General features: G+C 74.5%; 94 protein-coding genes (2 of these 94 cut by a window edge). 58 read left to right on the top strand and 36 right to left on the bottom strand.

Going from position 1 to position 115,343, the window contains the following annotated elements:
• Together J5Y04_RS06575 and J5Y04_RS06570 are read right to left on the bottom strand one after the other, a co-directional pair.
• A protein-coding gene (locus tag J5Y04_RS06575) for a penicillin-binding transpeptidase domain-containing protein (RefSeq protein WP_209410869.1) crosses the window boundary here: on the bottom strand, positions 1–805 show its start. It extends 1,055 nt beyond the left edge of the window; 805 of the gene's 1,860 nt are visible here — the first part of the coding sequence; it begins with the start codon at positions 803–805; its stop codon lies beyond the left edge, outside the window.
• A gap of 245 nt (positions 806–1,050) precedes the next feature.
• Positions 1,051–2,865: a SpoIIE family protein phosphatase gene (locus tag J5Y04_RS06570; protein WP_209410868.1), complete on the bottom strand. Its 1,815-nt coding sequence runs from the start codon at positions 2,863–2,865 to the stop codon at positions 1,051–1,053.
• Positions 2,866–3,310: 445 nt separating this feature from the next.
• Between J5Y04_RS06570 and J5Y04_RS06565 the strand changes: the two genes are divergently transcribed.
• Together J5Y04_RS06565 and J5Y04_RS06560 are read left to right on the top strand one after the other, a co-directional pair.
• A complete protein-coding gene (locus J5Y04_RS06565) occupies positions 3,311–4,525 on the top strand; it encodes an ROK family transcriptional regulator (RefSeq protein WP_209410867.1) in 1,215 nt (404 codons plus the stop codon).
• Positions 4,526–4,959: 434 nt separating this feature from the next.
• On the top strand, positions 4,960–6,366 hold the full coding sequence (locus tag J5Y04_RS06560) for a glycosyltransferase 87 family protein (protein ID WP_209410866.1): 1,407 nt from the start codon (positions 4,960–4,962) through the stop codon (positions 6,364–6,366).
• 256 nt (positions 6,367–6,622) lie between these two features.
• On the opposite strand, the gene J5Y04_RS06555 is transcribed toward J5Y04_RS06560, so the two are convergent.
• Together J5Y04_RS06555 and J5Y04_RS06550 are read right to left on the bottom strand one after the other, a co-directional pair.
• Positions 6,623–7,057, bottom strand: a complete 435-nt coding sequence (locus J5Y04_RS06555; protein WP_209410865.1) for a hypothetical protein — start codon at positions 7,055–7,057, stop codon at positions 6,623–6,625.
• A 103-nt stretch (positions 7,058–7,160) separates the two neighbouring features.
• A complete protein-coding gene (locus J5Y04_RS06550) occupies positions 7,161–8,156 on the bottom strand; it encodes a helix-turn-helix domain-containing protein (protein WP_307852966.1) in 996 nt (331 codons plus the stop codon).
• A 228-nt stretch (positions 8,157–8,384) separates the two neighbouring features.
• Here J5Y04_RS06550 and J5Y04_RS06545 point away from each other — a divergent pair, with 228 nt between their 5' ends.
• From J5Y04_RS06545 to J5Y04_RS42820, 3 genes are all read left to right on the top strand, one after another.
• Positions 8,385–8,582: a hypothetical protein gene (locus J5Y04_RS06545; RefSeq protein WP_209410864.1), complete on the top strand. Its 198-nt coding sequence runs from the start codon at positions 8,385–8,387 to the stop codon at positions 8,580–8,582.
• Positions 8,579–8,845: a hypothetical protein gene (locus J5Y04_RS06540; protein WP_209410863.1), complete on the top strand. Its 267-nt coding sequence runs from the start codon at positions 8,579–8,581 to the stop codon at positions 8,843–8,845. Before J5Y04_RS06545 ends, J5Y04_RS06540 begins: the two co-directional genes overlap by 4 nt.
• A 63-nt stretch (positions 8,846–8,908) precedes the next feature.
• A complete protein-coding gene (locus J5Y04_RS42820; RefSeq protein ID WP_256463461.1) occupies positions 8,909–9,031 on the top strand; it encodes a hypothetical protein in 123 nt (40 codons plus the stop codon).
• 54 nt (positions 9,032–9,085) lie between these two features.
• Here J5Y04_RS42820 and J5Y04_RS06535 read toward each other — a convergent pair whose 3' ends face one another.
• Entirely contained in the window at positions 9,086–9,778 is a 693-nt protein-coding gene (locus J5Y04_RS06535; RefSeq protein WP_209410862.1) for an SDR family NAD(P)-dependent oxidoreductase, read from the bottom strand.
• Between the two features lie 59 nt (positions 9,779–9,837).
• Between J5Y04_RS06535 and J5Y04_RS06530 the strand changes: the two genes are divergently transcribed.
• Positions 9,838–10,110, top strand: a complete 273-nt coding sequence (locus tag J5Y04_RS06530; protein WP_209410861.1) for a hypothetical protein — start codon at positions 9,838–9,840, stop codon at positions 10,108–10,110.
• Positions 10,111–10,331: 221 nt separating this feature from the next.
• Here J5Y04_RS06530 and J5Y04_RS06525 read toward each other — a convergent pair whose 3' ends face one another.
• A complete protein-coding gene (locus J5Y04_RS06525; protein ID WP_209410860.1) occupies positions 10,332–11,864 on the bottom strand; it encodes an APC family permease in 1,533 nt (510 codons plus the stop codon).
• A gap of 216 nt (positions 11,865–12,080) precedes the next feature.
• On the opposite strand from J5Y04_RS06525, the gene J5Y04_RS06520 reads away from it, so the two are divergent.
• Positions 12,081–13,094, top strand: coding sequence for a chitinase (locus J5Y04_RS06520; RefSeq protein WP_209410859.1), 1,014 nt, complete (start codon positions 12,081–12,083; stop codon positions 13,092–13,094).
• Positions 13,095–13,290: 196 nt separating this feature from the next.
• Here the strand turns inward: J5Y04_RS06520 and J5Y04_RS06515 are convergent, their stop codons facing one another.
• Together J5Y04_RS06515 and J5Y04_RS06510 are read right to left on the bottom strand one after the other, a co-directional pair.
• A complete protein-coding gene (locus J5Y04_RS06515; RefSeq protein ID WP_209410858.1) occupies positions 13,291–14,808 on the bottom strand; it encodes an MFS transporter in 1,518 nt (505 codons plus the stop codon).
• Positions 14,809–14,974: 166 nt separating this feature from the next.
• Positions 14,975–15,217: a histone-like nucleoid-structuring protein Lsr2 gene (locus tag J5Y04_RS06510; protein ID WP_209410857.1), complete on the bottom strand. Its 243-nt coding sequence runs from the start codon at positions 15,215–15,217 to the stop codon at positions 14,975–14,977.
• A 206-nt stretch (positions 15,218–15,423) separates the two neighbouring features.
• Between J5Y04_RS06510 and J5Y04_RS06505 the strand changes: the two genes are divergently transcribed.
• Positions 15,424–16,269 (top strand): hypothetical protein, encoded by an 846-nt coding sequence (locus J5Y04_RS06505; protein WP_209410856.1) that lies wholly within the window; start codon positions 15,424–15,426, stop codon positions 16,267–16,269.
• On the top strand, positions 16,266–20,597 hold the full coding sequence (locus tag J5Y04_RS06500; RefSeq protein WP_245204370.1) for a caspase family protein: 4,332 nt from the start codon (positions 16,266–16,268) through the stop codon (positions 20,595–20,597). The genes J5Y04_RS06505 and J5Y04_RS06500 overlap by 4 nt, the downstream gene beginning before the upstream one ends.
• Here J5Y04_RS06500 and J5Y04_RS43910 read toward each other — a convergent pair whose 3' ends face one another.
• The 5 genes from J5Y04_RS43910 to J5Y04_RS06475 all read right to left on the bottom strand — a co-directional run bounded on the left by J5Y04_RS43910 (position 20,598) and on the right by J5Y04_RS06475 (position 25,464).
• Positions 20,598–20,972: a GNAT family N-acetyltransferase gene (locus J5Y04_RS43910; protein ID WP_245204369.1), complete on the bottom strand. Its 375-nt coding sequence runs from the start codon at positions 20,970–20,972 to the stop codon at positions 20,598–20,600. It abuts the gene before it with no gap.
• Positions 20,973–21,227: 255 nt separating this feature from the next.
• Positions 21,228–22,148, bottom strand: a complete 921-nt coding sequence (locus J5Y04_RS06490) for an AraC family transcriptional regulator (protein ID WP_209410854.1) — start codon at positions 22,146–22,148, stop codon at positions 21,228–21,230.
• Positions 22,149–22,611: 463 nt separating this feature from the next.
• Complete coding sequence (locus J5Y04_RS06485) at positions 22,612–23,328, bottom strand: transcriptional regulator (protein WP_307852964.1); 717 nt, start codon at positions 23,326–23,328, stop codon at positions 22,612–22,614.
• A gap of 252 nt (positions 23,329–23,580) precedes the next feature.
• On the bottom strand, positions 23,581–24,267 hold the full coding sequence (locus J5Y04_RS06480; protein WP_209410853.1) for a TetR/AcrR family transcriptional regulator: 687 nt from the start codon (positions 24,265–24,267) through the stop codon (positions 23,581–23,583).
• Positions 24,268–24,507: 240 nt separating this feature from the next.
• A complete protein-coding gene (locus tag J5Y04_RS06475; RefSeq protein ID WP_209410852.1) occupies positions 24,508–25,464 on the bottom strand; it encodes a pirin family protein in 957 nt (318 codons plus the stop codon).
• A gap of 166 nt (positions 25,465–25,630) precedes the next feature.
• Here J5Y04_RS06475 and J5Y04_RS06470 point away from each other — a divergent pair, with 166 nt between their 5' ends.
• The 3 genes from J5Y04_RS06470 to J5Y04_RS06460 all read left to right on the top strand — a co-directional run bounded on the left by J5Y04_RS06470 (position 25,631) and on the right by J5Y04_RS06460 (position 27,572).
• Positions 25,631–26,206 (top strand): NADPH-dependent FMN reductase, encoded by a 576-nt coding sequence (locus tag J5Y04_RS06470; RefSeq protein ID WP_209410851.1) that lies wholly within the window; start codon positions 25,631–25,633, stop codon positions 26,204–26,206.
• A gap of 67 nt (positions 26,207–26,273) precedes the next feature.
• Complete coding sequence (locus J5Y04_RS06465; RefSeq protein WP_209410850.1) at positions 26,274–27,098, top strand: MBL fold metallo-hydrolase; 825 nt, start codon at positions 26,274–26,276, stop codon at positions 27,096–27,098.
• 33 nt (positions 27,099–27,131) lie between these two features.
• On the top strand, positions 27,132–27,572 hold the full coding sequence (locus J5Y04_RS06460; protein WP_209410849.1) for a nuclear transport factor 2 family protein: 441 nt from the start codon (positions 27,132–27,134) through the stop codon (positions 27,570–27,572).
• A gap of 206 nt (positions 27,573–27,778) precedes the next feature.
• On the opposite strand, the gene J5Y04_RS06455 is transcribed toward J5Y04_RS06460, so the two are convergent.
• Positions 27,779–28,645, bottom strand: coding sequence for a GNAT family N-acetyltransferase (locus J5Y04_RS06455; protein WP_209410848.1), 867 nt, complete (start codon positions 28,643–28,645; stop codon positions 27,779–27,781).
• A gap of 962 nt (positions 28,646–29,607) precedes the next feature.
• Between J5Y04_RS06455 and J5Y04_RS43460 the strand changes: the two genes are divergently transcribed.
• The gene (locus tag J5Y04_RS43460; RefSeq protein WP_209410847.1) at positions 29,608–30,720 is read left to right on the top strand and encodes a glycosyltransferase; all 1,113 of its coding nucleotides are present in this window, start codon (positions 29,608–29,610) and stop codon (positions 30,718–30,720) included.
• 1,042 nt (positions 30,721–31,762) lie between these two features.
• On the top strand, positions 31,763–33,256 hold the full coding sequence (locus J5Y04_RS06445; protein ID WP_209410846.1) for an SDR family oxidoreductase: 1,494 nt from the start codon (positions 31,763–31,765) through the stop codon (positions 33,254–33,256).
• A 245-nt stretch (positions 33,257–33,501) separates the two neighbouring features.
• Here J5Y04_RS06445 and J5Y04_RS06440 read toward each other — a convergent pair whose 3' ends face one another.
• Positions 33,502–33,768, bottom strand: a complete 267-nt coding sequence (locus J5Y04_RS06440; protein WP_209410845.1) for a hypothetical protein — start codon at positions 33,766–33,768, stop codon at positions 33,502–33,504.
• Positions 33,769–33,913: 145 nt separating this feature from the next.
• On the opposite strand from J5Y04_RS06440, the gene J5Y04_RS06435 reads away from it, so the two are divergent.
• The 3 genes from J5Y04_RS06435 (at position 33,914) to J5Y04_RS06425 (ending at position 37,534) form a co-directional block, all read left to right on the top strand.
• Positions 33,914–34,666, top strand: coding sequence for an ABC transporter ATP-binding protein (locus J5Y04_RS06435; RefSeq protein ID WP_209410844.1), 753 nt, complete (start codon positions 33,914–33,916; stop codon positions 34,664–34,666).
• Positions 34,667–34,785: 119 nt separating this feature from the next.
• Positions 34,786–36,177 carry an FtsX-like permease family protein gene (locus J5Y04_RS06430; protein ID WP_209411088.1) on the top strand — a complete coding sequence of 464 codons (1,392 nt, stop codon included), beginning with the start codon at positions 34,786–34,788 and terminating at the stop codon, positions 36,175–36,177.
• Positions 36,178–36,301: 124 nt separating this feature from the next.
• Positions 36,302–37,534 (top strand): sensor domain-containing protein, encoded by a 1,233-nt coding sequence (locus J5Y04_RS06425; RefSeq protein WP_307852963.1) that lies wholly within the window; start codon positions 36,302–36,304, stop codon positions 37,532–37,534.
• A 55-nt stretch (positions 37,535–37,589) separates the two neighbouring features.
• Here the strand turns inward: J5Y04_RS06425 and J5Y04_RS06420 are convergent, their stop codons facing one another.
• Positions 37,590–38,255 (bottom strand): response regulator transcription factor, encoded by a 666-nt coding sequence (locus J5Y04_RS06420; protein ID WP_209410843.1) that lies wholly within the window; start codon positions 38,253–38,255, stop codon positions 37,590–37,592.
• A 276-nt stretch (positions 38,256–38,531) separates the two neighbouring features.
• Between J5Y04_RS06420 and J5Y04_RS06415 the strand changes: the two genes are divergently transcribed.
• A complete protein-coding gene (locus J5Y04_RS06415) occupies positions 38,532–39,263 on the top strand; it encodes an HAD family hydrolase (RefSeq protein WP_209410842.1) in 732 nt (243 codons plus the stop codon).
• Between the two features lie 104 nt (positions 39,264–39,367).
• Here J5Y04_RS06415 and J5Y04_RS06410 read toward each other — a convergent pair whose 3' ends face one another.
• Both J5Y04_RS06410 and J5Y04_RS06405 read right to left on the bottom strand, forming a co-directional pair.
• A complete protein-coding gene (locus tag J5Y04_RS06410; RefSeq protein ID WP_209410841.1) occupies positions 39,368–40,153 on the bottom strand; it encodes an alpha/beta fold hydrolase in 786 nt (261 codons plus the stop codon).
• Between the two features lie 148 nt (positions 40,154–40,301).
• A complete protein-coding gene (locus J5Y04_RS06405; protein WP_209410840.1) occupies positions 40,302–41,030 on the bottom strand; it encodes a hypothetical protein in 729 nt (242 codons plus the stop codon).
• A gap of 383 nt (positions 41,031–41,413) precedes the next feature.
• Between J5Y04_RS06405 and J5Y04_RS06400 the strand changes: the two genes are divergently transcribed.
• The 8 genes from J5Y04_RS06400 (at position 41,414) to J5Y04_RS06365 (ending at position 50,121) form a co-directional block, all read left to right on the top strand.
• Positions 41,414–42,475 carry a phosphatidylinositol-specific phospholipase C domain-containing protein gene (locus tag J5Y04_RS06400; RefSeq protein ID WP_307852962.1) on the top strand — a complete coding sequence of 354 codons (1,062 nt, stop codon included), beginning with the start codon at positions 41,414–41,416 and terminating at the stop codon, positions 42,473–42,475.
• Between the two features lie 199 nt (positions 42,476–42,674).
• Complete coding sequence (locus J5Y04_RS06395) at positions 42,675–43,715, top strand: DUF4129 domain-containing protein (protein WP_209410839.1); 1,041 nt, start codon at positions 42,675–42,677, stop codon at positions 43,713–43,715.
• Positions 43,712–44,260, top strand: coding sequence for a hypothetical protein (locus J5Y04_RS06390; protein WP_209410838.1), 549 nt, complete (start codon positions 43,712–43,714; stop codon positions 44,258–44,260). Before J5Y04_RS06395 ends, J5Y04_RS06390 begins: the two co-directional genes overlap by 4 nt.
• Before the next feature lie 134 nt (positions 44,261–44,394).
• Positions 44,395–45,462, top strand: coding sequence for a MoxR family ATPase (locus J5Y04_RS06385; protein WP_209410837.1), 1,068 nt, complete (start codon positions 44,395–44,397; stop codon positions 45,460–45,462).
• Positions 45,459–47,009: a DUF58 domain-containing protein gene (locus J5Y04_RS06380; RefSeq protein ID WP_307852961.1), complete on the top strand. Its 1,551-nt coding sequence runs from the start codon at positions 45,459–45,461 to the stop codon at positions 47,007–47,009. Before J5Y04_RS06385 ends, J5Y04_RS06380 begins: the two co-directional genes overlap by 4 nt.
• Positions 47,006–47,548, top strand: coding sequence for a hypothetical protein (locus J5Y04_RS06375; RefSeq protein ID WP_209410836.1), 543 nt, complete (start codon positions 47,006–47,008; stop codon positions 47,546–47,548). The genes J5Y04_RS06380 and J5Y04_RS06375 overlap by 4 nt, the downstream gene beginning before the upstream one ends.
• 54 nt (positions 47,549–47,602) lie before the next feature.
• A complete protein-coding gene (locus J5Y04_RS06370) occupies positions 47,603–48,358 on the top strand; it encodes an alpha/beta fold hydrolase (protein ID WP_209410835.1) in 756 nt (251 codons plus the stop codon).
• Between the two features lie 293 nt (positions 48,359–48,651).
• A complete protein-coding gene (locus tag J5Y04_RS06365; RefSeq protein WP_209411084.1) occupies positions 48,652–50,121 on the top strand; it encodes a glutamate synthase subunit beta in 1,470 nt (489 codons plus the stop codon).
• A 124-nt stretch (positions 50,122–50,245) separates the two neighbouring features.
• Here J5Y04_RS06365 and J5Y04_RS06360 read toward each other — a convergent pair whose 3' ends face one another.
• Positions 50,246–51,256, bottom strand: a complete 1,011-nt coding sequence (locus J5Y04_RS06360) for an NADP-dependent oxidoreductase (RefSeq protein ID WP_209410834.1) — start codon at positions 51,254–51,256, stop codon at positions 50,246–50,248.
• 278 nt (positions 51,257–51,534) lie between these two features.
• Between J5Y04_RS06360 and J5Y04_RS06355 the strand changes: the two genes are divergently transcribed.
• Both J5Y04_RS06355 and J5Y04_RS06350 read left to right on the top strand, forming a co-directional pair.
• Complete coding sequence (locus J5Y04_RS06355; protein WP_209410833.1) at positions 51,535–51,858, top strand: DUF1330 domain-containing protein; 324 nt, start codon at positions 51,535–51,537, stop codon at positions 51,856–51,858.
• A 284-nt stretch (positions 51,859–52,142) separates the two neighbouring features.
• Positions 52,143–53,471, top strand: coding sequence for a DUF3533 domain-containing protein (locus J5Y04_RS06350; RefSeq protein ID WP_209410832.1), 1,329 nt, complete (start codon positions 52,143–52,145; stop codon positions 53,469–53,471).
• Between the two features lie 279 nt (positions 53,472–53,750).
• On the opposite strand, the gene J5Y04_RS06345 is transcribed toward J5Y04_RS06350, so the two are convergent.
• On the bottom strand, positions 53,751–54,677 hold the full coding sequence (locus J5Y04_RS06345; RefSeq protein ID WP_209411083.1) for an alpha/beta hydrolase: 927 nt from the start codon (positions 54,675–54,677) through the stop codon (positions 53,751–53,753).
• A gap of 165 nt (positions 54,678–54,842) precedes the next feature.
• Between J5Y04_RS06345 and J5Y04_RS06340 the strand changes: the two genes are divergently transcribed.
• The 3 genes from J5Y04_RS06340 (at position 54,843) to J5Y04_RS06330 (ending at position 57,705) form a co-directional block, all read left to right on the top strand.
• Positions 54,843–55,424 carry a TetR/AcrR family transcriptional regulator gene (locus J5Y04_RS06340; RefSeq protein ID WP_209410831.1) on the top strand — a complete coding sequence of 194 codons (582 nt, stop codon included), beginning with the start codon at positions 54,843–54,845 and terminating at the stop codon, positions 55,422–55,424.
• 152 nt (positions 55,425–55,576) lie between these two features.
• Complete coding sequence (locus J5Y04_RS06335) at positions 55,577–56,809, top strand: MFS transporter (RefSeq protein WP_307852959.1); 1,233 nt, start codon at positions 55,577–55,579, stop codon at positions 56,807–56,809.
• Positions 56,810–57,051: 242 nt separating this feature from the next.
• The gene (locus tag J5Y04_RS06330; protein WP_209410830.1) at positions 57,052–57,705 is read left to right on the top strand and encodes a GPP34 family phosphoprotein; all 654 of its coding nucleotides are present in this window, start codon (positions 57,052–57,054) and stop codon (positions 57,703–57,705) included.
• A 92-nt stretch (positions 57,706–57,797) separates the two neighbouring features.
• Here J5Y04_RS06330 and J5Y04_RS43455 read toward each other — a convergent pair whose 3' ends face one another.
• On the bottom strand, positions 57,798–58,478 hold the full coding sequence (locus J5Y04_RS43455) for a GNAT family N-acetyltransferase (protein WP_209410829.1): 681 nt from the start codon (positions 58,476–58,478) through the stop codon (positions 57,798–57,800).
• Between the two features lie 310 nt (positions 58,479–58,788).
• Between J5Y04_RS43455 and J5Y04_RS06320 the strand changes: the two genes are divergently transcribed.
• The 5 genes from J5Y04_RS06320 to J5Y04_RS06300 all read left to right on the top strand — a co-directional run bounded on the left by J5Y04_RS06320 (position 58,789) and on the right by J5Y04_RS06300 (position 65,913).
• Positions 58,789–59,361: a DUF4240 domain-containing protein gene (locus J5Y04_RS06320; RefSeq protein WP_209410828.1), complete on the top strand. Its 573-nt coding sequence runs from the start codon at positions 58,789–58,791 to the stop codon at positions 59,359–59,361.
• A gap of 81 nt (positions 59,362–59,442) precedes the next feature.
• Positions 59,443–60,702 (top strand): AAA family ATPase, encoded by a 1,260-nt coding sequence (locus J5Y04_RS06315; protein WP_307852957.1) that lies wholly within the window; start codon positions 59,443–59,445, stop codon positions 60,700–60,702.
• A 53-nt stretch (positions 60,703–60,755) separates the two neighbouring features.
• Positions 60,756–61,346 (top strand): hypothetical protein, encoded by a 591-nt coding sequence (locus J5Y04_RS06310; protein WP_209410827.1) that lies wholly within the window; start codon positions 60,756–60,758, stop codon positions 61,344–61,346.
• Positions 61,343–63,049 (top strand): hypothetical protein, encoded by a 1,707-nt coding sequence (locus J5Y04_RS06305; RefSeq protein ID WP_209410826.1) that lies wholly within the window; start codon positions 61,343–61,345, stop codon positions 63,047–63,049. The genes J5Y04_RS06310 and J5Y04_RS06305 overlap by 4 nt, the downstream gene beginning before the upstream one ends.
• Positions 63,046–65,913: a bpX6 domain-containing protein gene (locus J5Y04_RS06300; RefSeq protein ID WP_209410825.1), complete on the top strand. Its 2,868-nt coding sequence runs from the start codon at positions 63,046–63,048 to the stop codon at positions 65,911–65,913. Before J5Y04_RS06305 ends, J5Y04_RS06300 begins: the two co-directional genes overlap by 4 nt.
• Positions 65,914–66,131: 218 nt before the next feature.
• Here J5Y04_RS06300 and J5Y04_RS06295 read toward each other — a convergent pair whose 3' ends face one another.
• From J5Y04_RS06295 to J5Y04_RS06285, 3 genes are all read right to left on the bottom strand, one after another.
• The gene (locus J5Y04_RS06295) at positions 66,132–66,776 is read right to left on the bottom strand and encodes a response regulator transcription factor (RefSeq protein ID WP_148640651.1); all 645 of its coding nucleotides are present in this window, start codon (positions 66,774–66,776) and stop codon (positions 66,132–66,134) included.
• A complete protein-coding gene (locus J5Y04_RS06290) occupies positions 66,728–67,906 on the bottom strand; it encodes a histidine kinase (protein WP_374105959.1) in 1,179 nt (392 codons plus the stop codon). Before J5Y04_RS06290 ends, J5Y04_RS06295 begins: the two co-directional genes overlap by 49 nt.
• Before the next feature lie 298 nt (positions 67,907–68,204).
• Positions 68,205–69,032, bottom strand: a complete 828-nt coding sequence (locus J5Y04_RS06285) for a CPBP family intramembrane glutamic endopeptidase (RefSeq protein ID WP_209410824.1) — start codon at positions 69,030–69,032, stop codon at positions 68,205–68,207.
• Positions 69,033–69,200: 168 nt separating this feature from the next.
• Between J5Y04_RS06285 and J5Y04_RS06280 the strand changes: the two genes are divergently transcribed.
• From J5Y04_RS06280 to J5Y04_RS06270, 3 genes are all read left to right on the top strand, one after another.
• Complete coding sequence (locus tag J5Y04_RS06280; RefSeq protein WP_209410823.1) at positions 69,201–69,680, top strand: Rrf2 family transcriptional regulator; 480 nt, start codon at positions 69,201–69,203, stop codon at positions 69,678–69,680.
• Between the two features lie 185 nt (positions 69,681–69,865).
• A complete protein-coding gene (locus J5Y04_RS06275) occupies positions 69,866–71,092 on the top strand; it encodes an MFS transporter (protein WP_245204366.1) in 1,227 nt (408 codons plus the stop codon).
• A 202-nt stretch (positions 71,093–71,294) separates the two neighbouring features.
• A complete protein-coding gene (locus J5Y04_RS06270) occupies positions 71,295–71,735 on the top strand; it encodes a carboxymuconolactone decarboxylase family protein (protein WP_148642103.1) in 441 nt (146 codons plus the stop codon).
• A 105-nt stretch (positions 71,736–71,840) separates the two neighbouring features.
• Here J5Y04_RS06270 and J5Y04_RS06265 read toward each other — a convergent pair whose 3' ends face one another.
• Complete coding sequence (locus J5Y04_RS06265; RefSeq protein WP_209411078.1) at positions 71,841–72,389, bottom strand: hypothetical protein; 549 nt, start codon at positions 72,387–72,389, stop codon at positions 71,841–71,843.
• Positions 72,390–72,517: 128 nt separating this feature from the next.
• Positions 72,518–73,576: a D-isomer specific 2-hydroxyacid dehydrogenase family protein gene (locus tag J5Y04_RS06260; RefSeq protein ID WP_209410822.1), complete on the bottom strand. Its 1,059-nt coding sequence runs from the start codon at positions 73,574–73,576 to the stop codon at positions 72,518–72,520.
• A 100-nt stretch (positions 73,577–73,676) separates the two neighbouring features.
• Between J5Y04_RS06260 and J5Y04_RS06255 the strand changes: the two genes are divergently transcribed.
• Complete coding sequence (locus tag J5Y04_RS06255; protein WP_209410821.1) at positions 73,677–74,099, top strand: GNAT family N-acetyltransferase; 423 nt, start codon at positions 73,677–73,679, stop codon at positions 74,097–74,099.
• 263 nt (positions 74,100–74,362) lie between these two features.
• Here the strand turns inward: J5Y04_RS06255 and J5Y04_RS06250 are convergent, their stop codons facing one another.
• The 4 genes from J5Y04_RS06250 to J5Y04_RS06235 form a co-directional block, all read right to left on the bottom strand.
• Positions 74,363–75,439: an AI-2E family transporter gene (locus J5Y04_RS06250; RefSeq protein ID WP_307852955.1), complete on the bottom strand. Its 1,077-nt coding sequence runs from the start codon at positions 75,437–75,439 to the stop codon at positions 74,363–74,365.
• Between the two features lie 613 nt (positions 75,440–76,052).
• The gene (locus J5Y04_RS06245; RefSeq protein WP_209410819.1) at positions 76,053–76,511 is read right to left on the bottom strand and encodes a hypothetical protein; all 459 of its coding nucleotides are present in this window, start codon (positions 76,509–76,511) and stop codon (positions 76,053–76,055) included.
• Positions 76,512–76,684: 173 nt separating this feature from the next.
• Entirely contained in the window at positions 76,685–77,875 is a 1,191-nt protein-coding gene (locus J5Y04_RS06240; RefSeq protein ID WP_209410818.1) for a glutamate--cysteine ligase, read from the bottom strand.
• Positions 77,872–78,882: an SDR family oxidoreductase gene (locus J5Y04_RS06235; RefSeq protein WP_209410817.1), complete on the bottom strand. Its 1,011-nt coding sequence runs from the start codon at positions 78,880–78,882 to the stop codon at positions 77,872–77,874. Before J5Y04_RS06235 ends, J5Y04_RS06240 begins: the two co-directional genes overlap by 4 nt.
• A gap of 149 nt (positions 78,883–79,031) precedes the next feature.
• Between J5Y04_RS06235 and J5Y04_RS06230 the strand changes: the two genes are divergently transcribed.
• From J5Y04_RS06230 to J5Y04_RS06190, 9 genes are all read left to right on the top strand, one after another.
• Positions 79,032–79,625: an STAS domain-containing protein gene (locus J5Y04_RS06230; RefSeq protein WP_245204365.1), complete on the top strand. Its 594-nt coding sequence runs from the start codon at positions 79,032–79,034 to the stop codon at positions 79,623–79,625.
• 10 nt (positions 79,626–79,635) lie between these two features.
• The gene (locus J5Y04_RS06225; protein ID WP_209410816.1) at positions 79,636–80,151 is read left to right on the top strand and encodes an ATP-binding protein; all 516 of its coding nucleotides are present in this window, start codon (positions 79,636–79,638) and stop codon (positions 80,149–80,151) included.
• Between the two features lie 585 nt (positions 80,152–80,736).
• A complete protein-coding gene (locus J5Y04_RS06220) occupies positions 80,737–81,672 on the top strand; it encodes a SigB/SigF/SigG family RNA polymerase sigma factor (RefSeq protein ID WP_209410815.1) in 936 nt (311 codons plus the stop codon).
• Between the two features lie 363 nt (positions 81,673–82,035).
• On the top strand, positions 82,036–85,878 hold the full coding sequence (locus tag J5Y04_RS06215; RefSeq protein ID WP_209410814.1) for a HAMP domain-containing protein: 3,843 nt from the start codon (positions 82,036–82,038) through the stop codon (positions 85,876–85,878).
• A complete protein-coding gene (locus tag J5Y04_RS06210; RefSeq protein WP_209410813.1) occupies positions 85,875–88,151 on the top strand; it encodes a SpoIIE family protein phosphatase in 2,277 nt (758 codons plus the stop codon). The genes J5Y04_RS06215 and J5Y04_RS06210 overlap by 4 nt, the downstream gene beginning before the upstream one ends.
• 205 nt (positions 88,152–88,356) lie before the next feature.
• Positions 88,357–89,514 (top strand): hypothetical protein, encoded by a 1,158-nt coding sequence (locus J5Y04_RS06205; RefSeq protein ID WP_209410812.1) that lies wholly within the window; start codon positions 88,357–88,359, stop codon positions 89,512–89,514.
• Positions 89,515–89,846: 332 nt separating this feature from the next.
• Positions 89,847–90,170 (top strand): STAS domain-containing protein, encoded by a 324-nt coding sequence (locus tag J5Y04_RS06200; protein ID WP_245204418.1) that lies wholly within the window; start codon positions 89,847–89,849, stop codon positions 90,168–90,170.
• On the top strand, positions 90,163–92,619 hold the full coding sequence (locus J5Y04_RS06195) for a SpoIIE family protein phosphatase (RefSeq protein ID WP_209410810.1): 2,457 nt from the start codon (positions 90,163–90,165) through the stop codon (positions 92,617–92,619). The genes J5Y04_RS06200 and J5Y04_RS06195 overlap by 8 nt, the downstream gene beginning before the upstream one ends.
• A 176-nt stretch (positions 92,620–92,795) precedes the next feature.
• On the top strand, positions 92,796–93,266 hold the full coding sequence (locus J5Y04_RS06190; RefSeq protein WP_209410809.1) for an ATP-binding protein: 471 nt from the start codon (positions 92,796–92,798) through the stop codon (positions 93,264–93,266).
• 262 nt (positions 93,267–93,528) lie between these two features.
• Here J5Y04_RS06190 and J5Y04_RS06185 read toward each other — a convergent pair whose 3' ends face one another.
• On the bottom strand, positions 93,529–93,693 hold the full coding sequence (locus J5Y04_RS06185) for a hydrophobic protein (protein WP_209410808.1): 165 nt from the start codon (positions 93,691–93,693) through the stop codon (positions 93,529–93,531).
• A gap of 183 nt (positions 93,694–93,876) precedes the next feature.
• Here J5Y04_RS06185 and J5Y04_RS06180 point away from each other — a divergent pair, with 183 nt between their 5' ends.
• Positions 93,877–94,242, top strand: a complete 366-nt coding sequence (locus tag J5Y04_RS06180) for a hypothetical protein (RefSeq protein ID WP_148640627.1) — start codon at positions 93,877–93,879, stop codon at positions 94,240–94,242.
• Positions 94,243–94,492: 250 nt separating this feature from the next.
• Here J5Y04_RS06180 and J5Y04_RS06175 read toward each other — a convergent pair whose 3' ends face one another.
• The 4 genes from J5Y04_RS06175 to J5Y04_RS06160 form a co-directional block, all read right to left on the bottom strand.
• The gene (locus J5Y04_RS06175) at positions 94,493–95,680 is read right to left on the bottom strand and encodes a ferritin-like protein (protein ID WP_209410807.1); all 1,188 of its coding nucleotides are present in this window, start codon (positions 95,678–95,680) and stop codon (positions 94,493–94,495) included.
• Positions 95,677–97,668 carry a GMC family oxidoreductase gene (locus J5Y04_RS06170; RefSeq protein ID WP_209410806.1) on the bottom strand — a complete coding sequence of 664 codons (1,992 nt, stop codon included), beginning with the start codon at positions 97,666–97,668 and terminating at the stop codon, positions 95,677–95,679. The genes J5Y04_RS06175 and J5Y04_RS06170 overlap by 4 nt, the downstream gene beginning before the upstream one ends.
• Entirely contained in the window at positions 97,665–98,285 is a 621-nt protein-coding gene (locus J5Y04_RS06165) for a hypothetical protein (RefSeq protein ID WP_307852954.1), read from the bottom strand. Before J5Y04_RS06165 ends, J5Y04_RS06170 begins: the two co-directional genes overlap by 4 nt.
• A gap of 227 nt (positions 98,286–98,512) precedes the next feature.
• Entirely contained in the window at positions 98,513–102,781 is a 4,269-nt protein-coding gene (locus J5Y04_RS06160; RefSeq protein ID WP_307852953.1) for a bifunctional nitrate reductase/sulfite reductase flavoprotein subunit alpha, read from the bottom strand.
• A gap of 290 nt (positions 102,782–103,071) precedes the next feature.
• Here J5Y04_RS06160 and J5Y04_RS43155 point away from each other — a divergent pair, with 290 nt between their 5' ends.
• The 8 genes from J5Y04_RS43155 to J5Y04_RS06120 all read left to right on the top strand — a co-directional run bounded on the left by J5Y04_RS43155 (position 103,072) and on the right by J5Y04_RS06120 (position 114,690).
• Positions 103,072–106,236, top strand: coding sequence for a type 2 lanthipeptide synthetase LanM family protein (locus J5Y04_RS43155; protein WP_209410804.1), 3,165 nt, complete (start codon positions 103,072–103,074; stop codon positions 106,234–106,236).
• Between the two features lie 53 nt (positions 106,237–106,289).
• Entirely contained in the window at positions 106,290–106,502 is a 213-nt protein-coding gene (locus tag J5Y04_RS06150) for a hypothetical protein (protein ID WP_209410803.1), read from the top strand.
• A gap of 132 nt (positions 106,503–106,634) precedes the next feature.
• The gene (locus J5Y04_RS06145) at positions 106,635–109,550 is read left to right on the top strand and encodes an AAA family ATPase (RefSeq protein ID WP_209410802.1); all 2,916 of its coding nucleotides are present in this window, start codon (positions 106,635–106,637) and stop codon (positions 109,548–109,550) included.
• 213 nt (positions 109,551–109,763) lie between these two features.
• A complete protein-coding gene (locus J5Y04_RS06140) occupies positions 109,764–109,889 on the top strand; it encodes a class III lanthipeptide (protein WP_194235744.1) in 126 nt (41 codons plus the stop codon).
• Positions 109,890–110,001: 112 nt separating this feature from the next.
• Positions 110,002–110,127, top strand: coding sequence for a class III lanthipeptide (locus J5Y04_RS06135; protein ID WP_209410801.1), 126 nt, complete (start codon positions 110,002–110,004; stop codon positions 110,125–110,127).
• A 93-nt stretch (positions 110,128–110,220) separates the two neighbouring features.
• Positions 110,221–110,346, top strand: coding sequence for a class III lanthipeptide (locus J5Y04_RS06130; RefSeq protein ID WP_209410800.1), 126 nt, complete (start codon positions 110,221–110,223; stop codon positions 110,344–110,346).
• Between the two features lie 103 nt (positions 110,347–110,449).
• Positions 110,450–113,137, top strand: coding sequence for a class III lanthionine synthetase LanKC (gene lanKC / locus J5Y04_RS06125; protein ID WP_209410799.1), 2,688 nt, complete (start codon positions 110,450–110,452; stop codon positions 113,135–113,137).
• Positions 113,134–114,690, top strand: coding sequence for an ABC transporter ATP-binding protein/permease (locus J5Y04_RS06120; RefSeq protein WP_209410798.1), 1,557 nt, complete (start codon positions 113,134–113,136; stop codon positions 114,688–114,690). The genes lanKC and J5Y04_RS06120 overlap by 4 nt, the downstream gene beginning before the upstream one ends.
• Positions 114,691–114,888: 198 nt before the next feature.
• Here J5Y04_RS06120 and J5Y04_RS06115 read toward each other — a convergent pair whose 3' ends face one another.
• Positions 114,889–115,343, bottom strand: partial view of an FAD-binding protein gene (locus tag J5Y04_RS06115; protein ID WP_209410797.1) — the end only. It continues 1,072 nt past the right edge of the window; 455 of the gene's 1,527 nt are visible here — the last part of the coding sequence; the start codon falls outside the window, past its right edge — the gene reads right to left on this strand; its stop codon occupies positions 114,889–114,891.

Below are 115,343 nucleotides of genomic sequence, written 5' to 3'. Positions count from 1 at the left end.
CGTCGAGGGGCTTCCCGTTCCGGTCGGTCGGCTTCACGACCGGATTGGGCAGCGGCCGGATGCCGACCGTCTCGCCCGGGTCGAGGTGCGGGTGGATCACCGCGGGCGACCAGCGCACGACCGCCGTCCCGTCCGAGGCCCGGACCACGCCCAGCACGCCGTCGTACTCCCAGGCGCCCGCGGTTTCCTCCAGTTCCGCCTTCACCCGGAACCCGAGCCTCGGCTCGCTCGGCGTACCGGACGGAGCCGGGCCCGTCCCGGTCAGGGTGAGCGAGCGCGGCTTCAGGGCCTCGCGGAACGACGAGAGCGCCGACCGCGCGCTGTCCTGACGGTCGGTGAGCGCGGCCGCGGCCGTGAGGTCCCCCCGGCCCCAGGCCGCCAGGAAATCCTTCGCCACCGCCTCGGCCTGCTCGGCGGTCGGGGGTTCCTGCGGCGCCGATGTCGTCGCGGCGGTGTACTCCCGGTGGTCGCCGTCCCCACGGGAACCGCTGGTCACGGCGCTCACCACGTTGTAGGCGCCGTAGCCCCCGGCCGCGAGCAGTCCGACCACGACCCCGCCCAGCGCCAGCTGCCAGACCCGGCGCGACGCCGGCCGGCGCGCGGCCTCCGGCTCCTCGGCGCCCCCGGCGTCTCCGGCGGCCGCGTCGACCTCCGCGTACTCCGTGTGCTCCTGGTACTCGGTGCGCTCCTGGTAATCCGCGTGCTCGTCGTACTCCGCGTACGCCTGGTACCCCGCGTGCTCGTCGTGCGCGCCGTGCTCGTCGTGCACGCCGTAGTGGCCGTGCCGATCCCGGTGCTCGGACATTGCTTCCCCCCTGCGTACTTCATGCTTCAGGCCCACCCCCCGGTGTCCTGCACGGCCCGGCGAAGAGATCGTTCGGGCCCGCCCCAGCGTATGCGGGTACTTCTCCCCGCTCGGCGCCGGGGCGGTAATCGTGCGTGCGCGGTGCACCGGGGCCGCCGCTCGCGGGTGCGCGAACCTGCGGCGCTGCGGGCCCGAGGGTTGGCGCCCCCGGGCTCCGTCGGCTGACGCCCCCGACGGCGGGAGCGTCAGCGCAGCACCGTCGCTCCCGGAGCCGGGCCGTCCTGCCGGGCGCCGGGCCGGGCCGCCAGGACGGCGATGTCGTCCTCGGCGGCGGGCGCGGTCGGCCCGGTCGGGGCGAGCGCGTGCAGGACGGCGTCGAGGAGGTCGTCCAGCTCGCCGGCGGCCGGCAGGCGGAGAGCGGCGAGACGGGCGAGGGAGACGTCGATGTCCTCGTCGCGGCGTTCCACCAGGCCGTCGGTGTACAGCAAGAGCGTTTCGCCGGGCAGCAGCTCGCGGGTGACCTGCTCGTACCCGCCGAGGCCGGTGCCGAGCGGCGGGCCGGTGGGGATCTGCAGCAGTTCGGTCGGGCGGCCGGGGGCGATCAGCGCGGGCGGGAGGTGGCCGGCGCTGGAGAGGGTCCAGCGGTTGCGGCCCGGGTCGGCGAGGGCGAGCAGGCAGGTCGCCGGCCGGGCGGAGTCGTTGGCGGCGATGACCGTGTCGAGCTGGCGCAGGATCCGGTGCGGCGGCAGGTCCATGCCCGCGACGTCGCGCAGGGTCGAACGGTAGGTGCTCATGTCGACGGCGGCCTCGACGCCGTGCCCCATGACGTCGCCCATCACCAGCAGGGTCCGGCCGAACGGGAGCCGCACCGTCTCGTACCAGTCGCCGCCGACCACCGAGCTGGTGCCGGAGGGCAGGTAGCGGGCGGAGAGCTCGATGTTCTGGTGCGGGTTGCCGGGCTCGCTGAGCAGTGCCCGCTGGAGTTCGAGGGCGATGCCCTGCGAGCGGGCGTAGCGGCGGGCGTTGTCGACGCTGGTGGCGGCGCGGGCGGCGAGGTCGCCGATCAGGGCGGCCTCCTCCGGGGTGAAGCCGGGCGAGGCGGCCGTCCGGGCCAGCGTCAGCAAGCCGACCAGCTGACCGCGGGCGGCCAGCGGGACCGCCAGCAGCGAGGTCAGACCGGCGGCCCGGTAGGCGGCAAGGCTGGCCGGGCCGGGGGCGGCGTCGGCGAGTTGCCCGTCCGTGGGGACGTCGGCGAGCACCGCGACACCCGCGGCCAGGGCCCGGGCGGCGGCCGAGCCGTCCCGGTAGCGCACGGACTCGCCGGGCCGGGCCGGCTCCGTCACCGCCGTGCGCAGGCTCCCCGTGCAGTGGGCGGCGGCGCGGTGGAGCCGCAGGCCGCGGGTGCGGCCGGGGCGGGCGGGGGAGTCGGGCGGCAGGACGTCGACGGTGACCAGCTCGGCGAGCCGGGGTACGGCGAAGGAGGCCAGTTCGGCGCAGGTGGTGTCGACGTCGAGCGTGGTGCCGATCCGCTCGGTGGCGGCGTCGAGCAGTGCCAGCCGGGCCCGGGCCTGCGCCAGTTCGCGCCGAAGCTCCTGCTCCGGACCGGGGTCGTCCAGCACGACGATCACCACGCCGGTGACGTGCCCGTCGGCCTCCAGCGGCCGGTAGCGCACCCGCAGGCCGGCCGGCACGGGGGCGCCCGCGCCGTCCGGCCCGCCGGTGGCGTGTTCGCGGTCCCGGCCGTCGGCGAGGACGCGGCGCAGCGTGCCGGCCGCGCCCGCGAAGGCGGTGGCTGCGACCGGCCGGCCGAGCAGGTCGGCCCGGCGCAGTCCGGTGGCGGTGGTGAAGGCCGCATTGAGGTACTGCCAGCGCAACCGCTCGTCCAGCAGTGCGACGCCGACCGGCGCGAGGGCGAGCACCTTGCGGAGGAGATCCGGACTGTCACCCGCCGTGACGGAGCCGCCGTTCGCGGCCAGGGCCGCCGCTGCCGCCGCCAGTGACCGGTCGTCCTGACCCGCGGGGGTGGCGCCCTCTCCTCCATTGCCGGACCGGAACCGCATACGCCCATGATCACTCGTCGCGCCGCGGCACGCCCATGGACCGGTGAAACCTTGACTCGCCGGTAGCGGTGTTGTAACCGGGGGGTTGCGTCGGGTTGGGGTGGGTCGGGTTGGGAGCCGGGGGCGGGTCCGGTGGCGGGGGACTTGCCCGGTGGGGCGGTGCGGTACCTCGCCGGCACCTGGGTCGGCTGACGGCCGCCGGGCCGGCCACCCGGGGCCGGCCGCGACCCAGGTGGCACCCGGTGCATGCCGTGCACGCCCCAGGTGGCACCGGTGGCATCGGTACGAGCCGGGCGCGACCCGGGCGGCACCCGGGCGTGCCGTGCGCGGCCCGGTGGGTGCACTGAGTACCGGTCATACTTGGGCGGCGGTGCCCGGTCGTGGGCGCCGCCCGAGCGCCGCCGACCACCGGGGGCCGCGGAGCACGCCGATCCCGGAGGACCCGATGAGCCGCCACCTGCCGAGCACCGTTCCGCCGGGCGGGTCGCCGGCGCAGCCGTGGAACCGGCAGCGGCTGCGCAGCAACAACGAGTGGCTGCTGCTCGAACTGCTGCGCACCGGTGGTCCCTCGTCGCGGGCCCAGCTCGCCCGGGACACCGGTCTCTCCAAGCCCACCGTCTCCGCCGCCCTCGCCGCGCTGGAGCAGGCCGGACTGGCCCGGGAGGCCGGCCGCTTCGTGCCCGAGCGCGGCCGGACGGCCGTCCTCTACGAGCCCGACCCGACCGCCGGCCACGTGCTCGGTGTGGACATCGGCCGGGCCCGGTTGCGCGTGGCCGTGGCCGACCTCGCCGGGCGGATCGTCGCCCGCCGGGACATCCCGAACAAGGGCCGCACCGCCAACGCCGTGGCCGACGCCGTGGTGGCCGCCTCCCGGGAGACCACCGCGGAGGCGGGCCTGGCCGCGGCGGAGATCGTGCACGCGGTCATCGGCACGCCCGGTGTGTGGGACGAGCAGCGGCGCGGCGTCCGGTACGCCACCAGCCTGCCGGGCTGGGGCAGACCGGGTCTGTTCGACCGGATCGGGGAGGGCCTGGAGACCGGCGTCACCGTCGCCAACGACGCCAACCTCGCGGCCCTCGGGGAGTTCACCCTCGGCGCCGGCCGCGGCAGCCGCATGTTCGCCTACCTGCTGATCGGCACCGGCCTGGGCGTGGGTGTCCTCAAGGACGGTGAGCTCCTCTCCGGCGCCCACGGCGCGGCCGGCGAGGTCGGCCTCGTCCCGTTGCCCGCCCGGCCCGACGGCACGCCGGGCGGGACGATCGAGGAGGCGGCCGCGGCGGACGCGGTGGTCCGGACGGCGCTGGAGCTCGGCATGGGCGGCCCGCTGACGGCCAAGGAGGTCTTCGACGCCGCCCGCTCCGGCGACCCGCTCGCCACCGAGGCGGTGCACCGCGAGGCCGGGCAGCTCGCCTATGCCGTCGCTGTCCTGTCGGCCCTGCTCGACCCGGACCTGGTCGTCCTCGGCGGCGGCATCGGCGGCAGTGCCGACCTCCTGCTGGACCCGCTGGAGCGCGCGCTCCAGCGCCTCACCCCGCTGAGGCCGAAGCTCGCCCAGAGCGAACTGGGGGAGGAGGCCGTCCTCCTGGGCGCCGTCGCGACGGCGTTGGAGACCGCCCGCCCTGCGGTCTTCGCACGGCGCACGGCGCTCGCCGACCAGTAGCGGACGGCAGAGGTTCAGACCAATCTGACCGGTTCGAGTCAACTGCGCATCAGTCTACGGGTACGATCGGAGCATCAGTCCGATCATGGGAACAACCTGCCCGATCGGGCGAGAACGTCTGCCCTCTTCCGCGCCCTTGCCGACCTCCCGCGAACACCGCGGGCCCGGTAGACAAGGGCCCCGGGGCGGCCGGAGGAAGCCCGCCACCTGCGCGCCGTCCGCCGGACGCCACGGTCGGGGCGGACCACGGGGGCGGCGGGGGCCGGTGGTTGAACTGTGGCTGAGGCCAGCAGTCGAACCCGGGCCGGGGCTCGGCCCCGGAAGGCCGCGCGAACCGTCTGCGGCCTACGCGAGCCGGCGGCCGGATCCACGACGGAACCGTCCCCCGGCAGCGCGCGTCACCGGGAGCGGCGCGCCGACCTGAATGGAGTCCGATGTCCGACACCACCGCCGCGGAACCGCGCCGGGGGGCGCCCGACCCGACGGTCCTGGCCCTGGCCGTGATGTCCGCCGTGACGGCCGCGCTCTCGGTCAGGATGCTCCTGCTGGACAGCGAGTCGTCGGACTACTACTACTTCCTCGGCCCGTGGTACCGGTACATGGCGGACCACGGCGGGTTCAGCGCCCTCAGCAACGCGGACTTCTCGGACTACAACGTCCCCTACCTCTACCTGATGGCCGCGCTCACCTACCTGCCGGTGTCGGCGCTGGCGGGCATCAAGTGGATCTCGATCCTGTTCGACCTGGCACTCGCCTCCTACACGTTCCGCATCGTCTCCCTGCGGTGGCCGGACCGGACCTGGCACGCCTTCAACGCGGCGCTGGTCGTCCTCCTCCTGCCCACGGTGGTGACCAACAGCGGCTGGTGGGGCCAGGCCGACGCCATCTTCACGACCTTCCTGGTCGGCGGCGTCTACCACGTGCTCCGCGAGCGGCCGTGGTGGGCGTGCGCGTTCTTCGGCATCGCGCTGGCGTTCAAGCTCCAGGCGGTGTTCCTCTTCCCGCTGCTGCTCGTCCTGGTCCTGGTGAAGCGGGTGCCCTGGCGGAGCCTGCTGGCCCTGCCGGCCGCCTACGTGGCCCTCGACATCCCCGCCTTCCTGCTCGGCGCCGACCCGTGGCAGCTGCTGACGGTCTACACCCGTCAGCCGGACACCTACAAGCAGCTCACCCTCAACGCGCCGTCCGTCTACCAGTTCGTCTCGGTGCCGCAGGCCGACGAGGACGCCGTGCGGAGCGCCGGCGTCCTCGTCGCGGGCGTCGTGGTGCTGGCGCTGGTCGGGCTCGCCGTCTGGGCCGTACGACGGGGAAGGGGGACGGGCGGAGCCGCCGGGCGGGCGGCGCTCACGGACACCAGGGTGCTGCTGCTGGCCACCGCCTCGGCGATCGCCGTGCCGTTCCTCCTCCCGTCGATGCACGAGCGGTACTTCTACGTCGCCGACGTGCTCAGCGTGATCGTCGCGTTCCAACTGCCGCGGAAGCTCTGGTACCTGCCGGTCCTGGTCCAGCTGTCCTCCCTCGGCAGCTACCTCAAGTTCATCGCCCCCGACCTGGCGCCCTACCTGTCCATGCCGGCCCACGGCATGCTGATGCTGCTGGCGCTCATCGCGGTGCTCCGCGCCACGGCGGGGGAGTTGCGCGCTCAGCCCGGGCCGCGTGCCGACATCGCCCGGGAGCGGGGCCGGCGCCCGGTCCTCGCCGACGCCCCGGAGCCGTCGACGTCGTCCCTGCTGCCGGCCCAGGCCCAGGCCCCGGCTCCGCCGGTGACCTGGGCGGCGTCCCGCGGCCGGGCCCGCGTGGGCGGCCCGCCCGAGCACGGTCGTCAGACAGCGGCCGAGGAGTGAGCCCGAACCCGGTGACGTGTGCCGTACGTCCGATCCCGCCGGCGTCGCCCGGCGGACACGGCACCTGAAGGGGGCGGACATGCCGGCTGCGGAGGACATCCGGACCGGCGATGACGTACGGGTCGCGGCCGGCCCGTTCGCGGACTTCACGGGCCCGGCCCGGGACGTCTGAATCGGGCCGGCCCGGCGCGGTCCGGGCCGCCGGCGGCATCCGTGCACGACGTGCACGGATGCCGCCAGCGGCCTTTCCGGAGGTTCAGTGCGCGTTGGTGTACATGTAGGAGCCGGTGTCGTAGTTGTAGACGGCGACCTTGATCAGGACGCCGGCGTCCGACTTGTTGTAGTACGCGCCGTACCAGCCGCCGCCGAGGTCGTAGTCGGCGGGGACGCCGTACCAGTCCCAGCCGCCGCTGCCGTTCGAGGTCAGCACCCAGAGGTTCTGGCCCCGGTGGGTCGTCCGGAGGTTGGTGTAGGCCCAGTCGTGTCCGTTGGTGTCGGAACCGTTGTGGATGTCGAGTTCGGCGAGGATGCCGGTGGAGGCGACCTCGTCGCACCAGTAGTAGTAGCCGTTCACACACCCGACCCGGTACGCGGGGCCAGGGGCCGCCGCGGAGGCCGGGCCGGCGCCGGCCAGCGGGAAGGCCAGGACGCCGAGGGCGGCGGCTGCGGCGAGCAGTGTCTTCCTACCCAACACGGTTGGTCCTCTTCTCTCTTGTTCTCGGGTGACGCCCTCCCGACGGAGGCATTCCAGCGTCACCCGGCACGGGCCGGGTCTCTTGTGGCTCCGTGCCGGATCACTTGTGCCTCGGCGCAGACCTCGGCGGGCGTGCGGCTGCCCCGTGCCGGAACTCGGTGGGCGTGACGCCGTACGCGGCCCGGAACGCCCGGCTGAACTCGGCGGGCAGGAGGAAGCCCCACCGGGCGGCCAGGGGGCCGATCGGGCGGTCGCGCAGGCGGGGATCGGCGAGGTCGGCGCGGCAGCGTTCGAGCCGGCGGCGCCGGACCGTCGCGGCCACGGTCTCCGGTTGGGAACGGAACAGCTGGTGCAGGGCGCGGACCGAGATGTGGTGGTGGGCGGCGATGCCGGCCGGCCCGAGGTCGGGGTCGGCGAGGTGGCGGTCGATGAAGGCGCCGATCTGCGCCAGCAGGACTTCCCGGCGGGTCTCGGCGGGCAGCGCGAGGGTACTGTCGGATGCCGATGCCAGGAGGGCGGCGGTGAGATCGAGCGCGATGCCGCCCAGGCGCCGCAGCTCGGCTGGTTCGCACCGCTCGGCCTGGGACCGGAGCTCGGTCAGGTACGAGGCAAGGAGCGTCCCTGGAACGGTGTGTGCCGGCAGTGCGGTGCCGAGTAGTCGGTCCGTCCGGTCCTGGGACAGTGGCAGGGCGGACCGTGATATCCGCAGCAGGGTGACGCGTGGCAGGCGTCCTTCGTCCTGGAACTCACAGCTCAGGGGGTGGGAAGAGTCGAAGAGGGCGATGTCCCCCGCAGTGAGCAGGGAGGTGTTGCGACGCTGGTCGATACCGATGGGACTGCCGTGGACGAGGAAGAGGAAGTACTGTTCCGGGTCGCCGCGCCGGATGTGGCCAACAGCCCGGCGGGCTGACATCGGGGAGAAGGTGAAGCCGAAGATGTCCGTGTCGCCCAGCGGGATGGCTGTGGCGGTGCCGCGGAAGCGGTCTGCATGAGTGCTGGTGACCGACACCGGCATGACCAGGTCACCGACCATGTGGGTCCACCACTCGAAGCCGTCGCGTGCGCTGACGCTCGTGGTGGAGACCGATGCTTTCACGTGCACCCCCCGCGTGACGTATACACGCCATCGTCGAGCATCGGCAGGCCCGCGAGCCAGCGCAATACCGGTCAACTCACCGAGTGGACGGATCCGTGTGCTCTCAGTGCCCAAGAAGTCTGCGCTCGGTGCCAAAGACGAAGACGGCGGCCCTGCCACACAGTGGTAGCCCGGCCCGGCACCGTGCCGGGCGACGCGACACAGGGGTGCCGCGGGAGGACGGCGGGAGTGACGGATGAGCGGGTCGCGCTGCCGCCGCTCACGCGCCCGCAGGCGTGGTTCGCCCGCTGCTCCCGTGCCCCCACTGCGCGCCTCCTCCGGGCTGAACGCCGCCGCCTCGATGCCGAGTTGGCGGACGACCTCCCTGCGTCGTTCGAGCGGATCAGGCGACGCGTCGACAAGGGGCTCGCGGGCCGGATCCCGTGAACGGGTGCGGCCTCGGAGGCGTCGCCCCCGAGGCCGTCCGCTCCGAAGTGGACCGGTTCACCGTGTGGGAGGCGGTCCAGGGGGCCACCTGGATCACCTGGGCCGAACTGAAGGCGGTCGACTGGAACGAGCCCGCGGAGCGGCCCGACGGTCGGCTGCACCAGTACCGGCAGACGGCGGACGGACTCCGACTGACGGGCAAGGCCGCCTGGTCCCCCCGGGTCGCGCAGGCCGTCGGCCTGCCGGACTCGGCGATGGGGTAGCCGCAGGAGTGGCCCGAGGGTAGCGAATGGCTCATCGACGACATCCTCTACCGCGCGGAGACGATGCGCCGGAGGGACGCGGTGACGGAGGACGGCGAGTGGAAGCCCGTCTGGACGGTCATGGAGGCTCTGGCCTCGACACACGGTGACGACAACGTGCGGCTCGTCGTCTGGTTCGACAGCTGAGCGGCGGGACGGGCCCCGCGCCGGTCCCGGCGCGGCGCCCGTCAACCCCGTCGCCTACCAGGGCAGAGGACCCGCCGCGTCGACGTAGCCGCCGGTCGGGCCGTCCGGACCCAGCTGTGCCATCCGAACGATGATCTCGGCGCCCTGCTCGACGGTCTGCGAGCCCTCGTGCCGGTTCAGGTCCGTCGCGGTGTGGCCGGGCTCCACGGCGTTGATCCGCATCCGCGGGAACGCCTTGGCGAACTGCACGGTGAGCATGTTGACCGCGGTCTTGGAAACCGGGTAGGCGGCCCCCGGGTACCCCTTGCCGGCGTGGGCGAGGGAGGCCAGGCTGCTGCTGACATTGACCACGACCGGGACGGCGGAGCGTTCCAGCAGCGGGAGGAAGGCGTGGGTCACCCGGACCAGGCCGAAGACGTTGGTCTCGAACACCTCCCGCATCACGTCGGCGGTCAGTTCCGCGGCGCCGATGATCTCGCCCTCGGGAGACCGCACCTCGATTCCGGCGTTGTTGACCAGGACGTCCAGGGCGGCGCCGTCGGCCTCCACGGTGGCCACCGCGGCGGCGACCGACGCATCGTCGGTGACGTCGAGTTGTACGAACCGGGCGCCGAGCTCGGCAGCGGCTGCCGTACCCCGCTCGATGTTGCGTGCTCCCAGGTAGACGGTGTGGCCCGCGGCGATCAGGCGGCGGGCGGTCTCGTAGCCGAGGCCCTTGTTGGCCCCGGTGATTAAGGTCGTCGTCATGGGGCACAGCTTCCCTCCGGAACGCTGCGATCGGCCAGTGGTTTACGACGCGGCCCGCGATGCGGCGCGACCAGAACGCCGAGGCCCGCCGTCCGATTGCCTACCTCCTCCTCCCCGTCGCCCTGGACGTGCTCTGGTCCGCCCTCCGGTTCCGCCCGCTCCGCAGACCCCAGTGGCAGTGGTTCGAGCGTTACCTGACGGGCCCGGCCGCCGAGCGCGTCGTCGCGGAACGCCTCAACTGCACCGGCCCGTTGTCGCTTCCGGTCGCGCTCCCCGAGGGCGTCCACCAGCTGCACATCCAGTGGTGGACCGCCCCGGGTGGCGCCCAGTGATCCACCGCATCTACCCCTGGTGGTTCGTCCGCTGCTCCCGCGCCCCCGCCGCGCGGCTCCTCCGGGCTGAACGTCGCCGCCTCGATGCCGAGTTGGCGGACGGCCTCCCCGAGTCGTTCGAGCGGATCAGGCGTCGTGTCGAGAAGGGGATCGCGGGCCGACTCCCGTGAACGGGTGCGGCCTCGGAGCCGTTGCCCCGAGGCCATGCCCTTCAACGTCCGTCAGGCCGAGGCGAACTGCTCCCGTATCTCGCGCGGTCCGAACGGCCACGTCCGTTCCGTCCGTGCCCAGAGCAGGAACGCCCCGCCGCCGGCCGCCACCCATGCCAGTGACCACTCGATGGGGTGGAAGCCGGGCGCGTTGCGGTCCGCGTAGCCGTAGATGACCAGCCAGCCGACGGCCGCCACGACACCGGGGGCCGGGTAGAGCCACATCCGGTACGGTCGGGCCAATCCCGGTTGGCGGCGCCGGAGTACGCTCACCGCGACGATCTGGGCGAGCGCCTGGACGATCACCATCACCGTCGTGAGCAGGTTGATCAGCACCGTGAGCGGCGGGTGGGCCGCGTTGCTGCCGAGGTGGCGCCCGAGCAGGAATCCCGCCGCCGTGAGTACGCCCATCGCGGCGAGCCCGTAGACCGGGAAGCCGTGCTTCGCGTGCAGTCTGCCGAAGGCGCGGAAGAACACCCCGTCCCGCGCCGCGTCGTACGGCACGCGGGATCCGCCGAGGAGCCCGGCCAGCACGGAGGCGAAGGCGGTGATCAGGATCAGTACCGTGACGACGTCGGCCGCACCCTTGCCCCAGGTGCTCTCAAGAACCGCGGAGGCGACCGACTTGGAGGCCACCGAGCCCGGGTCGAGCATGGCGTGCCAGTCCATCGCGCCGAGGACGCCCACCTGGAGCAGCAGGTAGATCGCCATGATTCCGACGATGGAGAGCACGATCGCGCGCGGGAGTACCCGTCCTGGCTGCCGGACCTCGGCGCCCAGGTACGCGGCCGTGTTGTACCCGAGGTAGTCGTAGATGCCGATGGTCAGGCCGGCCGCGAAGCCGAGCCAGAACTGGCTGTGGGACAACTCGACCGCGTGCGCGGGCCAGTCGAAGGCGCGGCCCGGGCTGAAGTGGGTGTAGCAGGCGAGGATGACGGCCAGGACGGAGGCGATCATCACCACCCACATCACGGTGGTGAGCCTGGCGATGTTCTCCACCCGGCGCCAGAGCAGCAGGACCACCAGCGCCACGAACGCCAGGCCTACCAGGTCGCCCTGGCCGTCCGTCATCGACGGCCAGAGGTAGCCGAGGTACTGGACGAAGCCGACCACGCCGGTGGACATGATCAGGGGGATGAAGAGCATCGCCGTCCAGACGAAGAGGAACGGCATCAGTCGCCCGGTCCGGTACTGGAAGGCTTCGCGGAGGTAGACGTACGTGCCGCCGGCGCCGGGGAGCGAGGCGCCGAGCTCGGCCCAGACCAGGCCGTCGGCGAGGGCGAGGACGGCGCCGGCGATCCAGCCGATCACCGCCTGGGGGCCGCCGAACGCGGCGACCATGAGCGGGATGGTGACGAACGGTCCGATGCCGCACATCTGGCTCATGTTGATCGTGACGGCCTGGAAGAGGCCGATTCTTCGGGACAGACCTGGGGATGACACCGGGGCCTCCGGGGGCGGCGGGGGAGTGTGGGGCTCCTGGCTGGGGGTGAGGGCGTTCAAGTTAGGGAGCTTTACTTGATTCGTCAAGATGCGGGGCGGCATCGGAGGTTGTCTGGCGACCATTGGGAAACTTTCCTAACGAAAGTCATTGACCGCGTGGCTCCGGTGCCCCGATTCTGGTGGCGCCCATCATGGCCGCCGCGGGCACGCTCTCCCGCCCCACTGCTTCCCCGCTCTCCCGCTCCACCGCTTCCCCGTTCCTCTGCTCTCCCCCTGGCCCGTCGCCCCGCGCGGCGGCTTCGACGAAAGTGAGTTGGCATGCACAAGGCTATCGGGGTCCGTCTCACCGCTCCGCTGCTCGCCACCGCCCTCGGCTCGGCCGCCCTGCTGCTGGCCCCCGTGAACGCCTCAGCCGCGCAGGCGGCGCCCGCCGCCGCTACCGCCGTGCCGGGAATGGCCGCCGCGCCGTACGAGTACCTCGGCTGGGGCAGCCCCCAGAAGCCCACCGACGTGATGAAGGCGACCGGGGTGAAGTGGTTCACCCTCGCCTTCATCCTCTCCGACGGTGGCTGCAACCCGAAGTGGGACGGCAGCCGTCCGCTGGCGGGCGGCTCCGACGAGGCCGCGATCAAGTCGATCCGGGCGGCCGGCGGCGACGTCATGGTCTCGGTCGGCGGGTGGAGCGGCAACAAGCTGGGCGAGAAGTGTTCCAGTGCGAGCGCGTTGGCCGGCGCCTACCAGAAGGTGATCGACGCCTACGGGTTGAAGGCCCTCGACATCGACATCGAGAACACCGAGTTCTCCAACGCGACGGTCCGTCAGCGGGTGGTGGACGCCCTGAAGATCGTCAAGACGAAGAACCCCGGCATCGTCACCTACATCACCATGGGCACCACCCCGACCGGGCCGGACGCCACCGGCAAGGACCTGATCAAGCGGGGCGCGGCGGCGGGGCTGGCCAACGACGGCTGGGTGGTCATGCCCTTCGACTTCGGTGGCCACAGCGGCACCATGGGCCAGGCCACGGTCGGCGCGCTGGACGGGCTGAAGGCCGCGGTCAAGAGCGCGTACGGCTACAGCGACGACGCCGCGTTCCGGCACATCGGCGTGTCGTCGATGAACGGGAAGACCGACGAGGCCGGCGAGACCGTCACCACCGCCGACTTCCGCACCATCCTCGCCTACGCGAAGCAGCACCACCTCGCCCGCTTCGCCTTCTGGGCGGTCAACCGCGACCGTGCCTGCGGCTCCGGCGCGGACGCCGACGCCTGCAGCGGCATCGCGCAGTCCCCGTACGAGTTCACCAAGATCGTCGTCCAGTACCAGGGCTGAGGAGCCGGGGCGGCCTCTCCGGATACCCGGCGGCCAAGCCCCGTCGTACCCCGCTACGACCCGCTACGGCCCGCCGTGCCACGTACCGCCCCGTCAAGCCTCGTCATGCCCCGTCACGCCGCGTCGTGACCGGTCGTGTTCCGGGTCCGCGGAGGGAGCCCCCTCCGCGGACCCGGGACGGTCGGCGCGCCCCGTGTCACAGCTCCTGGCGGTCGATCTCGCTCTCCCGGACCAGCCAGAGCGCGAGCACCGCGCCCACCAGGCTGACCAATCCGCCGAGCAGCAGCACCGTGTTGAGGCCGTCGAGGAACCCCGCGCGGGCGGCGTCCCGGACGGCCTGTCGGGCGGGCTCGGGCACGGCGTCCAGCACCTGCGGCAGACTGCCGGAGGAGGCGGCCTCGATCAGCTCGCGCGGTCGGGCGCCCTCCGCGGTCGGCGTGCCGGCGGTCAGCTCACGGACCTTGTCGGCGCCCCGGCCGACGAAGATCGCCCCCCAGACGGCGATGCCCACCGCGATGCCGACCTGCCGGAAGGTGTCGTTGATCCCGGCCGCCATGCCGCTCTTCTCCTTCGGCACCACGCTCACGGCCACGTCCGCGATCACCGGGTTGATCAGGCCGACGCCCGCGCCGCCGACCAGGAAGCCGGCCAGCAGCCCCGTCCACTCGTCGTCGGCCTGGACGTCGCCCATCAACAGCAGGCCCGCGCCGACCGCGACCAGCCCGACGAAGAGCATCAACCGCGCCTGCACCCGCGAGAGCAGCAGGCCGGCCACGGGGGCCACGACGAAGCTGAGCATCGTGATCGGCAGGTAGCGCACGCCCGCCGCGAACGGCGAGAGCCCGAGGTAGTTCTGCAGGTAGAGCGTCAGGTAGAGGAACAGCGCGAAGAGCGAGCTGGACACCGCGAACGCGGCCAGTTGCACCCCGGTGAACGCGTGCCGCCGGAACAGCCCGAGCGGCAGCATCGGCTCGGGGACGCGGAGTTCGACCACCACGAACGCGGTGAGCAACACGGCCGAGCCGGCGAACAGCGAGACGATCAGCGTGCTGCCCCAGCCCTCCGCGTTGCCGCGTACCAGGGCCAGGACGAACAGGAAGAGGGCGGTGCTGAAGGTTGCGACACCCGCCCAGTCGACCCTGGTGGCGTTCGGGTCGCGGCTCTCGGCCAGCTTGAGATAGGTGACCACCAGGGCGGCCGCCCCGATCGGCACGTTGAGGTAGAAGATCGACTCCCAGCCGAGCGTGTCGGTGAGCGCCCCGCCGACCAGCGGGCCGACCGCGACCGCCACGCCGATGGTCGCGCCGTACAGGCCCATGGCGGTGCCGCGCTCGCGGCCCGGCGGGAACTCCTGGGCGACCAGGGCGAGCGAGACGGCGAACATCACCGCTCCGCCGACACCCTGGACGGCCCGGGAGACGTTGAGGAAGGTCGGGTTCGGCGCCAGTGCGCAGAGCAGCGAGGCGCCGGAGAAGATCACCAGGCCGGCGGCGAAGGCCCGGCGGCGGCCGAGCCGGTCGGCGAGCGAACCGGCGGTCAGCACCAGCGCGGCCAGGGAGAGCGCGTAGGCGTCGAACACCCACTGGAGGTCGGTGAAGCTGGCACCGAGGTCCTTGCGGATCGACGGCAGGGCGACGTTGACCACCGTGATGTCGAGCAGGAGCATGAACGTCGCGACAGAAACGGCGACGAGGGTCCACCACTTGCGTTGCACGGCAGCCGGTCTCCTGGGCCTGTCGACCGCGGCTCGGTCGGGAGGGCACCGACGCTATGCAACGCGGTGGTGCAAACCGGGGGAAACGCGGCCGATCGGGGGTGTTTAGGCCCTGTCCGGCGGAGTCCGGCCCGGAACGCCGCCGTGGCCCACCCGAGTTGCGGTGTCAGGCGTTGCGTGGGGCCGGACCGTCCGTCGCCTGCGCCTGCTCGTACGCGTCCCTGATGCGGGACGGGATGCGGCCGCGATCGTTGACCGTGATGCCGTGCTCGCGGGCCCAGGCGTGCAGCGCCTCGCGCTCGGGATCCGCGGTGTCCGGCCCAGGAGCGTCCGCCGTCGAGCCGCTGCCCAGCGCGCCCGGTACGCCCGGTACGACCGGAGTGCCCGGAGCGTCGATTCCGTCGTTCATGATCGGGACCCTACCCCGCCGCCGCGTCCACCTGCCGGGGGACGCGGCACCGGAGGCGCGGCACCGGGGACGACCGGCGGGTTCGACGACGGGTGCGGGAGTTTTCCCACGGAGGGCGGCCGAAGGCTGGTAGGTGTAGAGCCTCAGGGCCGGTCGTACTCGTCTGGGGGGTGGGTGTAGTGGCCCGGGTGGTGTGTGTCCACGGGATGGGGCAGCAGGTGCAGGGGGAGGACCGGCTGCGGTCGGTCTGGTGGCCTGCGCTGAGCGACGGGCTGCGCCGGGCCGGCGCCGAGGGCCTGGTGGCCGAGGCGGACGTGGCGGTGGGGTTCTACGGCGACCTGTTCCGCCCGCCAGGGCAGATGCTGGCCACGGGGGACCTTCCGTACACGGCCCGGGACGTCGAGGACGGGTTCGAGCGCGAGCTGCTGGCGACGTGGTGGCGGTCGGCGGCGGAAGCGGACCCCGAGGTGGTGCCGCCGGATGCGGGCGACACTCTGGTGGCGACGCCGCAGTCGGTACAGGCCGCACTGCGCGCGCTCTCCGGATCGCAGTTCTTCGCGAACGTGGCGCTGCGGTACGTGGTTGCGGACCTGAAGCAGGTCCGCGCCTACCTGACGGAGCAGCGGACGCGCGAGCAGGTGCGTGCCCGGGTGACCGCACGGATCCGCCCGGAGACCCGGGTGGTGGTGGCGCACTCGCTGGGCTCGGTGGTGGCGTACGAGGCGCTGTGCGCGCTGCCCGGACACGGGGTGCGGGCCCTGGTGACGATCGGCTCGCCGCTGGGGATCCGCAACCTCGTCGTCGACCGGCTCCAGCCGTCCCCGACCGGGACGGGCAGGGAACGACGCGGCGCGTGGCCGGGCGGGGACGGGCTGACGTGGACGAACCTCGCGGCCTCGGGTGACGTGGTGGCCCTGGTGAAGGACCTGCGCCCGTTGTTCGGCGAGCGGCTGCGTTCGGCAACGCTGTCCAACGGCGTGCACGCGCACGACGCGACCTCGTACCTGACCGACGCACTGTGCGGGAAGGCGATCGCCGAGGGCCTCGCTTGAACGGGGCGGACGACCCGACGGACGCACCACGCCGGTACCTGATCGCCGCGGCGGTGGCCGGCTATCCCAAGAACCGGGAGTGGGACCGGCCGGGACTGCTGGAGGCCCGTGACCGGATCGTGCGTGTCTTCACCGGCCGGCTCGGCTACCGGTTCCACGACGCCGTCGCCCTCAACCCCACCAAGGACCAGCTGACTGATGCCCTGCACGCGTTCTGCATCTCACCGGAACGCCGCGAGAACGATCAGCTGGCCGTGTACCTCTCCTGCCACGGCGAGGTGCTCGACGACGGGGGCGAGCACGTCCTGCTCACCAGCGACACCGATCCGGCCGACCTCGCCTACACCGCCCTGCCCACCGCCGAGTTGTGCCGGGCGATGCTGCACGGAACACGCATCCGCCGGGTCCTCCTGCTGCTGGACGCCTGTTACGCGGGACACGGCGGCAACCAGCTGACCTCCGCCGCACTGGAACGGCTGGGGGCGACCTGGGGGCGGACCTCCGGGGCGGGGCTGGTGATCCTCTCCTCCGCGCAGCCGCACCAGCAGGCCAAGGCGGGCCTGTTCCCCCAGTTGCTGGAGGCTGCGGTGGCCGGTCGTCCCGTGGCGGGCCACGGCCCGCCCACCCTGCCGCTGCACGCCGTCGTCCAGCACATCAACACCTCGCCCGACCGGCCGGCCCACCAGCGCGTCGGCCTGGCCATGGTGGGTCTCGACGGGGAGCCGCCCTCCTTCCTCCCCAATCCGCGCCACGACGCCCGGCTCACCGAGGTCGACCTCGCCCTCCAACAGGCTGCGGCCTTCGCCGAACAGGACCGCCTGCGGGACACCGAGTTCACCTCCAGGCTGGTGGTACGCGCCATGGCCTACCAGAACCACCAGAGCGACGGCGAGGGCCCGGCCTGGTGGTTCAGCGGCCGCCACACCGCACTCCGGGACCTCGCCACCTGGCTCGACGGGCCCGCCGAAACCGACGGAACGGCGTGCCGGGTGGTCACCGCCGCGCCCGGCTCGGGGAAGACGGCCGTCCTCGGCCTGATCGCCGTTCTCACCCACCCCGACCGTCGCCGTACCGTCCCCTTCCACGGCCTCGGACTGCCCGAGGGCCTGCTCCGCACGACGACCCTCGATGTCGTCGTCTACGCGCAGCGCCTCAGCGACACGGACGTCCTCCGTGCCGTCGGGGCCGCCGCCCGCGTGCGGGCCGAGACCGTCGGCGAGCTCCTCGACGCCCTCGGCCGGCGTCCGTGGCCACTGACCGTTCTCGTCGATGCGCTGGACGAGGCGGCCACCCCCGAAACCCTCTGCACCACCATCCTGCGCCCCCTGATCGAACATGCCCAGGGCCGCATCCGCCTTCTCCTCGGCACACGCCCCAACCTGCTGCCCCGGCTGGGCGTCCGGCCCGAGCAGGTCGTCAACCTCGACGACGACCGCTACGCCGATCCCGAAGCGATCACCGCCTATGCCGCCCGCACGCTCCTCGAAGCGAGCCGAACCTCCCCCTACCGCCGGCACCCCCAGGCCCTGCAGCCCGTCGCGGAGGCCGTCGCCCGCGCGGCGGGCAACTCCTTCCTCATCGCCCGCATCGCCGCAGGCACCCTGGCTGCGGCCGAGGCCGTCGTCCCCGACCCCGACGACCCGGCGTGGCAGGCGACCCTGCCCCGTCACGCCGGTGACGCCATGCGCGAGGACCTCCAGCAGCGCCTCGGTCCGCACGCGCAGCGTGCCACCGACCTCCTGCGTCCCCTCGCCTTCGTCCACGGCCAGGGACTCCCCTGGGAAGACATCTGGGCACCCCTCGCGACGGAGATCTCCGGGCGCGTCCACACCGACGACGACCTCCTGTGGCTACGCCGCACCGCCGGCTCCTACGTGGTCGAGTCCACCGAGAACGGCCGCTCCGCCTACCGTCTCTACCACCAGGCCATGGCCGATCACCTGCGTGATGACACCGCCGACGCCGTGGCGGTCCACGCCGCGTACACCCGTACCCTCACGAGCCGCGTCCCGTACCGCGCGGACGCCGGCCGCGACTGGAGCCGCGCCCACCCCTACGCCCTGGACCACCTGGCCGACCACGCCACCCGGGCGGGACAACTCGACGCCCTGCTCGGCGACATCGACTACCTCGTCCACGCCAACCCCCGCAGTCTCACCCCTCACCTCCACCACACCGAGGACGCGTCCTCGCGCCTCACCGCCGCCGTCTACCGCACCAGCCTCAACCTCCACCACGCGGCCGCGCCCGTGATGCGCCGTCAGATCCTGGCGCTGGACGCCGCCCGCGCCGGCGCCCACGACCTCTACCAGTGCCTGAGCCGCGGCATCCCGCCCGGTCACTGGGCACCTGTGTGGGCCACCGGCAGCACCTTCAGCCCCGCTCTGCGCGACACGCTCACCGACCACGGCAGATCCGTCGGCGCGGTGGCGTGCACGACACTCGACGGCGCGCCGGTCGCGGTGGCCGGAAAGTCCGATGCCATGGTCCGGATCTGGGACCTGCGCACCGGCCACCCTCTCGGCCGGCCCCTCACTGGCCATGCCGGTTACGTGAGTTCGGTGGCGTGCACGGCTCTGGACGGTGTCCCGGTGGCCGTCACCGGCGGCGAGGACGGCACGGTCCGGATCTGGGACCTGCGGAGGGGCCGCCCTCTCGGCCGGCCCCTCACTGGCCATGTCGGTTACGTGAGTTCGGTGGCGTGCACGGCTCTGGACGGTGTCCCGGTGGCCGTCACCGGTGGTGAGGACAGCGTCGTCCGGGTCTGGGACCTGCGTACCGGTGGGCCGCTCGGCCGGCCGCTCCTCGGCCACACCGACGTGGTGCGCGCGGTGGCGTGCACGGCTCTGGACGGTGTCCCGGTGGCCGTCACCGGTGGTGAGGACAGCGTCGTCCGGGTCTGGGACCTGCGTACCGGTGAGCCGCTCGGCCGGCCGCTCCTCGGCCACACCGACGTGGTGCGCGCGGTGGCGTGCACTACTCTCGACGGCGCCCCGGTGGCCGTCACCGGCAGCAACGACAGCACCGTCCGGGTCTGGGACCTGCGCACCGGCCGGCCCCTCGGCCGGCCCCTCACCGGCCACACCGGCTACGTGAGTTCGGTGGCGTGCACCAGCTTCGACGACAACCCGGTCGCCCTCACCGGCAGCAACGACAACACCGTCCGGGTCTGGGACCTGCGTACCGGCGAGCCGCTCGGCCGGCCCCTCACCGGCCACACCGGAGCCGTGCGCGCGGTGGCGTGCACCACCCTCGACGGCGCCCCGGTGTCCGTCACCGGCAGCTGGGACGGCACGCTGCGGATGTGGGACCTGCGCACCCGGCGCCTCGGCCGGCCCCTCACCGGTCACACCGGCTACGTGCGCGCGGTCGCGTGCACCACCCTCGACGGCGCCCCCGGGTCCGCCACCGACAGCAACGGGAACACGGTTCCGGTCGCCGTCACCGGTAGCAACGACAGCACGGTGCGGATGTGGACCCTGCGCACCGGTGAGCCGCTCGGCCGGCCCCTCACCGGCCACACCGGAGCCGTGCGCGCGGTGGCGTGCACCACCCTCGACGGCGCCCCGGTCGCGGTCACCGGCAGCGAGGACGACACCGTGCGGATCTGGGACCTGCGCACCGGCCGGCCCCTCGGCCAAGCCCTCACCGGCCACACCGGCGTACGAGCAGTCGCCTGTACGACCCTCGACGGTACCCCGGTCGCCGTCACCGGCAGCAAGGACGCCATGGCGCGGATCTGGAGCCTGCGCACCGGGCGGCGGATCGCCGAGCCCCTGGCCGGTCACGCCGAGGCCGTGCGCGCGGTGGCGTGCGCCTCGCTCGACGGTGCCCCAGTGGCCGTCACCGGCAGCGACGACAGCACCGTGCGGATCTGGGACCTGCGCGCCGGCCGGCCCCTCGGCCAACCCCTCACCGGCCACACCCGCGCGGTGAGTGCAGTGGCGTGCGCGATCCTCGACGACGTCCCGGTGGCCGTCACCGGCAGCGACGACAGCACCGTCCGGGTCTGGGACCTGCGCACTGGTGAGCCGCTCGGCCGGCCGCTCACCGGCCACACCGGCGCCGTGCGCGCGGTGGCGTGCACCACCCTCGACGGCACCCCCGTGGCCGTCACCGGCAGCCGGGACGGAACGGCCCGGATCTGGGACCTCCGTTCCCGCACCGTGACGGCGTCCCTGGCAGTCAGCAGTCCACGCACCGCCGTCTTCACCCCTGCCGGCGACCTCATGGTGGGATTCCACCGCGACATTGCCCTGTTTCGCCGCAAGGCTCCCTTTAGCATGCGCGATTCATTATCAAGATCTGTGGATTCGCCGAATTGGTGACTACTGGCGGTCGCGCCGGCGGGCCCAGGTTTCGCGTGTGATCGCGTATTCGACGTCGCCGTGCTCGGCCCCCTCGATGGGCTCATCCCACCCCTCGAAGAAGGTGCGGATCAAGGACAAGCCGGCCTTCTCCATGACCCGCCTCGACGCGGTGTTGACCGTCATCGTGGTGGCCACGATCCGGTCCATCTCCAGCTCGGTGAACGCGTGGTTCACCAGTGCCCGCACGCCTTCGGTGGCATACCCCGGACCCAGACGGACGGCAGTATCCGGTAGCCCAGCTCCGTTCCGCCGTTCAGGCCGACACTGGTCGCGGGCCGCAGCGAGAGCCACCCCAAGAACGCCCCGGATGACTTCTCTGTCGCGGCGAAGCATCCCTGGCCGCTGGGGAGTTCGTCGTACTCGCGGTCGAACCTCCCAGCAGGAGCGCCATCCGCCCGCACGGCCGCAGGGTCGCACCGAATCGCAGAGGTCGGACCTGGTCGCCCAGGCGGTGTGAAGGCGTCGGTGTGCTCCCGTCCCTGTTCGGGACGCCAGGCCCGGGGCGGCCCCCCCGACGCCGCCCCGTTCGGTCCAGCCTGCCGTACGGAACGCGGGCGGGGATTGTAGGAATGCGCAGTACCGGTTCGGTCAGCCGGCGTGCCCCCGTTCCACGGCCTCGATCGCGGTGGTCACCCGCCCGGTCAGGCGGTCCGTCGGCTCGGGCACCTGGGCGGCCCGGCGGGAGGCGAAGAACCGGCTCGGCGAGCAGCCCACCATGGCGCGGAAGGAGTGGGTGAGGTGGGCCTGGTCGTAGAAGCCGCAGTGGACGGCAATCCTGGCGCCGCCCCATCCGGGCCGCCGCTCGTTGGCCAGCAGCGCGTGCTGGAGCCGGAGGATGTCGGCCGCCTGCTTCGGTGCGAGGCCGAGGTGTTCGCGGAAGCGCTGTTCCAGCCGGCGACGGCTCCAGCCGGTGCCGTCCACCAGCGCCCGTACCGACGTCCGGCCGTGCGAGGCGCGCAACTGCTCCCAGGCCCAGGCCGCGGACGGGTCCCACACACGGCCGGCGGCGAACCGCGCGTCGAAGTGGGCGTCGAGCAGGGCGAATCGCGCCCTCCAGCTCGGCGCGTCGTGCAGCCTCTCGGTGAACTCCCGGCCGGCGCGGCCGGGGAAGACGGCGGTGGCGTCGGTCCACCGGCCGTCCAGGTCTCCGAGCGCAGGGCCGAGGATCCGGTACGCACCCTGTGGGGTGAGCGAGACCGCCAGGCCGTGCAGCCGACCGCCGTGCTCGGCGATCGTGGCGGTCCGCCGCATCCCGGCGAGGACCGAACCGAACGAAGCGGTGTCCGCCGTGGCGACCGCGTCGGTGAGCCGGATCGACCCCTCGAACCCGATCGTCAACGTCACCACGTCGGTGGGTACCTCCAGCCGGCGCCGGGCCCGGTCCGACGCCAACCGGTACCCCCGGTACCCGAGGACGTGTTCCCGCAGGCGCGGCCGGGGCGCGCCGTACGCCATCTCACACTCGCCGTCGACCAGGACCGTCGGCCCGCCCGAGCGTTCCACTGTCACTTCCCCTCCACGGTGCTTTGACGTGTCCACGATGTCATGTGTTCGCGAGGGCAGCGCTGTTCGGTCCACGGGAACGAGGCGGGACTGGGCGGCGGTCGGCACGGGCCGGCGGGCCGTCCCCCCATGAAGCACTGCTGCGGCCCATCCGACGGTGAGGAGGTGTGACCGATCACCGACTCCGACCGCGGGCCGACGGCCGGGGCCGCACGAGCCGCGAAGGGGCGGCGGATCGTCCTCGGCTCCGACCGGTCGCCGCCGGGGCGCAGGCACGTGCTGGGCGCAGGCACGTGCTGGGCACGGGCACGTGCTGGGCGACGGTGCTCACCGACGGTCGGTTCTTGGCGTGATGGACGTGGTCCCGGGCCGGCCCGTCGGGCGGTGCCGGGTGCCGGGTGCGGGGTGGCGGGTGCGGGGCTGCGTCGGTGGTTGCGCTCGACTGCGTGTGCCGCCTGCCGTCGGCCGCTCAGCCGGTGGGGAGTGCGGCGAGCGTCTCCCAGAACAGCCGTTCGTAGGCCTGGAGAAGGGTGCCGTACTCGCGTGCGGCGGCGAGTTCGGCGGAGCTCAGGGCGTCCGGGGCGAGGGCGGCAGCGGCCTGCTGTTCCAGGGCGGTGGCGGGCTGGGCGAAGAAGTCGAAGAAGGCGCAGGCCTCGTCGTCGAACCCGCAATGGCGGCGCAGCCCTTCGGCGATGGTGGCACAGTAGCCGCCCCAGGCTGCGAAGTTGGCGACCAGTGCGGCCGCCGTGGCGGTCGGCAGGCCGTTGAGCGCGAGCCAGGCCAGGTAGGCGGGGTAGGCCTGGCAGCCGGGCAAGGGCGGGTGGTGGGGGAGGGGTGGCTGGTCGGACGGGGATGGGTGGTCGGACAGGGGCGGGTGATCGGCGGTCCGGTCCAGGACGGTTCCGCAGGCGGCGGCGAGTGCAGGCAGCGTGCGCAGGGCGGCGCTCTCGCCCTCGGCGAGTGTGGCGAACCAGGCGCCGAGGGGGCGGTCGGCGCAGCGGGTGGCGAGCAGGAGCAGGCTGCGGCGGTCGGAGGTGATGATCCGCTGTTGCTGGGCGGCCAGTTCGCCGAGCGCACCGAGCGGCGCGCGGCCGGCCGCGACGGCCGCGACCAGCGCGGGAGTCGCATCTCCCGGCCCCAACTCTGCTCTCAGATCTCGCAGTTGTGCATCGACTTGCTGGTTCACGCTGCTGGCTCCTCCGCTTGGGACCGGCCCTCGGTGCCATTCCTATCGCGGGGGAGCCCCCGCCGGTCCCGGGACGCGCCGCAGTGGAGTGCGGCGTTGGAGTGCGGCGTTGGAGTGCCGGCGGTGCGTCCGGGTGGGGCGGCGGATCCGGGCCGGTGGCTGGTCCCGTGCCTGCGCCGTCGCCAGTGCCGGCCGCCGTCCCGCGTGTGTCGGCGTGAGGCCGAGCGGGGTGGAGCAGGGTGGAGCGGGGTGTCAGCGTGCGTAGCGGGCGAGCAGGAGGTCGACGCCCGAGGTGATCAGGCGGGCGAGTTCGGCGTCGTCGAACGTGGTGTCGGGGGCGAAGGTGGCCGTCAGCTGGGGGACGCCGATGGTGGTGGCCACGAGTTGCTGGACGGCGAGTGCCGGTTCGGGGGCGTCCAGGACGCCGAGCTGGTCCAGCTCGGTGAAGGCCTCGGTCAGCGGGCCGTTGATCATGTCGTAGCTGACCCGGTACCAGAGCTGGCCCAGCTGCGGGAAGCGCTCCGTCTCGCCGATGACCAGCCGGCGCAGCGACATGATGTCCGGGCGCAGGAGGATGCGGGCCCATGCGGTGGTGACGTCGACCAGTGCCGTCCGCAGGTTGGTGGCCTCGACGATGGTGGCGGTGCAGGATTCGAGCCCGGCGTACGTCTGGGGCAGGATGCCGCCGATGACGGCCAGGAACAGGCGTTCCTTGCTGCCGAAGTGCTTGTAGATGGTCGCCTTGGAGACTCCGGAGCGGCTGGTGATCGCGTCCATGGAGGCGGCCGAGTAGCCCTCGGCGAGGAATTCGGTGAGTGCCGAGTCGATGATGGCCCGGCGCTTCCGCTGGGCCGAGTCGGTGGGGTCGGGGATGATCGGGATGCCGAATTCATCCGTCGCGTCAGCCGTGCCTGCCGTGCCTGCCGTGTCGACGCCCATGGTGGTGTCCTCTTGCGTTCTGGTCCGGGGGAGACCTGGTTCCGGGGAGGACCCGGCCTCGGGGCGGGTCCGGTCCGGGGGCCGGCGCCGGGTGCCGACCCCGGGGGTGGGGAAGGGGTGGGTCCCGGGACGGGGGTTTCTCGGGGGTTTCTCAGTATATGAACTGAACGGTTTGGTTCGCAAAGGTGGCAAATCCGGACGTGTCAGCGGAACGGGCCGGGTCGGGCCGGCAGGAGGGGCTCACAGGGGGAGCCGCCCCATCAGGCCGCGGCTGAAGTCCTGCTGGGCCTGGTACAGCTCGGCGGCGGTGTTCATCACGAAGGGCCCGCTGCGGGCGACGGGCTCACCGATCGGCTCACCGGCCAGGACCAGGACCTCGGCCGCCCCGCCCCGGGCCTCGACCGTGAACCGCTCGCCGTCCTGCGCGAGCACCGCGAGGTGGCCGTCGGGGAGCTGCGCGTCGGGGGTGGCGGCCTCGCCGGACATCACGTACAGCATGGCGTTGTGCCCGGCCGGCGCGGTGAAGTCGGCCCGGGCGCCGGGTGCGAGGCGGGCGTGCACCACCAGGACCGGCGTGTGGGTCGTGAACGGGCCGGTGGCGCCGTGGGTGCTGCCGGCGATGACCGTGAGCTCGGCGCCGTCCTCCGTGGTGACGACGGGGAGGTCGCCGGCCTCGGCGTTCTGGCTGCGCGGCGGGACGGCCTTGAGCCGGGCCGGCAGGTTGACCCAGATCTGGAGCATGTGCTGGAGGCCGCCCTCGGCGAGGAACTCCTCGGTGGGCAGGGCCTCGTGGACGATTCCGGAACCCGCGGTGAGCCACTGCACGCCACCGCCCCGGACGACCGCGTGGTGGCCGCGGGAGTCGGCGTTCGCGATGTCGCCGGCGATGACGTACTGGATCGTCTCGAAGCCGCGGTGCGGGTGCGGGGGAGCGCCCTTGGCCTCGCCCGGCGCGAGCTCGACCGGGCCGACCTGGTCGACCATCAGGAAGGGGTCGAGGAACGGCAGCTCGGCGGTGGGGAAGGGCCGGCGGACGGGGAAGCCGGCGCCCTCGTAGGTGTGGACGGGGCGGACGACGCGGACGGTGGACCGCATGGCAGTGGCCGGGCCGGCCTGGGCGGCGACCGGGTGCGTGGCGGCCGGGGCGGTGGTGGCGGCGGTCGTGGTGCCGGTCGTGGTGGCGCTCGGAGTGGTCATGGTTCGAATGAACTACACGATTCAGTTCACTGTCAAGACTGAACCGTTCGGTTGACACGATGAACTGACCGGTTTAGTTTTCTCGGTGTCGAAGCCGCCCGGTTCACCGGACGGTCCGACAACTCCCTTGCCGAACACCGCATCACGCTTCTCAAGGAGTCCCACCATGGCCACCGCCAAGATCCTCGCCATCTCCGGTTCGCTGCGCTCCGACTCGCACAACACCCGGCTGCTGCACGCCGCCCGGAAGTTCAACCCCGGCGGTCAGGACATCGAGATCTACGACGGCCTGCGCGACATCCCCGCGTACGACCAGGACCTCGACACCCCCGAGAAGCGGCCGGCCATCGTCAACGACCTGCGCCGCCGCGTCCAGGCCGCCGACGGCCTGCTCATCGCCACGCCGGAGTTCAACTACTCCATCCCCGGCGTCCTCAAGAACGCCCTCGACTGGCTGAGCACCGACTGGACCAAGACCGAGGGCCTGCCGCTGCACCGCAAGCCCACCGCGATCCTGGGCGCCGCCCCGACCAACTTCGGCAGCGTTCGCGCCCAGCTGGCGCTGCGCCAGGTCTTCGTCTGGACCGACAGCGACGTCGTGGTGAAGCCCGAGGTCATCGTCTTCCGCTCGCACGAGCGCTTCGACGGGGAGGGCAACCTCACGGACGAGATCACCATCGGACTGCTCCAGGACCTGCTGAAGGCGCTTCAGACCAAGATCGACGCCGCCGCCGCGCGCTGACCCCCGTCCCGCCCGTCCCGCCCTGCCTCCCAGCCTCCCAGCCGCCCTCGTCGAAGGAGCGTCCGCCATGGCCACCACGGTCACCGCGACCACGGTCACGGACAAGCCGGTCACCGCGACCCCGGCCACCGCCACACCGGTCACCGTCACCTACCTCGGCACCGCCACCGTCCTGCTGCGGATCGGCGACCTGACGATCCTCACCGACCCGGCCCTCGACCAGGAACCCGGCGAGTACCCCGCCGCCCGCCCGCTGCGCCGCACCGCCGGGGCGGTGCTCGGCCCCGGGCAGCTGCCGCCCGTCGACCTCGTCCTGCTCTCCCACGACCAGCACGCCGACAACCTCGACCGCGCAGGCCGGGAGGTGGCCGCGCGGGCGGGTGCGGTGCTCACCACCCCGGAGGCCGCCGCCCGGCTGGGCGGCAGGGCGACCGGCCTCGGCCCCTGGGAGAGCGTCAGGACGACCGTCGGCGCGACCACCGTCACGGTGACCGCGACCCCGGCCCGGCACGGCCCGGCCGGCACCGAGTCGGTCACCGGCCCGGTCACCGGGTTCGTGGTGGAGTACGAGGGCGGCACGCTCTACTTCTCGGGCGACACCACCCGTCATGCCGCGCTGGACGAGATCGCCGAACGCTTCGCCGTCGACACGGCCTTCCTGCACCTCGGCGACGCGCACTTCCCGAGCACCGGGGAGCTCGCCTTCTCGCTGAGCGCGGCCGAGGGCGCCGAACTGGCCCGCACGCTCGGCGCCCGCCAGGTGGTCCCGCTGCACTTCGAGTCGTGGGAGCACTTCGTCGAGGACCCGGCCCGCATCACCGAGGCCTTCGCCGCCCCCGACCTGGTCGGCCGCCTCCGCCGGCTGCCGCCGGGCACTCCCGAAACCCTCTGACCGCCCCGCACGCCCTCCCACCACGGAGTCCCCATGCCATCCGCACGCCCCCCGCTCCCTCCGTTCACCGCGGAGACCGCCGCCGCCAAGGTCCAGGCGGCCGAGGACGCCTGGAACACCCGCGACCCGCAGCGCGTGGCCCTCGCCTACACACCCGACTCGGTCTGGCGCAACCGCGACCGGTTCGTCAACGGGCGCGAGGAGATCACCGCGTTCCTCACCGACAAGTGGGCCAGGGAGCACGAGTACGCGCTGCGCAAGCAGCTCTGGTCCTTCACCGGCGACCGCATCGCCGTCCGCTTCCAGTACGAGTGGCACGACGACGAGGGCCAGTGGTGGCGCAGCCACGGCAACGAACTGTGGGAGTTCGCCCCCGACGGCCTGATGCGGCGCCGCGAGGCGAGCATCAACGACGTCCCCATCACCGAGGCCGAGCGCACCATCCACGGGCCGCGCGGGGACGACGAGCGCTGACTCCCCGGCGAACGCCGGGCGCGCACGGGCGCGCACGGGTGCGCTCCCGCGGCGGCAGCCCGGCGGGCCTGGTCACGATGGCGCCGCCACCGTCAACACCACGCCCGCACCTGTCACTACCAGCGACGAGCCACCCGCACCGGATGAGGCTGCTGGCGGTTCGCTCGGCGGACCCCCGGGATCGCAGGGCCCGGGCTGTATCAGCGTCAGGCCTTGCGGATCCGGTCGCCGATCTCCGGCCTCGCCTCGAACCCCGCCGCCTTGTAGGTGGCGACGCCACCGACGTTGGAGCTCGGTGTGCACACACGAACGCTCGACGAGCCCATCTCCCGGAGCGCGGCCGCCCCGGCGACGGTGATTGCCCGGCCGTACCCGCGACCGCGGTGGTCCTCGTGGACGCCCATCGGCTCGACCAGTCCCGGCTTCCCCGGGCCGGCCGACCAGACCGTCACCACCGCCGCCGGGCTGCCCTGGTCGTCGTAGGCGCCCAGGCAGCGGGCGTCGGCATAGAACGGCCCCGCCGACATCGCATGCCAGTACTCGCGGGTAGGCCGCGAGGTGTTGAACGCCGACCGCAGAACGTCGGCGAAGTCCTGCGCCTGCTCCGGGCCGATCGCCTTGATCCGCACGCCTGGGTCCTCCACCGCTTCTGCGAGGTCGCGGAAGAGCGGCGTCCACGGCTCGTCGACGCCCCAGCCCTCCTCGGCCAGCAGGTCGTGAAGCAGCAGGCCCAGCGGCGCCTCGATGCACACCGCTCCTTCCGGCAGTACGCCGCGCTCAGGCAGCGAAAAGTCCTCGACAAGCCGCCGCGCCAAGTCCTCGTCCTGGAACGCGTCGGGAGCGACCGTCACCCGCAACAGCGTCGGCGAGTCCAGCATCCCGACGGCGAGGATCCGTCTGCTCCGGCTCCAGGTCCGAACCACCGCGGCCGTCTCAGCCGTTCCGAATCGATGGTTCCAGCCGATGTCCCCCGGATGCAGCTGCATCGGCGCTCCGTCGTACTGCCACTCGCGCAGCGCGCCCATGGCCTCGCGCACCCCGCCTGAAGTCGGCGTTCCCAGCACAATGGTCATAGCCGGGATCTGACACTCCCTCCCGGAGGTCTGCAACCTATTAACCGCTCACAGGTAGCTCTCCTGGTGCGGCGCAATGGAGCCTCGTCTCTCCGGCCACCCCGCTCGTACCAACAACGAACTACGGCTGCCGTAATAGGACCGCGTCCGGTCCGTCCATCGGCGCCGATGCCGCGGCCCGGGTTGAGGCTGCGCCTCCCGATGACGGATCCGCGAAGCGGAGCCCCGCCGTGTAGCTCGCGGGCGTCGTGTCGTAGCGCGTGGCCAGGCCGCCCTGTCACGCCCACGCCGGCGGACGTGACCACCTCGTCGACGCAACACTCCATCGTGTGGCGCTCCTTGTACTGCCCGGCGTCGCGGCTCACCGGCCGGCCGCCGTTCCTTCCACGCTGCCTGCGGTTCGCGGTCTGTCGCGGGCGGCGACGTGAAGTTCCCGAGCGGACTTGCCCTTTGGGTGTCGGAGTGGAATGCGGATGCCGATGCAGCCCTCGTCCGCGAGGGTGGGCAGGCCGTCGGTCGCCTGTCCAGGAAGGGAAGGGCGTGGACGCGAGTGGCGGCCGTGTGCGGGGTGGGGCCGGGTTCGACGTCGGATACCCAACGGCGGCGCTTCGTCCGGCTCGGACCGGGAACTGGAGTTTCCGCCGAAAGCCTTGTGCTTCTGGCCGAACGACAGGCCGTCGTCGCTCTCTCGGGCACCCGCGAGGCGGTCCGACTCGATCGGCGTGCCGTCGAGGATCCCGTGTGCGTCCGCCGTCGCACTGACATTGACTCAGGACAACTCTGGCACGCGGGTGTTGGCCGCTCACCTGCCGCTCTGATGCGAGCCGTGGAACGTTATATCCGATGGAACAGGATTCGACGTGATGAAAAGTGCCGTTCTTGTGCTTTCAGCCCAGGAATGAATTCTCCATGTGGCTGATACGTTTTCGCACCAACGAACTCCAGTACGAGGGAGCACTGCTGTGCGTATTCTTTTCGCCGCCCCCGCCTCGGTCGGCCACATATTCCCGCTGGTGCCTGCCGCGCAGGCCCTGCGGGCGGCCGGCCACGACGTCCTGTTCGCGGGGCAGACCCCGATCGAGCAGCTCCGGAGCACCGGGCTGCCCGCCGTCGACGTGGGCGACGGGACGGACGTCCGCGCAGCGTTCGCCCGGGTCCTCCCGGACGTCAACTTCGCGGACGACGAGCGGCCGGACGACGAGACGATGGCGCTGGCCGCGCGGGGGTTCGCCGAGCACGGCCGGGTGACCATCGAGGGACTGCTGGCCGTGGCGGCCAGTTGGCGGCCGGACGTCCTGGTGCACGCCCCGTTCCAGCCGGCCGCACCGCTGGTGGCCGGCAAGCTCGGCATCCCCGCGGTGGTGCACAACTTCGGTGTGTCGACCGGCGGGATGCCCGGCCTCCTGGCGGGTCTGCTCGCGGACGAGTACCGGGCGCACGGCCTGGAGGGTCCCGCCGAGTCCACCGTCCTGGACGTCGTTCCGGCCTCGCTCGGCGGGGACGGCGGCGGCTGGCGCGTCCAGTACGTGCCGTTCAACGGCGGCGGGACGGTCCCGGCGGACCTGATCGGGCGCGGCACGCGGCGGCGGATCGCGGTGACGCTGGGCACCGTGGTCACGGAGTGGGAGGGGGTCGCACCCGTCAAGCGCCTGCTGGAGCAGGCGGGCGGCCTCGACGCGGAGATCCTGCTCGCGGTCGGCGACACGGACCTGGCGCCGCTGGGCGAGCTACCGGCCAACGTCCGGCCGCTGCCGTGGGTGCCCCTCGCCCAACTGCTGGACGCCTGTGACGCGGTGGTGCACCACGGTGGCTCCGGCACCATGATGACCGCTGCCGCACTGGGCGTTCCGCAGCTGATCCTTCCTCAGGGCGCGGACCACTTCATCAACGTCGCCGCCGCCGAGGCGTACGGCTTCGCACTGCGGTCGGCGGCGGACACCGTGGACGCGGGCCTGCTCGACCGGCTGCTCACCGACGAGGCGCTGCGGAAGTCGGCGGGCGCCATGCGGGCGGAGAACGCGGCCATGCCGTCCCCGGCCGAGCTCGTCGCGAACTTCGAGTCGCTGCTCGCCTGATCTGCCGGCTGCAGGGCCTCACGCGGTGCTTCCTCGGCACGTGGGCGACGGCACGTGACGAGGGCGCGTGACGAGCGTTCGGCCGCGCGAGGTGCCGCAGGCCCGGCGCCGGGAGCCCGCGCCGGGCGGGCGGGAGAGCCCGGCCCCGGGTGAGAGCGTCGCGCTCAACGCCCCGGCCGGGTTCACGGCCGCCTGCGGTTCGGAGCGGGACGCCCTGCTCGAACGGGAGTCGGCGCCCGGCTGTCAGGCGTACCCCGCGAACATGGCCTGGCTCGCGCTCAATGGCGAGCCCTACCCCGTACCCCGTACCCGTACCCGCGCCCGTACCCGGCGGCGACCGTCCTCTCCGTCAGGTCAGCGCCGCCGAGCACGGCCGCCGCAGGTGGACGGCAGCCACCCTCGTGGATGTCCAGCGGAGTGTCGTGACCGGATCCGGTCAACGGTGCATGGAATTTCCGCATCACCGCCGTGATGTCGACGGCCTGTGGCAGGGATCGATCTCCCGCCCCGGAGAGGGCCTACCTGAGGGTGGGCGCCGGTTCGATGGCAACGGCTCATCGCTCCAGGCGTCAGCGCCGTGGAAATGCCGTCGGCGCGTACCCGTCGAAAGCTTTGCGTGATGACCATCGCGTCCTCGACAGTGCGATGTCTCGGTCACCACCAGCCCTGGGCACGAAGCCGTACAGGTGATCGTGACGCGGCGGGGGGCGGCGGCCCGATGGGTGGACGGCGGACATCACGGTCCTTCCCACAGCCCTGGCCGCGGCGAGGGCCCCACGGGGTGGACGGAGCGGACCGACACGGCCGTCCGCAGCCGGGCCGGACGGATCGGCGGCGGCGGTCGGTCGGCGAGCAGCCACCGGTCCAAGCCGGCCACCGGCCCGGAGCCGGCCACCGGCCCGAAACCGGCCACCGGTCCGCGGCGGCCACCGGGCCGTCCGGTCGCCGGCTCCGGACGATGCGCGAGATCCTGGGATCACACCGAGCACCCCGGAACCGAGCAGCGCCCGCCGGCCTGTGACCACCGGGCGAAGGAGCGGGCATGACCCACCAGCCTCCCAGTCCCCAGCGCTGCCTGGTCACCGGCGCCACCGGATACATCGGCGGCCGCCTCGTCCCCGAGCTGCTCGCCGCCGGTCACCCGGTGCGCTGCCTGGTCCGCGACCCCGGCCGGCTGCGCGACCAGCCGTGGCGGGCACAGGTCGAGACCGTCACCGGCGACGTCACCCGCCCCGACACGCTCCCCGCCGCCCTCGAAGGGGTGGACGTCGCCTACTACCTCGTCCACTCGCTGGGCACCGGATCCGGCTTCGAGGAGACCGACCGCGAGGCCGCCCGCGCCTTCGGCGAGGCTGCCGCCGCAGCCGGCGTGTCCCGCATCGTCTACCTGGGCGGGCTGATCCCCGGCGACGTGCCCGAGCAGCAGCTCTCGCCCCACCTGCGCTCGCGCGCCGAGGTCGGCCGCACGCTGCGACGCAGCGGCGTGCCCACCGCCGAGCTGCGCGCCGCGGTGATCATCGGATCCGGCAGCGCGTCGTTCGAGATGCTGCGCTACCTCACCGAGCGACTGCCGGTGATGGTCACCCCGAGCTGGGTGGGGACCAGGATCCAGCCGATCGCCGTCCGGGACGTGCTCCGCTACCTGGTCGGCGCCGCCGGGCTGCCGCCGGAGGTGAACCGGGTCTTCGACCTCGGCGGGCCCGACGTCCTCACCTACCGGGGCATGATGCAGCGCTACGCCCGGACCGCCGGGCTGCGCCGCCGCGTCATCGTCGCGGTGCCGGTGCTCACCCCGCGGCTGTCCAGCCACTGGGTGGGTCTGGTCACTCCGGTGCCGAACGCCATCGCCCGGCCGCTGGTCGAGTCGCTGCGGTACCGGGTGGTGTGCGGCGAGCACGACATCGCCCGGTGGGTGCCCGACCCACCCGGCGGACTGATCGGTTTCGACCGGGCCGTGGAACTCGCCCTGCGCCGGATCCGCGACGCCGAGGTGGTCACCCGCTGGTCCTCGGCCTCCCTGCCCGGCGCGCCCAGTGACCCGCTGCCCACGGACCCCGACTGGGCGGGCGGCAGCCTCTACGAGGACGTCCGGGAGCGTTCCGTGCAGGCCTCCCCGCGCGCCGTCTGGCAGGTCGTGGAGGGAATCGGGGGCGACAACGGCTGGTACTCCTTCCCGCTCGCCTGGGCGCTGCGCGGCTGGCTGGACCGCCTGGTCGGCGGCGTCGGCCTGCGCCGGGGGCGGCGGGACCCGGGACGGCTGCGGGTCGGGGACTCGTTGGACTTCTGGCGCGTCGAGGAGATCGAGCCGGGACGGCTGCTGCGGCTGCGCGCCGAGATGCGGCTGCCGGGCCTGGCCTGGCTGGAGCTGTCGGTCACCCCGGACGGCGACGGCGCCGCCTGCTACCGCCAACGGGCGCTGTTCCACCCGCACGGCCTGGCCGGACACGCCTACTGGTGGTCCGTGGCGCCGTTCCACAGCGTGGTCTTCGGCGGCATGGCCCGCAACATCACCGAGCGGGCCCGCGCGACGGACTGACGACGCGCGGCGCCGGAGGCGGTCACCGCGGTGGTCCCCCAGGGCCCGCCTCCGGTCACCCGGGGGGCGGGTCGCGCGGTGGCACTCGGACGGTGGGCCAGGGGCCTCTGCGGATGATCCGCCGCGGTCGTCGGCCCCGGTAGCCCTGGGCAGCCCCAGCAGCCCCGGCAGCCCCCGGCATCATCGGTTTCCCGTAGGCGTACGACCCGACCGTGACGGGCGCCGGGACGGCGGCCCTGGCCGCGTCAGACCGTCCGGCGCCTCCTCAGTTCGGCGAGCCAGTCACGGAGCTGGCCGTCGTCGTGCAGGTAGGCGGCGTGCCGGCCTGCGGGCAGGTCGATCCCGTGCAGGAGCCCGAGCGCCCACCAGGAGATGTCGTCCCATTCGAGCTCGTCGTCGGCCACCCATCGCGCGGCCCAGCGGTCGGCCTCGTCCCGGGACAGACGGCCCTCGACGAGCGCGACGAAGCACTCCTCGATCTCGTCGAGAGTCGGCCGGCGGCTGGGATCCATGGTCCCGACCGTACACGCAGGGCAGACGTCGGTTGATGTGGCGCCGGACAACCCGGCACGCCTCGGGAGGGGTTCGGAAAACCGAACCGCCGATCCGGGGGCGGGCACGATCGATCGTCGTGCCCGGCCCGGCCAGCATGGAGTCATGGCTGAAACGAGAACGACAGTGATGGCGGAACCCGCCGCCCGTGCGGACGACCTGCACCGGCGGTACGGGCGGGGCGGCGCCGCCGTGCAGGCGCTGCGCGGGGTGTCGGTGGCGTTCGAACGCGGGACCTTCACCGCCGTCATGGGGCCTTCGGGCTCCGGCAAGACCACCCTGCTGCACTGCCTCGCCGGCATGGACCGCCCCACCGGCGGCACCGTCCGCTGGGGTTCGACGGAGGTGTCCCGACTGTCCGAACGCAGGCTGGCCGAACTGCGGCGCAGCCGGGTGGGGTTCGTCTTCCAGGCGTTCAACCTGATGCCCGCGATGACCGTCGCACAGAACGTCGAGCTCCCCGGCCGCCTGGCCGGTGCCCGCCCGGACCGCGCGGCCGTGCGGGAGGCGCTCGCCCGGGTCGGCCTGGCCGGCCGCGAACGGCACCGGCCGGGGGAGCTCTCCGGCGGCCAGCAGCAGCGCGTCGCGATCGCCCGTGCCCTGGTCACCCGCCCCGACGTGATCTTCGCCGACGAACCCACCGGCGCGCTCGACCGCTCCACCGGCCACGAGATCCTCGCCCTGCTGCGAACCGGTGTGGACCGGGACGGGCAGACCTGTGTGATGGTCACCCACGATCCGATGGCGGCCGGGTACGCGGACCGCGTCCTGCTGCTCGCCGACGGGCTGCTGGTCGACGAACTGGTGCGGCCGACGGCGGCGCTGGTCGCCGAGCGGCTGAGCCGGCTGGGCGGGTGACCACGATGACGTCTCCACACCTGCGCCCCGCCGCGGGCGCGCAGACCGCCCCCGGTCGGGGCTCCGGCCCTGGCTCCGGCTCCGGCCTCGGCCTCGGCTTCCGTGCCGCCGGCCGTCCGGTGCCCGCGCTCGTGCTCGGGCAGCTCCGCCGACGACCCGCCGCGTTCGCGGGGCTGGCCGTGGCGCTCTTCCTCGCCGTCGCCACGGTGACCCTCTTCGGCTCGCTGTTCGCCGCCGAGGCCACCGCGCCCGCCGCAGTGCGCAAGGCGCCCGCCGGGCCGGGGCTGATGGTGATCGCGGGCGCGTTCGGCGAGATCGCCGTACTGGTGGCCTTCTTCGTGGTGGTCAACGCGCTCGGCTTCGCGCTGCGCCAGCAGCACCGGGAGCTGGCACTGCTGCGGACCGTCGCCGCCACGCCCCGGCAGGTCCGCCGGCTGGTGCGCGGCCAGGTGGTCGCGACCACGCTGCTGGCGGCCGGGCCCGGCTGGGCGGTCGGCGCGTTCGCCGCGCGCCGCTTCCTCGCCGCCCTCCAGGAGCGCGGGATGGCCGCGCCCGCCGTCCGGGTCCCGGGCACACCGCTGCCGATGCTGGTGGCGCTCGCCGCCGTGCTGCTGGTCGGCCTGGTGGCGACCGCCGTCGCGGCCCGGCGGATCACCCGGATCCCGCCGGCCGCCGCGCTCACCGCCGGTTCCACCGGGCACGGCCGGACCGGCGTCGTGCGGTTGCTGGCCGGCGCCGGAGCCCTGACCGGCGGCGCGCTGCTGCTGCGGCTGGCGGCCACCCGGCCGGCCGACCAGCTCGACAAGGCCGGGCAGGCGGCCATGCTCGCCTCGCTGGTGCTGCTGGCCGCCGTCGCCCTGCTGGGACCGCTCGCGGCCCGGGTCCTGACCACCGTGCTGGGTGCGCCGGTACGGTGGGCGGCCCCCCGAGCGGGCTGGCTGGCCGACGCCAACCTGCGCGGCTACGCGCACCGGCTCTCGGCCGCCGTGGTGCCGGTTGCGCTCCTGACCGGGGTGTCGGGCACGATGTCGATCATGACAAGCACCGCCGGGCAAGCGGCGGCCCGCGCCCTCCCCGGGTCCGCCGCCACCGTGACGTCCGTGACCTCCACGACCGACGTCTGGTTGCGCCAGGCGGAGTTGGCCATGCTGGTCTGCTTCGCCGCCGTCTCCACCGTCAACACCCTGGTCGCCCTGACCGCCGACCGTCGCCGCGAGTTCGCGCTGCTCCGGCTGGTCGGCGCCACCCGGCGCCAGCTGCTGCGGATGCTCACCGCCGAGGCGGTGCTCACCACGGCGGTGGGCGTGCTGCTGGGCGCGGCGGTCGCCGCCGTCGCCTCGGCCGCCTTCAGCACGGCCGTCACCGGCTCCGCCGCGCCGGCCGTCCCGGTGGCCGCCTGCGGCTGGATCGTGGCCGGTGCGGCCGCGCTGACCGTACCCGGCATCCTGGGCACCGGCCTGCGCGCCATCACCGGCCCGGCCGCCGAGCTGGCCGGCGGCGAGCGTGGCTGACCGGGCCCGTGACGCGTCGCGGCGGCCCGCCGGGGTACGGCCGCCCACCGGGGTACGGCTGTCCCCGGGAACCAAGCCGCCCTCCGGGGTACGGCCGCCCTCCGGGGTGCGGCGGTACTTCGCCGTGCGCGGTGGCGAACTGCTCTTCGCCGTCGCGGGCCTGCCGGCCGCCGTCCTGGGCGGCGCCTACGCGCTCGCCGTCCTCTACGCCGGGACGCTGCTCTCGCTCACCGTCCTCGGCCTCCCGTTCGTGGTCGCCGCACTCGCCGGCGCGCGCGGCCTCGGCGGGCTCCACCGCCGACTGGTGGGCCGGCTGCTGGGGGAGCACGTCGAACCCCCACTCCCGGCACCGAGGCCGGACGGCGCGTTCGCCCGCGGCCGCGCCGTCCTGTCGGACCCGGTCGCCTGGCGGTCGCTGCTCTACCTGCTGATCCGCCTGCCGCTCGGACTGCTCGGCTTCGCCGCCGTCGTCGTCCTGCCGCTCGGCTGCGGCTGGCTGCTCGGGTTCCCGCTCTGGGTACGGCTGCTGGAACCGGGTGAGCGGCCCGCCGGCTGGCTGGACGCGGTCGCCGTCCTGCTCGGCCTCGCCGTCCTGGCCGCCGCCCCGCCCGCCAACCGTGCACTTGGCGCGGCCAACCGGAGCCTCGCCCGGCTGCTGCTCGGCCCGGCCCGCGCCCAACAGCGCGTGCGCGCCCTCGAATCCGCCCGCGCGACGCTCCTCGCCGACAACACCGACCGGCTGCGCCGCCTGGAACGCGACCTGCACGACGGCACCCAGGCCCAGCTGGTCGCGCTCGCCATCACCCTCTCGCTGGCCGACGACGCACTCGACCCCGGTGCCGCCCCCGGGGGCCCGGACCTCGCCCGCCTGCGCGCCCTGGTCGACCGCGCCCGCGGCCAGACCGACGACACCATCACCGGACTGCGCCGGGTCACCCGGGGCATCCACCCGGTGGCGCTGGACGGCGGCCTCGGGGAGGCCCTGCCTGGGCTGGCCGGCACCTCACCCGTCCCGGTCGCCGTCCGCGTCGACCTGCGCGAGCGGCCGGACCCGGCGATCGAACAGGCCGTCTACTTCTGTGCGGCCGAGCTGCTCACCAACCTCGCCAAGCACAGCGGCGCGCGGACGGCGGAGCTGTCGGCGACGGCGGCCGACGGCCGGGTCCGGCTCACGGTGCGCGACGACGGCCGCGGCGGGGCGGTGATCGGGGGTCCGGCCCCCGGCGTGGGCGCGTCCGGCGGGACCGGCCTGGCCGGGCTGACCGAGCGGCTCGCCGCGGTGGACGGCGTGCTGCGGGTGGAGAGCCCGGTCGGCGGGCCCACCGTCGTCACCGCCGAACTGCCGAGCCGGATCTGATGGATCGTCAATCGGACTCTCGACCCGATCGTCAACCCGATCGTCAACCAGACCCTCAACCGGATGTCTCGGAGAGGTAGGTGAGCACCGCCTTCACCCGGCGGTTGTCCGTCTCTGTGGCCGGGAGGTCGAACTTGGTGAACACGGCGGCGACGTGCTTCTCCACCGCCCGCTCCGACACCACCAGCCGCGCCGCGATCGAGCGGTTGGAGTGCCCCTGAGCCATCAGCTCCAGCACCTCCCGCTCGCGCGGCGTCAGCCCGTCCACCCGGCTGCGCCGGCCGCCCTGCATCAGCCGGGTCACGACCTCCGGGTCCAGCGCCGTCCCGCCGTCCGCGACCCGGTGCAGCGCGTCCACGAACTCCGACGTCCGGGCCACCCGTTCCTTCAGCAGGTACCCGACTCCCGCCGCACCGCCCGCGAGCAGCCGCGACGCCCAGGCGGTCTCGACGTGCTGCGAGAAGACCAGGATGCCCACCTCGGGTGCGGTCGCCCGGAGTTCGACGGCCGCGCGGATGCCCTCGTCGGTGTGCGTGGGCGGCATCCGGATGTCCACCACTGCGACGTCGGGCCGGTGCCCGGCCACCGCGGCGAGCAGTTCCGGCGCCGTCCCGGTCGCGGCCACCACCTCGCACCCCCGGGCCGCGAGCAGCTCGACCATCCCCTCCCGCAGGATGACGGAGTCCTCGGCCAGTACCACCCGCAGCTGCCTGTCGATCATGAGGCCATTATCAACGAGGACCCGGACGGGCCCGTCCCTTCCGGCACTTCGGCGGGGGAGCGGCACTCCCGGACGGGAACCGGGCAGCCGGGCAGCCGGGCGGCGGGGCCGCGGACGGAGGACGACGGGCCGGAGAAGAGGGCCGAGAAGACGGGCCGGAGAAGAGGGCCGGAGAGGACGGAAGCGGTGCGGCGTCGCGCTCGGGCAGCCGTCCCCGAGGAGGCTCGCGAGGGCTGACCCTGGTGCCGGGAAGAGGCGTCAGGAGAGGATCACCCCATGGCAGATGTGATCTTCTTCGATCTGGACGGCACCCTGGTCGACCACCGAGGCGCGGTCTTCGCAACGATCGGCCGGATCGTCCGGGACGCGCCCGACGCGACGGCTCCACCGGAGGAGCTGGCGGCGTTGTGGTGGACGCTGGAGGCGCGCCACATGCGGGAGTACCTGGCCGGCCGGTGCTCCTTCGCCGAGCACCACCGGCGCAGGCTCCGTTCCTTCCTGCCGGCGCTCGGCGAGCCGGTTCCCGAGGATCCCGGCCTCCTGGACGCCTGGATCGCCGAGCGCTACCTCGCCGTGTTCGAGGAGTCCTGGCGGTGCTACCCCGATGTCCGGCCGTGTCTGGAGGCCCTGAAGCGGCTCGCCCGGGGTCCGCGTCTGGCCGTTCTCACCAACGGGGACCCCGGGCAGCAGCGCGCCAAGCTCGCCCGGTTCGGCCTCCTCGAATACTTCGAAGCCGTGCTGACCCCGTCCGAGCTCGGTGCGTCCAAGCCCGCCGCCTACGCCGCCGCCTGCCGGTGGATGCGGACGGACCCCGCGCAGGCGGTCAACGTGGGCGACATGCTGGAGAGCGATGTGAACGCAGCCGCCCTCGCCGGGCTCACCGGCATCTGGCTGGACCGCGGCGTCGACTTCGTCACCGGTGGACCGTCGCCGACGGCGGACGCGACGGTCCACCGCATCGAACGGCTCACCGACCTCCCCGGCCACCTGCCGCGCACTGATACCTGACCCGCCCTCACGGCCGTCGTGGGCGGGCGGCCGGGGTCGGTGACCGGGGCCGGTGCCCGGAGCCCCAGCACAGGGCCCCAGCACGGGGCCCCGTGCACGGGTTCCTAGCGGGCGAGGAACGGGAGCAGCGCGGCGACGAGTTCGGTGGGCGCGTCCAGGGCGATGAGGTGGGCCGCGGAGGGGAACTCGACCAGGGCGGCGCCGGGGACGGCGTCGGCGTACCGGCGGCTGATGTCCTGGAAGTCGGGGACGTCGAGGCGCCCGATCCCGACCAGGGTGGGGACGGCGATCGTGGCGACGTCGCCGTCCGTGACGCCCTGGGAGTACGTCCCCACGACGTCCTGGTTCGCCAGCGACGTCCGGACCGGCCCGCGGAGCCGGTCGGCCAGTGCCGGGTCCACCGCGTCCCAGGTACGGGCCGGTCCGCGCACCCACATGTCCAGGTTCACTTGGACGGCCTCGTCGAGGTCCCCCGCCTTCAGGGCCGCGGTCTCGGCCTCGTCGTAGGCGATCATGTCCGCGGACCAGTGGTATCCCGGCCACGGCGGGGAGAGCAGGACGAGGGAGTGCACCCGGTCCGGGTGGGCGAGCGCGAACTCCACGGCCACGCGGCCGCCCCAGGAGGCGCCGACGAGCCGGACACGCTCGTGGCCGAGGTGGTCCAGGAGACGGCGCAGGTCGTCGGCCTCGCTGAACGGGCCGGTCGGGGGCGCGGATTCACCGAAGCCGCGCAGGTCGTACCGGATGACCGTGTGCCGCTCCGCGAGGGCGGGCACGATCGCGTCCCACATCCGGTGATCGGCGATTCCGGCGTGGACGAGGACCACGGGCGGCCCGTCGCCGGTGACGGTGTGGGAGAGGTGGCCGAGATCGTCGGCGAAGATCATCATCCGGAGATCCTCGCAGGCCGGCGCGGGACCCGCCATCCGGTTTTGACCGGTGCCCCGCCACGGGTTCCTGTGCACCGCGGATGTTCGTCACCGTGTTCCGCCGCCCGGCCGGCGACTTCCCGACGCGGTGTCCGTCGGGAACGACCGGTCAGTGCGACTCCAGATCGGCGCGGTCGACCTGGCCGTTCAAGGGTTCGACCGGGCCGAGCGGGACACAGACGTCCTGCTGGTTGGCGATCCGCTTCGAACAGAGCTGGGCGGCCGAGAGGTCGGCGCCCTCGGCGACGAACTGCCAGACGTACTTGTAGTAGGCCGTGTTGGCGTCCAGCTTGCCGAACCAGTCGGGCACGCTGTTCATGTGGACGCCCTCCCGGACGTCGCTCTCGGGGACGGCCCGAGCCCCGTCGTCGGCGGTGAAGCAGTCCCGGAGCGGGTCGCAGCCCGGGAACTTGACGACGAGGGCCTGGTGGTTCGGGGCGTTGACCGTCCGGTCGGCCGGGTCCGGGGCGACCTTGAGCCGGACCAGCAGCGTGGTCCTTCCGGTGGGGGCGGCGATGCCCGGCAGCGCGGCGCTGGTGTTGGCGCTGACCACCTGGGCGGTGAAACCGGTGTCGACGGCGACCCCGTGGAGCACCTGCCCCCGCGCGGTCGGAACGGTCCGGCCGGGCGCCGTCGGCGGAGGGGGCGGGGCGTTCTCGCTCCGGCCCGGGCCGGGGACGGTGGCACCGCCGGAGGTGGTTCCGGCGGCGGTGGTGCCGCTGCCGGCGGCGTCGCCGGTGGTGGCGGCCGACGGGCCTGCTGTGCTGCCACAGGCCGCGGCGAGCACCGCGACGGTGGCGGCGGCCAGGGATCTGGTCAGCGTACGGCGAAGTGTCATGGCATCCCCCGATGTCAGGTCATGGCCCGCCGCGCCGTGTCGGCGGTCCGGGGGCCCGCACCGGTGGCCCCGGTGTCAGCGCAAGGGTCTACCACACGGAGGTCGCATCCGTCGCCGCCGTCCACTGCTGCGGGTCGGTCAGGAGCGGTCCGGCCGGCGGGTTGTCGAGGGCGCGCCCGCACCGGCGGGGGCTCCGGCCCGCGGCGGCCCGGTCGTCCGGCGGCCGTAGTTGTCCCGTCGGCGTTACGGAGTTGTTGTGCTCGCTTCATGTGAGGGTCGCCCGGGCCGGGCATCGTCCGAGGACGACCGCCGCACGCGTTCCGGGACAACCGCACGCGTTCTGACACGCAGCCACACGCGCTCTGACAAGGGGACAAGCCACCGTGACCGTACGCCGCGCCCTCGCCGGCACCATCGCCACCGGTCTGCTCGCCGCAGCCGCCACCGCCCTCCTGCCGGCCCCGGTGGCCGACGCGAGCGGGCCCGGCGACCTCCCGTTCGGCTCGGCCACCACGGTCGGCATCCACAACACCTACGACCCGGCCGCGTTCGGCCGCCTCGCCCAGGGCCTGGACACCGGCACCGGCATGATCGAGCTGGACGCCTGGACGGACACCGTCACCAAGGAGTGGAAGGTCAGCCACTCCAACCCGCTGGGCAACGCCAACAACTGTGCCGCCGCCAGCACCCCCGCGCAGCTCTACACCGGCGGCACCAACAAGAACCTGGAGACCTGCCTCGACGACGTCCGGATCTGGCTCGGGGCCCACCCCGGGGCCGGCCCGCTGGTGGTCAAGCTGGAGCTGAAGGGCGGCTTCGCCGGCAACCGCGGCATGGGCCCCGCCCAGCTCGACTCGCTGATCGCCGCACACCTCGGCCCCGCCGCCTTCCGCCCCGCCGACCTGCTCGCCAAGCCAAGCGGGGGCTCGTACGCGACCGCCGACGAGGCCGCCCGCGCGGGCAACTGGCCGACCCGCGCGGCGCTCGCCGGGCGGGTGCTGGTGTACGTCATCCCCGGCACCTTCGAGCTGGGCAACCCGTTCGACACCCTGCACACCGACGTCGAGTACGGCCGCCACCTGCGCGACCTCGCCGCGGCCGGCCGGATCGGTGACGCCCAGGTCTTCCCGGCCGTCCTCGGCGCCGCGGCCGGCGACCCGCGCACCCAGTACGCGGAGACGGCCATCCGCCCCTGGTTCGTCGTCTTCGACGGCGACGCCGCCGCGTACACCGGCGGGATCGACACGTCCTGGTACGACAGCCGGCACTACCTGCTGACGATGACCGACGCCCACAACGTCGCCCCCGCGATCAGCGCCACCGACCCGACGGCCGAGCAGGCCCGCGCCCGCGCCGAACAGCTCGCCCGGGCCCACGCGAGCATCGTCTCCAGCGACTGGCGCAAGCTCGCCGCGGTCCAGTCCCTGGTGCTCCCGCGAGGCTGACCACCCGACCCCGCCCTGCCCGCGCGGCCCCACTCCACCCCCGGCGGCCCGGTGAGCCGGCCACGGGCGTCCCGCCGCCGACTCCGCCCGCCCGCCTCGTCTCCCCCCTTTCGGGGGGATGACACTGTGACAGTTGGTGTGCGACGCTGCACCCTCGCGCGTGATCATTCACGCGGCGGAGGGACCGGGGGGTGGCCGCATGGGCGGCGAGGAGCCGTCGGGCGGGGCCGGGCGGGCCGGACGAGGGCCGGGTGGGCGGACCATGGTCGTCCTGCTGGTGGGAGCCGGGCTGTTGGCTGCCGCAGCGACGTTGCGCCCGGACGGCGGGCTGCTCGGCACGGCCACGACCGGGTTGGTCGGGCCCGTCGGGATGGTGGTGCTGCTGGCCATGGGCTGGGCGGTGCTCGTCGGCCGGTTCGCGGTGCGGTTCCGCGAGGAGGTCCGGCATCTGGCCGGACCGACGCCGTGGGCCGAGCGACTGCGGGAGGCTGCCATGGTGCTCCTGCCCGGTGCCGCCGTCGCGGTGCCGTTGCTGCTGTTCGCCTTCCGTCGAGGGCTCCACGGGCCGGCCAAGACGGCGAAGGTGCCCCTGGAGGCACTGCCGAGCTCCTCGCGCCCGCCGACGCCGCCGCCGGTGCCGACGGACCCGAGCTCCGGGGGCCTGCTCAAGGCCCTCGTCGCGGTGGTGATCGGCGGGTTGGTCATCGCGGTGGCGGTCGCCCTCGTGATCCTCCTCGTCCAGGTCTGGCGGCGCCTGCGCATCTCCGGCAACCGGCTGCCCGCGCCGCTGCCCGCCGCCCCCGCGCGGCCCGAGGAGGTACTCGCGGCCGCCGTGGCCACCGGTCGCCGGGCGCTTTCCGGCGATGACGCGCGGGCGGCGGTGATCGCCTGCTACGCCGCGATGGAGGGCTCGTTGGCGGCCTCCGGCACGGCCAGGCGGGCCTGCGACAGCCCGACCGAACTGCTGGAGCGCGCGGTGGCCGACGACCACGTGGACCGCGGTTCCGCGGAGGCGCTCACCGGGCTGTTCCGGGAGGCGCGTTACTCGACCCACCCGATGGGCGACGGCCACGTGCGCCGGGCACAGGGCGCGTTGGACGCGATCGCGGCCCACCTCGCGGCCCGGGCGCAGGCGCCGTCCGAGCCCGTCCCGGCCGCAGGAACAGCCGCGGGAACGGGCACAGGTACGGCCGCGGGAACAGCCACGGGCACCACTGGCCCGGCAGGAGGACGCGGATGAACACCGGCCGGAACAGGCGGGGTCGGGACGAGGCCGGCCCGGAGGCGGAACGGGACGCGGTGGCCGAGCCCGGCTCGGTCAAGCACAGTCTGATCGAGCTGATCACGGTGGCCGTCCTGGCGGAGATCCTCTTCGCACTGGTCGGCGGTGCGCCCGCGGCCGGCGCCGGGGCGGTCCTGCTGGCCGGCGTCGCCCTGGTCGCCGGCCGGTACGTCGCCGGCGCCGGGGTCGGGACGGAGGGCCTGCGGCAGCGCGCACGGTTGATGGAGGCGCACGAGCCCGGGCTCGGCGACTGGCGCTGGACCGTCCGGCACGGGCTCGACCCGCAGGGCGACAGCCAGCCGATGCGCGGCCGGCTCCAACGGCTGTTCGCGGCACGGCTGTCGGACGCGCACGGCGTCTCGCTGACCGCCGACCGCGACCGGGCCGCCGAGCTGGTCGGCCCCCGGCTCTGGCCCTGGATCGACCCGGAGGCCGCGGCGTCGTCCGAGCCCGTTCCGGCTCCGGTCCTGCTGGCCCTCGTCGACCGGCTCGAATCCCTGTAGCCGAGGAGAACCACCGGCCGTACGCACCGTCCCCCTGCCACCGTTCCGGAGCACCCTCCGCGGACCACCTCCCCGCCCGACCCGCAACACCGCCCCACGGCACCGACACCTCAGCCAGCCCCTTCAGGAGAGCCATGACCGCCGTTCCCCAGGCCCCCGCCGCCCCGGCCGCCGAGACCGGCGCCGCCGTCCCGGTCCCCGCGCTGACGCCGCAGGAGGCCGGCAAGCGCGCCCGCGCGGTGGTCGAGGAGATCGAACGGGCCGTGGTGGGCAAGCCCGAGGCCCTCCGCCTGGTGATGCTCGGCGTGCTGGCCGGCGGCCACGTGCTGATCGAGGACCTGCCCGGGCTCGGCAAGACCCTGTTGGCGCGCTCCTTCGCGACCACCCTCGGCCTGGACTTCCGCCGGATCCAGTTCACCCCCGACCTGCTGCCCTCGGACGTCACCGGCGCGCCGTTCTACGACCGGGGCAGCGGGGAGATGGTCTTCAGGCCCGGCCCTCTCTTCACCCAGCTCCTGCTGGCCGACGAGATCAACCGGACGCCGCCGAAGACCCAGGCGGCGCTGCTGGAGGCGATGGCCGAGGGGCAGGTCTCCGTGGACGGTGCCACCCGCCGGCTCCCGCAGCCGTTCGCGGTGATCGCCACCGCCAACCCGATCGAGTACGAGGGCACCTACTCCCTGCCGGAGGCGCAGCTCGACCGCTTCCTCCTCCGGGTGCGGATGGGCTACCTGTCCACCGGGCTGGAGGCGGCGATGCTCCGGGCCCGGCTGGACCGGTCGGTGCCCGAGCCCGTCCTGGAGCCGGTCAGCAGCCCGGCCGAACTCCTCGCCATGCGGGCGGCCGTGGAGCGGGTCGAGGTGGACGACGACCTGGTCGAGTACGTGGTCGCGCTGGTCGATGCGACCCGCCGTGACCAGCAGATCCAGGTCGGTGCCTCGCCCCGCGGCGGCCTCGCGCTGATCCAGCTCGCCCGGGCCCGGGCGATGGTGGAGGGCCGCGACTACCTGACGCCGGAGGACGTGAAGGCGCTCGCCGTGCCGGCGCTGGCCCACCGCATCACCTTGAAGCCGGAGTTGTGGGTGCGCCAGATCGAGGCGGACGACGTGCTGGCGCGGCTGGTCGCCACCGTCCCGGCGCCGCAGACGCTGCCGCGGGCGGCGGAGACGGGCGCGGACCGCTCGCCGGGCGGCGCCCGGTGAATCCCGCGCCGCCGGACGGGCAGCGGGCCCGCCGGCTCGCCGCGCAGAGCGCCGCCGCCGGCCGCCGGCCGGTGCGGCGGCTGGCCGTGGCGCCCGCGGGCAGCGGAGGCCGGCCCTCCACGCCCGCCGCCAAGCCCTCCACGGAGCGGCTCGCCATCGAGCGGCTCGCCATCGAGCGGCCCGCCACCGAGCGGTCCCGTGCCCGGAGGGACGGCCAGGTCGCCGACCGGGTGACCGCCCGGCTGCTGGCCCGCAGCGCCCGGGCCACCGTGGCCGGCCTGCCGAGCTCCCCGCCCTCGCCGCACTGGCGGGCCGGTGAGCAGACCCTGCGCCTGCTCACCGTGGCCGCCGTCGCGGCCGTCGCCGCCCTTGCCACCGGCCACGCCTGGCTGCTCGCCCTGGCGGCCGGCCCCGCCGTCCTGTTGGCGCTGGCGGCCCCGGGTCACGGCAGGCCGACCCGGCTGGCCGCCGAGAGCACCGCCGAACCGCGCCGCTGCTTCGAGGGCGAGCCGGTCGTCGTGCGGATCACCGTGCGGCACGACGGGCGGATCGGCCCGCTCGACCCCACCATCGCCCTCGGTCCCGGAGTTTCCCTGGAGGCGCTCACCGTCGGCGCGGCCGAGGTGGACCTCGTCCTGCGCGCCCGGAGCTGGGGCCGCTGGAGCCTGGGCGCCGTCGACCTCGACGTCTACGACGCCGGGGGCCTGACCCGCCGGACGGTGCGCACCAAACTCGGCGAGGTGGACGTCTTCCCGGTGCCGAGCGCCGCCCGGCTCACCCCGATCCCGGTCCGGCTGCCCGAGCGGCTCGGCGAGCACACCACCGTCCAGGAGGGCACCGGCGTCGAGGTGGTCGGCGTGCGTCCGCACGTTCCGGGCGAGCGCCAGCGGCGCATCCACTGGCCGTCGACCACCCGCCGCGACGCCGTCCAGATCAACCAGTTCGCCGCCGAGCGGGCCGCCGACGCGGTCGTCCTGCTGGACACCCTGGCGGACTTCCGGGACGCCGCCACGGGCCTGTCCAGTCTGGACGAGACGCTGCGCGCGGCCGGCGGGCTGACCCGCGCCTACCTGCGCCGGCACGACCGGGTCGGCATGATCGCCGTCGGCGGGAAGCTGCGCTGGCTCGCCGCGGGCACCGGGGACCGGCAGTTCTACCGGATGGTGGAGAGCGTGCTGGAGGTCCGCCAGGACCGCCGCCACCGCGGCACCGACCTCCCGCGGCTCCCGCTGCCCGCCCTGCCCGGCCACGCGCTGGTGTACGCGTTCACCTCGCTCGCCGACCAGCGGATCCTGGAGGTGCTCGGGCAGGTCCGCGACCGCGGCAATCCGCTCGTCGTGGTGGAGATCCCGGCCGGCGAGCCGGCGGTGGAGCCCGGCGACGAGATCGACGCCCTCGCCCTGCGGCTCTGGCACGCCGAGCGCGAGGCGATGCGCTCGGCCCTGCGGGCCAAGGGCGTACCGGTGGCCCGCTACACCCCGGGGGAGGCGCTCGACCTCGCGCTCGCGCCCCTGCTGCGCCGCCGGATCGGGGGAGGAGTCCGATGAACGTGACACTGCCGCCCTGGGCGGAGCGCGCCGCACTGCGCGCCACGGGAGCCGCGCTGGCGCTCGCCGCCGCCGGGCCGGTGGACGATCCGGGCGGCGCGGTGGACCGGTTCGGTCCGGCCGCCGCGGTGATCGCCGGCGCCCTCGCCGCCGCGGGCGCCGTGCCGCCGGTGGACCCGGGGCACCGTCCGGTCGGCTGGCCGGCCCGGCTGGCGGCGGGCCGCGCCACCGTGCTGCCCGCCGGGGCGGTGGCGCTCGCCGCGCTGGGCGAGCCGCCGTTCTGGCAGGCCGCGGCGGTGGCCGTGCTGCTGACCGGCTACCTGCTGCTGGTCGACGCCTTCGGCTCGCACCGGCGTACGACCGGGCCGGCGCACGGGGTGGCCGCGGTCGTCGCGTCCCTGCTGGTCCTGCCGGTGGCCTTCGCGCCGACCGGGGCGGGGGAGTGGTCCCGTCCGGTGGCCGTGCTGGGGCTGGTGGCGGCGGCCTGCGGCGTCGGTCTGGCGTTCTGGCCCCACCGCGGGCGACAGGCGCGGGAGTAGTCCGCGGACGGATGGGAAGGTAACCGCCGTCACATCGCCAGAAGGGAGCCGTGGATGACGATCAGTCACCGCACCATCGGGGCCGGCGGACGGAAGGTGCTCGTTCTGCACGACTGGTTCGGAACCGGCGCCGGGTGGGGCCAGTTCCTCGACCACCTGGACCGGGACACCTTCGGCTACGCCTTCCTCGACTACCGCGGATACGGTGAACGACGGGACGTGGAGGGTGAGTTCACCCTCGCCGAGATCGCCTCGGACGCGCTCGCCCTGGCCGACCAGCTCGGCTGGGACGAGTTCTCCGTGGTCGGGCACTCGATGGGCGGCAAGGCGGCGCAGCGCGTCCTCGCCGAGGCTCCGCAGCGGGTCCGGAGGCTGGTCGGGGTGACGCCCGTCCCGGCGAGCGCCTTCCCGCTGGAGGGCGGCATGTACGACCTCTTCCACGGGGCGCCCGAGCACGCCGCCAACCGCCGGGCCATCCTCGACCTGGTCACCGGGAACCGTGCCTGCGGCCGCTGGCTGGACGCGATGACGGCCCGCTCGGTGGCCGGCTCCCGCCCGGAGGCCATGGCCGCCTACCTGCGGGACTGGACCACCCAGGACTTCGCGGCGAAGGTGGCCGGCAGTACCCTGCCGGTCAAGGTCTTCGTCGGCGAGCACGACCCGGCCCTGTCGGTCGAGGTGATGCGCGGCACCTGGCTGGCGCACCACCCGCAGGCGGAGCTGGAGGTCCTCACCAACTCCGGCCACTATCCGATGCACGAGGTGCCGGTGGCCTTCGCCACCGCCCTGGAGGCCTTCCTGCGCGACTGACCCGCCCGGGCGGTGCTCCGGGTCCGCCGGGTCGGCGGCTCCGGTCACCGGCCCGGCAGGGGCCCTCCCCGCCCGCTTCCCGCATCCCTCCCGTCGGCTTCCGTGGCCGCTTCGGTGGGCTCCCGCCGCCTCTCCCGTGGGCCCGGTGAACGTCCCCCCTCCCGCCGGGCGGTCCGCAGGCGTACGGTGGCCACACGGTGATGCGCCGACCGGGGGCGCGCCCGTCCGGCCCGGTACGGCGGCGTCGCCACCCGCGTTGGCACGCCCTGCCGGAGACCGCGATGGCTGATTCCATGGCCGACCGCATGGCCTTTTTCACCACGCCCAGGCGGCCGCGCGAGCGCCGGGCCCCGCAGGAGCGGCTGGGGGACTGGCACGAGGTCTACCGCGAGGGCGCGCTGCTGCCGGTCGTCAGCACACAGGCGGGCCGCTGCATGGACTGCGGCCTGCCGTTCTGCCACCACGCCTGCCCGTTGGGCAACGTCATCCCCGACTGGAACACGCTGGTCGCCCACCAGGACTGGGGCGCGGCCGCCTCGCGCCTGCTGGCCACCAACAACTTCCCCGAGTTCACCGGCCGGCTCTGCCCGGCCCCCTGCGAGAGCGCCTGCGTGCTGGCGATCGACGGCGAGGCCGTGACGATCAAGAACGTGGAGCTGGCGATCGCCGACCGGGCCTGGGAGGACGGGTACGACCGGCCGCAGCCGCCGGAGCGGATGACCGGTCTGCGGGTGGCCGTGGTCGGTTCGGGCCCGGCCGGCCTGGCCGCGGCCCAGCAGCTGACCCGGGCCGGCCACACCACCACGGTGTACGAGCGGGCCGACCGGATCGGCGGGCTGCTGCGGTACGGCATCCCGCCGTTCCGGCTGGAGAAGCACCGCCTGGACCGGCGGATCGGCCAGATGGCGGCGGAGGGCACCCGGTTCCGCACCCGGGTCGCGGTCGGCCGCGACGTGTCCGCGGACGACCTGCGGGCCCGGCACGACGCGATGGTCGTCGCGGTCGGCGCCACGGCCTGCCGCGACCTCCCGGTGGCCGGCCGCCGGCTGCCCGGGGTGTACCAGGCGATCACCTACCTGACCCTGGCCAACCGGGTGGACGAGGGCGACTGCCCGGCCTCCCCGGTGAGCGCCGAGGGCCGCAGTGTGGTGATCGTCGGCGGTGGCGACACCGCCGCCGACTGCCTGGGCACGGCGCTGCGCCAACGTGCCACCGCCGTCACCCAGTTCGACATCAACCCGCGGCCGCCCGACCGCCGAGCGCCCGGCCAGCCCTGGCCCGTCCACCCGAAGGTGTACCGGGTGACGACCTCCCACGAGGAGGCCGGCGGCTCGGCCGCCGAGCCGCGGGTGTTCGCGGCGGTGACGGTCGGGTTCGAGGCGGGTGCGGACGGGCGGCTGGCGGCGGTCCGGTTCGCCGAGGCACGGCCGGGCGACCGCAGCCCCCGGCCCGGGACGGAGCGGACCGTCCCGGCCGAACTGGCGCTGCTGGCCCTCGGCTTCAACGGGCCCGGGCGCCGGAGCGGCCTCGCCCGCCAGCTCGGCCTGGCCGCCGACCGGCAGGGCCGGCTCGTCCGCGACGAGGGCTTCGCCGCCCGGGCGGACGGCGTGTTCGTCGCGGGCGACGCGGGGCGCGGCCAGTCGCTGATCGTCTGGGCGATCGCCGAGGGCCGGGCGGTGGCGGCCGCCGTCGACGGCTACCTGCGCGGCGCTACCGACCTCCCCGCGCCGATCGCCCCCTCGGACGGCCCGCTCACCGTCTGAGGCCGTGCCCGCGCACCGCCCGGGGCGGCCCCGCCCGGGGGTGGGGAGGGGCCGGTCGCCGGGCGGGCCGGGCGGGCCGTGCAAACCGGGTGGGCCGAAAGCGGGCCGGCGCGGGAGGAAGCGGTCAGACCAGTTCGAGGACGAGCTTGCCGGTGTTCTCGCCGCGGAAGAGCATCTGGAGGGTCTGCGGGAAGTCGTCCACGGTGCCCTTGACCACGTGCTCCAGGACCTTGATCCTCCCCGAGCCGATCCAGCCGCCGATCTCCCGGGCCGCCTCGGTGAAGCGCGGCGCGTAGTCGAAGACCACGAAGCCCTCCATCCGGGCCCGGCAGACCAGCAGCGACAGGTAGTTGGCCGGTCCCTGCACGCCCTCGGTGGCGTTGTACTGGCTGATGGCACCGCAGATCACCACGCGGGCGTGCATCGCCAGGTTGGCCAGCGCCGCCTCCAGGACCTCGCCGCCGACGTTGTCGAAGTAGACGTCGATACCGTCCGGGGCGTGGGTGCGCAGTGCCTTCCTGACGTCCTCCGTGCGGTAGTCGATCGCGGCGTCGAAGCCCAGTTCGTCGGTCAGCAGCGCGCACTTCTCGGCCCCGCCGGCGATGCCGACGACCCGGCAGCCCTTCGCCTTGGCGATCTGGCCGGCCATCGTGCCCACGGCGCCCGCGGCGCCGGAGACCACCACCGTCTCGCCCTCCTTGAGCGCCCCGACGTCCAGCAGCCCGAAGTAGGCCGTCATGCCGGGCATGCCCAGCGCGCCGAGGAAGGTCGACGGTGCGGCGGCGGACGGGTCGACCTTCAGCGTGCCCTTGCCGTCGGAGACCACGTGCTCCTGGACGCCGAAGGTGCCGACGACCAGGTCGCCGATCCGGAAGCCCGGGTGGTTGGACTCGGTCACCTCGACCACCGAGCCGGCCCGCATCACCTCGCCGAGGCCGACGGGCGGCAGGTAGGAGCGCCGGTCGTCGAGCCAGCCGCGCATGGCCGGGTCCAGGGAGATGAAGCGGGTGCGGCCGGCGAACTCGCCCTCGCCGGGCGCCGCGGCGGCCACGGTGACGTGCTCCCAGTCCTCGGGCCCGATCTCGCCCACCGGTCGCCGGGCGAGGCGGATCTGACGGTTCTCTGCGGACAACATGACGGCTCCCCTGTCTGGACGTCGGACGAGGGCGATTCTAAGCAAGCGCTTAGTCGGGGCGCCAGGGGTGGGCGGATGCGGACGGGTCGCGGGCGGTCGCGGAGTACCTATCCCCGACTGATTCCGGTGCGCCGGTGGTGTCGTACGGTCGGAGCCAGGCCGGAACGGTCCGGCCACCGGGACACCAGGCTCCCGGGACCCTCCGGTCCCGAGCGCCGGGGTCCCGCGAACAGTCGGGTTCCGGGGCGCGAGCCCCGGACGACAAGGGGGAGAAGCACATGACCGCCTACGCGCTGGCGCACGTCCACTCGGTCGAGTTCGGCCCGGACATCGTCGAGTACCTGGAGCGCGTCGACGCCACCCTGGAGCCCTTCGGCGGCCGCTTCCTGGTCCACGGGGGCGAGGTCGAGGCGGTGGAGGGGTCCTGGGGGCCGGACCTGATCGTGATCGAGTTCCCCGACCGCGAGGCGGTGCGCGCCTGGTACGACTCGCCCGCCTACCAGGAGATCCTGGCGCTGCGCACCCGGCACATGGTGGCCGACGTGATCATCGCCCAGGGCGTGCCCGCGGGCTACCGGGGCGCGGACGCGCTGAAGCACTGACCCTCGGCCGGCGCACTGACGGTCGGTTGACGGACCGGGCACCGGCCGACGCCCGGGGTGTCGGCTGACGGACCGGGCGTCCGTGGGAGCACTGGCCCCCGGTCGGAGCACCGGGCGTCGGCCGGAGCACCGGGCGTTCCCGGGGCTCCCTCGCGGGGCGTTCCCGCGGCCGGGCCGCCGACCGGGTCGACCCGGTCGGCGGCCCGCGCGAGGCTCCGCGGTCGGGAGGCGGCCGAGGGCTACGGTCGGGCGGGGGCCGACCGAACGACGTCCACGGGAGAGCCATGACTTCGAACCGGCCCGCGGCCGGCGTACGGGCCTCGCAGGTGCTGCGCAACCCCAAGGTCTGGGTGGTGCCGACGGTCATCGTCGGCCTGGTGGGGTTCCTGCTCTCGCTGCTCTACATGGGCGGCATCATCAACCCGCGCGCCGACCTGCACCGGTTGCCGATCGGCCTGGTCAACTCCGACCAGGGCGCCACCGTGGGCGGGCAGCAGCAGAACCTCGGCGCGCAGATCACGGCCGGCATCGCGAACGCGCCGGACCCGGGGGACCAGGTCGACTGGCGGCTGCTCGACCGGGCCGGGGCCGACGAACAGCTGTCCTCCGGCAAGATCGCCGGCGCCCTGGAGGTCCCGGCCGGATTCACCGCCGCCGTCGCCGCCCTCGGTGCCCCGGCCGGCCCGCAGCCGCCGCCGCGACCGACGATCACCGTCCTGACCAACCCCGGGGTGGGCAGCCTGGCCTCGTCACTGGCCTCCTCGATCTCCCAGGCCGCCGCGCAACAGGCCTCGACCCAGCTCGGCCGGACCCTCACCGCCCAGGCCCAGGCCCAGGCTCAGACCCAGCAGCCGTCCGGGCAGGCCGGCAGCGCCGGCGGTGCGAGCAACGCCGCGGCGCTCCAACTGGCCGACCCGGTGACGGTCGACGTCCAGGTCGGCCACCCGATCGGCCCGCACAGCGGTCTCGGCCTGACGGCGTTCTACTACACTCTGCTGCTCGTCCTCTGTGGCTTCCTGGGTGCGAACGTGATCAACAACGGCGTCGACGTGGCGCTCGGCTACGCGGCCAGTGAGCTGGGGCCGCTGCGCACCCAGCGCCCGCTGGTACCGATCGGCCGGACCCAGACGTGGATCGTCACCTCCGTGATGTCGGTCGGGATCTCGCTGCTGACCTCCAGCCTGGTGATGCTGGCGACCGTGGGGGTGCTCGGCATGGACGCCTCGCACCTGCCGCTGCTCTGGGTCTTCTCGGTCTGCGCCAGTTCGGCGGTGGGGCTCGGCACCCAGGCGCTGATCGCCGCGTTCGGCGGGATCGGGCAGTTGATCAGCATGTTCGTCTTCATCGCCCTGTCACTGCCGTCCTCCGGGGCGACCGTCCCGCTCCAGGCCCTGCCGGAGTTCTACCGGGGGCTCGCGGTGTTCGAGCCGATGCGCCAGCTCACGGACGGCGTCCGGGCGATCCTCTACTTCGACGCGCAGGCCGACGCCGGGCTGGCCCGGGCCTGGATCATGATCGCGATCGGGACGGTGGCCGCGCTGCTCTTCGGCTTCGCGATGACCAGGTACTACGACCGCAAGGGCCTGCACCGCTTCCACCCCGAGGCCAGCTGAGCACCGGCCCCGGAGGCGGGCTGTGCGTGCCACCCCGAGGCGGGCTGAGCAACGACCGTGAAGCCGACCGTCGACGACCACGGCCAGGGGTTCGCCGGCAAGGCCGCACCGGTCACGGCGGCACCTCCCGCATCGGCCACTTTGCGCAGCGTGGCCGGATGCAGCCCCGTCCCACGAACGATGCGCGGGTTCGAGCGCCCGCGCGCCGCGTGCAGCACGACCTGCGCCCGCACCCGCAGGCGGTACCCGGTCTTGTGGCCGTAGGCCGGACTCGCCCGGTCAGCGGTCGCCGGGGCGGCCGAGGGCGTCGCGGAGGAACTCGGTGATCTCCGCCCGTGCCGCCTCGGCCTGTGGCACCACGGCCGGCATGCTGACGAAGGCGTGCGTGGTCTCGGGGAACTCGGTCAGCCGCGCAGGTGTCCCGGCCGCGCGCAGGCGCTCGGCGTAGCGGCGGCCGTGGTCGGCCAGCGGGTCATGACTCGGCACCACCACCAGCGCCGGGGCGAGCCCGGTGAGACCGTCGGCGTGCAGCGGGGACAGCGGACGGGGATCGGTTCCCGAGGGGGCGGCGAGCCGGTGCAACAGCCGCAGTTGGGGAACGGTCAGGGTCGGGCTGTGGGCGTGCTCGGTGACCGAGGGGTGGTCGAACATCGTCCCGGTCACGTCCGCGAGGGGGTTGACCAGCACCTGCGCCCGCAGGTGCAGATCGGCCTGCCTGGCGCGGATGGCGGCCAGGGCGGTGATCAGTGCGCCGCAGCTCTCGCCGAACACGGCGATGCGCGCCGGGTCGACGCCCCAGTCGGCGGCGTGCCGCACCAGGTGGTCGAGCGCGTCCCAGCCGTCGTCGGCGGCGGCCGACAGCGGAGTGTCCGGGGCGAGGAGGCGGTGCTCGACCGAGATGACAAGGGCCGGCAACCGGGCGGCGAGATGGCTGTTGATCCAGTCGCTCTGCACCGCCGTGCCCACGAACCCGCCGCCGTGGACGTGGAGTACGAGGGGCAGGGCCGCCGCCCGGTCGGCGGAGCCGGCGCCGCGTTCGCGCACCGGCCGGTGGACCCGTACCGGCAGGCGGCGTCCGGGCAGCGCCAGCGACTGCCAGTCGATGGCGGCACCGGGGTCCGGCATCCCGGTGATCGCCCGCATCGCAGGCGACGCCCGCCTGCGGTTCTCCGTCTCGCGGTAGGCGGCCAGTTCCTCGGCGGTCATCGCCGCCCAGTCCGGCTCGCCCCCCAATGCCTGCTGCCGCAACCCGCTGCTGCTCGCCGACGGCTGCCGCGCCCCGCTGTCCTCGTTCACTCCTTCTCCTCCCCGTATGGTTTCGCTACCTCAGGTATCGATACCTAAGGTAGCGGAACTAGCTATGGTGAGGGAATGACCCGAACGCCTCCTTCCGCCCGACCGCCCGGACGCCCGCGCGCCGGCCTCGACGCCGAGGTCTTCACCGCCACACTGAGCACCGTCCAGGAACTCGGCTACGCGCGCGCCACGGTCGAGCGCATCGCCGCCGCGACCGGCATCGCGAAGACGACGATCTACCGCCGCTGGCCGTCGAAGGGAGCTCTGATCGTGGACTGCCTCCTCGACGCGTTCGGCCCGCTTCCACTGAAGGAGGGTGCCGACCGGGCCGAGGTCCTGTCCGCGACCATCCGCTGGATCGCGGCAACGATCGGCGAGCCCGGGGTGGGCGACGCGTTCGCGGGCGTGTTCAGTGACGCCGTCAGCGACCAGGCCCTGCGCGAGATCCTCTCCTCACGGTTGCAGGACCCGTACCGCCTCGCCCTCCAGGACGCACTCGACGAGCCGGAGAACAGGGTCCTGTTCTTCATCGACACCGTCGTCGGAACCCTGCTCCACCGGATGGGCATGACCGGCGAACCGATGGTCGATGCCGATGTCGACGCCCTGGTCGAGATGGTCCTGCCGCACTTCGCCCGCGGCGTCGGTCCGATCTGACGGTGGATCGCCGACCCGGCAGCGCAGACCGCTGCTGCGGCCGGCGCAGACGGCGTCGCGCAGGGCTCGGAGGTTCACACGACGACGAGACATCGGCGCACGTCCCCCCCACTGATCACCGACATTGACGATCCACGAGAAGAGGAGGCGCCGTGCCGCGCTCCGAATCACTGCCCCGCACCGTCCGCCTGCTGTTACTCGCCCGGGTCGTCAACCGAATCGGGGCCTTCTCACTGCCTTTTCTCACCGCGCTGATCAGCGCCGACCACGGCGCGAGCCTGACCACCGCCGGGGTGGTCAGCGCCGCCTTCGGGCTCGCGACGATCCCCTCACGGCTGGCCGGGGGACACCTGGCCGACCGAATAGGCCGGCGCACGACCATCGTCCTCGGGCTCTGCGGATGTGCCGCCGCACAGCTGGCGATCGCGGCCTCCGCGTCGCTCACCTGGGCGGTCGCCGGGGCGGTGCTGCTCGGGCTGGCCTTCGAGCTCTACGAGCCCCCGAGCCAGGCGATCATCGGCGAGTCCGTGCCGGAGCAACACCGGGTACGCGCGTTCAGCCTGTTCAGCGCCGCGCTCGCGGCGGGCGGCATGTGCGCCGGGCTGCTCGCCTCCCTGCTCGGCCGCTGGGACCTGCGCTGGCTCTTCGTCACCGACGCCGCCACCTGCCTGGCCTGTGCGCTGCTGATCCGGCTGGCCCTGCCCCGCGACCGCCCGGCACCGCCCGGAGCGGACCAGGACGACACCGCCGTACGACCGCTGCGCGACCGCGCCCTGCTGAGCGTCCTGGCCACCGGAACCGCCTACGCCCTGATCAACCAACAGACCGTGATCACCCTGCCGCTCGCACTCGCGCGGCAGGGCCTGCGCGCCTCCGACGCCGGGCTGTTGTTCACCGCCGCCGCAGCCACCACCGTGCTCGCCCAGCCACTGATCCGCCTGCCCTGCGCGACCCGGCTCACCACGCCCGTTGCCCTCGCCCTCGCCCATCTCCTCCTGGCCGCGGGACTGACCGGCTACGCCCTCACCCGCACCCTGCCGGCATTGCTCGCCTCAGCCGCTGTGATGAGCCTCGGCGACCTGTTGGTCATGGGCCGCATCTACGCGCTCGTCACCGACCTCGCGCCACCCGGCGCGAGCGGCCGCTACCTGGCAGTCTTCGGCACCAGTTGGGGCGTCGCCGCGACGCTCGCTCCCGTCCTCGGCACCCAGCTACTCGCCCACGCGGGGACGACCCCACTGTGGTCGGCGATGGCCGCGCTCTGCCTACTGCTCGCTGCACTGCACCTTCGGGTGACGCCGGAATCGGCCCGCTCACCGCAACGACGCGCACCGAAGGAGCGCAGGCCGACCAAGCCGGTGACGGCACCCGGCCCGCGACGCTGACCAGCAGCAGAAGGGACCGCCGCCTGGTGGCCGCGGCGGCTGCGCGGTGCGCGGGAAGGCCGGCCGCCGCGCGGTGATCCTGCCGAACGGCTGACCCGTCCCGTCCTGTCCCGGTCCCGCGGGGCCGGCACCTCGTAGGCCCGTGGGACGACGGAGGGCCGGCCGGGTGGTCCTGTGGTCGGAGCGCGGTTCCGGCCTCTGGGCCGACGCCGGGCGGCGCCGGGCTCCGTATCGTCGGTGGCATGAACAGACCGCTGCACCTGGCCGCGTATCTGCTGGCCTTCGACACGCAGGCACAGTCCCTGCAGGACCGCACCCGGGCCGGTTTCCTGCTGCGGGCGGCCGCCCTGGCCGAGCTCGCCCACCGTGGCGCCGCCGTCGAGGACGACGCGGGCCGGGTCAGGGTCGTGACGGCCGCCCCGACGGAGGACGGCGTCCTCGACGCGCTGCTCGCCGAGCTGGGCACGCGGCCGCGCACCTGGAAGGCCTGGATCAGACGGAGCCGCGAGGACACGCTGGAGGCCGTCGAGCAGCGGCTCGCCGTGCTCGGTGTGGTGACCATGGCAAACCGCGACCCCTACGGTCCGGTCGTGCCGCACCGGGCGGTGGCGATGGCGGACCCGAGGGAGGCGCTCGACCTCCAGGTGCGGGTGGCGGAGCTCGTGCGCGGCGGCGGCCCGGTCGCCGAGACGCCGTTCGCGGACGCGGTCCTGGCGGCGCTGGCCGCCCACGGACACCTGCGGCTGGTCCTCTCGCGGCACGACCGGCGGGCCCACACCGAGCGGGTCACGGCGCTGACCGACCGGTTGAAGGCCGAAACGCCGGGCCTGGCCCGGGCGGTGGCCGGGCTGAACGTGACGATGGTCGCGGCGCAGGGCGGGATGGGCGGCAGTTGACGGGACGGGGGTCCGGTGGCCCGGTGGTGCCCTCCCGTCGTCCTGCCGTCCTGCTGTCCTGCTGTCCGACGCTGGAGTCGGCGTCGGCGCGGTCAGCCCGGCAGCCGGATCGTGCCGAGCTCGTGCACCGGCAGGCCGGGGCGGAGTAGTGCCGGGGTCTCGAAGAGGGCCCCGGAGGCCATGCCCGGGACCGTCCTGAGGTACCGCCAGCCGCAGGAGCGGTAGTAGCGGTTCAGGCCGGGGTTGTCCGAACGCGCGTCCAGGCGCAGGACGACGGCGCCCGCGCCGGCCGCCCGGTGGCCGGCCCACTCGTGCAGCAGCCTGCCGATGCCGCGGCCCGCATGGGCACGGTCGACGATGCTCTTGCGCAGGTAGCGGGCCGGGACGGCGCGCTCCTCGGCCGTCCAGCGGCGCCTGCTCCCCCGAGGGCAGATGGTGCACGTGGCCACTGCCGGGCCGTCCGGTGTCAGCAGGGCGAGCACGGTCGCGCCCTTCTCGATGAGGGCCAGCCGGCGCTCGGGCCGGTCGGGGCCGGACCACTGAGGGTTGCCGTGCCGTCCGGCCACCCACGCCGACGCCTCCCGGCGCCAGCGCGCGAGCAGTTCGGCGTCCTCCGGCACGGCGGCGCGGAGGTACAGGACCAGGGGCGGCGCCGCGGTGCTGCCGTCGGCGTCGTCGTGGTCGCGGTCGTGGCTGGCGCTGGGGCGGGGGGCGGCAGGGGCGTCGGGGTGGCCGGGGTCGGCGGCGTTGTCCGGGCTGGCGAAGGTCCTCACCACTGGCGAACGAACCGACGGCGGAAAGGTTGTGCGCGCGCCGCGGGCACCGGGTTGGGCTCGTCCGAGGAGTCAGCGGCGCTCGACCTGCCCGAGCCGCCAGGAGTCGGAGTGCTGTACCAGCGGCCGTGGCCGTCGGGTCGGCAGGCTGCCCGGCGAGGGCGAGCGCCGTAGTCCGATCGTCAGCCCTCCCTGTCGCCGCCAGCCTCTGCCGACTCCTCCGGCCTGCGGGTCTGTCAGTGTGCGATGACATGGTGTGCCCGGCGGACGACCACCGCCGACACCTCACTCCACGAAGGGCCGAGGACGCATGGGCACGACCGGTACGACCGATCCGGATACCGACTCCGGCGCAGGCGCGACCGAGGGCGGTCCCGGCGCCGTCGGAGACCTGCCGGTGATCACCTGGGCGCGGTTCTGGGAGCTGATCGGGATCCTCGGCGGGCCGGCGGGGACGTCGACCTGCGACGACGTCGAGACCGGCTGCGAGCGGCTGACCGAGGTGCTCGCCGCCGGACCGGTGGGCCAGATCATCGGCTTCGGCGAGCGTCTTGCGGAGGCGCTGTACCGACTCGACCAGGAGGAGTTCGGCACCCTGCCGGTCACCGGGATGGAGCGGCCCGGAGGTGAGCCGTTCGCGCAGTCGGACGACGGGTTCCTGTACGCGCGGGCAGCGGTCGTCGCCGCCGGCCGCGCCGTGTACGAGAGCGTCTTCGGCGAGCCGGACCGGTTCGCGCCGTTCACCGCGCGGCACTGCGAGGAGCTGCTCTACGTGCACGAGGACGCGTACGAGCAGGCGACGGGGGAGGAGTGGGACAGGCTCACCCGGTACGACTACGAGAGCTGCTCCAACCGGGACGGCTGGCCGGGGCCGGGCGACTGAACGGTCCTCCGCCCGCCCGGGGGCGGCCAGCCGGAAACCCGCTGGTCGACGCGGAGACGGCCCCCGTAGACTCCGGTGCTCGTGACCGAGACCAGCACCAACCCGACCGGCGCCGTCCACCCGACCGATGCCACCCGCCAGGCCGACGCCGTCCACCCGGTCGGCTCCGTCCAGCCGACCGATGCCGTCCGCCGGGCCGACGCCACCTGCCAGGGCACCCTCGCGGGGGACGCGCAGCTGATCGGCGCCGCCGTGGCCGCCGCCGGCCGGGGCATGATCGACCGTGAGACGGTGGCCGAGGTGGTGACGCTCTGTGCGGTCGCCGGTGAGCACCTGCTGGTCGTCGGCGCGCCGGGCACCGCCAAGTCCGAGGCGGTGCGGCGGGTCGCCGGCCAGCTGGGCGGCCGTTACTTCGAGTACCTGCTCGGCCGGTTCACCGAGCCCAACGAGCTGTTCGGCCCGGTCGACCTGCGCCTGCTCCGCGAGGGCCGGGTCGAGTTCGAGACCGCCGGGATGCTGCCCGAGGCCGACATCGCCTTCCTGGACGAGGTGTTCCTCGGCTCCACCGCCGTCCTCAACACGCTGCTCGGCCTGCTCAACGAGCGGGTCTTCCGCCGGGGCCGCACCGTCCTCGCCAGCCCGCTGCGGGTCTGCGTCGGCGCCGCCAACCACCTCCCCGACGACCCCGGGCTGGCCGCCTTCGCCGACCGCTTCCTGGCCCGGGTCTTCGTCGAGCCGGTGGCCGACGCCCGGTTGGAGGAGCTGCTGGAGGCCGGCCGGCGCCCCGTGGCCGCCCCGGCCAGTCCCGGCGACCTGCTCGGCGCCGTGGACCGGCTGGCTGCCGCGGCCCGGGAGTGCGACCTGGACGAGGTGACCCCGCTGCTCGGCTCCGCACTGCGCCGACTGCGCGGGGCCGGGGTGCCGCTCAGCGACCGGCGGGCGGTGCGCTCGCAGAAGCTGGTCGCGGCGGCGGCCGTGCTCGACGGCCGGACCACGGCCTCCGCGCGGGACCTGTGGGTGCTGCCGCTGATCGCCCCGACCGCCGACACCCAGGCGCTGGCCCGGGACACCCTGGCCGACCTGATCGAGAAGGCCGCCAACCGGAGCCTGGTGCACGCCGCGGAGGAGCTCTCCCGCAGCACGGCGGCCCGGGCCGAACTGCTCGCCCGCACCGGCACCGCGCTGCTCGCCGAGCACCGCGGCCTGCCCGCCGGGCGCGACTCACGGCTGCGGCTGGAGGCTGCGCTGCGGGAGATCGACGCCGGATTCGACCCGGCCGACCTGCCGTCCGCGCTGGCCGGGATACGCGCCGAGCTGGTCGCGGCGGTCACGCCCTCGTGACCACCGCCCCGCCTTCGTTCCCCCCGCCTTCGTTGCCCCCGGCTTCGTTCCCCTTGCCGTCGTTCCCCCTGCGGTGGGAGCGCCGCGAGCCCCCGCTGCCCGCCGCCGCCGTGCTCGCGCTGGGCGACGCGGTGCCCGCGCTGGCCGCCGCGACCCGGGACCGGCTCCGCGACGGCGCCCGCCTCGGCGTCCTCGCCGACGGCCCGCCCGCCGGTGGCACGACGCCCGCCGGTCGCACGACGCTCGCCGCGGCAGGCGCGCCGAACGGCGCGAGCGCCCGGGGCGACGCCGGAGCCCGGGACAGCGCAGGCGCCGCGCCCGGCGCAGGAACCCCGTCCAACCCCAGCACCCCGTCCAACCCCAGCACCCCGTCCGACACAGGCACGGCGGTCCTTCTCGTCCTGGGCGTCGGGGCCGATCTGCCGTGGGCCGACGGTGCCCGCTACCTCGGCCGTGACGCCGGCCTGCTGGTTCCCACCACCGCCCGGCCCGGGCCCGCCGCCGCCCTATGGCGCCGCGCGCTCGGTGCCGAGGACGGACAGCTCTGCGTGCTCGTCCCGGGCCACGCGCTGGTCGCCGACCCGCCCCCGCCCGCCGGCTCCCCGGAGGCCCTGGAGCCGTACACCCGGAGCGCGGAGCGATGACGGCCACCCGCCTGCCCGCAGCCCTCGCCCCCTGGGCCGCCACCCTTTCTGCGCTCAGCCCCGAACTCGCCGTCGCCCTCGGCCCGTTGCTGCGCCGCCTGGACACCTTGGTCGGCACGCGCGAGCCCGTCGCGGACGTCCTCGGCGACCCGGACGGCCTCGGCGGCCTCACCCGTGCCGGCCGGCCGGACCGGTTGCTGCCCTCCGAGTGGCTGCTCGCCGACGCCTACCCGGACGAGTTCCTCCGGCGCTTCGTCGACGGTGAACTCCTTCACCATGCATCCGAGTTCAGCACACCGGCGGTTCGCGGGCGGATCGTCGCCCTGGTCGACAGCGGCCCGGCCCAGGCCGGTGCCGGCCGGCTCGTCCAGCTCGCCGCGCTGCTCGTCCTGCACCGCCGGGCGGCCGCCCGGGGCACCGAGCTGGTGGTCGGCGTCCTCGGCGACCCGGACGGCCACTGGCTCACCGGGGACCTCGCCGAGCTGTTGCCGGCCTGGCTGGCCTCCCGCCGCCCGTCCGATCCGACCCCCGAGGACGTGGAGCGCGTCCAGGCCGGCCTGGATGCCGAGGACCACGCATGGGTGCTCACCTCGCCCCGGCTGGGTGGACAACTCCCGGGCCGGGCGCGGGTGCTGACGAGCGAGCCGGCCCGCTGGTCCGCCGAGAGTGCCACCGGCGTCACCGTGCGGATCGACGGCTCCACGACCGAACTCCCGCTCCCCGCAGCGGAGATCGCCGTACGGGCACTGCGCGGCAGCGAGTTCCGGCGGGCCGCCTCGCCCGTGGTCGTCAACGTTCCGGCGGAGGCCGCCGGGGCCGCCGGGGGAGCGCTGCCCGCGTTCACCACCGGCACCCGCACCCTGCTCGCCCGGGGCCGTCGCCCTTCCGTCCTGCTCGCCGTCAACCTGCCCAACGGCGGGAACGGACCCGCCACCGAGGTGCGGGCGAAGCGCCACAAGCTGAACGGCCCGGTGCTCGCCGCCGGACGCATCGGCCGGCGGCTGATCGCCCTGTACGCACGCGGGGACCAGCTCGTCCCCTACGTCAGCGGCCGCCCGCTCTCCCCGGCAGGTGGCGAGCAGGCCGGGTTCACCGCCGAACTGGCCGCCTTCGGCCTCGACCGTGCCGGGCTGGCCGGGCAGTTCACCCGGCCCGTCCTGCCGCTGGTCCGCGGCGGGGACGACCTGCTGCTGCCGCTGGCCGGCCGCTGGTGGCGGATCGCGCCCGACGGCACCGTCACCGACGACGGCGAGGTCGGCCGGGGCGCCGAGGGGCCGCAGCACTTCAACCGCTTCCGTGAGCCCCGGCTGTACGACCGGAGCCTGCCGGCCGGCGCGGCCCGCGCCCGCCACCTCCTGCACAGCGGTGCCACCGTCGCCTGGTCGGAGGACGGCAGGGACTGGGAGGTCAGGAACTGGCAGGGCCAGGCGCACCGGATCTCCTTCCGGGAGAACGCCGACGTGATCGGCCTCGTCCACCACGAGGCGGTGCCCGCGCTGATCACCTGCACCCGCAGCGGCCTCCTGGTGCGCCACGTCCGCGCCGACGGCGTCCGCACCCTGACCCGCTTCTCCGGCGGCACCGCCCCGCCCGCCGTCCACCCGACGCTGCCGCTGATCGCCGCCGAGACCCGGCCGGGCCGGATCGTGGTGGGCGACGCCTACACCGGACGGATCCACCACCTGATCGGGAGCGACGATTGAGCGCCACCCCCGCCGCTGCGTTCGGTGCCACCGTCACCGCCGCCGGCTACCTCCTCGACGTGCCGGTGATCGGCGCGGCCGAGGCGGCCGCACGCGTCCTGGCGCACTGGCAGGAAGGCGCCGAGCTGCGTGAACTCCCGGACGGGCGCTGGCTGCTCGTGCTGGTGACGGCCGTGGACGGCCGGGCCGACCAGGCCCCCGGCCAGCCGCTGACGCGCACGGCCGGCGGCGCACTCGTCGCCGCCGGCACCGGCGATTCCGAGGCCCGGCCCGGGCAACTCTCCTTCACGGCGGCAGGACTGAAGGTCACTCACACCATTACTGAGCTGGCGGAGTTGGACCCGTCGGCCTGGCTCGACCCGGTCGGCCTCACCCCGCACCGCCCACGACCGGTCGGCGCCGTCGAACCCGCCGCCGAACCCGTCCTGGAGGCCCTGCCGTCGCGGCCGCAGCCCGACCTGCGGAGGGCCGCCGGAATCGGCCCCCGGAGCGAACGGGCCCACCGGCTCACCAAGGACGCTCCGGTCGGCCCCCGCCGGTCGTTCTCCCCGCCGCGGCTGGACGGCCTCGCGGCGCTGGCCGGGCCGGCCGCGTACTGGACCGCCCTGGTCGTGATGTTGGGCGCCGGGCTCCTCGCCGCGGCCAGCTTCGCGGGGCTCATCGCCGAGCGCGGCTTCCGTCCCGGCGGGTTCCTCGTCGCGCTCGCGGTCGGGCTGGTCCTGGCCCGCAACCGCGGGGGAGTTGCCGGGCCCGCCCCGGCCGCCCCCGCCGGACAGGGCTCCGCCGCCGACGGCTCCGCCGCGGGCGCCCCCGGCCGCGCGGCCCGGCGGGCCCGCCGCCCGCTGCTGGGCGGCCTGCTGGCCCGCCTGGCCCTGCGCACCCCGGCGGCCCGGCTGGTGCGCGGCCGTCACGCCCGCTACCTGCACGAACTCACCCGCGCCTTCGAGCAGCGCCGGTGGGAGGACGCCCTGCGCGACGCCGTCCGGCTCGCCGGGGCCAACGCGGCCGACCAGCGGCCCTGGCTCTCCCTCGGCCTGCCCCGCCGCTACGCGGGCGAGCTGCGCGCGACCCCGCAGGCCGGCGGCGCGGGCGGCACCTCCCCGCTCTCCGGCCCCACCGTGCACCAGCACCTCTCCGCTCTCTACCGCCGGGCCGCCGAGGAGCTGGAACGCGACGGCCGGGTCGACGAGGCGGCGTTCGTCCTCGCCGACCTGCTGAACGCACCGGCCGAGGCGGTCGCCGTGCTGATCCGCCACGACCGCACCGCCCAGGCCGCCGAACTCGCCGAGGGCCGGGACCTGGACGCCCACCTGGTGGTCCGGCTCTGGTGGCGGGCCGGCGAGCGCGAGCGCGCCGTCCGGATCGCGCACCGCCGTGGTGCCTTCGCCACCGCCGTCGAACGCCTCTCCGCCACCTACCCGCAGGCCGCCCGCGAACTGCGCGCCGCCTGGGCCGCGCACTGCCGGGACGCCGGCGACCGCCTCGGCGCCGTCGAGGCCGCCTGGCCCGACGAGTCGCTGCGGCCCTCGGTCGCGGCCGACCTGCGTGACGCCGTCGCCCTCGGTGGCCCGGCCCGCGGCCGGGCACTGCCCTACCTGCTGGCGCTCGGCGCGGGCGAGTCCACCCGGGCGCTCGCGCTGGCCGTCCTCGACACCGACGGCGACCCGCGCTCCACCGGGCGCTCGGCGCTCGCCGCGGCCCTGGCGGACCTTCCGGCCGCCGACCCGGCCGCCGACCGCGAACTCGCCACCGCCGCCGCCCGGGCGGTCGTGCGGGACGGCGGCTTCGGCGGCGCCCGGGCCGGCCGGGCCGAGAGCGTCCTCGCCAAGCGGCTGTTGGAACGCGCCGACCCGCTGGCCGCCGCCGACCTGCCCGGTCCGCGGCGCGACACCCGCCCCGCCGGCGCCGCGCCCACGCACACCGCCGCCGACCGGCCCGGCACACTGCCAGTGCTCGACGCGGCACTGCTCGGATCGGGTGCCGTGCTGGTCGCCTGCGGCCAGGCGGGCGTACGGCTGCTCACCGCCGACGGCCGTACCAAGGCGCGCTGGGACGTGCCCGCCGACGAGCTCGTCCTCGCCGACCACGGCGGCAGCGCGCTCCTCGTGGCCGGCTACGGTGCGACGCGCGAGATCGCCCGGCTCGACCTCGCCACCCGCGTCGTCCGGCCCTGGACCACCCTGCGGGTGCGGCAGCTCGCCCGGTCCTTCGACGGCCGCCACCTGGTCACCGTGGACGAGGACGGCATCGCCGTACTGGACACCCTCGCCCCCCGCCCCACCGTGGTCTGGCGCGAACTCGGCAACGGCCAGCGGCCGGTGGGCCGGATCTCCCGGACGGCGACCAGCTGCGCGGCCGTCGTCGTCTCGAACCTGCCCGACGGCTCGCCGCTCACCGAGCTGTGGCGCTGGGACCAGCCCGGATGGGAACTGCGCGCCCGGCTCCGGCTGGACCGCACGGCCGGGGACCCCGGCGACTCGGTGGTGGTCGCCGGCGGCGGCCTGCTCACCGCGCACCGGCAGTTGCAGCCGGACCGGACCACGCTCTCCTGGACCACCGACACGGCCGGGGGCGTCACCGAACTGACCGTCGATGGCCTCGCACCGCACGCGCCCACCGTCGACGGCGATCACTGGGCGCTCACCGTGCCGCTCGCGGACGGCACCGGCGCCCTCGTCCGCACCGGCACCGGCCCGGACGCCGCGCCCGCCGTCACCGTCGTCTTCCCGCAGGCCGACCCGCCGTACACGGGCCTGCGCGGGCACGCCGGCGCGGTGACCCACTGGCACCGCTCCGGCCGGGTCCTCGCCACCTCGGCGGACGGCGCCACCCTCCTCGCCAACCTGCGGGTCACCACGGACTGAGACCTGCGTGAGCTCGGCCGGAGCCGGAGCCGGAGCCGGAGTCCGAGCCGGAGCCCGAGCCAGGGCGGCAGCCGGAGCGGTCCGCGGGCCTCAGGTGAGCGGTCGGGGGCGGGCGCCCGCCCGACCTGACGGACGATCGGCGGGCGTTGGCGGGCGTTGGTGGGCGTCGACGTGCGGCGACGTACGTCGGCGGGGTCCTACCCGGCGGTCCCCCGCCCTCAGCGCTTGAGGTAGGCCAGGACCGCCAGCACGCGGCGGTTGTCGTCGGCGGACGCCTCGATCCGCAGCTTGGCGAAGATGGCGGCGGTGTGCTTGGCGACGGCGCTCTCGCTGATGTGCAGGGTGCCCATGATGGCGGCGTTCGACCGGCCCTCGGCCATCAGCTCCAGCACCTGGTGCTCGCGCGGGGTCAGCTGGGAGGTGTTCCCCCGGGCGTCGCTGCGGGCCAGGAGCTTGGCGATGACCTGCGGGTCCATCACCGTACCGCCGGCCGCGACGGTGCGGACGGCGTCGATGAACTGGGCGGTGTGCGTGACGCGGTCCTTGAGCAGGTAGCCGATGGCGCCCTCGCCCCCGGCCAGCAGCTCGTGGGCGTAGAGCTGGTCGACGTACTGGGAGAGGATCAGGACGGGCAGGCCCGGCCGGGCGCGGCGGGCTTCGAGGGTGGCCTGGAGGCCCTCGTCGGTGAAGGTCGGCGGCAGGCGGATGTCGACCACGGCCACGTCCGGCTCCTCCTCGCGCAGCGCGCGCAGCAGGGCCGGGCTGTTGTCGACGGCCGCGACCACCTCGCAGCCGTGCTCCTGGAGGGTCCGTATCAGCCCGTCGCGGAGGAGGAAGAGGTCTTCGGCAATGACGACGCGCACGGTATCTCCAGGGTCACGGTGGTCGGTCCGCCCTGCGGGCTGTGCAGGGTGAGGGTCCCGTCGAAGGTACTGAGCCTGCGCCGCACACCGTGGAGTCCGCTCCCCCGGGAGGGGTCCGCGCCGCCGCGGCCGTCGTCGGTGACGGTGACCCGCAGCACGGAGTTCGCGTGCGCCAGGCGGATCCGCACCTCGCGGGCGCCGGAGTGCTTGGCCGCGTTGGCGAGGAGTTCGCCGACCGCGAAGTAGGCGGCGGACTCGACGGGTGCGGGCAGCCGCCCCGGCAACCGGACCTCGACGTCGACGTCGAGGAAGCTGTCGAGCGCCAGTGACCGGACGGCGTCGCCGAGACCGCGGTCGGCGAGGACGGGAGGGTGGATGCCGTGGACGAGGTCCCGGAGGTCCTGGAGCGCCCGCTCCGAGGTGCTCCGGACCACGAGCAGCAGCTCGCGGGCGGTCTGCGGATCGGTGTCGAGGAGCCGGGTCGCCTTGTCCAGGGTCATGCCCAGGGCGACCAGCCTGGCCTGCGCCCCGTCGTGCAGGTCCCGTTCGATGCGCCGGAGTTCGGCCGCCTGCGTGTCCAGTGCGTCGGCGCGGGTGTCGGCCAGGTGCTCGATGCGGCGGACCAGCTCGGTGGAGTGGGGCGCGGCGAGCGTGCGCCGGCTCCACCGGGCGTGCAGTTCGAGCACCCGGGGCGCGAGGCGCAGCCCCGCCACGACGAACACGAGGCCGAGGACGGCGGCGGCGAGCATGGTGGCGGTGGACTCGACGGGGATGAAGGCGTACCAGTTGCCGTCGCCGACGAGCCGCCAGATGAACGGCTGCACCAGTGCGCCGAACACCCCGTACTCGATGAGCGCCAGCGGTACCGCGACCAGCACCCCGCCGGCCCACGGTTCCAGCCACGCCCATCTGAGGTCGTGCCAGAACCCCTCGTCGCCGAGGACGGCGGCCGCCCGCCGCCGGCGGCTCCCGGAGCCGTCGACGGCGAGCGGTTCGGGCGGGCTGATCCGGGTGCCGGTCCAGCGGGCGGTCCAGGAGCGGTACCGGTCCGACAGCCGGCGCAGCGCCGCTGCGGCGGGCGGCAGCAGGGGGAGCCCCACCCCGACCGGAAGCAGGAGCAACGTGCACACCACCAGCCCGCCGACCGCGGTCACCGCGAGGCCGGCGAGTGACAGCAGCTGGCACCGCCCGACGGCGGCCCAGCCGCCCGCGGCCCGGCCTCCGGCCCCCCGGGCCGCGACCGTGGCGTCCGCCCGCTGTGCCCCGTGCGCCCCCCGGGCCGCGGCACCCCCTGCTGCCGTGCCCCGTCGCGCTGCCGTGCCTGGCCGCTTCACCCTGCCCACCGGCTCTGCGTGCCCACCGGCTCTGCCGTGCCCACGCGATCTGCCGTGCCCACCCGCTCTGTCCTGCCCACCCGTTGTTCCCCCGTCAGCGCGCGCCGTGCTCCGCCGCGGTCACGAGCCTAGTGCCGGGCGCCCGCAGCACCCACGGCAGCGCCGCCACCAGGCACGCGCCGCCGAACAGCACCATCGGCAGCACCGCGCCGGAGTCGTCGTCCAGGAACAGGAGCATCCCCAGGTTCACCAGGGTGTGGAAGCCGCCGGCGAGCAGCAGCCGATTGGACCGGACGTGCTCCAGACCGAGGCCGAGGACGACGGACATCGCGACGGTCGCCAGCAGGAAGCCGGCCGCGTAGGCCGGGGCGTGGGTGAGGACCTGCACGTGCCAGAAGCCCCACACCAGGCCGACCAGGGCCGACGCGGCGACCGGGCCGAACCTGCTCCGCACCATGGGCTGGAGCAGGCAGCGCCAGCCGATCTCCTCTCCGCACGCGCCGACCAGTTGGGCCACCACGACGAGTGCGAAGGGGTGTGCCAGGGTGCGCGGATCCGTGAACCGGCCGGCTCCCTCCAGCAGGGCGTACGTGCCCGCGGCGAGCGCGATGATCAGTGGTGCCGAGAGCAGCACCCGGAGTTCCCTGCCCACGCGGCCCGTCTGGCCCACCGGGCCCGTCCGGCCTTTCCCGGCCCGGGCGGTGTCCGGCGTCCGGCGTCGGGGCAGCGCCCCGGCGAGACGCTGCCGGATGCGCGAGGGCCAGAGCAGTGCCACCACCAACACCCCTGCGGCGGGCCCGAACTGGGTCAACTGGACGACCTCCGGCGGAATCCCCGTCGCGGGCTGCACCGCCCCCAACGCCCCCGCCGCGACGAACGCCACGGTGAGGAACACCGCCGTCTCCGCCTTCCATGCCCGCATGTTCTCCGGCCTCCTGCTCGTGCGGTCCGTCTCTGTCGACGTCGACTCTTCCGGTCCGCGCCGCCGGGGCCATTGCGTGTAGCTGCCCAACGGGGGTGTATCCAGGTGCACCCCTCGGGCGGCGTCGGGCCTTTCCGGGTCCATTTGGGGACATGTAGTATCCCGGTTATGTTGATGGGTGAGGGTGTGGAGTGGGGCCTGCACTGCTGCCTGGCGTTGGCCTGGCTCGAGGACCAGGCGCCGATCCCGACGGGCCGGCTGGCGGAGATCTTCGAGCTGCCGCCGGTGTACCTGAAGAAGCGTCTGCAGCCGCTGGTGCGGGCCGGTGTGCTGGCCTCCGTGCCGGGCGCGCGCGGCGGGTACCGGCTGGCGCGCGCACCCGAGGACGTCACGTTGATGGACGTCGTGGCCGCCGTCGAGGGGACGACGGAGGCGTTCCGCTGCACCGAGATCCGCCGCAGGGGAGCGGGTGTCGAGGCGGCGGCGGGCGAGTTCGCGCGCCCGTGCGGGATCGCGGGCGCGATGCGGCGGGCCGAACTGGCGTGGCGCCGCGAGCTGGCCTCGCAGACCCTCGCCGACCTGCTGGCGGCAAGCCCCGCGGGTGCGCCCGGGCGTGTCCGGCGTTTCCATGAGCGGCTGGGCGGCTGACCATCCGTCATGCCGTGGGCGGGACCGTCCGCATGCCCCCTGCCGCCCCGCATGCCCCGCCGGCCCCCCATGGCCCGCGGGCCGGAGCGGCCCGCACCCCGGTCCGCCCGCCGTAGCCCGCCCGCCCGTCCGCTGTACCCAGCCCGGCCGCCCGGTCGGGCTCTTTGCGAAGGAGAATCGGGACATTGAATATCTCGTTAAGGCGGGAGTCGCCCGCTGCCGCTGCCGCCGCCCCTGCGGCCGCGACGACCGGTCCGACCCCGTCCCGGACCGGGCTCGTCCCCGTCCTGGCCCTGGGCACCTTTGCCGTGGGCACCGACGCGTTCGTGGTCGCGGGGTTCCTGCCCGACCTGGCCGCGGACCTCGGCGTGTCGACGGCGGCCGCAGGCCAGGCCGTCACCGCCTTCGCGGCGGCGTACGCCCTGCTCTCCCCGGTGCTGGCGACCCTCACCGCCCGGGTGCCACGCCGGACTCTGCTCGTCGCCGCCCTCACCGGGCTCGGCGTGGCCAACCTCGCCACGGCGCTCGCCCCCACCTTCGCCGCGCTGATCGTCGCGCGGGTGGCCGCAGCCGGCGCCGCGGCGGCGTTCACCCCCAACGCGGGAGCGGTCGCCGCCTTCCTGGCCGGCCCCGAACGGCGGGCCAGGGCCCTGGCCGTGGTGGTGGGCGGGCTGACCGTCGCGACCGCACTCGGCGTCCCGCTGGGGGACGTGGCCGGCGAACTGACGGGGTGGCGCTGGGCGCTGGCCGCGGTCGCCGCGCTCGCGCTGCTCACCGCGGCGGCGCTCGCCCTCCTGCTGCCCGCGCTGCCGGGCAACCCTGCGGTGCCACTGCGGGAACGCCTCGCGGTGTTGCGTCGTCCGGCCGTGCGCGCCGTCCTGCCCCTGACCGTGCTCGGCATGACGGCGGCCTACACGGTGTACGCGTACAGCGTTCCGGTGCTCGCGGCAGTCGGCGTCGGGGAGTCCGACACGGCGTGGGTGCTCTCGCTCTACGGGCTCGGCGCGGTGCTCGGCAATCTCGCCTCGGGGTACGCCACCGACCGCTTCGGCCCGGTTCGGGTGCTGTCGACGGGCTACCTCGTGCTGGCCGCCGGGCTCGGGGGGCTCGGCCTGCTGGCGGCCTCCGGGACACGCGCGCCCGCCCTCGTGGGGCTGCTCGCGGTGGCCTGGGGGGCGGGCAGCTGGTGCCAGACCCCCCCGCAGCAGCACCGGTTGATCGCCGCGGCACCGCAGGGGGCGCCGCTGGTCGTCGCCCTGAACTCCTCCGCTATCTACGCCGGTATCGGGTCCGGCACCGTGCTCGGCGGGCTGACGGCCCACGCCGGGGCCGCCACGATGTACGCCACCGCCGCGGCGCTCGCCGCCGTCGCCGCGGCCTGCTTGTTCGCCACCGTCGGCCGCACGCGTTGAGGGCCGGCCCGTGGGCTCGCCGGACGCGCTGGGGCCAAGGCCGGTGAGCCTGGCGGACGCGTTGGGGCCCGGCCGGTGAGCCCGGTGACTCCTTCCCGGGACTTCTTCCGCCGGCTTGTCACACTTCCGCGATCCGCTCCGTCGAAGGGATGACAGCACGAGCGAACACCGAGAGAAGGACACCACCGTGAACGACGCCCGTATGGCCAACCCCGCCGTCGTCATCCCCGAGGCGATGCCCGCGATCCTGGGCGTGCTCAAGGCCGCGAAGAAGGGCGGCGTGCCCGAGTCGACCCTCGAACTCGTCCACCTGCGCGCCAGCCAGATCAACGGTTGCAGCTACTGCGTCGTCGGCGGCGTGGCGAGCGCGAAGAAGAACGGCGAGACCGACGAGCGCCTGCACGCCGTCGCCGCCTGGCGGGAGGCGCCGTACTTCACCGACGCCGAGCGGGCGGCCCTGGAGCTGGCCGAGCACGTCACCCGCCTCGCCGACCGGGCCGTCGTGCCGGACGTCGTCTGGGACGCGGCGGCCGCGCACTTCGACGAGAAGCAGCTGGCCTCGCTGGTCCTCTGGATCAGCCTGACCAACTTCTTCAACCGTCTGAACGCCACCACCCGCCAGCCGGCCGGCGCGACCTGGTGACACCCGGGCCGTCGCTGTGACCCGCGCCTGGTGCCGGGTGGCCCCGCGCCGCCCGGCACCAGGCGACCGACACTCGGCCGTGTGGTGGTGGGGCCGGGCACCGGGCTACCGGACCGGGCCGCACTCGTCGACGAGGACGGTGGGTTCGGTCAGGAACAGTACGGGGCCGGCCGGGCCGTAGGCGACGTTGAAGGTGTCCAGCCAGTAGGACCAGTCCCGTACGCCCGCCGCGCTGGAGAAGCGGTAGTTGAGCCGCCACCGGACCCACTGCCCGGGTGCGAGCCGCACGGCCGGCGGGCGCCGCACCCGCGGCGGAAGGCCGTACAACGGCTCCACCGGGGGCAGCACCCGCAACCGGCCGTCGGCTTCGCGTAGTCCGAGCGCGCCGGGCGGCAGGACCTCCCAACCCTCCCGCGGTGCGAAGCCGTCCGCCTCGGCCATGCGCACCATGTGCACCACGCGCACCATGTGCACCACGCGCACCAGGTGTACCGGGCGTACCGGGTGCATCGACGGCACTGACGGCGATGGCGCGGACGGCGTCGAGGGCTGCGGCGGCACCGCGAAGCCGGCCGCCGCGGCGTTCCGGCGGGCCGCCGCCGGCCCGCCCCGCGACCGCTTCGTCCAGGACGTCCTCACCCACTGGACCGTGATCCCCGTGTCCCGTCCGGTCCCTGCGCCCCGTCCGGTCCCTGCGCCCCGTCCGGTCCCTGCGCCCCGTCCGGTCCCTGCGCCCCGCCCGGTTCCTGCGCCCCGCCCAGTGCCCTCGGGATGTCGGGCCGTCACGCGGTCGCCACCGGAACGCCGTCCGGGCGGCCCGCGAGCAGGGCGGCGAGGTGGTCCGCGCAGCGGAGGGCGGCGGTGGCCATCGCGCTCCGCGTCATCCCGGCGACGTGCGGGGTGAGCAGCGCGTTCGGCAGGCCGGCGAGGGGTGAGGCGAAGGCGGCGTGCTCGTGCTCGAACGTGTCGACGGCGGCGGCCGCGAGCGGGTGGGCGGGGTCGCGGAGGGCGTCGGCCAGGGCCTGCTCGTCGACGATGCCGCCGCGGGCGGTGTTGAGCAGGACCGAGCCGGGCCGCATCAGGTCCAGCTCCGCCCGGCCGATCAGTCCGCGGGTCTGCGGGGTGAGCGGCAGGTGCAGGGAGACGACGTCGCTGCCGGCCAGGAGCGTACGGAGGGAGTCGGCGGCGCGCACCGGAGCCCCGGCCGGGCGGCGGGAGAACGCCTGGACGTCCATGCCGAGGGCCCCGGCCCGCGTGGCCAGGGCCAGACCGGTCCGGCCCAGGCCGACGATGCCGAGGGTGAGCTCGGAGAGTTCCACCGTCGGCGCCACCGGTGTGCGCCAACTTCCCCGGTGCGCGGCCTCGTTGTGGGCGGCCAGGTCGCGGGTCAGGGCGAGGAGCTGGGCCAGGGCGAACTCGGCGACCGCGTTCGCGTTGGATCCCGGTGTGTGGGTGACGGCGACGCCGTGCCGGGCGGCGGCCGCGAGGTCGACGTGGTCGGTGCCGGCCCCGGCCCGCCCGATCGCGCGGAGTCGGCGGGCGAGACGGGGGTCGGTCGCCGACGCCAGGAAGGCGGCGCGCATCGGCACCCCGCCGCGGGACTTGACGGCGTCGTAGCCGAGGCCGCCCCGGACGGTCGCGGCGAGCAGTGCCGACTCGTCGAAGGCGTCGAAGTCGGCGAACTCGACCCGGATGGCCCAGGCGGCCCGCGCCGCGGCGCTGTCGGCCACCCGCCGGAGGTTGAGGGTGACGGCGAGCCCGTGGTCGAGCAGCCGCGCCAGCTCCCGGTCGAGCAGCCCGCCGGGGGCCGCGTCCAGCAGCAGGATCCGGGGCTGTGGCACGGGCTCTCCTTTCGGGGCGGCCGGAGCGTGGCGGCATCCGTCGCGACGCGGTGTCCGGGGCTGTGGGGCACCCGGAGTCGCCCACCCTATGATGTAAGGCATGTATGACGCTACTGACTCTTACGAGCTTCGGTCGGGCGTGCCCGACGTCGACACCTTCCGCCACCTCCGCACCGCCGCCGGGATGAGCGACCGCCCCGCCGCCGCGGTGGCCGCCGGGCTGCCGCAGACCTGGTACGGCGTGACCGTGCACACCGGGGACGGCCGGACCGTCGGCATGGGGCGGATCGTCGGTGACGGCGGCATGGTCTTCCAGATCGCCGACGTCTGCGTCCTGCCCGCCCATCAGGGCCGGGGTCTCGGAGGGCGGATCATGGCGGGCCTGGTCGCCGAGCTGGAGCGCCGTGCCGTGCCGGGCGCGTACGTCTCGCTCATCGCCGACGGCGACGCCCACCGTCTCTACGCCAAGCACGGCTTCGTCGGGACGGCCCCGCACTCGGTGGGCATGCACCGCCTGGTCTGACCCCGCCCCCGCTCCCGCCCCCGCCCCGGTGTCAGGTGCTAGGTGCCTGTGCCCGCCACCCCCGGCCCCCCGGCGCCCGGCGCCCGTGTCCGCCCCACCGAGCGGGCCGAGTGGGCCGAGCGGGCCGGGCCGGGCGGACTCGTCGCGGCGGCGGACTCAGGTGCCATGGCGCCCTCCCCGGTCGGTGCAGCCGCGGCTGCCATCGTCGTCCGACGGGACGCCACCCCTCCCGGCGAAGCGGCGGGACCGCCCGCGCCCCGCCCTTACGGGGCTGCCCGCCCGGTGGACGGGGGCCGGGACCGCGGCCGGGCCCCGGTCCCGTGGTCGCGGAGCTCACCGGTCACCGCCCACGCGACCGACACCACCGGCACGGCCACCACTGCGCCCAGGACCCCGCCCAGCACGGCGCCACCGGTCACCGACAGGGCGACCACCACCGGGTGGAGCCGCACCGACCAGCCGAGGACCAAGGGGTGCAGCAGATGGCCCTCGATCTGGCCGATGACCACGATCAGCCCGAGCACGAGCAGGGCGACCACCGGGCCACGCGCGGCGAGGGCGACCAGCGAGGCGATGGCCAGTGCGATGGGGGAGCCGATCAGGGGGACGAGTGCGGCGACGAACTCCAGTACGACCAGGGGGAGCACCAACGGCACCCCCAGCAGGGCGAGGGCGATGCCGACCAGGACGGCGTTGGTCGACGCCACGATGAGCACGCCGCGGGTGTAGCCGGCGAAGGTCTGCCAGGCGGCGCGGCCCGCCCGGTCCCAGACCGGCCGGGCGCCGGCGGGCAGCTGGTGCTCGGCCCAGGACCACATCCGGTCACCGGAGTGGAGGAAGAACACCGAGCAGAACACCGCGAGCGCGACCGCGGTGACCACCTCGACGGCCCGGCCCGCTCCGCTGATGGCGGTGCTGATCAGCGTCGACCGATGGGCCGCGACGAACTCGCCGAGCTTCGCCCGGAAGTCGGTGACGGTGCCCGCGTGGAGGTGGAAGGGCGCGCGGGTCAGCCAGCGGTCGAGCCGGCCCAGGCCGCCGTGCAGTTCGCTGCCCAGGCCGGTCCACTCGTCGGCGACGGTCGTGCCGACGAATGCCAGGATCCCGCCGACCAGGGCGATCGAGGCCAGGAAGGCCAACAGGACGGCCAGCGAGCGGGGCACCAGCCGGTCCAGGAGATCGACGGCCGGCCGCAGTACGGAGGTGATGACCAGGGCCAGGAACACCGCGACGACCGGCAGTTCGAGCCGGGTGAGGACGAGGACCAGGAGGAAGGCCGCCACACCGAGCAGGACCAGCCGCCAGGTGTACCCGGCGACGGTCCGCAGCCCGGGCGGCACGCCGTCCCCGGACAGCGCGGGTCGGGGCGGGGGCGTGGGTACACGCGGCCGTCGGCCGCCGGGCGGGCGGGGCCGCCGGGCCGGTCCACCGGTGTTCATCCGCACGGGCGGCCTTTCTGCGATCGGGGTCCGGTTCGGGCTGCGACATCCCGCGGCTACCCGGCGGGTCGGGGTGGAAACCGCGGGCGAGGCGCGCCGGCCACAGCCGCGCGGTCAGTGCCACCAGCAGTCCCACCAGGCCGCGCCGCCAGGCCCACGGCGATCCGCGCCGCGTAGTCGCCGGGCAGCCCGGAGTGCGGGCGGCGCAGCGGCAGGACGGCGGTGCAGTACCGGCGTGCGGTGGCACGCCGGCGGTCGCGGCGGACGGCGGCGGTGGCCCGCAGGGCGGGGAGCAGACCGGGCGCGAGGCCGGCAGGCGTCCACCGGACCTCCGGTCCCGGCGGCGTGGCCGGCCCGCCAGGCCGGCCGAGAGTGTCGGCGGGATGGCCGGCACCGGGCAGGGCGCCGATGCCCAGGCGCCCGGTCGGCAGCAGCCCGTGCGGTCGGATGTCGAATGGTGGCGCCGGAGCCATCGCCGGCGGGCCGGCGAGCGCCAGGACGGAGGTGCGGACCGTCAAGGCGTCCCGGCCGTGCCCGGCCGCGGCGCGTCGGTCGAGGGCGGCGCCGCTCCGGGCGAGGCCGGGTTCCCCGGTCCGGGCGTCGAGCGGGCCGGTACCGTGCGGGGGGACGCAGGGGGGAGTCGGACGCTGCGGAACGCGCCGTACCGCGGGCGGGGGGACGCACCGGCGAGGGCGAGCCGGGCGGTGCCGCCGAGGAGAGTCCGAGGGAGGGCCCGGAGTGCCTGCGCCCGGATTGCCTGCGCCCGGTACGCCGTACCGCCCACAGCGGCGCCGGACGCGCGCCGGACCGCGACCGCGCCGACTGCACCGTCCGCGCCGACCGTACCGAGCGCTCGGACCGCGGCCAGGCAGCCGCCGACGGCCGTCTCCAGCCTGCTGAGCGCCCTACTGATCAGCAGGGCGCTCGGCAGCAACAGCCCCCACCAGAGCAGGAGTTCGACTGTGTTGCGCATTCCTCCCCCGTCCGCCCCGGGCCCGTCCGTGCCGGGCGCCCGGCCCGCCCTCGCGGCGAGCGGCCCCATGTGTACCGCCCGGAGGGTGGCCGCGTCCCGGACGCAACGCCGCCGCGCCCGGGATGGCCCCCGCGGACCACTCGTTCGCCGCACGCCCTCCCCGGTCGGCGTGATCATCGGCTCGGCGCGCCGGCCGGGTGTCCCGAACCCCCGCCGGCCGGTGCCCCGAACCCGCCGGGTAAGGCCGCCGCGGTCGTGAGCGCGGCGAGTTCGTCGACGACGGCGGTGAGCCGTCCGTGTCGGCGGAAGGTGAGGTGCTGGCGGGCGGCGCCCGTGCCGAGGCGGTGCAAACGGGCCAGTCCGGACCGCACGGCGGCGAGGTCACCTGCGGCGGTGAGGCCGGGAGTCGCGTACTCGACGAGCTGCTCGGCCAGAGCGGACATCGGCGCGCGGCGTCCGGTGACCGGGTCGAGGCCCTCGCCGGACAGGCCGAGGCGGGCGGCGCGCCAGTGGGCGGCGCCGAGCAGACCGGCGGGCACGGGGGGCGGCCGCCGTCCGGCGTCGACGTCGGCGAGGAGGACGCCGGCCAGTCCGCGCAGCAGGGCCGCCAGCAGGACGACGGTGTCCAGGTCCGCGTTGACGTCGGCGATCCGCACCTCCAGGGTGGGCACGTGCTCGGACGGCCGGGCGTACCAGTAGATCATCCGGCGGTCCAGCAGGACGCCGCGGTCCACCAGGGCGTCCGCCAGTGCCTCGTACTGGTCCTCGTCCAGGACCGGGGCCGGGCCGACGGTGGGCCAGCGCGACCACTGCACGGAACGCCAGCTCGCGAAGCCGCTGTCCCGCCCCGCACTGAACGGCGAGTTGACGGCGAGCGCCTGGAACACCGGCAGCAGGCCGCGCAGGTGGTTGCCCAGGGCCAGCGCCTGCCCCCGTCCGTCCACGCCCAGGTGGACGTGACAGCCGCACAGCGCCCCGTCGCAGCCGTCGAGCACGCCGGCGTACCGGGCCGCCATCCGGTGGTAGCGCGGATCGTCGGTGACCCGGCGGGGGCCGGGCGCGGAGAGTACCGGGGTGCCGGAGGCGACCAGCAGGCACCCGGCCCGGGCGGCCGCCGAGGCGACGACCGAACGCAGCCGCACGAGGTCGTCGCGGAGATCGTCCAGCCGCGTCGCCGGGCGGCTGCAGACCTCGACCTGGACGGGGAAGAACTCGGCCTGGACCCGGTCGCCGAGCACGGTGGCCGCGTCCGCGATGACCTGTGGCGCGCGCTCGGCCGGCAGCCGGGTCCGGCGGTCGACGAGCAGGAACTCCTCCTCCACTCCGAGGGTGGGGACGGCGGGGACGGCGGGCGTGCCGGTCATTGCAAGCCCCGGGACAGCGCGCCGGCCGCGGTGACCAGCAGGCCCGCCGCCAGCAGCCCGTGGTGCTGGGAGGCCCACGGCTGGAAGCTTCGCCCGCGGGCCTCGGAGCCGAACCGGCCGCGCGCGCCGCGATCCTTCACGGCGTTGACCGGCGCCCAGAGGTTGACCGGGTCGTCCGCGCGGCGCGGCCGGTCCTCCTGCTGGGCGTCGAAGCCGGTGCGGGCGAGGCAGCGGTCCAGGAGGCCGGGGGCGACGGCGTTGGCGGCCAGCGTGGCGGCCGTGCGCGCACCGACCCAGTACTCGCGGCGGCGGGGGTGGTCGGCCGCGTACCGCACCGCGCGGGCGGCGACTTCGGGCTGGTGGACGGGCGGGACGGGACGGGCCCGACCGCGCATCCGGTTGAGCACCCAGTCGAACTGCGGGGTGTTGACCGCCGGCAGCTGCCCCATGGTCACCCGCACGCCCGACCCCGATGCCTGCAGTTCGCAGCGCAGTGCCTCGTGCCAGCCCTGCAGCGCGTGCTCGGCGCGGCTGTACGCGGTTTGCAGGGGGACGCCCCGGTGGGCGATCACGGAGCCGACCTGGACGACGGTGCCGTGGTCGCGCGGAAGCATCCGGCGCAGCGCGGCCCGGGTGGCGTTGACGTAGCCGAGGTCGGTGACCTCGGTGACCCGGCGGTACTCGGCCGGGCTGATCTCGGTGAACGGTGCGAAGACGGCGACGAGGGCGTCGTTGACCCAGGCGTCGACCGGTCCGAACTCCGCCTCGGCCTCGGTCGCCACCGCCTCGCAGGCGTCGGGGTCGGCGACGTCCGCCGGGATCGTGCGGACCGGTGAACCGGCGGCCTCGGCCTCGCTGGCGGCCGCCCGCAGGCCGCCCGCCCCGCGTGCGACGAGGACGAGGCGGTGGTCGTCGGTGGCGAAGGCGCGGGCACAGGCGCGGCCGATCCCGGCACTGGCGCCGGTGATGACCACGGTGCGGGGGTTCGGATGTGCGCGGAACGTCATGGACGGCGTCTTGCCGGGCGGGGGCCGCCGAAACGTCGCCGCCCGGACCGGAGGGTCTTCGGCGTCGTCCTCGTGGTCGGGTCGCGCGCGTGCTCCCGGACGTGCCCTCCGGCGTGTGTGGCCGCCGTCGGATCGGACAGACGCGGGGCATGAAACACGAGGAGTACGAGGAGTACGTGGTGCGCCCGGTTCCGTCCGGGCCGGTGGCACCACCGGCCCCGGTCGTCCGTGCGGCCCCGTACGCCGCGCGGCATGATGGTCGGGACGGCACGACGCCGTCCCGAGCGGACGGGGAGCCCACCATGCCGCGGCCGGCCGAGTACCCCTCCGACGACGGAGGGGGCGAGGAACGCGGTGGTCTGCACGTCGTCACGGGCCGGGAGGGGGCTACCCGGGTCGTCACCGTCACCGGCGAGCTGGACCTCGACACGGGTGACGTGCTGCGCAGGGCGCTGGCCGTGCCCGCGGACGAGGAGCCGGAGGACGAGGGGCTGGAGCGGATCGTCGTCGACCTCTCCGGTCTGAGGTTCTGCGACTCGACGGGGCTGAACATCCTGTTGCGCACCCGCCTCGACGCCGAGGCGGCCGGGCTCCGTATGGAGTTGGCCGGCCCGCGTCCGGTGGTCGCCAGAATGTTCGCGCTCACCGGCGTCGACGGCGTGCTGCGGATCCACCCCGACCTCGGCGCCGCGCTGCGGGCTCCCCGTCCGGTGGCGGACGCTCCTCCCCCCGACGGCGACTGAGGAGCACCGGATGAAGCGCCCGTGGGAAGGCCCGCTCCCGGAATCCGACCGGACCCGGCGGCTCCGGCTGGAGGGTGCCGAGGGCGCTGTGCAGCGCTGCCGGGACTTCAGCCGGCAGGCGTTGGCGGCCTGGCACTGGCTACCCGGCGAGGACGCGGCGCAACAGGACGAGGAGGAACAAGAGGACGACGAGCAACGGGCCGTTTCGCAGGACGTCCTGCTGATGGTCTCGGAGCTGGTCACCAACGCGTGCCTGCACGCCCCGGGCGGCCCGCGCGAGCTGCGGTTGAGCTGGAACGGCGAACGGCTGCGGGTCGAGGTCACGGATGCCAGCCCGGTGCCGCCGCAGCTGCGTCCGCACGCCGACCCCGGCCGGCCGGGCGGGCACGGCCTGCGGGTGGTGGACCGGCTGGCCCGGGCCTGGGGCTCGTTGCCGGAGGGCACGGGCAAGCGGGTGTGGCTGGAGGTGCCGTCCCCGCTCGACCACCGCGTCGCCCGGATCGACCACCGCGTCCGCCGGCACTGACGTCCGTCGGCACCGACCCGGGGACGTCCGTCGGCACCGACCCGGGGACGTCCGCCGGCACCGGCCCGGGCGGGCGGCGGTACCGACCCGGGCGTCCGCCGGCACCGGGCGGACGCCCGACCCGCGGGCGGCGGTCACGCCTGTCCGGGGTGCGGTTCGGGCCGTGGTGCCGGGGTCGGGTCCGGGAAGGGCTCCGGGCTCGGGAACGGGGGGATCGGCGGCGGGGCGGGGCGGGGCCCTTCGCCCGGCCCCGGTGCGGGGTACGGGTGCGGGATCGGCTCGGTGTCCGGGTCGGGGGGAACGGGGACGGTCATCGTGGCACCTTCCTCGGGTCGCTGCCCGGCGGCGTCTACCCGGAGCGGGGACGGCAAATCCCGACGGAACGGGATGAAACGGGATGATGCGGGTAGGACACCACCGGAGCGGTCACGGCGAACGGCCTGACGCTCCCCGCACCCGCAGGTGCCACCGGGACCGTCGCTTGAAGCAGCCGGGCAGAGGTTCTCGGGAAAGAAGCCCGCGGCACGCGAACGGGTCCGTTCGCGGTGCCGGGGCCGTTCGCCCCGATGCCCAGGAGAAGCCACCGTGTCCACCCCCGTGCAAACCGGCCACCGGACCGACCGGGCGGCCGTGCCGTCCTCCGGCCTCCTGCCCGACCTGCCCCCGCGTCCCAGCGATGCGGAGCTGCGCACCATGGGCAAGTCCGAGGCACGCGAGCTCAGCGACGCGCTGTTCGAGCGATTGGCCGGCCTCGCCCGCGAGACCCACGCCTACAGCTACGTGCGCGGCACCGTCATCGAACTCAACATGCCGCTGGTCCGCTTCATCGCCGCCCGGTTCCGGCACCGCGCCGAGGACATGGAGGACATCCTCCAGGTCGGCACCATCGGCCTGATCAAGGCCGTCGACGGCTACGACCCGGCGCGCGGCGTCGAGTTCATCACCTACGCCATCCCCACCATCGCCGGTGAGATCAAGCGTTTCTTCCGCGACACCTCATGGCCGGTCCGGGTACCGCGCAGCGTGCAGGAGCTGTACCTGAAGGTGGCCCGCGGGTCGGACCGGCTGGAGCAGGAACTCGGCCGCCTCCCGCACCCCGAGGAGATCGCCGCGGACCTGGACCTGACGGTGGAGCAGGTCGTCGAGGGGCTGGTCGCCGGCCGGGTGTACCGGCCCGACTCGTTGGACGCGCTGCGCGACCGGGACGGCGACGAGAGCGGGAGCGCCATGCTCGACCAGCTCGGCGGCTGCGACGAGAACCTCGAACTCGCCGAGTTCCGCACCGCGGTGCGCCCGCTGCTGGGCCGGCTGCCGCGGCGCGAGCAAACCGTGCTCAAGCTCCGGTTCTGGGACGGCTGGACGCAGTCCGAGATCGCCGCCCGGATCGGCGTCTCCCAGATGCACGTCTCCCGGTTGCTCACCGCCACCCTCGCCCGGCTGCGCGAGGAGCTGGACGACCAGGACGCCCCGGGCTGGGCCGACGGGCCGCAGGCACCGGTCGGCGCCGGGACGCCGGGCTGAGTTCCCCTCCCGCCGGGCGTCTTCGGCCCTCGCAGCGGACAGCCGCGCTGCGGGGGCCGTCGCCTGCGGATCGAGAGGCCGCTCTTCGACGGCACCCTCGGTTCCGCCGGGCACCGTCGCCCCGGGTGCCGGCGATGCCCCGGATGTCGGCCTGCGGATCGCCGCCGCCCGCGCCGCCGGGTACCGGACGGCGTGACCCCCGGCCCGAGGCCCGACCGCCGCCCGGCGCGGGCCGCCGGCGCCGGGCCTGCCGTGTCCGGCCGACGGGTGGCACAGTGGGAGCAGGGCGGCGCCCGCCGCCCGACGACCCGGAGCGCGCCGCCCGGCACTCCCCGGGTGCGGCGGATCCGGACGGTGGGACGGATGGACGACCAGGCGGTGCCCGCCGCGCAGCCGGCGGACCCGGCCGAGCAGGGCCTGCGACAGCTGCTCGCCGGGCTGACCGCGGTGCGCGACGGCGACTTCGGGACCAGGCTCACCCCCGACCGGCCCGGCGTGCTCGGCGAGATCGCCACGGTGTTCAACGGCATGGCGGACCAGCTGTCCCGGGTCACCTCGGAGGTGACCCGGGTGGCCCGGGAGGTCGGTACCGAGGGGCGGCTCGGCGGCCAGGCCCAGGTGCCGGGATCGGGCGGGACGTGGCTGGAGCTCACCGACTCGGTCAACGCGATGGCCGGCAACCTCACCTGGCAGGTGCGCAACATCGCGCAGGTGACCACGGCGGTGGCCCGCGGGGACCTCACCCAGAAGATCGAGGTGGACGCGCGCGGCGAGATCCTGGAGCTGAAGAACACCGTCAACACGATGGTGGACCAGCTCGGGTCCTTCGCGGCGGAGGTGACCCGGGTGGCCCGGGAGGTCGGTACCGAGGGGCGGCTCGGCGGCCAGGCCCTGGTGCCCGGAGTGGCCGGTACCTGGCGCGACCTGACCGACTCGGTGAACTCCATGGCCGGCAACCTCACCAACCAGGTCCGCAACATCGCCCACGTCGCCACGGCGGTCGCCGAGGGCGACCTCACCCAGAAGATCCGGGTGGACGCGCGCGGCGAGATCCTGGAGCTCAAGGAGACCATCAACACGATGGTCGACCAGCTGTCCGCCTTCGCCGACGAGGTCACGCGGGTGGCCCGCGAGGTCGGCACGGCCGGCAACCTGGGCGGCCAGGCCACCGTCCGGGGCGTCTCCGGCACCTGGAAGGACCTCACGGACAACGTCAACGTGATGGCGTCGAACCTGACCGGGCAGGTCCGCTCGATCGCCCAGGTGGCAACGGCCGTGGCCAGGGGCGACCTCTCCCAGAAGATCACCGTCGAGGCCAAGGGCGAGGTCGCGGCCCTCGCCGGAGTGATCAACACCATGGTCGACACGCTCTCCGCGTTCGCGGACGAGGTGACCCGGGTGGCCCGGGAGGTCGGCACCGAGGGCACGCTCGGCGGCCAGGCACGCGTCCCGAACGTCGCCGGGACGTGGAAGGACCTCACCGACAACGTCAACTCCATGGCCAACAACCTGACCAACCAGGTCCGCAACATCGCCCAGGTCACCACGGCGGTCGCCAACGGCGACCTCACCCGCAAGATCGACGTCGACGCGCGCGGCGAGATCCTGGAACTGAAGACCACCATCAACACCATGGTCGACCAGCTGGGCTCCTTCGCCGCCGAGGTGACCCGGGTCGCGCGGGAGGTCGGCAGCGAGGGCCGGCTCGGCGGCCAGGCGGAGGTCGAGGGCGTCTCCGGCACCTGGAAGCGGCTCACCGAGAACGTCAACGGACTGGCCGGCAACCTCACCCGGCAGGTCCGTGCGATCGCCGAGGTGACCAGCGCCGTCGCCGCCGGCGACCTCACCCGCTCGATCACCGTCGACGCCTCCGGCGAGGTCGCCGACCTCAAGGACAACATCAACGCGATGGTCGGGTCGCTGCGCGACACCACGCTCGCCAACCAGGAGCAGGACTGGCTGAAGACCAACCTCGCCGGCTTCTCCGCCGCCATCCAGGGCCGCCGCGACATCCAGGCCGTCGCCGACATGATCACGGACGAGCTGACGCCCCTGGTCGGCGCCCAGTACGGCGCCTTCTACCTCGTCCGGGAGTCCGAGGACGGCACCGATCCCGAACTCGCCCGCATCAGCACCTACGGCAGGTCGCCCGCCGACCCGCCGCAGAAGCGGGTACGCCTCGGGGAGACCCTGGTCGGGCAGGCCGCCCGCAGCCGCCGCACGATCGTCGTGGACGACCTGCCGCCCGGCTACGCGACGATCGCCTCCGGCGCCGGCGCCGCGGACGCCCGTGCGGTGGTGATCCTGCCGATCGCCCTGGAGGAGTGGCTGATCGGCGTGCTGGAGTTCGCCGCCGTCCATCCGTTCAGCCAGGTCCACCGCGACTTCCTGGCCCAGTTCGCCGAGGCCTGCGGCGTCAACATCGGCACCCTGCTCGCCAACGCCCGCACCGACGAACTGCTCGGCGAGTCCCAGCGCCTCACCGCCGAACTCCAGGACCGCTCCGAGGAGTTGCAGAAAGGGCAGGAGGAGCTTCGGCGCTCCAACGCGGAGCTGGAGGAGAAGGCCGCGCTGCTGGCCGAGCGCAACCGGGACATCGAGGCCAAGAACCTGGAGATCGAACAGGCCCGCCAGGAGCTGGAGGAGCGGGCCCGCCAGCTCACCCTCGCGTCGATGTACAAGTCCGAGTTCCTGGCCAACATGAGCCACGAGCTGCGCACCCCGCTGAACAGCCTGCTCATCCTGGCGCAGCTGCTCGCGCAGAACGCCACCGGCAACCTGACCCCCAAGCAGGTCGAGTACGCCGGCGTCATCCACTCCGCCGGCACCGACCTGCTCCAGCTCATCAACGACATCCTCGACCTCTCCAAGGTCGAGGCCGGGAAGATGGAGCTGACACCCGAACCCTTCACCGTCCACGACCTGCTCCAGTACGTCGAGTCCACCTTCCGGCCGCTGGCCGACCAGCGGGGCCTCGACTTCGCCACCACCCTCGACCCGGCGGTCCCGGCGGAACTCGTCACCGACCAGGACAGGTTGCGCCAGGTGCTGCGCAACCTCCTCTCCAACGCCGTCAAGTTCACCGACGGCGGCCGGGTCGAGCTGCGGATCGAACGCGTGACGGAGCCGGACCTGCCGGCCGAACTCGCCCGCACCGCAGAGGCGGTGGCGTTCCACGTGGAGGACACCGGCATCGGCATCGACCCCGCCCACCTGGACACCATCTTCGGGGCCTTCCAGCAGGCCGACGGCACCACCAGCCGGCGGTTCGGCGGGACCGGCCTCGGCCTGTCGATCAGCCGCGAGCTCGCCCGGCTGCTCGGCGGCACCATCACCGTCAACTCCGCCATCGGCCGGGGCAGCACCTTCACCCTCTACCTGCCGCTCGGCGCACCCGGACGCCCCGAGGGCCGGCCGGCCGTCGAGCCGCGGGTCCTGGTGGTCGAACCCGACCCGCCGGCCCTGCTCACCCTGCTCACCCGCACCGCGGTGGACGTCCTCGGGACGCCGGAACCGCGGGTGACGGTCCACAGCACCGGCGACGAGGCGGGACTGCGGAGCGCCCTCGCCGCCGGCCCCTACCGCTGCGTCGTACTCGATCTCACCGGCTCGGCCGAGCTCGTGCCCGAGGCGCTCGCGACCCTGGGCGACCGGACGCCCGTGCTCGGTTACGAGGGCGACGGCACCACGGAACCGTCCGTCACCGCCGTCGGCGGCGTCGAACTCACCCACGGGCTGGACGACCTGCGGGAACGGGTGATCCGCCTGCTCGGCGGCCGGCCCTCCGCCCCGACCCCCGCGCCGGCCCCCGCGCCCGTCGACGAGGAGCTCGCCGGACGCACCGTCCTGATCGTCGACGACGACATCCGCAACGTCTTCGCGCTCGCCGCCGCCCTGGAACAGCGCGGCCTGACCGTCCTGCACGCCGCCGACGGACGCGCCTGCCTCGACATGCTGCACGGCCACCCCGAGACCGGCCTCGTCCTGATGGACGTGATGATGCCCGGCCTCGACGGCTACGCGGCGATCGCCGCGATCCGCGCCGACGAGCGGTTCGCCCGGCTGCCGGTCATCACCGTCACCGCCAAGGCGATGCCCGAGGACGAGGGCAAGAGCCTCGCCGCCGGAGCCGACGACCACGTCACCAAGCCCGTCGACATCGGCCTGCTGCTCGACCGGATGCGGCACTGGCTGGAGTCCTCATGACGGCCGGGCCGGGCCCCGGGGCCGACACCGCCCGGGCCCTTGCCGCCGTGGTGCGCCGACTCCAGCGCACCGCCGCCCGCACCAGGGCCGAGGAGCGCAACCGCGCCCTGGCCGACCTCGCCACCGGCGTCCTCGCCGAACGCCTCGGCGTCCCGCCCGTCGAGGCCGCGGCCGAACTCGCCCGGCTCGCGCGTCAGGCCGGGGTCCCGGCCGTGACCCTGGCCGCCGACATCGTCGGACGGACCGACGGCGTACCCGGCGTACCCGGCGTACCCGGCGCACCCGCGCCTGAGCGCACCGCCGTCCCCGTCCCCGTCCCCGGCCTCGCCGTGACCCCCGACCTGCAGCGCGCCGCCGAAGCCGTGCTCGACCAGGCCCGGGCGGCATCGGGCGCCGCCGCCGTCGCCGTCTGGCGGTGGCTGCCGGACGGCGCGCTCGAACTCGCCGCGCACGCCGGACTGCCCGCCGCCGAGGCCACCGCCTGGAGCCGGGTCCCGCCGGGCGTGGGCACCCCGGCCGAGCGGGTCCGGTCCTCGGGAGCGGAGCTCTGGCCGGGCGACCGGGCGGCGTCCGGCCCCTCCGTCGCGGCCGGCTCCGCCCGTGCCGTGCTGCCGTTGCGCGACGCCGGCCGGTGCCACGGCGCCCTGGAGGTCGTCTGGCCCGCCCCCGGGCCGTCCCTCGCCCCGGCCGAACGCCGTTCACTGCACGGCCTCGCCGGCCTCTGCGCGACCCTCCTCGACGCGGCGGACCCGCCCCCGCCCCGCGACGAACAGCAGGCCGCGGTCCTCGACGGGCTGCTCAGCCCCGCCCTGCTCCTCGAACCGGCCCTCCGGGACGGCCGGGTCACAGACTTCACGATCGTCCGCGCCGGCGAGGGCTTCCCCGACCCGCTCGGCCGGCCCGGGACCTCGCTGGAAGGGGCCTCCCTCCTGGAGACCTACCCGGCCGCCGGCGCCGACGGCCTCTTCGAGCGGCTGCTCCGCGTCCACGAATCCGGTGAGGCACTGCCCGCCGAACGCGTGCGGCTGGTCTTCCGCGACGGCGAGCGGGCCCTGCCCGCCACCGTCCTGCTCGCCGCCGCCCCGCTCGGTGGCCGGCTGCTGGTCAGTTGGCAGCTGGAGACGCGGGCCGACGAGCCCGAGCAGTCGGCCCTGCTGCGCCAGGCCCAGCGGCTCGCCCGCGTCGCCGGCTTCCAGGAGCACCCGGCCACCGGCCGGATCCTGTGGAGCGACGGCCTGGCCGAGTTGTACGGGCTGCCGCCCGACAGCGACCCCGTCCCGTTCCTCCACCTGGCCCGGCACGCCCACCGCGACGACCAGGCCGCCGTCCGCAGGCTGGTCGACACCGTCCAGCACCGCCACCGCAGCTCCTCCGCGGTCTTCCGGCTGGCCCGCCCGGACGGCACGCACCGCTACACCCGCATCGTCGCCGAGCCCGTCCTCGACGACGACGGCCGGCTGACCGGCATCCGTGGCGCCTACCACGACGTGTCCGTCCAGCACCGCACCGAGATCGCGCTCGGCGCCACCCGGGAACGCCTCGCCGACTCCGAGCAGGAGGCCGCGGTCAGCGAGCAGCTCGCCCTCCGCCTCCAGCAGGCGATCCTGCCTCCCGCACCGCCCCCGCTCGGCGCGTCCGGCCTGCGCGCCGCCGTCCGGTACCGCCCGGCCGCCAGGCGCGACCGGGTCGGCGGCGACTGGTACGACGTCCTCCTGCTGCCCGACAAGCGGGTGCTGCTCGCCGTCGGCGACGTCGCCGGCCACGGCGTCGAGGCGGCCACCGGCATGGTCGCGCTCCGGCACACGCTGCGCGGCCTCGCCGTCACCGGCGCCGGACCGGGCCGGCTGCTGGAATGGGCCAACACCGCCGCGATGCGCGAACCGGGGCACGTCACCGCCACGGTCGTCTGCGTGGTCTTCGACCCGGCCGGCGGCGAACTGTGCTGGGCCCGGGCCGGCCACCTGCCCCCGATCCGGCTCGGCCCCGACCGTGCGGACGTGCTCCCGCTGCCCCGCGGCGTGCTGCTCGGCGCGGTCGAGGAGGCCGCGTACGAGGAGCGGACCACCCACCTGGCCCCGGGCGAGGTCCTGCTGCTCTACACCGACGGCCTGGTCGAGCGGCGTGACCGCTCGGTCGAGGAGTCCGTGGACCAGCTGATCCGCTCCGCCGGCGCCCCCGGCCCGGACCTGGAGCGCTACCTGGACCGCCTGTTGGAGCTCAGCCCGGCAGACACCGACGACGACACCTGCCTGATCGCCGTCCAGGCCGAGTGAGCCCGGCCGGCCGGGGGGCCGCTCCTGTCGCGCCCACCAAGGGCCGCGCACCCTCCCCACGGTGCTGCCGGGACCTGTGCTGACGGCCGCCTCCGGTCCGTTCGTCGGCCTGCCGACCCCGGACGATCGCGGCACGGCCGGCCGGGTGTCCGCCCGCCGCCGCGGGGTAGGCGTACGAGCGACCCACCGAAACGGGGAGTCAGCCATGGAACTCGCCCCTCTCGCTCCGCTGCTCGACCGGTCCGGCCCCTGGGCCTCCGTCTACCTCGACACCTCCCACGCCACCGAGGACGCGGCGCAGCGCCGCGCGCTGATCGACCGCGCCGCGGTGGACCGGCTCGCCGCCCTCGGCGCGGACGGGCCCACCCGCGGCGCCGTCGGCGAGTACCTCGCCGGCCTGCCGGCCGCCGGTTCCCCGCCCGGCCGGGCGCTCTTCGCCGCGGACGGCGAAGTGGCGCTCGACGCCCCGCTGAGCAGCTCCCCGCCGGACGTCGTCGCCGCCTGGGGGCCGCTGCCGCACACCGCCCCGTTGCTCGCCCTGCTGGACGACACGGCGGCCGGCTGCCTGATCGCCGCCGTCGACCGCACCGGCGCCGAGCTGGAGCTGCGCGCGCTCGGCCGCAACACGCCGGCCGGCACCGTCGAGGGACCGCAGCGGCAGGCCCGGGGGCACCGGGCCCCGCCCGCCGACCGCCGCGAGTGGCACTACCGTCACCGCCGCGAGGACACCTGGGAGCGTACGGCGGGCATCATCGCCGACCACATCGCCCGGGTCTGGCCCGGGAGCGGCGCCCGACTGCTCGTCCTCACCGGCGACGTCCGCGAGCGCCGGGCGGTCCACCACCGGCTGCCGCAGGGACTCCGGGCGTTCACCACCGAGGTCGACGGCGGCGGGCGGGCCGGCGGCATCGCGCGCGAGGCCTTCGACCGGCGCCTGGACGAGGCGTGGGAGGACCACAGGAGCATGCACCTCGACGCCGTTCTGGACGACTTCCACGCGGGCCTCGGCCGTCCCGGCGAGCACGCCACGGACGGTGCCGGCACCGAGACCGCGCCCGGCGCCGCCGCCCAGGGCGTCCCCGCCGTGGTGAGCGCCGCACAGCAGCACCGGCTCGCCACCCTCCTCGTCCAGGCGGGCCGTTCCGATCCGGACCGCCCGGTGTGGACCGGGCCGCAGGCCGACCACATCGGTGTCGACCGGGCCACCGTCCGCAGCATGGGCGTGGACGAGCCGCGTCAGGCGCCGGCCGCCGATGCCCTGCTGCGCTGCGCGGTCGCCGCCGGAGCGGACGCCGTGCTCGTCCCCGACTCCGCCCCGGGACCGGCCGGCGGCCTCGGCGCCGTGCTGCGCTGGCCCGCCTGACGGCGACGGCGGCTGCGAGGTCGGACCGTGTCCGGGAAGGAGGTCGTGTCCGGGAGGGAGACGGCGCCCGTGCGCCGTCGAACCTGGTGGGCCGTCCTGCGGGGCGCCCTGGCCGACGTCTGGGCACACGGGCGGACCATCGAGCTGCTCCAACGGTCGATGGCGTTCGCCGCCCTGCCGGCCGCAGTGACGCGGCCGGCGGTGCCGCGCCGTGGTGCCACATCACGCGACCGGGCCGCCCGTCCCCCGCGGCGGCTCGCACCCGGCTCCGTCCAGGACCTAGCCTTGAGGAGGCCCCGAACCATGGGGCCACGGTGTCGAGGGTGACCGAGATGAAGGACTTCCCCGAGGTCAACGGCTGGACGGTGGTCCCGCTCAGCGGGGACCTCGACGACTTCGCGGCAAGGGACGTCCGGCGGCTGTTCCAGCTGCTGGTGGACGGTGGGGCGGTCCGTCTGGTCGTCGACCTCGCCGCCGTGGGCTTCGTCGACTCGACCGGCCTCAACGTCCTGCTCGGCGCGGCCCGGCGGGCCAGGGACGGGAACGGCGCCCTGCGGTTGGCCGGCGCCGTCCCGAGGGTCCGGGACCTGATCGACCTCACCGGGGTGGCGGCGCTGCTGCCGCTCTATCAAGACACGGCGGCGGCCTGTGTCTGAACCCGCAGGTGACAGCTCCGGCACGTCCGCCCGCACCGGGGAGACGGCCGTGCTGCGGGAGGCCGTGGACCGGCTGCGCGCCGAGGCCGACGGGCTGCGCCGCGCGATGCGCAGCCGCGGGGTGATCGAGCAGGCGAAGGGCATGCTCACCGAACGGCTCGGCTGCACGCCGGACGAGGCCTTCGGCCATCTCGTCCAGCTCTCCCAGGACACCAACCGCAAGCTGGCGGACATCGCCGCCGGCCTGGTGGGCATCGCGGCCCCGCTGGAGGACACCGCGGCCGACGAGGACATCCCGGCCCCCGGCCACGTCACGGCGCCGGACGCCGTCCCACGGCGACCGCACGACCCGCGCCCGCCCGTGCCGGCCCCGCCCGCCGCGGCCCGCCTGACGCCGGTCCCGGGTCTGGCCGCCCGGTACCACCTGGCCGCCTCGGCGCTCCTCGGCGCGGAGACCCCCGAGGAGCTGGCCCGGCTGTTGCACGAGGTCGCACTCGCGCCGCTGGGCGTCCTCGCCGTGGTGCTCGGCCTGCTGGAACCGGACGGCGCCCTGGCACTCGTCGGGAGCCACGGAGTGGAGCCGCGCCGGATCAGCCAGTGGCGCCGGATCCCGCCGGAGACCGGGGTGCCGCTGGTCGCGGCAGCGCACGGCGGCGGCATGGTCTGGGAGTTCGACCCCGACCGGCCGGGGGAGCGCCCGCCCGACACCGGCCGGATCGTGCCGGGCCGGATCGCCTGTGCCGTGCCGCTGCGCCGCGGCGACCGGATCGTCGGGGCGATGAGCCTCGGGTGGGAGGGGAGGGCCGACCGGGCCCGCGCGGCCAGCCGTTACGTCGACGCGCTCGCGAACCTGGCGGCCGGGCACCTCCTGCGGGTGGGCGCCGCCGGCGACGGGGGGCCGGGCTTGGAGGTCCCGGGCGGCGAGTACTGGTTCCGGGCGGTCCTCGACGCCATGTACGCGCCGGTGCTGGTGCTCTCGGCCGTCCATCGGGGCGTCGACGGCGGGCCGATCACCGACCTGCGGGTCGGTTACGCCAACGCCGCTGCCGGCCCGGGTCCGGCGGAGGGCCGGCGGCTCAGCGAGCTCCACCCCGGGCTGGTGGCCTCCGGCGTGTTCGAACGGATCCTGGGCGCTGCCGCCGACGGTGTCCCCTACGAGGGCTGCACCGCGGACTTCACCCGGCCGGACACCGGGAGCGCCGCAACGCTGAGCCTGCGGGCGGTGCCCTTCCTCGACGGGGTCCTGCTCACCTGGCGGCACCGGGGCGGCACGGCCGAGCGGGCGGCGCGGCTCGGTGAGGCACACCGGCTGGCCGGCCTCGGCGGTTTCTGGTGGTCCGCCGGGTCGCCCGGCCTCGAACTCTCCGAGGAGGCGCTGCGGATGCTCGGCCTTGACCCCGGCCGGGCCGGCCCCACCACGCCCGCGGACGCTCTGGCGTGCGTCGCCCCCGCGGACCGCCCCGCCGTCCGGCTGCTCGCCCGCCGCCTGCTCGCGGGGCAGCGGAACGCCACCCTGGAGGTCGCCGTCGGCACGACCGGCGCCGGGCCGCGCACCGTCCGGGTCACCGCCGAGGCGCTGACCGCCCCGGCCGGCGGCCCCGCGCGTACCGTCCGCGGCGTCCTCCAGGACGTCACCTCCTGGCACCGCACCGAGCAGGCCCTGACGGTGGCCAGGGCCCGGCTCGCGGAGCAGCGGCGCCGCGCGGGAGCCGAACACCGGATGACGCGGGCCCTGCAGAGCGCGCTGATGCCGACGCCCACCGGGCCCGACCCGGCGGCCTCCGGCCTCGACCACGCGGCCCGGTACCTGCCCGCCGGGGAGCAGCCCCGGGTGGGCGGTGACTGGTACGACCTGCTGTCGCTGCCCGACGGCACGGTCCTGCTCGCCGTCGGCGACGTCAGCGGCCACGGCGTGGCGGCCGCCGTGGGCATGGCCGAACTCCGGCACGCCCTGCGCGCCCTGTGCTACACCGGTGCCGGCCCGGCGGCGGTCCTCGGGCGGCTCAACACCATGCTCTGCCACCAGGGCAGCCGCCACATCGCGAGCGTCCTGTGCGGTCTGCTCGACCCGGCCGCCCGCGCACTCGTCTGGAGCGCCGCCGGGCACCCGCCGCCGGCGGTGCTGCGCGCCGGCACCGCAACCCTCGCGCAGGGCCCGGCAGGCACCGTGCTCGGGGCCGACCGCGCCACCGCCTACCGCGACAGCGAGGTGGCGCTCCGGCACGGCGACACCGTGCTGCTGTGGACCGACGGCCTGCTCAACCGCCGCGAGGGCGGCTCGGGCCGCCCGGAACCACTCCTACGGGCCGCCGAGGAGTGCGGCGCGACCGCTCTCGCGGACTGCCTCGACCACATCGCCGCCGGCCTCGGCGGTCCCAACCCCGCGGACGACAGCTGCCTGCTCGCCGTGCGCCTGCCCCCGGCCGTCGAGCCGGCTCCCGGGCGGTAGGCGTCGAGCTCCGGGAGCGCCTGGAGGGCATCGTCGAGAGCCGGCCGAAGGCCCCGGACCCGGGACCGCCGCCGGTCACCGCGACGTACCGGTACCCGGCGAGGGGCGGACACATGGCCCGGCGGTTCCGGGGCAGACGCCCGGGTGAGAGACCCTCCCGACAGGCCGGTTCCGCCATGTGCCCCTTCACCGCCCCAGCGGCCTTCCACCGCCACCGCCGCCTGGCACTGGACTCCGAGGGCCCCTGCCCGGTCGGGGGCGGCCTCGCCTTCGTCCGCGAGGCCCTCCGCAGCTGGCAGCTCGCCGACTCACCGCCGGCGGCGGACGACATCGTCCTGGTGACCGCGGAGCTCATCGGCAACGCCGTCCGCCACGGCGGCGGCCCCCGCGGTCTCGACCTCACCCGGTACGGCGACCGCCTGCGCGTCCGGGTCACCGACCGCAGCCCCGAGCCGCCCCGCCTCGGCACGGGCCGGCCAGGGCGGATCGGCGGCCACGGCCTGGTCATCGTGGACCGCCTCGCGATGCGCTGGGGCAGCTACCCGGACGGCCGCGGCAAGGCGGTCTGGGCGGATCTGCCGCTACCGCCCGAACTCCCGTCCCCGCCGTCCCCGCCGGCCCCGCCGAGGCTGCCCCCGCCGCGCTGACCAGCGGTGGCGGGCGCTGATCCGAGGCGGGGGCTGATCAGCGAGGCGGGCGGGGCGCCGGGCGGACGCGGGGCGGTCGGGTCCGTGCATTCCGCACATGAGGCCGCCGGCCACCACGCGGGTGGCCGGCGGACAGGGCATGGCACACGGCAGCCGGCGAACAGCGCGTGGCGCACGGCGGGGCGTGGCGCCGCCGCTGCCGATCAGGGCGACCCGTCTGATGAGGGCGACCCGGCCGCCGAAGGGCGATCCGGGACGGCGGTCACCAGCGGTACCATCGCCGGCCGCCCCCGCCACCCGAGGAGAACACGAACCCGAGGACCCAGAACACCAGGACGGCCAGCGCGATCCACCACAGGGCGTGCACGGCGAAACCGGCGCCGCCCAGGACGAGGGCCAGCAACAGGACGAGGACAAGAAGAAGCATCGGAATCGACCTCTCGTGAGCTACGGGATGTCCGGTCATCGCGTGTGCCCCGGTCAGGGCCGTTCACACGTACGGACGCGCGGCTGTTCGTACGGACGCCTTCCCCGGACTCCGCTCGGGTGGGGCGGGACCGCCCGGGTAGGTCGTAAGCTGTGGGGCCGGTTGATCAAGGGGAGTGATGGCATGGGTGGCTGGATATGGGCGCTGATACCCGCGGTGATGGTGGGTGGGGGCTGGGTCGGCGACAACGTCCGGGGCGCCCTGAAGATGCGCCACGAACGGAGGATGGAGCTGTTGCAGGCCGCTGAACGGCGGCAGCTCGCACTCGACGCGGCGAGCCGCCCCCCGGAGCCCGTCTGCGGATGCACCCACCACCTGGCCAAGCACGACAAGCACGGCAAGTGCCACGAGGCGGTCGAGGTGCCGACGGCCTGGGACGCCGAGCGCAAGCCGCTGCAGTTCGAGCCCCGGCAGTGCAACTGCCAGCAGTACGTCGGCCCGGAGCCGCTGGGGACCGTCTTCGCACCGGAGATCGTCGACCCCCGCTGACTCCCCGCCGCCAGACCGGAGACCCGGGCGGCCGGAGAAACGGGAGGCCGGAGACGCCAGACCGGAGGCCCGGGAAACGGGAGAAACGGGAGAAGGCCTCCGTCCGACCGGCTTGACGGCCGGTCGGACGGAGGCCTTCGCGGCCGCCCGGAGGATTCCGGGTGCGGGGCGCGTGGGTCGGTTCGGGTGTGGATGCGGTGCGGGTGCCTGTCCCGGGGCCAGGACGCCTGCGGCCGGAGGCACCGGACGGTCAGGCGAAGGCCTCGGCGGAGTCGGAGGCCAGGGCGGACAGGTCGATCGGTGCGCCCGCTTCGAGCGACGCCGCCTGGATGTTGCGTCCGACCTCCTTCTCGGCGGCCTGGAAGTCGGGCGCCTGGAGTTCGAAGGTGGCGCTGGCGAACCGGCCCAGGGCGGCCTGCTCCGGGTCCGGATGGGGGTTGCGGTAGAGCTGTCCGGCGCGGTCGCGCAGCTCCAGCATGGTGGGGATGGCGAGCGCCATGTCCCGGGGCCGTCCGTTGAAGGCGGAGTCCAGGTAGCACAGCAGCACGGCGTAGCGGGAGTTGAACGCCACCGCCTGTTCGTACACCGCGCTGGTGGCCTCGAACCGCTTGTAGTCGGCGACCTTGGAGTCGCCGTGGATCGGGTAGGCGTCGTCCCAGGTCACGTCGATCAGCGGGCCGCTGGGCTGGTCCTTGGGGCGGTCGTCGGGGCCGTAGCTGCGCCCGGTGTAGATCTCGTTGAAGCGGAAGTAGTGGGCCAGTTCGGGCTGTTCGCCGAAGCGGTTGTTGCTGTTCCAGATGGTGTCGTGGACGCCTTCGCCCTGCTCGGTGATGGTCTCCAGCGCTTCGAGCGCCGAGTTGCGGCCGTCGACCGGGAAGACCTCGCCGCCGGAGTTGTAGAAGTCCTCCGGGCCGACCTGGTGGCCGGGCTTCTCGCGGGTGAAGACCCGGTCGTGGCCGAGGGTCCTGATGAGGTACTCCAGGCCCTCCCGGATGGTGTCGTAGAACTGCCCGATGGAGGTCCAGCCCGAGCCCTGTACGGCGGCGGGCGTCATCTCCTTGGGCTGTTCGATCCGCAGGAAGGTGCTGAGCGCCTCGGGGGAGAAGTGCTGCAGCCCGATGCTCGGTACGGTCTCGCCGCTGAAGGGCAGGCGGGCCGGGTACTTCGCGACGAAGCCGGTGTCGACCCTGGGGGTGCCGCCGACCGCGTTGAGCAGGTTGGCGACCAGCGTCATGTGGAGCATCTCCTCCAGCAGGACGGCGCGGATCGCGTAGTACGCGGTGCGGTTGGTGCCGGGGCGGATGGTGTACATCCCGGTCATGTAGACGGGGACGGTCAGGTGCTCCACCTCCAGCGCGGCCTGGAGGTACTTGCGCAGGTCGGGCATGGTCCTCGGGATGCCGAAGCCCGCTCGGTCCAGTTCGAGGGCGGTGATCACGTCAGTACCTCCGACTCGTCGGCCCCGCCGGCCGGTCGCCGTGCCTCCGCGCCGCGGAGATCGGCCGGCCGGCGGTCGAGGAGCAGGTCCTGGTGGATCTGCTCCGCGCTGCGCAGGGCCAGGGCCAGCATGGTGATGGTGGGGTTGCTGGTGCCGATGGAGGGCATGCTGCCGCAGCCGACGGCGTACAGGTTGGGGTGTTCCCAGGTGCGCTGGTACTCGTCGACCACGGAGGTGGCCGCCGAATTGCCCATGATGTGCGTGCCGGCGCCGTGCCCGGCACCGCTGTAGGCCAGGTGCAGGGTCTCGCCGTCCAGGGTGTGCTCGAAGTGGCCGAGCGGGGGCACGCCGTCGCGCGGCGCGTGGTCGGTGTAGTCGGTGGCGCCGAGGCTGTGGAAGATCCGCTGCGCGACCTTCCGGGCGGCGAACAGCCCGTCCCGGGTGTGCCGGTCGAGGTCGTAGGTGATGACCGGGCGGAGGTTGCCCATCGCGTCGCGGTAGCGGCGGTCGATGGTGACCCGGTTGTTCGGGTTCGCCGACTGCTCGACGGCGATCTGCAGTTGGAGCTGCCGACCGACGGTGGAGCCGAGCAGGCGGCGCAGCTCCGGTCCGAACACGCCGTCCGGTCGCACCTCGCCGTTCTCGTCACCGCCGATGCCGAGGGAGGTGGCGACGTTGCTCATCGGCGCGCCGGTGGCCCAGCCCCAGCCCCAGTTGCCGATCTCGATCCGGAACGGGGCACGCTGGGCACGCCCGTCGCCGAAGCGGAAGGCCTCCCAGCCGGAGGTGTGCCCGGGCCCGCGGAACGGGCCGACCGGTCCGCGCCTCTCGTCGGCGAGCGCCCAGTTGAGGATGGTCGGGTGGTCCATCAGGTTGCGGCCGACCTGGTCGCTGCCGTTGGCGAGGCCGGAGAACAGCAGCAGCCGCGCGTTCTCGATGGCGTGCGCGGCCAGCACGACCATGTCCGCCTGGACGACGTACGAGCGGCCGACGGGCGAGGCCGGGTCGGTGTAGGTGCGGAACTCCACCCCGCTCACCCGGCCGCCCCGGGTCGCGCCCGCCAGCCGGACGCGGGTCGCGACGCAGCGGGTGGCGAGCGAGACCGTCTTCGAGAACCGGGCCTGCTGGCGCAGCGGGTGGGACTTGGCCTGCACCGGGCAGATCGGCACGCAGCTCGCGTTGCCCACGCAGCGCTCGCCGTAGTTCGGCAGGCCCACCGCGCTCTCCGGCCGGTAGGGGACCGGGGAGTAGTCCGGGTTCGGAGTGGAGTTGCGGGCCTGCGGCAGGCTCCTGACCTGGAGCTCGTACGTCTCGGCGGTGACCTCGTCGAGGATGTTCGTGCCGTTGAGGCCGCTGCAGTACTCGTCGATGTAGCTGGCCGGGATCTGATGCATCGGGTAGACGTAGTCGTCGCTGGTGACGACTCCGATCGCGCGCTGGTCGTCCGCGTTCCCGGCCACGCCGATCTCCAACTCGGCCCGGGCGTACCAGGGTTGCAGTTCCTCCGCGCCGAGCGGCCAGCTGCGGCCGTAGCCGAACCCCTCGGTGGCGAAGTCCTCGGGGTGCATGCGCGGCACCGCGCCGAGCCAGTGCATGGCCGCGCCGCCCAACTCCCGCAGGTAGTCGGTGCCGTAGGGCAGTCGGCCGTTCTGGACGAAGTAGCCGTTGGCGGTGAACTCCGGCTGCCCCGGCTTCGGGTCGCGCACGGGGGCGAGGTCGAGGACGTCCGGGTAGGGGGCGGCGGTGTTGCGCCGGTAGGCGGAGTTGGGCACCTTGGCGACGGCGGAGTGGTAGGTGGTGAGCGAGCCGAGGTAGCCGGGCCAGGTTTCGGTGCCGCTGTTGCCGGCCTCCAGGATCAGGACGTTCCAGCCCAGGTCGCCGAGTTCCCTGGCGATCAGGCTGCCGGACCAGCCGCCGCCGACGATGACGACGTCGTAGCGCCGGCGGACGGCCTCGTCCGCGCTGATGGTGGTGACGCTCTCGGTCATGCGTGCTCCTCACGGGCGGCGGGCCCGGCCGAGGTCGGGACGGCGGACGGCGGGATCTGGCGCCAGGCGCGGTAGCCGGGCAGCAGGTGATCGGGCACGGCGTCCAGCGCGACCTCGGACTCCAGGCCGGTGCGGCAGACCAACTCCTCACCGAGGCCGAGGTCCTGGCGCAGCCCGTCGGCGGTGGGCTGGGCCGGCGGCCGGACCGCCCAGGTGCCGAAGCCCGGCGGCTTCGCCCCGGCCGGGTGCCCGTGGAAGGTCCGCCACACCAGGCCCTCGACGTACGCCTCCGGCGCGACCACGAACTCCTCGTTGGCCATCTGGCGGCGCAGCGCCGCGTGCGCGGCCGGCGCGAGCCGGGGCCAGGCGCCGGTGAGCCACATGTACGTCAGTGCCCGGGCCACCTCCAGGTGGACGGGCGACAGGTCCTTCGGACCGCCGCGCTCCGAGGCGGCCACCGTCCACGCGGTCCAGAACTCCGCGAAGGCGGCCGCCCCGACCTGCTGCCGGGCGGTCTCCAGGTAGCGCTCGGCCATGCCGGTGGCGTACAGGTCGAACGCGGGGAAGCCGGTCAGCGGCACACAGAGGTCGACGAACTCCTCGACCTCTTTCGTCACAGCGGGAACCGTCATCGTGCTCCTCTCTCACAGGGGACTTCGCCCGGACGGCGGCGGACGCCGTACCGAGAGCCGTTCCTGGGCGAACCGTTCAGCATCATCGCCCACCCGGGCGGCCCAACCCCGGCTCAGCCGGGCCACGCGCCCGGTTTCACCCGACCGGGTGATGGTGGCTCCCGGCGCGCGTCAGGGTGCGGGGGTTCACGGCCTCCGTGCGAACCCCACTGTCAGTACACGTCGCGGACGTAGCGCTTCTCGGCCGCGAGCTGCTTGACGTAGGCGGCGGCGTGGTCCTCGTCGAGTCCGCCGTGGGTGACGGCGATGTCGCGCAGGGCGCGGTCGACGTCCTTGGCCATCCGGCTGGCGTCGCCGCAGACGTAGAAGTGGGCTCCGTCCTGCAGCCAGGACCACAGCAGGGCGCCGTTCTCGCGCATCCTGTCCTGCACGTAGACCTTGGCGCGCTGGTCGCGGGAGAAGGCGAGGTCGAGGCGGGAGAGGGTGCCGTGGCGGTGCAGTTCCTCCAGTTCCTGCTCGTAGTAGAAGTCGGTGGCGCGGCGCTGTTCGCCGAAGAGGAGCCAGTTGCCGGCGCGGTGGCCGAGGGCGCGCCGGTGGTCGAGGAAGCCCAGGAAGGGTGCCACGCCGGTACCCGGTCCGACCATGACGGCCGGGGTCGTGGGGTCGGCCGGGGGGCGGAAGTGCGGTGAGCGCTGGACGAACAGCGGGACTTCGGTGCCGGGTTCGGCATCGGCGAGGAAGGTCGAGGCGACTCCCTTCCGCCGGTGGCCGCGGGGGCCCTCGTAGCGCACCACGGAGACCGTGAGGCTGACCCTGCCGGGGGTGGCGAGCGGGCTGGAGGAGATGGAGTACAGGCGCGGTTGGAGGCGCTTGAGGAGGTCCGTCCACTCCTGGGCGCCGAGCCGGACGGGGTACTCGGTGAGGAGGTCGACCGCCTGACGGCCCCAGCTCCACCTCGCGAGCCCGTCCTTGTTGTCGGGGCGGAGCAACCGCTTGAGATCCCGGTCGCCGGTGTGTTCGACCGCGAGGCGCAGGAGGTCGGGGGTGATGCGGGTGATGTCGAGGTGATGGGTGAGCGCCTCGGCGAAGCCGGCGGTGGCGGTGCCGGTGAGTACGACCTCGGTGGCCGGGTCGAGGCCGGTGACGGCCAGCCACTCGTTCACGAGATCGGGGCAGTTGGCGGGGCGGACGCCGAGGGCGTCGCCGGCCTCGTAGGCGAGGGAGTCGCCGACGTCGAAGGTGAACCGGCGGACCTCCTTGCCCGCGCCTGCCAGGCTGAGGAGCTGGTTGCCGCAGAGCGGCGCGCGGTGGGGGTCGTTCCTGGTGGGACGGGTGGCGTCGCCGACCGGGCCGGCCGCCGGTGCTGCCATCGGTGCTGCCGCCGGCACTGTCACCGGAGTGTTCATGGAGCCCTGGCCCGGTGCCGGGCTGTCGAGGTTGGTGAGGACGGCCTTGAACCAGGTGTCGGCGCTCTCCCCGTCGTCGGGTTCGCACTCGGCGCGGGGGTGCAGGCGGGTGGCACCGAGTGCGGCGAGGCGTTCGTCGAGGCGGCGGCCGTGGCCGCAGAAGTCGTCGTAGGAGGAGTCGCCGAACGCGAGGACGGAGTAGCGGACGTCGCGCAGCAGCGGGGCATCGGGAGAGCTGAGCCCCCGCCAGAAGTCCGCGCCGTTGTCGGGGGCGTCACCGTCGCCGAACGTACTGGTGACCAGGAGGACGTCGGTGCCGGCCGTGAGCTGCGCCGGGTCGGCGTCGGCCATGGCGAGCAGGGTGGGGGCGTGGCCGGCTTCGGCGAGGCGCGCGTTCAGGGCGGCGGCGTACTCCTCGGCGTTGCCGGTCTGCGAGGCCCAGAGGACGAGCATGCGGCGGCTCGGAGCCGGCGCCTCGGCGGGGGGACCCGGCGCCGTCGCGGGTTCGGCGACGGGTGTCCGCGCGCCGTCTCGGTCTCCGCCGTGGTCGCCGGTGCGGGAGAAGGCGCCGGCGAGGACGCCGTTCACCCACAGGGCGGTGTCCGGGGGGAAGGGGGCGGTCGACGGGAGTACGGGTACGGCGGTGTGCGGGGCCAGGGCGACGCCGGCGAGGTAGCCGGAGAGATAGCGGCGCTCGTGGTCGGCCAGTGCCGGCGGAGCGAGGTCGGTGAGGCCGAACAGCGTGGCCAGGGCGGGCAGGGCGGCCGGGGCCGGACCGGCCTGCCCGTGGGCGAGCGCCGTGACGGTTCCCGGCCCCGCGTCGGACCCGGGGGCGGCCGCGGTCACGGGCGTGGCCGTGTCGGCGGCGGGCACGGTGCTCGGACGGGCCTGCACCGGTGCCGAGGTCTTGGCGAGGTTCACGGCGCAGACCTTGAGTTCCGGCTGGTAGGAGACGGGGTCGACGGCATCGTTGGTGACGGCGTTGATGGAGAGGTACTCGCCGAACAGGTCGTTCCAGTGGAACGGGGCGAAGCTGTTGCCGGGGCGCACCCGGTCGGTGACGACGGCGGGCAGGACGGCGCGGCCGCGGCGGGAGGCGACCTCCACGTGGTCCTCGTCGGTGATGCCGAGGCGCCGGGCGTCCTCCGGGTGGATCTCGATGAAGGGGCCGGGGTTGAGCCTGTTGAGCTTGGCGACCTTGCCGGTCTTGGTGAGGGTGTGCCACTGGTGCTGGAGCCGGCCGGTGTTGAGGACGAACGGATAGTCGTCGTCCGGGAGTTCGGCGGCAGGGAGGTGCGGGCGGGCGAAGAACCGGGCACGACCGTCCGGGGTGGGGAAGACGAGCCGGGGGCGGGTACCGTCGGGTCGTTCCAGCAGGGTCTGGCTCACGCCGTCGTTGAGGTAGCGGACCGGATTGCGGGCCCCGGCGCCGGGTGCGGCCGGCCACTGCACCGGGGCGTCACGCAGCCGCTCGTAGCTCACGCCGCGCAGGTCCCATCCGGTCTTCGGGTTCCAGGCCCGTTTGAGCTCCTCGAAGACCTCCTCCGCGCTGTCGTACGTGAACGCCTCGGCGAAGCCCATCGCGCAGGCGACACGGGAGATGAGCAGCCAGTCCGGGGTGGCCTCGCCGGGCGGGGTGACGACTCCGGGGACGAGGGTGAGGTTCCGCTCCGAGTTGGTCATGACGCCGTCGGACTCGGCCCAGAGCGTGCCCGGCAGCACCACGTCGGCGTACGCGTTGGTCTCCGTCTCCGCGAACACGTCCTGCGTGATCACGAGTTCGGCCGTCTCCAGGCCCTGGATGACCGTCCTGCGGTTGGCGACGGAGGCGACCGGGTTGGTGCAGATGATCCAGCACGCCTTGATGTCGCCGGCGGCCATCCGCTCGAACATCTCGACCGTGCCACGGCCGACCTCGGTGCGCAGCGAGCCCTGCTCGATGCCCCACAGGCTCTCGATGAAGGCCCGGTCGTCGTCGGCCAGGACGGAGCGCTGGCCGGGCAGGCCGGGGCCCATGTAGCCCATCTCGCGGCCGCCCATGGCGTTGGGCTGCCCGGTCAGGGAGAGCGGGCCGGAGCCGGGGCGGCAGATCGCACCCGTCGCGAGGTGCAGGTTGACCAGGGCGTTGGTGTTCCAGGTGCCGTGGGTGGACTGGTTGAGCCCCATCGTCCAGCAGCTCATCCACTCGCCCGCCTCGCCGATCCACTGCGCGGCCTGCCGGATGTCGGCCTCCGGGAGGCCCGTGATCCCGGCGACCTTCGCCGGGGTGTAGTCGGCGAGGAAGGCCGGCATCTCCTCCCAGCCGTCGGTGAACTCGGCGATGAACCCGGGGTCGGTGTGGCCGTTCTCGACCAGCAGGTGCAGCAGACCGTTCAGCAGGGCGAGGTCGGTTCCGGGCCTGATCTGGAGAAAGAAATCGGCCTTGTCGGCGGTGGCGTTGCGGCGCGGGTCGACGACGATCAGCCGGGCACCGGACGACTTGACCCGGTCCATCATCCGCAGGAACAGGATCGGATGGCAGTCGGCCATGTTCGCGCCGATCACGAAGAAGGCGTCGGCCCGCTCGAAGTCCTCGTACGAGCCGGGCGGGCCGTCCGAACCCAGCGACAGCTTGTATCCCGAACCTGCCGAAGCCATGCACAGCCGCGAGTTGGACTCGATCTGGTTCGTCCGCACGAAGCCCTTCGCGAGCTTGTTCGCCAGGTACTGCGCTTCCAGTGACATCTGCCCGGAGACGTAGAAGGAGAGCGCGTCGGGTCCGTGCTCGTCCAGGATCGCCCGCAGCCGACCTGCCGCCGCCGCCACGGCGACGTCCACGTCGACGGGGACGGCGGGTTCCTCCCGGGTACTGCGGACGAGGGCCGTCCCGAGGCGGCCCGGCGCGGCCAGCATGTCCGCGTGCGTCGCGCCCTTGGTGCACAACCGCCCCCCGTTCGCCGGGTGGGCCTTGTCACCGGACACCTTCGCCACGGTTCGGCGGCCGTCCGAGCCGGTCGTCAGGTCGAGAACGACCCCGCAGCCCACGCCGCAGTACGAACAGACCGTCCTCGCCCGACCGCCGGCAGTCCCGACCACACGTCCCCCTCCATCATGCGGGCCCAGACCCACCTGTCGAACGTGCGGCGGCGCCTGCACGGACGCCCAACCTAGGAAGCGCGTGTTGCGGTGGACCGCGGAGATCGATTCGGTGCCGTTACACCGCCCGCACCGGGCTCCGCCGCGGCTGTGAGGGCGCTGCCCGTCGGTTCCGAGGCCCTGCCGCATCCGCATCGCGGAGGAGCGGGTCACTTCCCCGTGGCGCACGCCACCGCGGAGCCTCCTCGGAGTTGTGTCCGAATCGAGGGCCTTGTATGGATGGTTGGTGGATGGCACGCTTGGGCGCTGTGATCGACACGTGGAAGCGGTCGGCGGCTGCGCCGGGTGTGGCGAACTGGTGGTTACAGGCGCTGCCCGGGGTCGAGCGGGCCGGGGCGGTCAGGCCGGACTGGGCGGCCTTCGTCGACGAGGTGGTGGCCGGGCCGCCGTCGGGGGATTCTCGCCCGGCCGCCGGTGAAGTCCCCGGGGATGACGGGTTCGTGGCGATTCTTGCCCCGTTCGCGGAGCGGGCCGCGGAACGGCTGCCCGACCGGCACGGCGAGGGCGCCGCGGTTCGGGCCGCGTTCGTGCGTCGGCTGGCCCGTGCGCTGGCGCGGTGCTGCGCCCGTGTGCTCGTGCTGGAACTCCACGCGGCGAGGGCGCGAGGTGGGCTCGAAGGGGGCACACCGTCCGAACGGTTCGACGGCTTCGTCGAATCGATGAAGCAACAGGCTTCTCTCGCTGCGCTGTTCACCACGTACCCGGTGCTCGGGCGGGTGGTCGGGCAGGGCTGTCTGCATGCGGTGGCCGCGCTGGACGAGCTCCTCGGCCGGTTCGCGGCCGACCGGGCGGAGATCGTGGCGACGCTGCTGGGCGGGGTGGACCCCGGAGACCTGCTCCGCGTGGACACCGGAGTCGGTGACGGGCACCGGCGGGGGCGTGCGGTGGCGGTCCTGCGGTTCGCCGACGGCCGCCGGGTGGTCTACAAGCCGCGGCCGTTGCAGGCGCACCGGTACTTCAACGACGTGCTCGACTGGTTCAACGCGCGGCCCGGAACGCCCGGGCCGGCGGCCCTGGCCCTGCTGGACCGGGGTGTTTACGGCTGGGCCGAGTACGTCGCCCACCGGCCGTGCGAGACGCGGTCGCAGCTCGACCGCTTCTACCGCCGCCAGGGCGCGCTGCTGGCGTTGCTGTACGCCCTGGAGGGCACGGACCTGCACTACGAGAACCTCGTCGCCCGGGGTGACGAACCGGTGCTGATCGACGTCGAGACCCTGTTCCACCCGCCGCCCGCGGCCCGGGCCGACGACCCGGCGGCGCTCGCGCTGCGGTCGTCCGTGCACCGGATCGGGTTGCTCCCGCATCTGCTCCTCGGGGACCGGGAGGCGATGGACGTCTCCGGGCTGGGGGGTGACCCGGGCGCGCCGCTGCCGATGGACGGGGTGGCGTGGGCGGACCCGGGTACCGACCGGATGCGGCTGGTGCGCCGGCCGCAGACGCTCGCCGGTGCGGCCAACCGTCCCGGCCTGGCCGGGGACCGGGCCGAACCCGCCGCGCACACCGAGGCGTTGCTCGCCGGCTTCGCCGACGGCTACCGGGCCGTCGCCGCCGGCCGACGCGAACTGCTCGGCCCACAGGGGCTGTTGAGTCGCTTCGCGGACGCCGAGGTCCGCGTCGTGGTGCGCCCCACACAGATCTACGCGACGCTGCTGACCGAGGCGACCCACCCCGACGTCCTGCGGGACGCGGCGGAGCGCGAGGCGCTGTTCGGGCTGCTCGGCACCGACGAGTCCGCCGGTCCCGGTCACCCGGGTGCCCTGGAGTTCGAGATCGCTCAACTCCGTGACGGCGACGTACCGTTGTTCACCACGACGCCGGGCTCCTTGGACCTGTGGAGCGGCGGCGGGGAGCGCATCGCCGGCGCGCTGGAGCGGTCCGGCCTCGACCGGGCGGCCGAGCGGATCCGGGGCATGGGGGAGGCGGACCTCGCGGCGCAGCAGTGGATCATCCGGGCGGCGATGGCCGCACGGTCGACCGCGGCCGCCCACGAACTGGCCACCCACGAACTGGCCACCCAGGAACCGGCCACCCAGGAACCGGCCGCCCGTGAGCCGGCCGCCCACGAACTGGCCGGCCAGGAACCGGCCGCCCGTGCGCCGGCGCTCGACGGACCGGCCGCCCGCATACCGGCGATCCCGACGCCGGCGGTCCCGATGCCGTCGGACCCGGGCGGACCGGGCCCGGAGGCCGTGCACCCCGAACGCCTGCTCGGTGCGGCCCGCCGCATCGGCGACCGGCTCGTCGCACTGGCCCACCAGGGCCCGGCACGCACCAACTGGCTGGGCCTCGACCTCATCGCCGACCGCTACTGGCAACTGAGGCCGTGCGGCGCGGATCTGGGCGGTGGCTACCCCGGGGTGGCCCTGTTCCTCGCCCAGCTCGCCGCGCTCACCGGTGACGACCGCTACGCGGACACGGCCGCTCGCGCCCTCCGGCCGCTGCCCGCCGTGTTGGAGCGGCTCGCGGCCCGGCCGGAGGACCTCGCGGCCGTCGGCCCCGGCGGCTTCGCCGGCCTGGGCGGCATCGCCTACGCGGTCACCATGACGGCGGCCGCGCTGGACGACCCGCAGCTCGCCGCGCTGACCGGCCCGGCGACCGCCCTGACCGTGCGCGCCGCCGAGACCGGGACGGCCCCGGGCATCGCCGACGGCCTGGCCGGTGGCCTCGCGGCGCTGCTCGCCGTCCACCGGGTCACCGGCTCGGAGGAGGCCCTGCGCGGGGCGCGGTCCTGCGCGGACCGCCTCGCCGCCCGCCGGCTGCCACCGGGGCCCGGCTTCGCCACCGGTGCGGCCGGGATCGGCTGGGCGCTGCTCCGCTTCGCGGCGGCCACCGGCGACGCCGGCCACGAGAGCGCGGGGCTGACGGCGCTCCGAGCAGCCGCCGAAGGGCTGCCCACAGAAGCGCTGCCCACCGAGAAGCCGGTCACCGAGAAGCCGGCCGCACAGAAGCCGGCCGCCGAAGGGCTGCCCATCGACGGGCCTCCCGCCCGCGACTCCTGGTGCCGCGGCCCGGCCGGCCTCGCGCTGGCGATCGCCGGTCGGCCGATGGCGGCGGACGGCCCGCGGCCGGCGGACGACCTGGAGCCGGCGGAGGTCACGGCCCGCCTCGCCGGGGCCGGCTCCCGGACGCCGACCGATCACAGCCTCTGCCACGGCGAGCTGGGCGTCCTCGAAGCGCTCGCCCACCGCACCGACCCCGTCGCGTTGGAGGCCCGGAACCACCGGACGCGCCGCCTGCTGGCCGCGCTCGACCGGCACGGCCCGCGCTGCGGAACCCCGGCCGGCCTGGTCGCGCCCGGGCTGCTGACCGGTCTGGCGGGCATCGGCCACGGACTGCTGCGGCTCGGCTTCGCCGACCGGACGCCGTCGGCCCTGTTGCTGGCGCCGACCCCCTGAGTGTGCGTCAGCGGCGCCAAGGCCCTGACGCTCGAGAAAGGATCAGACAACCCATGCAGACCCTCGACGTGATCCCCGTGCCGGAGTCGCCGCAGCAGCTGGAGGAGGGCACCGACGCACACCCGGTCGGCGAGATCAGGCTGTGGACCACCGGAGCCCTCGCCCGGCGGGCGAACGCCCTGTCGGGTGGCGAAGCCCTGGCGTTGTCGCACGACCCGTGGGAGACCATGACCTGGACCTGCCGGTACGCCGGCGAGGACGTGTGACCGTACCCCGAGAGCTCCTCGGGACTCCCTCGGGACGCCAGGGCGGCGTCCCGAGGGCACCTCACCCCGCCACCCCGGCGGCGCCCGTCCGACGCCCTTCCGGATCATGATCAGCTCGATTAGCCTGCGGCCATGCTTACCAGGTCACCGGCCCTCGTCGGGCGGAAGAACGAAAGCGCGCTGCTCGAACGGATACTGAGGACCCTTCAGGAAAACTCCGGACACGCGGTGTTCGTCTCGGGGGAGGCCGGGATCGGCAAGTCCCGGCTGGCCGAGGAGTGCGCCCGGCAGGCCGCCGACCTGGGCCTGCCGGTGCTGCGCGGCCGGGGCAGCCCGAGCGGGGCCGGTACGCCCTTCCGTCCGCTGATGGAGGCGCTGGGCTCCGGCCTGCGCCGGACCGGCCCGCCGCAGGACCCGGAGCTGGTGCCGTACCGGCCGGCACTGGCCCGGGTGGTCCCCGAGTGGCGGACGGCCGACGCCCTCGGCCAGCCGGACTGCGTGATCGAGCTCGCCGAGGCGCTTCTGCGCCTGCTCGCCGTGCTCGGCCGGGACGCGGGCTGCGTGCTGGTGCTGGAGGACCTGCACGACGCGGACTCCGAGACGCTGGCCGTGGTGGAGTACCTGGTGGACAACGTCGCGGGCCTGCCGGTGCTGCTGCTGTCCACGCTGCGGCCGGAGGCCGGGGCCGCGTTCGACCTGCTCCAGGCCGCCGAGCGGCGCCGGGCGGCGTCCGTGTTCGCGCTCGGGCCGCTCGGTGAGCCGGACGTACGGGACCTCGCCGCCGGCTGCCTCGGCGTTCCGGCCGACGGGGTGCCGGCCGAAGTGGCCGACCGGCTGGCGGAGGTCGGCGGCGGGAACCCGTACCTGGTGGAGGAGCTGCTGGCCGAGATGGCCGGCAACGGCTCGCTGCGCCGGGACGGGGCGGGCTGGCGGGTGGCGGGAGACCTCGCCGCGACCGTCCCGGCCAGCGTGGTGCGCACCTACGCGGGCCGGGCCGGGCGGCTGGACCCGCCGGCGCGGGAACTCGTCGTGCTGGCGGCGCTGCTCGGCCCCCGGTTCTCGGCCGGCACCGTCCAGTTGATCACCGGGCACGACGACCGCCGGATGTTCGCCGAGTTGAGAGCACTGGTGGAGGCGGAACTCGTCGTCCCCGACCGCACCGTGCCGGACGGCTACGCGTTCCGCCACGCCCTGATCGGCGAGGCGCTGCTGGCCGGCGTCCCCGCCGTGGAACGCGCCGCCGTCGCGAGACGGGCCGCCACCACGCTCCAGCAGACGCCACAGCCCGCACCCGACCCCGTCGACGACCGATGTCACCTCGCCGCCCGCCTGCTGGAGACCGCCGGGGACGACGGAGCCGCCGCCCGGCTGTACGCCGAGGCCGGACGCCAGGCCCTGGCCGGTGGCACCTCGGGCGTGGCCGTCCGGCTGCTGGAACGCGGGCACCAGCTCGCCGCCCCCGCCGACCGCGCCGACATCACCGAGGCCCTGGTGAACGCCCTCGCCGAAGCCGGCCGGCTGGACCGCGCCCTGGAGCTGCTGGGTGCCCTCCCGACCGCCGGCGCCGCCGCACTGGACACCGACCGCAGGATCGTCCTGCACACCCGCCTGGCCTGGGCGGCGCTGATGGGCGAGCGCAGCGGCGAGGGCGCCGAACAGCTGGCGGCGGCGCAGGCCCTCCTCGGTGACCGCGGCGCGCCCGCCCACACCGCCGCCCTCGCGGTGGTCCGGGGCCACCTGGCCCTGCTCCCGGGACAGGAGGAGCACCTGGCGGACGCCGAGTGGGGGGCGCTGACGGCGGCCGAGTACGCCCAGCGGGCCGAGCAGCCGGTACTGGCCTGCCAGGCCTGGCAGTTGCTCGCCATGCTGGCGCGCGAGCGCGGCTTCGACGAGGCCGACGGATACCTGGCCCGGATGCTCGAGGTCTCCGAGGCCCACGCCCTGCCCAACTGGCGGTTCGAGGCCCTGATCCGCCTCGGCGCCAACTCCTTCATGCGCAACGGCGACGCCCGGACGCTGGAGGAGGCGCTGACGGCGGCGCAGGAGCTCGGTTCCATCACGCGCGCCCAGCGCACCGAGGGGCTGCTGGCCATGTACGCGGTGCTCACCGGCGATCCGGAACGCGCCCGGGAGATCATCGACCGCTGCCTCGACGTCACCGCGCGGATGCGCAACCTCGCCACCCACCGCTACCTGCTGCTGACCGCGGCCACCCAGGCCGCCCACCAGGGCCGCCGCCGCGAGATGGAGACCACCCTCCAGGCCTTCGACCAGGCGGGCGGCGGCCGGTCCTTCCTGGTACCGGTGATGCTCGGCCTGTGCCGGGCGGTCTGCGCCCTCCTGGAGGAGGACCGGACGCAGGCCGAGGCCGAGTTGGCCGCCGCCGCGGACTGGGAACGCGACCACCCGAACGTCTTCTACCTGGCCGGACGGTACGGCCTGCGTCCGCTGCTCGACGTCCTCGCGGGCCGGACCGACCGGGCCGGGTTCGCCGCCGTGTCGGCCGCGCCGGCGGCCGCCCTCGCCTGGAACCGGCAGTTCCTGCTGGCGGCCGACGCCGTCCTGCTGGGCCGCGAGGGCAGGGCGGACGAGGCCGTCCGGGCCGTGACGGCCCTGCGGGCCCACGAGGAGATCTTCCCGACGGGCGGCCGGCTCGCCCTGCGCCTGGTCGCGGAGGCCGCGCTGGAGGACGGCTGGGGCGATCCGGTGGCCTGGCTGCGCGCCGCCGAGGACTACTTCCACGACCTGGACGTCCCCGCGGTGGCGGGCGCCTGCCGGAGCCTGCTGCGCCGCACCGGCGCCAGCGTCGCGCAGCGCCGTGCCGGCCGGGACCGGATCCCGGCCGGTCTGCGCGCCCAGGGCGTGACGATCCGTGAGTACGAGGTGTTCGGGCAGATGGCCGAGCGGGTCGGCAACCAGGAGATCGCCCGCCGGCTCGTCATCTCCCCCCGAACGGTGGAGAAGCACCTCGCGAGCCTGCTCCGCAAGACCGGTCTGCCGGACCGCGCGGCGCTCCACCGGCTGGCCGCGGAGCTCGGCGAGGCCTGATCCGCCCCCCTCCGGACGGGCCCGCCCCGCCGGCCCGTCCGCGGGGGGAGGGCGCGCCGAAAACATGGGGGAGTGCACGGGAAAACATGGGGCTCGATCCCGCATGTACCGGATCTGCGGCTGCTGTTGACTGGGCCATGCCGATCGGCCGGTAACCCGTCCCAGCTCAACGAGCGCGTCCTCGCGCTCTCGACCCCAGAGGAGTTGATCCGGATGAGCGTGCTCAAGCTCCAGAACCTGCAGCCGGTCATGACCCCGGCCAAGACCGCCGTGCTCAGCCTGAGCAGCAGCGGCAGCGACTGCTGCAAGGAGCCGACCAAGCCGCCCGTCAAGGACTGACGCGGCGGGGCCCGTGCGGGGTTCAGCCGTTCCCCGCACGGGCCCCGGTAGCTCCCGTCCACCTCATGAGCGCCCTCGTGCGCGCTCCCGATCATCGGGGGAGGTGATCCGGATGAGCGTACTCAAGCTCCAGAACCTCAAGCCGCGGCTGACGCCGACCGCGGCCGGCGTGTGCAGCCTGACCAGCAGCGCCAGCGACTGCTGCAAGGAGCCGACCAAGCCGCCCGTCAAGGACTGACCCGACGGGCGGACCAAGCGGAGGTCCGGGTGCATCTCCGCCCGCCGCCCGTCGTTCCCGCACTTCCCACGGACCACTGAGGAGTTGATCCCCGTGAGCGTTCTCAAGCTCCAGAACCTGCAGCCGGTCATGACCCCGGCCAGGACCGCCGTGCTCAGCCTGAGCAGCAGCTCCAGCGACTGCTGCAAGGAGCCGACCAAGCCGCCGGTCAAGGACTGACCCGACGGCGGCCCGTGCGGGGACCGGGCACCCCGCACGGGCCGTTCCCGGCTCACCCGCCGTCCTCCCGGCGGCACCCCCGAACGACCACACAGAGGCGGACATGCGCGACGAACGATGGGTCCACCGATTCCTTTACGCGTGGAACGACACACTGTTCTTCGACCCACTCGATGTCTACTACGAGCCGAGGCCCGACCACTTCCTCGCGACGCTGGACGAGCGGCACCGGGCGCGCTTCGTCCGCAGCGGGATCTGGTGGAGCCACCGGCACAACCCGGACCTGCCGGCCCAGGGCTGGAAGATCCACGTGTCGGCGAGCCGGCACAACGTGCGAGAGGTCGCCGCCTCCGTGGTCGCCTACCTGACCGGGAAGCAGATCGACTTCAAGATCGCCCTCGATCTCAACATCTTCGAGATGCTCAACTCCAAGGGCATGACCCGGGGCAGTGGCGGCAAGCTCGTCACGGTCTACCCGCGCGACGACGACGAGTTCCGGTCCTGCCTGGCCGATCTCGCCCGCCTGCTGGACGGCTCCGAGGGCGCGTACGTGCTCTCCGACCTGCGCTACCGGGACTCCAAGTCGCTCTACTTCCGGTACGGCCAGTTCCTCGCCACCCACACCCTCGACATCCTGGGCCGGCGGCTGCCGCGGATCGCCGGACCGGACGGCGAGGTCGCCGACGACCGGCGCCCCGGGTTCGCCCAGCCGTCCTGGCAGCCCTGGCCGTTCACCGACTGGAAGCCCGAGGAGGACGGCGACGACGAGGACCTGCTCGGCGGCCGCTTCCGGGTGACCGGAGCCATCCAGTTCTCCAACTCCGGCGGGGTCTACACCGCCGAGGACACCGCGCGCGGCGACCGGAAGGTGATCCTCAAGGAGGCCCGCCCGCACACCAACCCCAACCCGCGCCAGGACCACGACGCCGTGGACATCCTCGCCCGGGAGTGGACCTTCCTGAACCGGCTGGCCGACGCCGGCTGCTTCCCGGCCCCGATCGTCACCTTCAGCCACTGGGAGCACCACTTCATCGCCGAGGAGTACGTCGAGGGCACCGACATCCGCTCGGTCCTGCTCGAACGCAACCCGCTCGCCCGGCCGGTGATCACCGCCGAGGGGTCGCGGGAGTTCCTGCGGATCTTCCTCGCCGTCTTCCGCGGACTCGCGCGCGCCGTCCTGGCCGCGCACGAGCGCAACGTGATCCTCGGCGACCTGTCCGCCTCGAACCTGCTCGTCGACCCCGACACCTTCGAGGTCACCGTCATCGACCTGGAGTCGTGCAGGCTGGCCGGGCCCGAAGGGGCGGACGGGCACCTGGAGAAGCCGGTCGAGCTCTACACGCCCGGGTTCAGCCACTCCCGGAGCCACTCCGGCGCACCCGTACCGGAGGACGACCTCCACGCCCTGGCCAACACCATGGCCTACTTCATCTTCCCGATCGCCGCGATGTCCTTCCTGCGCCCGGAGGTGCTCGGCCTCTACCGGGTCTTCACCGACGGCCTGGGCTGGCCGGCGCGGATCCACGAGCTGCTGGTGGACCTGTCGCACGCGCGGGTCACGCTCGCCGAGGTCCTCGAACTCCTGGAGCACGAGGAGAGCGCGCTGGTCGGTGAGGTCCGGCCCGCACCGCCACGGCCGGTCGTCGAGTCGACGCTCGGGCTGGCCGAGGTCGGGGCCGGCGTCGCGGCCTTCGTCGAGGCCGCCGCCGACACCGACCGCGCCACCCTCTTCCCGGTGGACCCGTTCGCGCACGTCACCAACCCGCTGAGCCTCGGCTTCGGGGCGAGCGGCGTCCTGTGGGCGCTGAACGCCTCCGGCATCCCGGTCCGGCCCGCCTGGCGCCACTGGCTGCAGGACGGGCTGGCCGACATCGACGTGGCCCAGTACCCGGACGGCCTCATGAACGGCCTGGCCGGCATCGCCTGGGCCGCCGACTCGCTCGGACTCCGCAACCACGCCCGGGAGCTGTTGGCACACGCCAACCGGCGCGCCCCGGAGATCGGCGACCACACCTTCTACTACGGCCTCGCCGGCCTCGGCATGACGAACCTGCACTTCTACCTGCGCAGCCACGCCGAACGCGACCTCGCCGCGGCCAGGGAGTGCGCGCGGGCGCTGTGCGACTCCGCGAAGCAGGACGGCCGGCACGTCTACTGGCTGAACGAGTTCTCCGCCGACGGGCCGCTGACCGGCCTGGGCTTCGGCCAGGCGGGCACCGCCCTGTTCCTGCTGCGGATGTTCCAGGTCACCGGCGACGAACGCTGCCTGCGGCTCGGACGCGGCGCGCTGGCCTGGGAGATGGACCACGCCGAACCCCTCGGCGACGACGACGGCCTGGTCATGTTCAACTTCGGCGGCACCATGGAGCCGTACGTCGAGGTGGGTTCGGCGGGCGTCGCCCAAGTACTGCTGCGCTACGGCGAGCTGGACGACGCGCGGACCGTCCTGCGCGCGGTGGACGTCGCCCAGTCGGTGCTGCCCGGCTACGGGTTCGGCATGTCCGGGATCGCCGACGCCATGCTGGACGCCGCCGCGATCACCGGCGACACCTCCTACCGGGACACCGCCCTGCGACAGCTCGACTTCGTCCGGAAGGTGTTCCTGTTCGAGCCCGACGAGCGCTTCGGGATCCCGCGGCGCGACGGCGTGGCGCCCCTGGGCGTACCCGGCGAGGGGCTGCTGCGCTGCTCCACCGACTACCTGACCGGATCGGCCGGCGTGCTGCGGGTCCTGCACCGCGTGAACCACGGCGGCACGGCCGACTTCCTGCTGGACGAGGTGTCGCGGTGAAGGAACTCTGGCGCCTCCTGCACGGACACCGGGCCCGCTTCGGGGGGATCGCGGCCGCCGTCATGGTCACCGGCGGGGCCGAGGCCGTCCTGCACCCGCTGCTGCTCAAGGCGCTGTTCGACCAGGCGATCCTGGCCGGGAACTTCCGCCGGTTCCTCCTGCTCGGCGCCGGCTACCTGGTGCTCGGCCTCGTTCTCAACCTCGGGGGCTACTGGATCGGCTGCTGGCGCAAGCGCTTCGAGAACGCGCTCGTGCTCGAACTCGAACTGGAGCTGCTGGACCGCGCGCTCGGCCAGGACAGCCGACGGCTGTCCGAGGCGGGAAACGCCTCCTACGTCAGCCGGGTGCACAACGACGTGTACGAGGGCGTCCTGCCCGCCATCGCCATCGCCATCCGCATCGCCAAGCAGGCGGTGTCGTCCATCGCCTTCGTCGGGGTGCTGCTCTACCTGTCCTGGCAGGCCAGTCTCATCCTGCTCGTCATCGTGCCGCCGTTGGTGGTCGTGAGCAACGCCATCGCCAAGCGGATCGAGGACAACACCGAGCCCGAACGCGACGCGGAGGCCGGGTACATCAACCGGCTGAGCCGCACCCTGGAGGCCTTCCACGCGCTGAGAGGCCTGCCGAAGCTGCTGCCCGGCACCCGGGAGGTGAACCGTCAGGCGCTGGACGGCTACCTCGGCATCACCTTCGTCAACTACCGGCTGGCCCAGAAGCAGAACACCCTGAGCGACCTGGTGATGAACCTGTCGGACACCGCTTCGATGGTGATCGGGGCCTACTTCGTCTTCGCCGGCCGGATGTCCTTCGGCAGCTTCCTCGCCTTCGTGAACTCGCTCTGGCGGGCCGTCACCGGGATCTTCGAGCTCATCAACATGATCCCGCAGGCCCGCCGGAGCACCGCGGTGCTCAAGCGGATCCAGACCCTGCGCGGCTCCCGCACGACCCCGTACCACGACGAGGACCCGGCCGCCCTGGTCCACGGCGCCCGGGTCCGCTACGGCGACGACGTCACCCTGGCGATCGACGACTTCGACCTGCGCGCCGGCGAACACCTCCTGCTCCGGGGCCCCAACGGCTGCGGCAAGACCACGCTGCTCCACATCCTCTCGGGCACGCTCGCCCCGGACGCCGGCCTGGTCGCACTGCCGCCCCGGGTGGCGAGCCTGACCGCCCCGGTGAACCTGCCCCCGCTGCCGGTGCGCGCACTGGTCGCCGACGAGCGGCTGCGCACCTCGATGGGCCTCAACGCCCTGGCCGACCAGCTCCCCTCGGAGCTGTCCTCCGGCCAGCGCCAGAGGGTCGGGGTGGCCGCCCTCCTGTGCGAGGACGCCGACCTCTACCTCGTCGACGAGCCCTTCGCCAACCTCGACGAGAACGGCCGGGAACTGGTGCTCCGCACCCTCAAGGAACGCACCACCGGCCGTGGCCTCCTCGTCGTCCACCACGGCGACGAGCACCTCGACGCCCACTTCGACCGCGTCATCACCCTCTCCGCCACCCCCGCCACCCCCGCCACTCACGCCACCCACGCCACCCCCGCCCGGACCTGACCCGCGGGACCCGTCCGCGGGCGCGAGGAGCGGATCTCTGCCGAGATCCGCTCCTCGCGTGCTACCAGGTGAGGCGCGGCCGTCCCGCGGGCTCGGGGCTCGGGGGCGGAAGGGCCCGAGCGGCGGAAGGGCCCGAGCCCCGAGCCGGGCGGACGGGCGGACCCCCGGGCGGAGCCGTCCACACCCTCACGCTCGCGGTCAGGCGTGGATGCCCTGGCCCGGGGTCAGGATGCCCGCCGGGTCGTAGCGGCGCTTGGCGGCCACCGCGTCGGCCCAGCGGGTGCCGTAGTGGCGCCGCCAGTCGGTGCGGGTCATGTCCGGGATCGCGCCGATGATGTACCGCTTGCCGCCGAGTGCCACGGCCCGGTCGTAGAGCCGTCGGTTGCGGCGGAGGGCGGCGGCGTGGTCGGTGCCGGGGGTGGGGAAGGAGAGCAGGTCGAAGTGCCAGCCGACGGGCTCGGCCGGCATCACGGCCATCGGGCGGGTGAACCGGTCGGTCCGGAAGGGGTAGAAGAGCAGCAGCCCGGCGCCCAGGTCCTCGGGCGTCAGCAGCGCCTCCGCCTCGCGCACGAACGTCTCGGTGGTCGAGGCGGGCAGGAAGAGGCTCATCCACGGCTTCGGCTGGCCCCAGAGTCCGGCCGCCTTGAGGTAGT

It is taken from the genome of Kitasatospora sp. RG8, assembly GCF_017813315.1.
GTDB lineage: Bacteria > Actinomycetota > Actinomycetes > Streptomycetales > Streptomycetaceae > Kitasatospora.
The sequence above is the reverse complement of the archived record's forward strand: the minus strand, read 5'-3'. Positions and strand labels throughout refer to the sequence as shown.

Bases quoted from the DNA above. Each gene is read 5' to 3' on its own strand.
- J5Y04_RS43910 (WP_245204369.1), bottom strand. From the start codon at position 20,972: ATGCTTCGCCGCGACAGAGAAGTCATCCGGGGCGTTCTTGGGGTGGCT.
- J5Y04_RS06200 (WP_245204418.1), top strand. From the start codon at position 89,847: ATGAAGGACTTCCCCGAGGTCAACGGCTGGACGGTGGTCCCGCTCAGC.
- J5Y04_RS06470 (WP_209410851.1), top strand. From the start codon at position 25,631: ATGGCCACCGCCAAGATCCTCGCCATCTCCGGTTCGCTGCGCTCCGAC.
- J5Y04_RS06460 (WP_209410849.1), top strand. From the start codon at position 27,132: ATGCCATCCGCACGCCCCCCGCTCCCTCCGTTCACCGCGGAGACCGCC.
- J5Y04_RS06435 (WP_209410844.1), top strand. From the start codon at position 33,914: ATGGCTGAAACGAGAACGACAGTGATGGCGGAACCCGCCGCCCGTGCG.
- J5Y04_RS06355 (WP_209410833.1), top strand. From the start codon at position 51,535: ATGACCGCCTACGCGCTGGCGCACGTCCACTCGGTCGAGTTCGGCCCG.
- J5Y04_RS06385 (WP_209410837.1), top strand. From the start codon at position 44,395: ATGACCGCCGTTCCCCAGGCCCCCGCCGCCCCGGCCGCCGAGACCGGC.
- lanKC (WP_209410799.1), top strand. From the start codon at position 110,450: ATGCGCGACGAACGATGGGTCCACCGATTCCTTTACGCGTGGAACGAC.
- J5Y04_RS06205 (WP_209410812.1), top strand. From the start codon at position 88,357: ATGGAACTCGCCCCTCTCGCTCCGCTGCTCGACCGGTCCGGCCCCTGG.
- J5Y04_RS06510 (WP_209410857.1), bottom strand. From the start codon at position 15,217: ATGAACGACGGAATCGACGCTCCGGGCACTCCGGTCGTACCGGGCGTA.
- J5Y04_RS06145 (WP_209410802.1), top strand. From the start codon at position 106,635: ATGCTTACCAGGTCACCGGCCCTCGTCGGGCGGAAGAACGAAAGCGCG.
- J5Y04_RS06210 (WP_209410813.1), top strand. From the start codon at position 85,875: ATGACGGCCGGGCCGGGCCCCGGGGCCGACACCGCCCGGGCCCTTGCC.
- J5Y04_RS06330 (WP_209410830.1), top strand. From the start codon at position 57,052: ATGAACAGACCGCTGCACCTGGCCGCGTATCTGCTGGCCTTCGACACG.
- J5Y04_RS06185 (WP_209410808.1), bottom strand. From the start codon at position 93,693: ATGCTTCTTCTTGTCCTCGTCCTGTTGCTGGCCCTCGTCCTGGGCGGC.
- J5Y04_RS06180 (WP_148640627.1), top strand. From the start codon at position 93,877: ATGGGTGGCTGGATATGGGCGCTGATACCCGCGGTGATGGTGGGTGGG.
- J5Y04_RS06345 (WP_209411083.1), bottom strand. From the start codon at position 54,677: ATGACCGCCGAGGAACTGGCCGCCTACCGCGAGACGGAGAACCGCAGG.
- J5Y04_RS06410 (WP_209410841.1), bottom strand. From the start codon at position 40,153: ATGATGATCTTCGCCGACGATCTCGGCCACCTCTCCCACACCGTCACC.
- J5Y04_RS06440 (WP_209410845.1), bottom strand. From the start codon at position 33,768: ATGGATCCCAGCCGCCGGCCGACTCTCGACGAGATCGAGGAGTGCTTC.
- J5Y04_RS43155 (WP_209410804.1), top strand. From the start codon at position 103,072: ATGGCACGCTTGGGCGCTGTGATCGACACGTGGAAGCGGTCGGCGGCT.
- J5Y04_RS06375 (WP_209410836.1), top strand. From the start codon at position 47,006: ATGAACGTGACACTGCCGCCCTGGGCGGAGCGCGCCGCACTGCGCGCC.
- J5Y04_RS06535 (WP_209410862.1), bottom strand. From the start codon at position 9,778: ATGACGACGACCTTAATCACCGGGGCCAACAAGGGCCTCGGCTACGAG.
- J5Y04_RS06140 (WP_194235744.1), top strand. From the start codon at position 109,764: ATGAGCGTGCTCAAGCTCCAGAACCTGCAGCCGGTCATGACCCCGGCC.
- J5Y04_RS06170 (WP_209410806.1), bottom strand. From the start codon at position 97,668: ATGACCGAGAGCGTCACCACCATCAGCGCGGACGAGGCCGTCCGCCGG.
- J5Y04_RS06395 (WP_209410839.1), top strand. From the start codon at position 42,675: ATGGGCGGCGAGGAGCCGTCGGGCGGGGCCGGGCGGGCCGGACGAGGG.
- J5Y04_RS06415 (WP_209410842.1), top strand. From the start codon at position 38,532: ATGGCAGATGTGATCTTCTTCGATCTGGACGGCACCCTGGTCGACCAC.
- J5Y04_RS06340 (WP_209410831.1), top strand. From the start codon at position 54,843: ATGACCCGAACGCCTCCTTCCGCCCGACCGCCCGGACGCCCGCGCGCC.
- J5Y04_RS06520 (WP_209410859.1), top strand. From the start codon at position 12,081: ATGCACAAGGCTATCGGGGTCCGTCTCACCGCTCCGCTGCTCGCCACC.
- J5Y04_RS06405 (WP_209410840.1), bottom strand. From the start codon at position 41,030: ATGACACTTCGCCGTACGCTGACCAGATCCCTGGCCGCCGCCACCGTC.
- J5Y04_RS06475 (WP_209410852.1), bottom strand. From the start codon at position 25,464: ATGACCACTCCGAGCGCCACCACGACCGGCACCACGACCGCCGCCACC.
- J5Y04_RS06190 (WP_209410809.1), top strand. From the start codon at position 92,796: ATGTGCCCCTTCACCGCCCCAGCGGCCTTCCACCGCCACCGCCGCCTG.
- J5Y04_RS06445 (WP_209410846.1), top strand. From the start codon at position 31,763: ATGACCCACCAGCCTCCCAGTCCCCAGCGCTGCCTGGTCACCGGCGCC.
- J5Y04_RS06560 (WP_209410866.1), top strand. From the start codon at position 4,960: ATGTCCGACACCACCGCCGCGGAACCGCGCCGGGGGGCGCCCGACCCG.
- J5Y04_RS06215 (WP_209410814.1), top strand. From the start codon at position 82,036: ATGGACGACCAGGCGGTGCCCGCCGCGCAGCCGGCGGACCCGGCCGAG.
- J5Y04_RS06320 (WP_209410828.1), top strand. From the start codon at position 58,789: ATGGGCACGACCGGTACGACCGATCCGGATACCGACTCCGGCGCAGGC.
- J5Y04_RS06570 (WP_209410868.1), bottom strand. From the start codon at position 2,865: ATGCGGTTCCGGTCCGGCAATGGAGGAGAGGGCGCCACCCCCGCGGGT.
- J5Y04_RS06525 (WP_209410860.1), bottom strand. From the start codon at position 11,864: ATGCCGCCCCGCATCTTGACGAATCAAGTAAAGCTCCCTAACTTGAAC.
- J5Y04_RS06150 (WP_209410803.1), top strand. From the start codon at position 106,290: ATGCAGACCCTCGACGTGATCCCCGTGCCGGAGTCGCCGCAGCAGCTG.
- J5Y04_RS06135 (WP_209410801.1), top strand. From the start codon at position 110,002: ATGAGCGTACTCAAGCTCCAGAACCTCAAGCCGCGGCTGACGCCGACC.
- J5Y04_RS06280 (WP_209410823.1), top strand. From the start codon at position 69,201: ATGTTGATGGGTGAGGGTGTGGAGTGGGGCCTGCACTGCTGCCTGGCG.
- J5Y04_RS42820 (WP_256463461.1), top strand. From the start codon at position 8,909: ATGCGCCGGAGGGACGCGGTGACGGAGGACGGCGAGTGGAAGCCCGTC.
- J5Y04_RS06270 (WP_148642103.1), top strand. From the start codon at position 71,295: ATGGCCAACCCCGCCGTCGTCATCCCCGAGGCGATGCCCGCGATCCTG.
- J5Y04_RS06360 (WP_209410834.1), bottom strand. From the start codon at position 51,256: ATGTTGTCCGCAGAGAACCGTCAGATCCGCCTCGCCCGGCGACCGGTG.
- J5Y04_RS06365 (WP_209411084.1), top strand. From the start codon at position 48,652: ATGGCCGACCGCATGGCCTTTTTCACCACGCCCAGGCGGCCGCGCGAG.
- J5Y04_RS06465 (WP_209410850.1), top strand. From the start codon at position 26,274: ATGGCCACCACGGTCACCGCGACCACGGTCACGGACAAGCCGGTCACC.
- J5Y04_RS06420 (WP_209410843.1), bottom strand. From the start codon at position 38,255: ATGATCGACAGGCAGCTGCGGGTGGTACTGGCCGAGGACTCCGTCATC.
- J5Y04_RS06255 (WP_209410821.1), top strand. From the start codon at position 73,677: ATGTATGACGCTACTGACTCTTACGAGCTTCGGTCGGGCGTGCCCGAC.
- J5Y04_RS06530 (WP_209410861.1), top strand. From the start codon at position 9,838: ATGCGGCGCGACCAGAACGCCGAGGCCCGCCGTCCGATTGCCTACCTC.
- J5Y04_RS06565 (WP_209410867.1), top strand. From the start codon at position 3,311: ATGAGCCGCCACCTGCCGAGCACCGTTCCGCCGGGCGGGTCGCCGGCG.
- J5Y04_RS06390 (WP_209410838.1), top strand. From the start codon at position 43,712: ATGAACACCGGCCGGAACAGGCGGGGTCGGGACGAGGCCGGCCCGGAG.
- J5Y04_RS06305 (WP_209410826.1), top strand. From the start codon at position 61,343: ATGACGGCCACCCGCCTGCCCGCAGCCCTCGCCCCCTGGGCCGCCACC.
- J5Y04_RS06350 (WP_209410832.1), top strand. From the start codon at position 52,143: ATGACTTCGAACCGGCCCGCGGCCGGCGTACGGGCCTCGCAGGTGCTG.
- J5Y04_RS06225 (WP_209410816.1), top strand. From the start codon at position 79,636: ATGAAGCGCCCGTGGGAAGGCCCGCTCCCGGAATCCGACCGGACCCGG.
- J5Y04_RS06230 (WP_245204365.1), top strand. From the start codon at position 79,032: ATGAAACACGAGGAGTACGAGGAGTACGTGGTGCGCCCGGTTCCGTCC.
- J5Y04_RS06240 (WP_209410818.1), bottom strand. From the start codon at position 77,875: ATGACCGGCACGCCCGCCGTCCCCGCCGTCCCCACCCTCGGAGTGGAG.
- J5Y04_RS06480 (WP_209410853.1), bottom strand. From the start codon at position 24,267: ATGGGCGTCGACACGGCAGGCACGGCAGGCACGGCTGACGCGACGGAT.
- J5Y04_RS06285 (WP_209410824.1), bottom strand. From the start codon at position 69,032: ATGCGGGCATGGAAGGCGGAGACGGCGGTGTTCCTCACCGTGGCGTTC.
- J5Y04_RS06235 (WP_209410817.1), bottom strand. From the start codon at position 78,882: ATGACGTTCCGCGCACATCCGAACCCCCGCACCGTGGTCATCACCGGC.
- J5Y04_RS06455 (WP_209410848.1), bottom strand. From the start codon at position 28,645: ATGACCATTGTGCTGGGAACGCCGACTTCAGGCGGGGTGCGCGAGGCC.
- J5Y04_RS06505 (WP_209410856.1), top strand. From the start codon at position 15,424: ATGGGGCAGCAGGTGCAGGGGGAGGACCGGCTGCGGTCGGTCTGGTGG.
- J5Y04_RS06370 (WP_209410835.1), top strand. From the start codon at position 47,603: ATGACGATCAGTCACCGCACCATCGGGGCCGGCGGACGGAAGGTGCTC.
- J5Y04_RS06245 (WP_209410819.1), bottom strand. From the start codon at position 76,511: ATGCGCAACACAGTCGAACTCCTGCTCTGGTGGGGGCTGTTGCTGCCG.